The organism is Agreia sp. PsM10 (genome assembly GCF_030433855.1).
Lineage (GTDB): Bacteria > Actinomycetota > Actinomycetes > Actinomycetales > Microbacteriaceae > Agreia.
In genome coordinates this window covers 285,210-398,836 of sequence record NZ_JARUXC010000003.1, presented here as the reverse complement: position 1 = coordinate 398,836, position 113,627 = coordinate 285,210, and the positions used below count along the sequence as shown (strand labels likewise).

103 protein-coding genes, 7 tRNA genes, 1 other RNA gene and 1 pseudogene (1 of these 112 only partly in view) are annotated in these 113,627 nt (G+C 66.6%); 62 read left to right on the top strand and 50 right to left on the bottom strand.

The features are described 5' to 3' along the window. The 6 genes from QCD70_RS05960 to QCD70_RS05935 form a co-directional block, all read left to right on the top strand. A protein-coding gene (locus QCD70_RS05960) for a dipeptide ABC transporter ATP-binding protein (RefSeq protein WP_301214206.1) crosses the window boundary here: on the top strand, positions 1–1,614 show its 3' portion. The gene continues 111 nt to the left of window position 1, outside the view; the window shows 1,614 of its 1,725 coding nt (coding positions 112–1,725); its start codon lies off the left edge, out of view; its stop codon occupies positions 1,612–1,614. Positions 1,615–1,625: 11 nt separating this feature from the next. Then, positions 1,626–2,438, top strand: a complete 813-nt coding sequence (locus tag QCD70_RS05955; RefSeq protein WP_055949158.1) for an ATP-binding cassette domain-containing protein — start codon at positions 1,626–1,628, stop codon at positions 2,436–2,438. After that, positions 2,435–3,430, top strand: a complete 996-nt coding sequence (locus tag QCD70_RS05950) for a D-isomer specific 2-hydroxyacid dehydrogenase family protein (protein ID WP_301214205.1) — start codon at positions 2,435–2,437, stop codon at positions 3,428–3,430. Before QCD70_RS05955 ends, QCD70_RS05950 begins: the two co-directional genes overlap by 4 nt. Positions 3,431–3,498: 68 nt before the next feature. Continuing rightward, a tRNA-Asn gene (locus QCD70_RS05945) sits at positions 3,499–3,571 on the top strand. 75 nt (positions 3,572–3,646) lie between these two features. Next, positions 3,647–4,372, top strand: coding sequence for an AzlC family ABC transporter permease (locus QCD70_RS05940; RefSeq protein WP_301214204.1), 726 nt, complete (start codon positions 3,647–3,649; stop codon positions 4,370–4,372). Continuing rightward, positions 4,369–4,674, top strand: a complete 306-nt coding sequence (locus QCD70_RS05935) for an AzlD domain-containing protein (protein ID WP_301214203.1) — start codon at positions 4,369–4,371, stop codon at positions 4,672–4,674. Before QCD70_RS05940 ends, QCD70_RS05935 begins: the two co-directional genes overlap by 4 nt. A gap of 25 nt (positions 4,675–4,699) precedes the next feature. Here the strand turns inward: QCD70_RS05935 and def are convergent, their stop codons facing one another. Beyond that, positions 4,700–5,266: a peptide deformylase gene (def, locus tag QCD70_RS05930; protein WP_301214202.1), complete on the bottom strand. Its 567-nt coding sequence runs from the start codon at positions 5,264–5,266 to the stop codon at positions 4,700–4,702. A gap of 42 nt (positions 5,267–5,308) precedes the next feature. On the opposite strand from def, the gene QCD70_RS05925 reads away from it, so the two are divergent. The 7 genes from QCD70_RS05925 to QCD70_RS05895 all read left to right on the top strand — a co-directional run bounded on the left by QCD70_RS05925 (position 5,309) and on the right by QCD70_RS05895 (position 13,006). Beyond that, the gene (locus QCD70_RS05925) at positions 5,309–6,226 is read left to right on the top strand and encodes a DMT family transporter (RefSeq protein ID WP_301214201.1); all 918 of its coding nucleotides are present in this window, start codon (positions 5,309–5,311) and stop codon (positions 6,224–6,226) included. Between the two features lie 64 nt (positions 6,227–6,290). Further along, entirely contained in the window at positions 6,291–7,550 is a 1,260-nt protein-coding gene (locus QCD70_RS05920) for a glycosyltransferase (protein WP_441004917.1), read from the top strand. 55 nt (positions 7,551–7,605) lie between these two features. Continuing rightward, a tRNA-Ile gene (locus tag QCD70_RS05915) sits at positions 7,606–7,679 on the top strand. A 94-nt stretch (positions 7,680–7,773) separates the two neighbouring features. Further along, a complete protein-coding gene (locus QCD70_RS05910; protein ID WP_301214200.1) occupies positions 7,774–8,298 on the top strand; it encodes a hypothetical protein in 525 nt (174 codons plus the stop codon). A gap of 164 nt (positions 8,299–8,462) precedes the next feature. After that, a complete protein-coding gene (locus QCD70_RS05905; protein ID WP_301214239.1) occupies positions 8,463–9,395 on the top strand; it encodes an AAA family ATPase in 933 nt (310 codons plus the stop codon). 3 nt (positions 9,396–9,398) lie between these two features. After that, on the top strand, positions 9,399–10,721 hold the full coding sequence (locus tag QCD70_RS05900) for a DUF58 domain-containing protein (protein ID WP_301214199.1): 1,323 nt from the start codon (positions 9,399–9,401) through the stop codon (positions 10,719–10,721). Beyond that, a complete protein-coding gene (locus QCD70_RS05895; protein WP_301214198.1) occupies positions 10,718–13,006 on the top strand; it encodes a DUF3488 and transglutaminase-like domain-containing protein in 2,289 nt (762 codons plus the stop codon). Before QCD70_RS05900 ends, QCD70_RS05895 begins: the two co-directional genes overlap by 4 nt. Here the strand turns inward: QCD70_RS05895 and QCD70_RS05890 are convergent. Beyond that, a complete protein-coding gene (locus QCD70_RS05890) occupies positions 13,003–13,554 on the bottom strand; it encodes a PadR family transcriptional regulator (protein ID WP_301214197.1) in 552 nt (183 codons plus the stop codon). The genes QCD70_RS05895 and QCD70_RS05890 overlap by 4 nt on opposite strands. A 204-nt stretch (positions 13,555–13,758) precedes the next feature. Here QCD70_RS05890 and QCD70_RS05885 point away from each other — a divergent pair, with 204 nt between their 5' ends. Next, positions 13,759–14,262: a DUF3145 domain-containing protein gene (locus QCD70_RS05885; RefSeq protein WP_301214196.1), complete on the top strand. Its 504-nt coding sequence runs from the start codon at positions 13,759–13,761 to the stop codon at positions 14,260–14,262. Between the two features lie 82 nt (positions 14,263–14,344). Here QCD70_RS05885 and QCD70_RS05880 read toward each other — a convergent pair whose 3' ends face one another. The 6 genes from QCD70_RS05880 to aceE all read right to left on the bottom strand — a co-directional run bounded on the left by QCD70_RS05880 (position 14,345) and on the right by aceE (position 22,101). Next, complete coding sequence (locus tag QCD70_RS05880; protein WP_055929072.1) at positions 14,345–15,583, bottom strand: beta-ketoacyl-[acyl-carrier-protein] synthase family protein; 1,239 nt, start codon at positions 15,581–15,583, stop codon at positions 14,345–14,347. Between the two features lie 106 nt (positions 15,584–15,689). After that, entirely contained in the window at positions 15,690–15,938 is a 249-nt protein-coding gene (locus QCD70_RS05875) for an acyl carrier protein (RefSeq protein WP_044438497.1), read from the bottom strand. An 86-nt stretch (positions 15,939–16,024) separates the two neighbouring features. Continuing rightward, entirely contained in the window at positions 16,025–17,032 is a 1,008-nt protein-coding gene (locus QCD70_RS05870) for a beta-ketoacyl-ACP synthase III (protein ID WP_301214195.1), read from the bottom strand. Between the two features lie 34 nt (positions 17,033–17,066). Continuing rightward, positions 17,067–17,987, bottom strand: coding sequence for an ACP S-malonyltransferase (locus tag QCD70_RS05865; protein WP_301214194.1), 921 nt, complete (start codon positions 17,985–17,987; stop codon positions 17,067–17,069). Between the two features lie 88 nt (positions 17,988–18,075). Next, positions 18,076–19,308, bottom strand: a complete 1,233-nt coding sequence (locus QCD70_RS05860; RefSeq protein WP_301214193.1) for a PucR family transcriptional regulator — start codon at positions 19,306–19,308, stop codon at positions 18,076–18,078. A 66-nt stretch (positions 19,309–19,374) separates the two neighbouring features. Continuing rightward, on the bottom strand, positions 19,375–22,101 hold the full coding sequence (aceE, locus tag QCD70_RS05855) for a pyruvate dehydrogenase (acetyl-transferring), homodimeric type (protein ID WP_301214192.1): 2,727 nt from the start codon (positions 22,099–22,101) through the stop codon (positions 19,375–19,377). A 242-nt stretch (positions 22,102–22,343) separates the two neighbouring features. Between aceE and QCD70_RS05850 the strand changes: the two genes are divergently transcribed. The 4 genes and pseudogenes from QCD70_RS05850 (at position 22,344) to QCD70_RS05835 (ending at position 24,229) form a co-directional block, all read left to right on the top strand. Then, a complete protein-coding gene (locus QCD70_RS05850; protein WP_055929058.1) occupies positions 22,344–22,817 on the top strand; it encodes a peroxiredoxin in 474 nt (157 codons plus the stop codon). Positions 22,818–22,825: 8 nt separating this feature from the next. Then, positions 22,826–23,176 (top strand): annotated as a pseudogene (locus QCD70_RS05845) (alpha-amylase family glycosyl hydrolase); the annotation flags it as partial. Between the two features lie 160 nt (positions 23,177–23,336). Next, entirely contained in the window at positions 23,337–24,080 is a 744-nt protein-coding gene (locus QCD70_RS05840) for an alpha-amylase family glycosyl hydrolase (protein ID WP_301214191.1), read from the top strand. 76 nt (positions 24,081–24,156) lie between these two features. Beyond that, a tRNA-Val gene (locus tag QCD70_RS05835) sits at positions 24,157–24,229 on the top strand. Positions 24,230–24,289: 60 nt separating this feature from the next. Here the strand turns inward: QCD70_RS05835 and QCD70_RS05830 are convergent. From QCD70_RS05830 to QCD70_RS05810, 5 genes are all read right to left on the bottom strand, one after another. Next, on the bottom strand, positions 24,290–24,784 hold the full coding sequence (locus QCD70_RS05830) for a hypothetical protein (RefSeq protein WP_301214190.1): 495 nt from the start codon (positions 24,782–24,784) through the stop codon (positions 24,290–24,292). A 69-nt stretch (positions 24,785–24,853) separates the two neighbouring features. After that, positions 24,854–25,336, bottom strand: a complete 483-nt coding sequence (locus QCD70_RS05825) for a hypothetical protein (protein ID WP_301214189.1) — start codon at positions 25,334–25,336, stop codon at positions 24,854–24,856. Then, complete coding sequence (locus QCD70_RS05820; RefSeq protein ID WP_301214188.1) at positions 25,329–26,105, bottom strand: hypothetical protein; 777 nt, start codon at positions 26,103–26,105, stop codon at positions 25,329–25,331. Before QCD70_RS05820 ends, QCD70_RS05825 begins: the two co-directional genes overlap by 8 nt. Continuing rightward, positions 26,102–26,692: an RNA polymerase sigma factor gene (locus QCD70_RS05815; RefSeq protein WP_301214187.1), complete on the bottom strand. Its 591-nt coding sequence runs from the start codon at positions 26,690–26,692 to the stop codon at positions 26,102–26,104. The genes QCD70_RS05820 and QCD70_RS05815 overlap by 4 nt, the downstream gene beginning before the upstream one ends. Before the next feature lie 98 nt (positions 26,693–26,790). Continuing rightward, complete coding sequence (locus QCD70_RS05810; protein WP_301214186.1) at positions 26,791–27,321, bottom strand: hypothetical protein; 531 nt, start codon at positions 27,319–27,321, stop codon at positions 26,791–26,793. 144 nt (positions 27,322–27,465) lie between these two features. Here QCD70_RS05810 and QCD70_RS05805 point away from each other — a divergent pair, with 144 nt between their 5' ends. From QCD70_RS05805 to rnpB, 3 genes are all read left to right on the top strand, one after another. Next, complete coding sequence (locus tag QCD70_RS05805) at positions 27,466–28,281, top strand: Nif3-like dinuclear metal center hexameric protein (protein WP_301214238.1); 816 nt, start codon at positions 27,466–27,468, stop codon at positions 28,279–28,281. A 55-nt stretch (positions 28,282–28,336) separates the two neighbouring features. Next, positions 28,337–29,071 (top strand): zinc ribbon domain-containing protein, encoded by a 735-nt coding sequence (locus tag QCD70_RS05800; RefSeq protein ID WP_301214185.1) that lies wholly within the window; start codon positions 28,337–28,339, stop codon positions 29,069–29,071. A 36-nt stretch (positions 29,072–29,107) separates the two neighbouring features. Next, an RNA gene (rnpB, locus tag QCD70_RS05795) (RNase P RNA component class A) lies at positions 29,108–29,491 on the top strand. Positions 29,492–29,533: 42 nt separating this feature from the next. On the opposite strand, the gene ppgK is transcribed toward rnpB, so the two are convergent. Further along, complete coding sequence (ppgK, locus tag QCD70_RS05790) at positions 29,534–30,352, bottom strand: polyphosphate--glucose phosphotransferase (RefSeq protein ID WP_301214184.1); 819 nt, start codon at positions 30,350–30,352, stop codon at positions 29,534–29,536. Between the two features lie 167 nt (positions 30,353–30,519). On the opposite strand from ppgK, the gene QCD70_RS05785 reads away from it, so the two are divergent. Continuing rightward, a complete protein-coding gene (locus QCD70_RS05785; protein ID WP_055929032.1) occupies positions 30,520–30,708 on the top strand; it encodes a hypothetical protein in 189 nt (62 codons plus the stop codon). 1 nt (position 30,709) lies between these two features. Here the strand turns inward: QCD70_RS05785 and panB are convergent, their stop codons facing one another. Beyond that, complete coding sequence (gene panB, locus QCD70_RS05780) at positions 30,710–31,543, bottom strand: 3-methyl-2-oxobutanoate hydroxymethyltransferase (protein WP_301214183.1); 834 nt, start codon at positions 31,541–31,543, stop codon at positions 30,710–30,712. 106 nt (positions 31,544–31,649) lie between these two features. On the opposite strand from panB, the gene QCD70_RS05775 reads away from it, so the two are divergent. The 3 genes from QCD70_RS05775 (at position 31,650) to QCD70_RS05765 (ending at position 38,049) form a co-directional block, all read left to right on the top strand. Next, positions 31,650–33,593 (top strand): alpha/beta hydrolase, encoded by a 1,944-nt coding sequence (locus tag QCD70_RS05775; protein WP_301214182.1) that lies wholly within the window; start codon positions 31,650–31,652, stop codon positions 33,591–33,593. A 72-nt stretch (positions 33,594–33,665) separates the two neighbouring features. Beyond that, the gene (locus QCD70_RS05770) at positions 33,666–35,003 is read left to right on the top strand and encodes a glutamine synthetase family protein (RefSeq protein WP_301214181.1); all 1,338 of its coding nucleotides are present in this window, start codon (positions 33,666–33,668) and stop codon (positions 35,001–35,003) included. A 55-nt stretch (positions 35,004–35,058) separates the two neighbouring features. Further along, complete coding sequence (locus tag QCD70_RS05765; protein WP_301214180.1) at positions 35,059–38,049, top strand: bifunctional [glutamine synthetase] adenylyltransferase/[glutamine synthetase]-adenylyl-L-tyrosine phosphorylase; 2,991 nt, start codon at positions 35,059–35,061, stop codon at positions 38,047–38,049. A 70-nt stretch (positions 38,050–38,119) separates the two neighbouring features. Here the strand turns inward: QCD70_RS05765 and glnA are convergent, their stop codons facing one another. Then, positions 38,120–39,544 carry a type I glutamate--ammonia ligase gene (gene glnA, locus QCD70_RS05760; protein WP_055929015.1) on the bottom strand — a complete coding sequence of 475 codons (1,425 nt, stop codon included), beginning with the start codon at positions 39,542–39,544 and terminating at the stop codon, positions 38,120–38,122. Positions 39,545–39,699: 155 nt separating this feature from the next. On the opposite strand from glnA, the gene QCD70_RS05755 reads away from it, so the two are divergent. Beyond that, positions 39,700–40,128, top strand: a complete 429-nt coding sequence (locus QCD70_RS05755) for an RDD family protein (RefSeq protein WP_441004916.1) — start codon at positions 39,700–39,702, stop codon at positions 40,126–40,128. A 6-nt stretch (positions 40,129–40,134) separates the two neighbouring features. Here the strand turns inward: QCD70_RS05755 and QCD70_RS05750 are convergent, their stop codons facing one another. Further along, positions 40,135–40,854: a DUF4191 domain-containing protein gene (locus QCD70_RS05750; RefSeq protein WP_055929010.1), complete on the bottom strand. Its 720-nt coding sequence runs from the start codon at positions 40,852–40,854 to the stop codon at positions 40,135–40,137. A 151-nt stretch (positions 40,855–41,005) separates the two neighbouring features. Between QCD70_RS05750 and QCD70_RS05745 the strand changes: the two genes are divergently transcribed. After that, positions 41,006–42,688, top strand: coding sequence for a protein kinase (locus QCD70_RS05745; RefSeq protein WP_301214179.1), 1,683 nt, complete (start codon positions 41,006–41,008; stop codon positions 42,686–42,688). Here the strand turns inward: QCD70_RS05745 and sucB are convergent. From sucB to QCD70_RS05730, 3 genes are all read right to left on the bottom strand, one after another. Then, positions 42,682–44,160: a 2-oxoglutarate dehydrogenase, E2 component, dihydrolipoamide succinyltransferase gene (sucB, locus tag QCD70_RS05740; RefSeq protein WP_301214178.1), complete on the bottom strand. Its 1,479-nt coding sequence runs from the start codon at positions 44,158–44,160 to the stop codon at positions 42,682–42,684. The genes QCD70_RS05745 and sucB overlap by 7 nt on opposite strands. A gap of 73 nt (positions 44,161–44,233) precedes the next feature. Then, positions 44,234–45,607: a dihydrolipoyl dehydrogenase gene (gene lpdA, locus QCD70_RS05735; protein WP_301214177.1), complete on the bottom strand. Its 1,374-nt coding sequence runs from the start codon at positions 45,605–45,607 to the stop codon at positions 44,234–44,236. A gap of 108 nt (positions 45,608–45,715) precedes the next feature. Further along, a complete protein-coding gene (locus QCD70_RS05730) occupies positions 45,716–47,233 on the bottom strand; it encodes a leucyl aminopeptidase (protein WP_301214176.1) in 1,518 nt (505 codons plus the stop codon). Between the two features lie 85 nt (positions 47,234–47,318). Between QCD70_RS05730 and QCD70_RS05725 the strand changes: the two genes are divergently transcribed. The 7 genes from QCD70_RS05725 (at position 47,319) to alr (ending at position 55,002) form a co-directional block, all read left to right on the top strand. Beyond that, positions 47,319–48,254 carry a proteasome assembly chaperone family protein gene (locus QCD70_RS05725; RefSeq protein WP_301214175.1) on the top strand — a complete coding sequence of 312 codons (936 nt, stop codon included), beginning with the start codon at positions 47,319–47,321 and terminating at the stop codon, positions 48,252–48,254. Positions 48,255–48,291: 37 nt separating this feature from the next. Further along, positions 48,292–49,608: an MFS transporter gene (locus QCD70_RS05720; RefSeq protein WP_301214174.1), complete on the top strand. Its 1,317-nt coding sequence runs from the start codon at positions 48,292–48,294 to the stop codon at positions 49,606–49,608. Between the two features lie 200 nt (positions 49,609–49,808). Further along, positions 49,809–51,143, top strand: coding sequence for an RNA polymerase sigma factor (locus tag QCD70_RS05715; RefSeq protein ID WP_301214173.1), 1,335 nt, complete (start codon positions 49,809–49,811; stop codon positions 51,141–51,143). A 7-nt stretch (positions 51,144–51,150) separates the two neighbouring features. Continuing rightward, a complete protein-coding gene (locus tag QCD70_RS05710; RefSeq protein ID WP_301214172.1) occupies positions 51,151–52,431 on the top strand; it encodes a MurT ligase domain-containing protein in 1,281 nt (426 codons plus the stop codon). Further along, positions 52,428–53,177 (top strand): type 1 glutamine amidotransferase, encoded by a 750-nt coding sequence (locus QCD70_RS05705; protein WP_301214171.1) that lies wholly within the window; start codon positions 52,428–52,430, stop codon positions 53,175–53,177. Before QCD70_RS05710 ends, QCD70_RS05705 begins: the two co-directional genes overlap by 4 nt. Before the next feature lie 2 nt (positions 53,178–53,179). Then, the gene (locus tag QCD70_RS05700) at positions 53,180–53,932 is read left to right on the top strand and encodes an alanine racemase (protein ID WP_301214170.1); all 753 of its coding nucleotides are present in this window, start codon (positions 53,180–53,182) and stop codon (positions 53,930–53,932) included. Beyond that, positions 53,929–55,002: an alanine racemase gene (gene alr / locus QCD70_RS05695; protein WP_301214169.1), complete on the top strand. Its 1,074-nt coding sequence runs from the start codon at positions 53,929–53,931 to the stop codon at positions 55,000–55,002. Before QCD70_RS05700 ends, alr begins: the two co-directional genes overlap by 4 nt. 30 nt (positions 55,003–55,032) lie before the next feature. Here alr and QCD70_RS05690 read toward each other — a convergent pair whose 3' ends face one another. Further along, positions 55,033–57,117, bottom strand: a complete 2,085-nt coding sequence (locus QCD70_RS05690; RefSeq protein WP_301214168.1) for a DNA gyrase/topoisomerase IV subunit B — start codon at positions 57,115–57,117, stop codon at positions 55,033–55,035. 207 nt (positions 57,118–57,324) lie between these two features. Here QCD70_RS05690 and QCD70_RS05685 point away from each other — a divergent pair, with 207 nt between their 5' ends. Further along, positions 57,325–57,552: a DUF7455 domain-containing protein gene (locus QCD70_RS05685; RefSeq protein WP_055928973.1), complete on the top strand. Its 228-nt coding sequence runs from the start codon at positions 57,325–57,327 to the stop codon at positions 57,550–57,552. A gap of 97 nt (positions 57,553–57,649) precedes the next feature. Here QCD70_RS05685 and QCD70_RS05680 read toward each other — a convergent pair whose 3' ends face one another. Continuing rightward, positions 57,650–60,172 (bottom strand): DNA gyrase/topoisomerase IV subunit A, encoded by a 2,523-nt coding sequence (locus QCD70_RS05680; protein WP_301214167.1) that lies wholly within the window; start codon positions 60,170–60,172, stop codon positions 57,650–57,652. Between the two features lie 115 nt (positions 60,173–60,287). Between QCD70_RS05680 and QCD70_RS05675 the strand changes: the two genes are divergently transcribed. Next, a complete protein-coding gene (locus QCD70_RS05675) occupies positions 60,288–61,433 on the top strand; it encodes an alkaline phosphatase family protein (RefSeq protein WP_301214166.1) in 1,146 nt (381 codons plus the stop codon). Positions 61,434–61,453: 20 nt separating this feature from the next. Here QCD70_RS05675 and sepH read toward each other — a convergent pair whose 3' ends face one another. Then, positions 61,454–62,614, bottom strand: coding sequence for a septation protein SepH (gene sepH / locus QCD70_RS05670; protein ID WP_301214165.1), 1,161 nt, complete (start codon positions 62,612–62,614; stop codon positions 61,454–61,456). Between the two features lie 161 nt (positions 62,615–62,775). Here sepH and QCD70_RS05665 point away from each other — a divergent pair, with 161 nt between their 5' ends. Beyond that, positions 62,776–63,069, top strand: coding sequence for a DUF4193 domain-containing protein (locus tag QCD70_RS05665; RefSeq protein WP_055928962.1), 294 nt, complete (start codon positions 62,776–62,778; stop codon positions 63,067–63,069). Positions 63,070–63,101: 32 nt separating this feature from the next. Here the strand turns inward: QCD70_RS05665 and QCD70_RS05660 are convergent, their stop codons facing one another. Then, complete coding sequence (locus tag QCD70_RS05660) at positions 63,102–63,533, bottom strand: DUF3093 domain-containing protein (protein ID WP_301214164.1); 432 nt, start codon at positions 63,531–63,533, stop codon at positions 63,102–63,104. Between the two features lie 40 nt (positions 63,534–63,573). On the opposite strand from QCD70_RS05660, the gene dut reads away from it, so the two are divergent. The 5 genes from dut to dxs all read left to right on the top strand — a co-directional run bounded on the left by dut (position 63,574) and on the right by dxs (position 70,512). Next, on the top strand, positions 63,574–64,062 hold the full coding sequence (dut, locus tag QCD70_RS05655; RefSeq protein WP_301214163.1) for a dUTP diphosphatase: 489 nt from the start codon (positions 63,574–63,576) through the stop codon (positions 64,060–64,062). Then, positions 64,059–64,727 carry a DUF3710 domain-containing protein gene (locus QCD70_RS05650; protein WP_301214162.1) on the top strand — a complete coding sequence of 223 codons (669 nt, stop codon included), beginning with the start codon at positions 64,059–64,061 and terminating at the stop codon, positions 64,725–64,727. The genes dut and QCD70_RS05650 overlap by 4 nt, the downstream gene beginning before the upstream one ends. Further along, positions 64,727–65,452 (top strand): DUF3159 domain-containing protein, encoded by a 726-nt coding sequence (locus tag QCD70_RS05645; RefSeq protein ID WP_301214161.1) that lies wholly within the window; start codon positions 64,727–64,729, stop codon positions 65,450–65,452. Before QCD70_RS05650 ends, QCD70_RS05645 begins: the two co-directional genes overlap by 1 nt. Before the next feature lie 166 nt (positions 65,453–65,618). Continuing rightward, complete coding sequence (locus QCD70_RS05640) at positions 65,619–68,438, top strand: aconitate hydratase (RefSeq protein WP_301214160.1); 2,820 nt, start codon at positions 65,619–65,621, stop codon at positions 68,436–68,438. 136 nt (positions 68,439–68,574) lie between these two features. Further along, positions 68,575–70,512 (top strand): 1-deoxy-D-xylulose-5-phosphate synthase, encoded by a 1,938-nt coding sequence (dxs, locus tag QCD70_RS05635; RefSeq protein ID WP_301214159.1) that lies wholly within the window; start codon positions 68,575–68,577, stop codon positions 70,510–70,512. On the opposite strand, the gene QCD70_RS05630 is transcribed toward dxs, so the two are convergent. The 5 genes from QCD70_RS05630 to QCD70_RS05610 all read right to left on the bottom strand — a co-directional run bounded on the left by QCD70_RS05630 (position 70,509) and on the right by QCD70_RS05610 (position 76,389). Next, positions 70,509–71,054: a dihydrofolate reductase family protein gene (locus QCD70_RS05630; RefSeq protein WP_301214158.1), complete on the bottom strand. Its 546-nt coding sequence runs from the start codon at positions 71,052–71,054 to the stop codon at positions 70,509–70,511. The two genes, dxs and QCD70_RS05630, sit on opposite strands and share 4 nt — an antisense overlap. A 37-nt stretch (positions 71,055–71,091) precedes the next feature. Beyond that, the gene (locus QCD70_RS05625) at positions 71,092–73,236 is read right to left on the bottom strand and encodes a 3-hydroxyacyl-CoA dehydrogenase NAD-binding domain-containing protein (protein ID WP_301214157.1); all 2,145 of its coding nucleotides are present in this window, start codon (positions 73,234–73,236) and stop codon (positions 71,092–71,094) included. Continuing rightward, the gene (locus QCD70_RS05620) at positions 73,233–74,444 is read right to left on the bottom strand and encodes a thiolase family protein (protein WP_301214156.1); all 1,212 of its coding nucleotides are present in this window, start codon (positions 74,442–74,444) and stop codon (positions 73,233–73,235) included. The genes QCD70_RS05625 and QCD70_RS05620 overlap by 4 nt, the downstream gene beginning before the upstream one ends. 75 nt (positions 74,445–74,519) lie before the next feature. Further along, entirely contained in the window at positions 74,520–75,818 is a 1,299-nt protein-coding gene (locus QCD70_RS05615; protein WP_441004915.1) for an HRDC domain-containing protein, read from the bottom strand. Beyond that, positions 75,793–76,389 (bottom strand): DUF3000 domain-containing protein, encoded by a 597-nt coding sequence (locus tag QCD70_RS05610; protein ID WP_301214155.1) that lies wholly within the window; start codon positions 76,387–76,389, stop codon positions 75,793–75,795. Before QCD70_RS05610 ends, QCD70_RS05615 begins: the two co-directional genes overlap by 26 nt. Before the next feature lie 112 nt (positions 76,390–76,501). Between QCD70_RS05610 and QCD70_RS05605 the strand changes: the two genes are divergently transcribed. Then, the gene (locus tag QCD70_RS05605; RefSeq protein ID WP_301214154.1) at positions 76,502–77,677 is read left to right on the top strand and encodes an alpha/beta hydrolase family protein; all 1,176 of its coding nucleotides are present in this window, start codon (positions 76,502–76,504) and stop codon (positions 77,675–77,677) included. A 16-nt stretch (positions 77,678–77,693) separates the two neighbouring features. On the opposite strand, the gene QCD70_RS05600 is transcribed toward QCD70_RS05605, so the two are convergent. Beyond that, entirely contained in the window at positions 77,694–78,131 is a 438-nt protein-coding gene (locus QCD70_RS05600) for a SufE family protein (protein ID WP_301214153.1), read from the bottom strand. A 32-nt stretch (positions 78,132–78,163) separates the two neighbouring features. Beyond that, the gene (locus tag QCD70_RS05595; protein ID WP_301214152.1) at positions 78,164–79,063 is read right to left on the bottom strand and encodes a sulfurtransferase; all 900 of its coding nucleotides are present in this window, start codon (positions 79,061–79,063) and stop codon (positions 78,164–78,166) included. A 162-nt stretch (positions 79,064–79,225) separates the two neighbouring features. On the opposite strand from QCD70_RS05595, the gene zapE reads away from it, so the two are divergent. Both zapE and QCD70_RS05585 read left to right on the top strand, forming a co-directional pair. After that, positions 79,226–80,266 (top strand): cell division protein ZapE, encoded by a 1,041-nt coding sequence (zapE, locus tag QCD70_RS05590; protein ID WP_301214151.1) that lies wholly within the window; start codon positions 79,226–79,228, stop codon positions 80,264–80,266. 245 nt (positions 80,267–80,511) lie between these two features. Continuing rightward, entirely contained in the window at positions 80,512–81,780 is a 1,269-nt protein-coding gene (locus QCD70_RS05585; RefSeq protein ID WP_055930720.1) for an ammonium transporter, read from the top strand. A gap of 84 nt (positions 81,781–81,864) precedes the next feature. On the opposite strand, the gene QCD70_RS05580 is transcribed toward QCD70_RS05585, so the two are convergent. Beyond that, on the bottom strand, positions 81,865–82,410 hold the full coding sequence (locus QCD70_RS05580) for a Dps family protein (protein ID WP_301214150.1): 546 nt from the start codon (positions 82,408–82,410) through the stop codon (positions 81,865–81,867). Between the two features lie 79 nt (positions 82,411–82,489). Continuing rightward, positions 82,490–84,268 carry a glycoside hydrolase family 15 protein gene (locus QCD70_RS05575; RefSeq protein WP_301214149.1) on the bottom strand — a complete coding sequence of 593 codons (1,779 nt, stop codon included), beginning with the start codon at positions 84,266–84,268 and terminating at the stop codon, positions 82,490–82,492. Between the two features lie 65 nt (positions 84,269–84,333). Between QCD70_RS05575 and QCD70_RS05570 the strand changes: the two genes are divergently transcribed. After that, positions 84,334–84,915 (top strand): type II toxin-antitoxin system PemK/MazF family toxin, encoded by a 582-nt coding sequence (locus QCD70_RS05570; protein WP_301214148.1) that lies wholly within the window; start codon positions 84,334–84,336, stop codon positions 84,913–84,915. Between the two features lie 6 nt (positions 84,916–84,921). On the opposite strand, the gene QCD70_RS05565 is transcribed toward QCD70_RS05570, so the two are convergent. The 3 genes from QCD70_RS05565 to QCD70_RS05555 all read right to left on the bottom strand — a co-directional run bounded on the left by QCD70_RS05565 (position 84,922) and on the right by QCD70_RS05555 (position 87,560). Next, on the bottom strand, positions 84,922–86,358 hold the full coding sequence (locus tag QCD70_RS05565) for an MFS transporter (RefSeq protein WP_301214147.1): 1,437 nt from the start codon (positions 86,356–86,358) through the stop codon (positions 84,922–84,924). Next, positions 86,355–87,392, bottom strand: coding sequence for an LLM class flavin-dependent oxidoreductase (locus QCD70_RS05560; protein WP_301214146.1), 1,038 nt, complete (start codon positions 87,390–87,392; stop codon positions 86,355–86,357). The genes QCD70_RS05565 and QCD70_RS05560 overlap by 4 nt, the downstream gene beginning before the upstream one ends. Positions 87,393–87,487: 95 nt before the next feature. Beyond that, positions 87,488–87,560: transfer RNA gene (locus tag QCD70_RS05555), tRNA-Val, on the bottom strand. A gap of 244 nt (positions 87,561–87,804) precedes the next feature. On the opposite strand from QCD70_RS05555, the gene QCD70_RS05550 reads away from it, so the two are divergent. The 3 genes from QCD70_RS05550 to QCD70_RS05540 all read left to right on the top strand — a co-directional run bounded on the left by QCD70_RS05550 (position 87,805) and on the right by QCD70_RS05540 (position 88,121). Beyond that, a tRNA-Gly gene (locus QCD70_RS05550) sits at positions 87,805–87,876 on the top strand. 53 nt (positions 87,877–87,929) lie between these two features. Beyond that, positions 87,930–88,003 (top strand) — tRNA-Cys (locus QCD70_RS05545). 46 nt (positions 88,004–88,049) lie between these two features. Beyond that, a tRNA-Val gene (locus QCD70_RS05540) sits at positions 88,050–88,121 on the top strand. Positions 88,122–88,387: 266 nt separating this feature from the next. On the opposite strand, the gene QCD70_RS05535 is transcribed toward QCD70_RS05540, so the two are convergent. The 12 genes from QCD70_RS05535 to QCD70_RS05480 form a co-directional block, all read right to left on the bottom strand. Beyond that, entirely contained in the window at positions 88,388–91,474 is a 3,087-nt protein-coding gene (locus QCD70_RS05535; protein WP_301214145.1) for a phage tail tape measure protein, read from the bottom strand. 206 nt (positions 91,475–91,680) lie between these two features. Next, positions 91,681–91,899 (bottom strand): hypothetical protein, encoded by a 219-nt coding sequence (locus tag QCD70_RS05530; RefSeq protein WP_301214144.1) that lies wholly within the window; start codon positions 91,897–91,899, stop codon positions 91,681–91,683. Between the two features lie 34 nt (positions 91,900–91,933). After that, the gene (locus QCD70_RS05525) at positions 91,934–92,296 is read right to left on the bottom strand and encodes a P27 family phage terminase small subunit (RefSeq protein WP_301214143.1); all 363 of its coding nucleotides are present in this window, start codon (positions 92,294–92,296) and stop codon (positions 91,934–91,936) included. Positions 92,297–92,561: 265 nt separating this feature from the next. Further along, the gene (locus QCD70_RS05520) at positions 92,562–93,413 is read right to left on the bottom strand and encodes a phage major capsid protein (RefSeq protein WP_301214142.1); all 852 of its coding nucleotides are present in this window, start codon (positions 93,411–93,413) and stop codon (positions 92,562–92,564) included. A gap of 168 nt (positions 93,414–93,581) precedes the next feature. After that, positions 93,582–94,148, bottom strand: coding sequence for a hypothetical protein (locus QCD70_RS05515; RefSeq protein ID WP_301214141.1), 567 nt, complete (start codon positions 94,146–94,148; stop codon positions 93,582–93,584). Continuing rightward, on the bottom strand, positions 94,141–94,371 hold the full coding sequence (locus QCD70_RS05510; RefSeq protein WP_301214140.1) for a hypothetical protein: 231 nt from the start codon (positions 94,369–94,371) through the stop codon (positions 94,141–94,143). The genes QCD70_RS05515 and QCD70_RS05510 overlap by 8 nt, the downstream gene beginning before the upstream one ends. A 205-nt stretch (positions 94,372–94,576) precedes the next feature. Next, positions 94,577–94,981, bottom strand: a complete 405-nt coding sequence (locus QCD70_RS05505) for a hypothetical protein (protein ID WP_301214139.1) — start codon at positions 94,979–94,981, stop codon at positions 94,577–94,579. A 214-nt stretch (positions 94,982–95,195) separates the two neighbouring features. Then, positions 95,196–95,549, bottom strand: a complete 354-nt coding sequence (locus QCD70_RS05500; protein WP_301214138.1) for a helix-turn-helix domain-containing protein — start codon at positions 95,547–95,549, stop codon at positions 95,196–95,198. Positions 95,550–95,734: 185 nt separating this feature from the next. Next, positions 95,735–95,977, bottom strand: a complete 243-nt coding sequence (locus tag QCD70_RS05495) for a hypothetical protein (protein WP_301214137.1) — start codon at positions 95,975–95,977, stop codon at positions 95,735–95,737. Between the two features lie 5 nt (positions 95,978–95,982). After that, positions 95,983–96,183: a helix-turn-helix domain-containing protein gene (locus QCD70_RS05490; RefSeq protein ID WP_301214136.1), complete on the bottom strand. Its 201-nt coding sequence runs from the start codon at positions 96,181–96,183 to the stop codon at positions 95,983–95,985. A 179-nt stretch (positions 96,184–96,362) separates the two neighbouring features. Then, complete coding sequence (locus QCD70_RS05485; protein WP_301214135.1) at positions 96,363–97,553, bottom strand: tyrosine-type recombinase/integrase; 1,191 nt, start codon at positions 97,551–97,553, stop codon at positions 96,363–96,365. Further along, positions 97,534–97,761 carry a hypothetical protein gene (locus QCD70_RS05480; RefSeq protein ID WP_301214134.1) on the bottom strand — a complete coding sequence of 76 codons (228 nt, stop codon included), beginning with the start codon at positions 97,759–97,761 and terminating at the stop codon, positions 97,534–97,536. The genes QCD70_RS05485 and QCD70_RS05480 overlap by 20 nt, the downstream gene beginning before the upstream one ends. A gap of 418 nt (positions 97,762–98,179) precedes the next feature. Here QCD70_RS05480 and thrS point away from each other — a divergent pair, with 418 nt between their 5' ends. The 13 genes from thrS (at position 98,180) to QCD70_RS05415 (ending at position 111,649) form a co-directional block, all read left to right on the top strand. After that, on the top strand, positions 98,180–100,102 hold the full coding sequence (thrS, locus tag QCD70_RS05475; protein ID WP_301214235.1) for a threonine--tRNA ligase: 1,923 nt from the start codon (positions 98,180–98,182) through the stop codon (positions 100,100–100,102). Then, a complete protein-coding gene (locus QCD70_RS05470) occupies positions 100,102–100,665 on the top strand; it encodes an HIT family protein (protein ID WP_301214234.1) in 564 nt (187 codons plus the stop codon). The genes thrS and QCD70_RS05470 overlap by 1 nt, the downstream gene beginning before the upstream one ends. A 42-nt stretch (positions 100,666–100,707) precedes the next feature. After that, entirely contained in the window at positions 100,708–101,625 is a 918-nt protein-coding gene (gene pdxS, locus QCD70_RS05465) for a pyridoxal 5'-phosphate synthase lyase subunit PdxS (RefSeq protein WP_301214133.1), read from the top strand. Beyond that, positions 101,615–102,238, top strand: coding sequence for a pyridoxal 5'-phosphate synthase glutaminase subunit PdxT (pdxT, locus tag QCD70_RS05460; RefSeq protein ID WP_301214132.1), 624 nt, complete (start codon positions 101,615–101,617; stop codon positions 102,236–102,238). Before pdxS ends, pdxT begins: the two co-directional genes overlap by 11 nt. A 33-nt stretch (positions 102,239–102,271) precedes the next feature. Beyond that, a complete protein-coding gene (locus tag QCD70_RS05455) occupies positions 102,272–102,913 on the top strand; it encodes a hypothetical protein (RefSeq protein ID WP_301214131.1) in 642 nt (213 codons plus the stop codon). A 41-nt stretch (positions 102,914–102,954) separates the two neighbouring features. Next, positions 102,955–103,719 (top strand): YebC/PmpR family DNA-binding transcriptional regulator, encoded by a 765-nt coding sequence (locus QCD70_RS05450; RefSeq protein ID WP_055928891.1) that lies wholly within the window; start codon positions 102,955–102,957, stop codon positions 103,717–103,719. Positions 103,720–103,732: 13 nt separating this feature from the next. After that, positions 103,733–104,323 carry a crossover junction endodeoxyribonuclease RuvC gene (ruvC, locus tag QCD70_RS05445; protein ID WP_301214130.1) on the top strand — a complete coding sequence of 197 codons (591 nt, stop codon included), beginning with the start codon at positions 103,733–103,735 and terminating at the stop codon, positions 104,321–104,323. After that, positions 104,320–104,937: a Holliday junction branch migration protein RuvA gene (gene ruvA / locus QCD70_RS05440; protein WP_301214129.1), complete on the top strand. Its 618-nt coding sequence runs from the start codon at positions 104,320–104,322 to the stop codon at positions 104,935–104,937. The genes ruvC and ruvA overlap by 4 nt, the downstream gene beginning before the upstream one ends. Next, the gene (gene ruvB, locus QCD70_RS05435; protein WP_301214128.1) at positions 104,934–105,986 is read left to right on the top strand and encodes a Holliday junction branch migration DNA helicase RuvB; all 1,053 of its coding nucleotides are present in this window, start codon (positions 104,934–104,936) and stop codon (positions 105,984–105,986) included. The genes ruvA and ruvB overlap by 4 nt, the downstream gene beginning before the upstream one ends. Positions 105,987–106,102: 116 nt before the next feature. Then, positions 106,103–106,507 (top strand): preprotein translocase subunit YajC, encoded by a 405-nt coding sequence (yajC, locus tag QCD70_RS05430; RefSeq protein ID WP_301214127.1) that lies wholly within the window; start codon positions 106,103–106,105, stop codon positions 106,505–106,507. An 85-nt stretch (positions 106,508–106,592) separates the two neighbouring features. Then, positions 106,593–108,308, top strand: coding sequence for a protein translocase subunit SecD (secD, locus tag QCD70_RS05425; RefSeq protein ID WP_301214126.1), 1,716 nt, complete (start codon positions 106,593–106,595; stop codon positions 108,306–108,308). Beyond that, positions 108,308–109,339, top strand: a complete 1,032-nt coding sequence (gene secF / locus QCD70_RS05420) for a protein translocase subunit SecF (RefSeq protein ID WP_301214125.1) — start codon at positions 108,308–108,310, stop codon at positions 109,337–109,339. The genes secD and secF overlap by 1 nt, the downstream gene beginning before the upstream one ends. Before the next feature lie 57 nt (positions 109,340–109,396). After that, on the top strand, positions 109,397–111,649 hold the full coding sequence (locus QCD70_RS05415) for a RelA/SpoT family protein (RefSeq protein WP_301214124.1): 2,253 nt from the start codon (positions 109,397–109,399) through the stop codon (positions 111,647–111,649). A gap of 12 nt (positions 111,650–111,661) precedes the next feature. Here QCD70_RS05415 and QCD70_RS05410 read toward each other — a convergent pair whose 3' ends face one another. Together QCD70_RS05410 and QCD70_RS05405 are read right to left on the bottom strand one after the other, a co-directional pair. Beyond that, positions 111,662–112,261 carry a type IV toxin-antitoxin system AbiEi family antitoxin gene (locus QCD70_RS05410; protein ID WP_301214123.1) on the bottom strand — a complete coding sequence of 200 codons (600 nt, stop codon included), beginning with the start codon at positions 112,259–112,261 and terminating at the stop codon, positions 111,662–111,664. Between the two features lie 85 nt (positions 112,262–112,346). Further along, complete coding sequence (locus QCD70_RS05405) at positions 112,347–113,576, bottom strand: DUF349 domain-containing protein (RefSeq protein ID WP_301214122.1); 1,230 nt, start codon at positions 113,574–113,576, stop codon at positions 112,347–112,349. Positions 113,577–113,627 lie beyond the last annotated feature (51 nt).

The following is a 113,627-nucleotide window of genomic DNA, read 5'->3' as shown; positions in this document are numbered from 1 at the left end:
GTCTCCATCGCGGTGCGGCCGAGAGAGATCGTGGCGATCGTGGGCGAGAGCGGCAGCGGAAAGAGCGTGACCGCGAAGTCGATCCTCGGACTCGTGCCGTCGACCGCCACATCGAGCGGGTCGATCCTGCTTCGCAGTCGCGACCGCAGTCGCACGACCGACATCGTGGATGCCTCGCAGAACGCTCTTCGGAGTCTTCGCGGCGAGGACGTGGCGATGGTCTTCCAGGAGCCGTCGACCGCGCTGAACCCCGTCTACACGGTGGGCTGGCAGATCGCGGAGGGCATCCGCGCCCACGGATCCGTGTCGCGGAAGGACGCGAAGAAGCAGGCGGTCGACATCCTGCGTCGAGTCGGCATCCCCGACCCCGAGACACGGGTCAATTACTATCCTCACCAGTTCTCGGGTGGTCAGAAGCAGCGCGTCGTGATCGCGATGGCACTCGTCCTCAACCCCGGCCTCATCGTGGCCGATGAGCCGACGACCGCCCTCGACGTGACGGTGCAGGCCGAGATCCTCGACCTGCTCCGGCGCCTCCGCGACGAGTTCGACACCGCGATCGTGCTCATCACGCACAACATGGGTGTCGTGGCCGATCTCGCCGATCGCGTCGTCGTCATGTACCAGGGCAAGGTCGTCGAGGAGGCGGATGCCCGCACCCTGTTCGCGTCGCCCCAGGCCGACTACACGAAGCAGCTGCTCGCAGCGGTTCCGCACATCGGTCAGGGCGAGGCCCGTGCGGCGGTGCGCACCCAGGAGCGTCTCGCGCGCGATTCGTCGACCACGCCCGTCGTCGTGGCTCGCGACCTGGTCATCGAGTACCCGGGGCGCCTCGGCCGCGGAGGATTCCGTGCCGTCAACGGCGTCTCGTTCGAGATCAAGGAGGGCGAGGTTCTCGGCCTGGTGGGGGAGTCCGGATCGGGGAAGACCACGATCGGACGGGCGATCGCGGGTCTCTCGAAGGTGACCGGCGGGTCGCTGAGCGTGCTCGGCCGCGAGATGCTCGGTATCCGGGAGCGGGCCTTCCGCAGCGCGCGGGTCGATATCGGATTCGTCTTCCAGGACCCCGCCTCGAGCTTCAACCCTCTGCTGACGATCGCCGACTGCGTCGCGGAACCGCTGGTCGTGCACGGTCGCGCCGCCGATTCACGCGACGCTCGGGCCCAGGTCGACGAGCTCCTCGAGGCCGTGCAGTTGCCCAGGACGTTCGGTGACCGCTATCCGCACGAACTCAGCGGAGGTCAGCGACAGCGCGCGAGCCTGGCCCGTTCGATTGCTCTCCGGCCCAAGCTCCTCATCGCCGACGAACCGACGAGTGCACTCGACGTGTCGGTTCAGGCGCGGGTTCTCGAACTGTTCACCGAGCTGCAGCGGGAGTTCGGCTTCGCCTCGTTGTTCATCAGCCATGACCTCGCCGTGGTCGACCTGCTGGCGGATCGCATCGCGGTTCTCTACAAGGGCGAACTCGTCGAAGAGGGCACGGGCGCCGAGGTCCTCGGTGCGCCGCAGCATCCGTACACCCAGCGTCTGCTGGCGTCGCTTCCGGTGCCCGACCCGATCGAACAGCAGTCCAGGCGCGAGGCGCTGCACCGACTCCAGGCGGTCGACGGCTAGGGTCGGTATCCATGAGCGAACGGATAATGACGGCGTCTGACGTCACGATCGAATATCCGGCACACAGCGTGAGCGCCGCCCACACGGCGGTCAAGGGTTTCACGCTGAATGTCGAGCCGGGCGAGATCATCGGACTGGTCGGATCCAGCGGATCGGGCAAGTCGACGATCGCGTCGGTGATCTCCGGCTCGGCGGCCATGGCGCCGTCGCGCGAGGGCGCGCCCCGCATCGTCGGAGGCGCACTCTCCGTGCTCGGCTACGACATGAAGCGAACGCGCGGCCGCAAGCTGGGCAGGCTCACGTTCGGCATCGGCCATCTGGCTCAGGATGCCGGTTCCACGTTGACGTCGAACATGACGGTCGCCGAGATCATCGCCGAGCCGTTGTTCCTGCGCGACAAGCACTTCGATGCCAACGATGCCGGCCTGAAAGCCGCGACCCTCGTCGACAGGCTCCTGCTTCCGGTCGGCATGCTCAACATGCTCCCGCACGAGCTCTCGAGCGGCCAGCGCCAGCGCGTCGCCGTCGCTCGCGCCCTGGTGATGGACCCCGTCTTCCTCGTCGCCGACGAACCGACCGCCGGCATCGACGTGTCCGTTCGGGGCCAGGTCGTCGACGTCATCGCCTCCCTGCAGCGCGATCGCGGCGCCAGCGCGATCATCATCAGTCACGATCTCGACGTGCTCCGCCGATCCGTCGATCGGATCGCCGTTCTGCACGAGGGCATGGTCGTGGGGCTGGGAACCATCGACGAGGTCCTCGACGACCCGCATCACCCCTACGTTCAGGGCCTGGCCCGCACGGTGTCGGGCGATCAGCGGTGAGCGATCCGCAGCATCGCGAGATCCTCGCCTCGCCCGCCTTCGTCCCCTCGGGCGATGCTCGACCCGTTCCGGGTCCGATCGCGGTTCTGCCCGAGCCGGAGCCCCTGTTCGTCGATGCCGTCGAATCGGCCGGGGGCGAGGTAGCGCCGCTCTCGGCGGCGACCCGCGGCCTGATCTGGCTCGACCCGAAGGGCGCGGAACGCTTCGGTACGGTCCTCGACGAGAACCCGCAGCTCAGCTGGATCCAGCTGCCCTACGCGGGCGTCGACGCCTTCGCCTCCATCCTCGCGTCGTCTGCGCGGCCATCGTTGACCGTCACCAGCGCCAAGGGCGCATTCGCCCAGCCCGTCGCCGAGCACGCCCTCATGCTCTCGCTCGCACTGCTGCGCCGCCTTCCGCTCCGCATGTCCGCGCGCTCCTGGGGTGACGGCACGCTCGGAACGTCGCTGTACGGCCTCCACGTCGTGATCGTGGGCGCCGGCGGAATCGCGCTCGAACTCATCCGGCTACTGCAGCCGTTCGGAGTCTCGGTGACGATCGTGCGCAGGGGAAGCACTCCCGTCGAGGGCGCCTCCGCGACCGTCTCGACGGATCGACTCGACGCCGTTCTCCCGAGCGCGGACGTGCTCGTGCTGGCGGCGGCCCTCACCGACGACACGCGCGGCCTCATCGGCGAGCGGCAGTTCGGTCTGATGAACGACTCCGCCATCGTCGTCAATATCGGACGGGGCGGGCTCGTGGTGACAGATGCGCTGGTGGATGCCCTGCAGACAGGTCACATCGCCGGCGCCGGCGTCGACGTGACGGACCCTGAGCCGCTTCCCGACGGGCATCCGCTCTGGACCGCGCCGAATGTCATCATCACGCCGCACAGCGCCGACACGCCCGACATGACCCGTCCGTTGCTCGCCCGGAGGGTGGCGAACAACACGCGCGCCTTCCTCGGCGAAGGCGGTTTCGACGGAGTGGTCGATGAGGTTGTGGGATACTGATGGAGGTCGATGCGCGTGACAAAGGCATCGCCGAATAGGTGATAGTGTAACTACGCTGTTTCCAGCAATCCTCGATAGCTCAATTGGCAGAGCAGCCGGCTGTTAACCGGCAGGTTCTTGGTTCGAGTCCAAGTCGGGGAGCGAAAAGGCCACCACGGGCTCCACCCCTGGTGGTCTTTTTTGTACCCTCCGAAGACTCAGTGGAACGATGACCCGATGAAGATCCGAAGCGCGGAGGACACCCGTGCCATCCGCGCGGCCCTCGCCGTGGGCCTGCCCACTGCGGCCTACGGCATCTCGTTCGGGGCCCTCGCGACGCTGGGTGCAGGCCTCGACCTGTGGCAGACGATGGTGCTCAGCCTCGTCATGTTCACGGGCGGATCGCAATTCGCTCTGGTGGGCGTGCTCGCGTCCGGCGGCCTGTCCGCGTGGCCGTCAGCCGTGGCATCCGCGGTGCTGCTGGGTTCGCGCAATGCCGTCTACGCGATCAGGATGTCTCCCGTCATCGGTCGGGGATTCGCGCGTCGGGCCGTTGCGGCCCATCTGACGATCGACGAGTCGACCGCGGTCTCGACCGCCCAGGGGTCGCTCCGGTCGCAGAGAATCGGATTCTGGGTGACCGGGCTCGTGGTCTATGTCGGGTGGAACCTCACGACGTTCATCGGCGCGGTCATCGGCGATCTGCTGGGAGACGTCAGCGCCTACGGGCTCGATGCGGCCGCTGCGGCCGCCTTCCTGGGGCTGCTCTGGCCGCGTCTGGCCACGCTGCAGGCACAGGCCGTCGCCGTGGCGGCGGGGTTCGTGGCCGCCCTCCTGACCCCCGCGCTCATGCCCGGCCTGCCGGTGCTGGTGGCCGCCCTCGTCGCGGTGATCTTCGGTGCGACGAACTGGCTGGGGTCCAGCCGCCGTTCGCCGCGTGCCTCATCGGAGGGCACGTCATGACCACCTGGCACGTCGTGCTTCTCGCGTCGATCCTCTGCTTCGGCCTCAAGACGCTCGGCTATCTCGTGCCGGCCAGTCTCCTCGAGAGGCCGACTCCCGCGCGCATGGTCGATCTGCTGACCGTGGCCCTGCTGGCAGCGCTGATCTCGCTGCAGACCTTCGCCCACGGGCAGGAGCTCACGCTCGACGCCCGGGTGCCCGCCGTCATCGTGGCCGCGGTGATGTTCGCACTGCGGGTGCCGTTCATCGTGGTGGTCGTCAGCGCGGCCGTCGTCGCCGCAGGCATCCGAGCCCTGACCTGACGAACGACCAGGCCGCGGGCGTCCGTTACGCGTCGAGGTCGTCTACCCCGGGCAGCCAGCTGCTGCCGGGCGAGGTCCAGCCCTTCTTGCGGGCGACCTTCGCGGCCCGGCGCCCATAGATGAACTCGAGACGGTCGACGTAGAGGATGCCGTTCAGGTGATCGAACTCGTGCTGGAAGATGCGGGCCAGCCATCCGGATGCGGAGATCTCGAAGGGCTTCTGGTCGAGATCGACGGCGCGAAGCAGAGCATCGGCCGAGCGCACGAGGGGAAACCGTTCGCCGGGGAACGAGAGGCAGCCCTCGGCGTCGGAATCCTCGTCGCTCTCCACCACGGGAGGCGGGCTGATCAGCAGCACCGGGTTGATCGCGACGCCACGGTGCTCGACGTCGTCGTCATCGGTCCAGCCGAAGGTGAACAGCCGAAGCGGAACGCCGACCTGGGGAGCGGCGAGCCCGACGCCCGGCGCCGCATCCATGGTCTCGAACATGTCGGAGACGAGCTGGCGCAGGGAGTCGTCGAACGACGTCACCTCGGCGGCGGGGGAGTGGAGAACGGGGTCGCCTGAGATGCGAATCGGAAGAACGGCCATTCGCTAAGCCTATCGGCGCGGACGTCAGGGTAACCTCGGGGGGTGCCTCCCGAACTCACCGACATCCAGGACCAGTTCGCACTCGATCCGGCCCAGTTCATCGGCATCCCGATCGCTATCGTCGGCGCCGTCTTCCTGAGCCTGGGAGCCCAGTTCCAGTCGCGCGGCGTCGCCAAGGTCGAGAAGAACAGCAATGTGTCCGCGTCGAGCGGGCTCAATCTGACGCAGCTGTGGTCTTTGCTCTCCCGGCCGTCGTGGGTGTTCGGAACCCTGATGCTCGGGCTCGCCGTCGTCTTTCAGCTCACGAGCCTCGGTTTCTCGCCGATCATCGTCGTTCAGCCGCTCGGTGTCGTCGCGCTCGTGATGACGGCGTTCCTGAACTCGCGCCTGAGCAAGGTCAAACTCGATCGCAAGTCGGTTCTCTCGATCGTGCTCTGCGTCGGGGGAGTGTTCCTCTTCGTGGTACTGGCCGCGTTCACGGCGCGCGACCGGCCGATCGACGAGCTGCAGCTCGCTGTCATCCTGGTGATTCTCGCCGTGGTGCTCCTCATCTTCGGTGCGGGATTCATCGTCTTCCGCCGCCGGGTGCGCGCGGTCGGCTACATCATCGGCGCCGGTGTGCTCTACGGCTTCGTCGCGACCCTCGCAAAGGTCGTCATCAAGCGATTCCAGCAGGGCGACTTCGAATGGCTGACCCTCATCTGCGTGGCAGGCCTCGTCGCCGCCTTCGCCCTCGGCGGCTACTTCGTGCAGACGGCGTACTCGTCGGGTCCGCCCGACCTCGTCGTGGCCGGGCTCACCGTCGTCGACCCGCTCATCGCGGTGGGAATCGGCATCATCGTGCTCGGCGAGGCGGCCCAGGCCCCGTGGTGGGCCATGATCGGCTACGTCATCACGGGTCTGATCGCCATCGTGGGCGTCTTCGGACTCGCCCGCTATCACCCGCAGATCGAACGCTAAGGTAGTTTGTCCCTTTAGCCCCGACCGCGCACAACTCCTCGTCTCCCAACAGAAGGCTCATTCCGTGTCAGATTCCTCCGACCCACGTCCCGCCTCGGCGGAGGTGCCGTCGCCGGCTTCCCCCGAACGGCCCCTGCGCATCGTCATCGGTGCAGACACCTTCTCGCCCGACGTCAACGGCTCGGCCCGCTTCTCAGAACGCCTCGCATCGGGCATGGCCTCGAGGGGCCACGACGTGCATGTGGTGGCGCCGGCCGCGTCCAAGAAGCACGGCACGTGGACGGAGACATATGACGGTCACGACATCACGGTGCACCGGCTTCGCAGCTGGCGCTGGTACCCGCACGACTGGCTGAGATACGCGCTTCCCTGGGTCATCAACCAGAACAGCGCCAAGATCCTCGACGCGGTCAAGCCCGACGTCGTGCATTTCCAGTCGCACATCGTCGTGGGCCGTGGGCTCTCCATCGAGGCGGCGAAGCGGGGAATCCGCATCGTGGGCACCAATCACTTCATGCCCGAGAACCTGCTGGAGTTCACGCTCCTTCCCAAGTCGTGGCAGGACTGGGCCGTCGGTCTCGCGTGGAAGGCCGCCAAGCGCACCTTCGGCCGCGCGAGCGCGATCACGACGCCGACCAGGCGTGCGGCGGAGTTCCTCGAGAAGTCGACCGGACTCAGCAACGTCTACGCGATCTCGTGCGGCATCAACGCCGACAACTACACTCCCGACTTCACGGTTCGGCCGAGGAACCGCATCCTGTTCGTCGGTCGCGTCACGGGCGAGAAGCAGATCGACGTGCTCCTGAAGGCAGTGTCGCTGCTGCCCTTCGACCTCGACGCCCAGCTCGAGATCGTGGGCGGCGGCGACCAGAAGAAGAACCTGGAGGCGCTGGCCGCCACGCTCGGCATCGAGGATCGCGTCACCTTCACGGGCTACGTCACCGAGCAGGAGCTCCGAGACGCCTACACCCGCGCCACCGTCTTCGCCATGCCGTCGATCGCCGAGCTGCAGAGCATCGCCACGATGGAGGCCATGGCATCGGGTCTGCCGGTCGTCGCGGCCGACGCGATGGCTCTTCCCCACCTCGTGCACGACGGCGAGAACGGGCACCTGTTCGCTCCCGGCGACGCACAGCAGATGGCCGACAGGCTGGCCGACGTCCTCACGCTTCCGCAAGACGATCTCGACCGTCTCAAGAACGCGTCGCTGCGACTCATCGCGGCCCACGACATCCAGCGCACCCTCACGACGTTCGAGAAGCTGTACCGCGGCGAGGTCGTCACCGACCCCCTTATCGTCTCGCCGAGTGCCTCGCACGAATAGCGGTAATGTGGTGAGTCGGCGTCCAGCCAGCTCGTGAGGGTTCCGGATTCCGCAGGGGGCGTTAGCTCAGCCGGTTAGAGCAGCGGACTCATAATCCGTCGGTCGTGGGTTCAAGTCCCACACGCCCTACCCTTGCCGCATTCGACACGGCGCGCCGCTCATGTTTTATCGGGCGTAGTGCAAGCGTTAGAGTCAGATCATTCGTCTGCCGGGGAGGAGTCTCGTGTTCAGTTCGTTCGAGATCCGCATTCCCGCGCCCATTCCGAGGGCACTGCAGTTTCCGATGCCCAAGTCGGTCACCTACATCAGTACCTATCGATTGCTCGACCCGGAGACGCCCAGCCTCACCATCGGCATCGGCATCGCCAACGCGAACTACTGGGTCATCGACGGCGAACTCAAGTACCGCTACTTCTCCGAGAGCGACAAGACCCTGCGCAACTGCCCATGGGACGCGAAGACCGACTTCGACCTCGTGGCCTGGGCTCAGGGCGTCTTCCAGGACGGAGAGGACTACGGACCCTCTTTCACCGTTCATCTGCAGGCGGCACAGGCGGCCTATCGTCGCGGCGCCACGAGCTACCTCCCCGTCGAGGAGGGACTCGTCACCACCGCGCTCATCGATCATCCCGACCTGGGCGAGGTGCAGATCCGCGACGACATGGTGATGCTGTTCACCGAGTGGCTCACCGACCCGGCCGAGGGCGCGAAATACCTCACCACGGGGCATCCGGCGCACCGGTCCTGACACTCGGGGTCTCCCGACCCACATGAGGAACACCCATGTTTCGCGGTTACAATCGAGCGAAACGAGGGAGTTTCCTGTTGCCCGATACGACCGCCCAGTCCAGTGCCCGCGCCGCCACGCCCGACATAGATCTCGACGAGTTCGCCCGTCTCTCCGGCTCGATCATGTCGAATCTCGAAGCGGTCATCAACGGCAAGACCGAGGTGGCGACACTGTCGCTCATCGTTCTCCTCGCTGAGGGCCACCTCCTCGTCGAAGATGTTCCCGGCGTCGGCAAGACCACCCTGGCGAAGGCCCTGGCCCGTTCCGTGAGCGCGTCGGTGAGCCGCATCCAGTTCACCCCCGACCTGCTGCCCTCCGACGTGACCGGCGTCTCGATCTTCAACCAGCAGGAGAACAGGTTCGAGTTCAAGCCGGGCGCCGTGTTCGCGAACATCGTGATCGCCGACGAGATCAACAGGGCGTCGCCGAAGACGCAGTCCGCCCTGCTCGAATGCATGGAGGAGCGACAGGTGTCGGTCGACGGTGTGACCCATCAGCTCGACACCCCGTTCAGCGTCGTCGCCACCCAGAACCCCATCGAGATGGAGGGGACCTTCGCGCTGCCCGAGGCGCAGCGCGACCGGTTCATGGCTCGGGTGTCGATGGGCTATCCCGATGCCGAAGCCGAACTCGCGATGCTGCACAACCGCGAGCTGCAGAGTCCACTCGACGATATCCAGGCCGTCGTGGGGCGCGACGAGCTCCAGTCCATGATCCGCAGCGCCCGTGAGGTCTTCGTGTCGCGCGCGGTCGAGCAGTACGTGGTGAACATCGCCCAGGCGACGCGACGCGATCCCGAGGTGCGTCTCGGCGTCAGCCCGCGCGCCACCCTGCACCTCGTTCGCGCCGCCAAGGTCGCCGCCGCCCTCGACGGTCGCGACTTCGTTCTGCCCGACGACATCGATGCACTGGTGGTGCCGGTGCTCGGCCACCGCATCGTGCCCACCCGCAGATCGGTGAGCGACCACCGCAGCGGGGTGAGCGCCATCGAGGAGACCCTCATGAGGATCGTCCAGGCGACACCCGTGCCGCTCGTCGCCGCCCGGTCGCTCTGAGTGATGGCCGCTCGCACGAAGCTTCGCCAGCGCATCGAGCGGTGGCCGTCGCTCACCATTCGCGGGTATGGATTCCTGGCGGCGTCCATAGCCCTGTACATCGTCGCGCCCATCCTCGGCCAGCGCGAGATCGCGTTCGCCGCCTCCGCCGCCCTCGCGCTTCCCCTGCTCTCGCTGATCCTCGTCTCCGTCAGGCATCCGAAGCTCACCGTCGTGCGCCGATTCGATCCCGAGACAGCCAGTGCGGGAACCGACTGCGAGGTCAGTCTGGCCATCCAGAACTGGGGCATGGCCCCGACGCCGGCGGCGAACTGGTACGACGATGCCGCGCCTCCCGTGCACCGCAGCGCCCTCGCCCCACTCCCCGCTCTGCCGTCGTTCCGGTCGCTGGAGACGGATAAGCCCCGGGTGACGACGGTGCGCTACCTCATCGAGTCCCCTCGGCGGGGACAGCACTCCATCGGTCCGCTCTGGATCCGCTTCGGCGATCCATTCGGTCTGGCGGCCCGGCGCCTCAGCGTGGGTGGAACTGACACACTCACCGTCACGCCCGAGGTGGAGACGCTCACCCGGGGATCGTTCCGGCTTCCGAGCGGTGACGGACAGGCCATGCAGTCCCGACGACCGGCTGCGAGCGGCGAGCAGGACGTGATCGCGCGCAAGTATCAGACCGGTGACAGCATCAGGCGGGTGCACTGGCCGGCGACCGCGAGGCATTCGGAGCTCATGGTGAGACAGGACGACCAGCACACCGACCACGAGGCCGTCATCGTGCTCGACACCCGCCTCGAGAGCTTCTCGAACGCCTCGGGTAGACAAGTCGCAGACACCCCTTCCGAGGCCTTCGAATGGGCGGTCTCCATGGCCGTCTCGATCGGCCTGCACCTGCAGCGCGAGGGATACCGGACGATGCTCGTGGAATCGCCCGAGTCGACGGCGCCGCGCACACCGGAGCACGCGGCCGGCGGCGCGGCCGAGCTGCTGCTCCGGGGCGCGCGCGCACGACTCGACGCCGGGCATCCGCCCCTCGCCGTTCGTGACATCGTGGCGGATGCCGGACGCGTGTCGGGCGAATTGGCCCCGCTTTTCGCCGTGCTGGGCGATATCGACGCGGAGTCCGTCGACGCCCTGCGGCGGTCGGCGGCAGCGACATCCTCTGCCCTCGCCTTCGTCGTGCACGATGCTGCCGCACGGAACACCGTGCCGGCGTGGGCGGAGAGGCTCCGGGACGACCTGGTGCAGGCAGGCTGGGTCGTCCGGCTCGTCTCCCCAGACGAAGCCCCGTCCTCCGCGTGGGAGTCCGAGCCGGCGGGAGCCCTGCGATGACGGCCCGCGGCCGCGCCGACCGACGGCGGCAGCAGCGCGGCTCGTGGATGGTGTCGATCGCTGTTCTGGTGACGATCGGCGTGCCCCTCGCCGGCCTCGGGCCGTTCGTGCAGGGGGATTCGTGGTGGTTCGCGGCGATGGCCATGGCCGTCGCGTGCATGACCGCCTCGTGGGCCGTGCGGGCCTCGGGTCTGCGCCCCGCTCTGGGGATCGTCGCGGCGGTCGTCGTGTGGATCGTCGCCAGCGAGACGTTCTTCGCCCCGGGGACGGCCTTCCTCGGCATCATTCCGACACCCGAGACGATCAACACACTGATCTCGGGCTTCGTCGACGCCGGCGCGCAGATTCAGGTGCAGACCATTCCCGCCGATCCGGTCGCGTCGCTCGTGCAGCTGATCGCCATGGCCTGCGGGCTTCTCGCCATCCTCGCCGATGCGGCCGTCGTCGTCCGGTTTCCGGCGTTCGTGGGCGTGCTCGCGCTCGGTCTGTTCGTCGTTCCCTCGGCCGTGCAGGTCCGAGACGTCGATGTCGTGCGGTTCGTCGCGACCGTGGCGTCGTTCCTGCTTGTGCTGTGGCTCGCGGCACGCACCGATGGCCACCGTTCAGGGCTGCATCGTGGTGCCACCCGTGCGGGCCGTTCTCCCCTTACCGCACTCGCGCTGGGAGCCGCCGCCATCGTTTGCGCCCTCCTGATCCCGGCGGTGACACCGGGGTTGACCGCCCAGGCCTTCGCCGACTCGAGAAGTACCGGCCGTGTCCCCTCGATCTACGGTGCAGGCATCGACCCCGTCATCCAGCTCGGTCGAGATCTTCGTCGAACGGCCCCGATCCTGTCACTCAGCTACGTGACAACGGCCGAGACACCTCTCTATCTCAAGATGGTCGATCTGAACGACTTCTCGACGGGCTCCTGGCAGCCGGAACAGACGGACGGCGGAACTGTGGAGCAGCTGACGGCCCCACCGGGGCTCGCCGACGATGTGGAGCGCAGCACGGTCAGCACCGACGTCTCGATCGAGGGACTCCGAAGCGAATGGCTGCCTCTCCCATCTCCCGCGACCTCGTTGGACAACGCGGGCCGCGGGTGGAGCGCCGATCCCGAGACCGGCGTCGTCACGCTCCCCGGCAGCCGTAACGACAGCAGGGGAGACGACTACACCGTCGAGAGCCTGGTCGTCACGCCCTCGGCCGAGCAGCTCGCCGAGGCCGGCAGCATCGTGCCCGTCGCATTGAATCCGCTGCTGGAACTGCCCCCGAACCTTCCGCCGGTCGTCTCCGACGTGGCCCGGGAGGTCACAGCCGGCGCGACGGCGAACTACGACCGTGCCGTCGCCCTCCAGTCCTATTTCACGTCGGGCGAATTCGACTACTCGGTCGAGACGCCCGTCGACGGCTCGTTCGACGGAACCAATGCCGAGGCGCTGGCCGAATTCCTCGAGGTGAAGAGCGGATACTGCGTTCACTTCGCCGCGACCATGGCCACGATGGCACGGGTCCTGGGCATTCCCTCGCGCATCGCCATCGGATACTTCCCCAGCTCTGCGGCGACCCGCTACGTCGACGGCGAGCCGCAGTACGAAGTTCTTACAGACCAGCTGCACTCCTGGCCCGAGCTGTACTTCGACGGCATCGGATGGCTTCCGTTCGAGCCGACACCGAGCCTCGGCATCTCCGTCCCCGAGTACACCCTTCCCGCGTTCGCCCAGCAGAGCGCCGGGTCGCAGGCCCCGTCGCCTCAGGCAACCGACGTGGCGCCCACGTCCCAGGCACGCGACGAGGTCGATCCCACGGCGGCGTCGTCGACGGGGGAGGCGCGGTCACTCGCCCAGCTGCGGGGATGGCTCACCGCCGCCGCCGTGGCTGCCGGTGTCGTTCTCCTGGGACTCGTGCCCGCAGGCATCCGCTATTGGCGTCGGCGCCTCTCGCTGGCCGCGATCGACGGCTCGCAGAGGCCCGCGACGGGGGCGTGGCTGGAGCTGCAGAACTTCGCGAGAGATTACGGGATCGAGGTGTCGCGCGGCGACACGCCCGCGGTGTTCGCCGGACGCCTGCAGAGAATCCGCCGGGTCGCTCGTGATGACGTGGACGCCCTTCGTCGGGCCGTGGAGCGCGAACAATTCGCTTCGGCGCGAAGCGCGCCCGTGGGTGGCGTCGAAAGAGGGGCAGTGAAGGCTGCGGTCCTCTCGATCGAGAAGTCGATCGCCGACGAGGCCGACCAGTCGGTGCGTCGACGGGCGAGACTGCTGCCCGCCTCACTCTTCGTGCGCCCGGAGAAGCGGACCTAGCTCATCTGTCGCGGACGGCGGCCACGTCGGGGACGCATGCTGCCCAGCGGCCGGGCATGGTCTGTCGTCGACAGAACCCGCTGCACGTCGTCGAGCCACGCCAGCGCAGAACTCGAGAGCACGCGGGTCGCCCTCTCGCCGAGCGCTGCAAGCGGCTCGTCCGAGCTGTCGGTCGTGGGGACGGCCTCCTCGCCGAACACGTGGCGATAGGCCTGCACCAGGTCATCGACGGGTGCGCCGGGAAGCGACGCGACCAGAAGCACGTGGCCGACGAAATCCGACCAGGTCGATCCGGCATCAGCCGTGCTCACCCACGTGTCGACCTCCGCTCGGCCGCGTGCGCTGAGGGTGTAGAGCGGCAGTCCGTCGCCCGTCGTGCCTTCGCCGATCACGAACCCCTGTGACTGCAGCCTGTCGAGGGTCGAATAGATCTGCCCGACGTTGATCGATCCGACACGGTGCATGCGCGTTTCGACCTCGCCGTGCACCTGCGAACCGTAGGCCGGCCCGAGGCTCAACACGGCCAGGATTCCCGACCTCACCGACATGTCGCACTCCATCGAAGTAATTGTCTACTCAGTATGCCCGTTGTGATCAGGGGACCAGGCACGGCGCGCCGCGCCGCTGCGGCAATTCGTCTGGCAGTACGCAGCCCTATCGTGCATAATGCAAGAACAACTTCACATCAGTGCTGCCGCAGTTCCATTTCACAGGTCGTTGGGGAAGACGTACCTCAAGAGATGGAGAAAACAATGGTGGCACCCGTCGCACACGGAATGATCTTCGTTCATTCCGCCCCCCGCGCGCTCTGCCCCCACGTCGAGTGGGCCGCAGGTCGCGCCATTGGTCGTGCCGTCAACTTCAGCTGGCGCGAGCAGCCCGTGCTCCGCGGATCCCAGCGAACCGAGTTCTACTGGGAGGGCCCGGCCGGCACCGGCGCGGCCATCGCCTCCGCGCTCCGCGGCTGGGAGCACCTGCGCTACGAGGTCACCGAAGACCCCGCCGCCGGCTCGGACGGCGGACGCTGGGTGCACACGCCCGACCTCGGAGTCTTCTACGCGCAGACCGACAGCGCGGGCAACACCGTCATTCCCGAAGACCGCGTGCGCGCGGCCATGGAGGCTGCCGGCACCGACGCCCTCGAACTGCATCGCGAACTCCGCCTGGCCTTAGGACAGGCATGGGACGACGAGCTGGAGCCCTTCCGCCACGAAAGCGATTTCTCGCCCGTGGTGTGGCTTCACTCCGTCGGTTAAATAGTTCGGTCCCCTCCCTCCAGACGACGGAAGTCGACTGGGGGGAGGGGACCGAACGACAACCTCGTTGCCGCGACGCGGCTCAGGCGGTCTTGAAGGCGACGACGGCGTTGTGACCGCCGAAGCCGAACGAGTTGCTGATCGCCACGAGATCCCCGTCGGGCAGGGTGCGGGGAGCCGTCACGACGTCCATCTCGATCTCCGGGTCCTGCTCGGTGAGGTTGATCGTGGGCGGGGCCGTGCGCTCGTGCAGCGCGAGGATGGTGAAGATCGCCTCGATGCCGCCTGCACCGCCGAGCAGATGCCCGGTGGATGCTTTCGTCGCCGACACGGGGATTCCCGCGAGCGAATCGCCGAACACGTGCCGCAGAGCCTTGTACTCCGCAATGTCTCCCACCGGGGTGGAGGTGGCGTGGGCGTTGATGTGCGCGACGTCGGAAAGGGAGTAGCCGAAGTTCTCCACGGCGGCGATCATCGCACGGGCCGCCGCCGACCCCTCGGGGTCGGGAGCCGTGATGTGATACGCGTCGCTGGTGACGGCACCGCCCACGACCTCGGCGTAGATGCGTGCGCCACGGGCGAGAGCGTGCTCCTCGGTCTCCAGGACGATGGCGGCACCGCCCTCTCCGAGAACGAAGCCGTCGCGGGTCACGTCATAGGGACGCGAGGCGGTGGCCGGGTCGTCATTGCGCTTCGACAGTGCCTGCATGGCGGCGAAGGATGCGATGGGAAGCGGGTGGATGGCAGCCTCGGATCCACCGGCGATGATGATGTCGGCATAACCGGCCTGCAGATGGTCGTACGCGTTCGCGATCGACTCGGTGCTGGATGCGCAGGCCGAGACGACGGTGCGGGCGCCGGCACGAGCACCCAGGCTCATCTCGATGGCCGCGGCCGGACCGTTAGGCATGAGCATGGGCACGGTCATGGGGAGCACCCGGCGAGGACCACGTTCGCGCAGCGTGTCCCACGCGTCGAGCAGTGTCCAGACGCCGCCGATACCGGTCGCCCAGTCGACGCCGAAACGCTCGGGCACGACTTCGGGCGAGCCTGCATCCGCCCACGCCTCGCGGGCAGCCGTGAGTGCGAACTGGCTCGAGGGGTCGAGACGCTTGGTCTCGATGCGCTCGAGCACCTCGCTCGACGGCACCTTCGCCTGGGCGGCGAACGTGATGGGGATCTCCCATTTGGCGACCCACTCCTGCTCGAGGGTGGTGGCGCCCGAGACTCCGGCGAGAAGCGCGTCCCACGTTTCGCGGGCTGTGCCGCCGAGGGGGGACGTCGCGCCGATTCCGGTGACGACGATTCGTTTGGAACTCATGGAAAAACTCTCTTGCACGTGGTCAATCGTGGGCAGGATCAGGTGCGTGGACGACGGGCCCGGGCCAGATGCCCGGGCCTGCCGTCTGCGCTGCAGCGGTGGAGTATCAGTCCTGTGCTGCGACGATGAACGTGACAGCGTCGCCGACGGTCTTGAGGTTCTTGACCTCTTCGTCGGGGATCTTCACGTCGAACTTCTCTTCAGCGTTGACGACGATCGTCATCATGGAGATCGAGTCGATGTCCAGGTCGTCGGTGAACGACTTGTCCATCTCGACTGTGTCGGTGGCGATACCGGTCTCGTCGTTGATGAGTTCGGCCAGGCCGGCCAGCACTTCTTCGGTGGACAATGCCATTGTGTTTCTCCTTGAGGGTTGAATTGACCGTCACTTAGTTTAGGTCAGGCCGTGCGCGTTCTTGACTAAGCAACGCGCGATGATGACTAGGGCAGTACGACGACCTGCGCGCCGAACACGAGGCCGGCTCCGAAGCCGATCTGCAGGGCGAGACCGCCCGAGAGCTCGGGGTTCTCCTCCAGCAGTCGATGGGTGGCCAGAGGAATGGACGCCGCCGACGTGTTGCCGGTGGTGGCGATGTCGCGTGCGATGGCGACAGACTCGGGCAGCTTGAGCTGCTTCGCGAACTCGTCGACGATGCGCATGTTCGCCTGGTGGGGAATGAACGCCGCCAGGTCTGCGCTCGTGATGCCTGCGGCATCCAGAGCGCGCTGGGCGACCTTCGCCATCTCCCAGACGGCCCAGCGGAAGACCGTGGCGCCTTCCTGGCGCATGGTCGGCCACACGTCGATCTCGCCGTCGCGGAACTGCGCGTGGGTGCCGGTCATGTAGATCGTGTCCCACTTCGAGCCGTCGGAGCCCCAGATGCTGGGGGAGATGCCGGCGAAATCGCTCGGACCCACGATGGCCGCGCCGGCGCCGTCGCCGAGGAGGAACGAGATGGACCGATCGGCCGGATCGATGAACTCCGAGAGCTTCTCCGCTCCCACCACGAGCACGTACTCGGCAAGCCCTGCCCGGATGAGCGAGTCGGCCTGGGCGATGCCGTAGGTGTACCCGGCGCACGCCGCCTCGATGTCGTAGGCGGCCGCCGGATTGGCTCCGACGCGCTCCGCGAGCAGAGACGAGATCGACGGGGTGACGACCGGGTTGCTGATCGTGGCGACGATGACGGCGCCGATCTGCTGGGGGTCGATTCCGGCGCGCTCGATGGCCTCGAGGGAGGCCGTCGTCGCGAGGTCGACCGCCAGGACGTCTTTGCCTGCTCGGCGACGCTCGATGATTCCGGTGCGCTGCCTGATCCACTCGTCGGACGAGTCGATCGGGCCGATGAGGTCGTCGTTGGGCACGACGTTCTCGCCGCGAGCCGCACCGACGCTATGGATGCGCGTGAACTCGCTGCCGCGATTCTGGTTGAGAGGGGCGTGCTTCATATCGTCTCCGGGACTGTCGAATCGGGTGTCGTGCTCACGCGTCGGCGTCGAGCAGCGCGAAGGCCGCCTCGAGGTCGTCGGGTGTCTTGACCGCCACGGTGGGTGTACCGCGAAGGCCCCGCTTGGCGAGGCCGGTGAGTGCGCCCGCGGGCGCGACCTCGATGATGCCGGTGACGCCGGAGTCGGCGAAGGCCTGCATGTCCAGATCCCAGCGCACGGGCGAGGAGACCTGACCGACCAGGAGATCGACGAATTCTCGGCCGCTCGAGACCACGCTGCCGTCCCTGTTCGTCCAGAGGGTCGTCGTCGGGTCGGCGGGCCCGAGTCGGGACGCCACCTCGGTGAGGGTGGCGACCGCGGGCGTCATGTATCGGGTGTGGAACGCGCCGGCGACCTGGAGCGGGATGACCCAGGCCTTGGCCGGAGGGTCGGCCGCAAGGGCGGCAAGCGCATCGGGCTCACCGGCCACGACGATCTGCCCGGCGCCGTTGAAGTTGGCCGGCTGCAGTCCGAGCGATTCGAGACGGGCGAGGAGCTCCTCCTCGTCGGCGCCGATGACGGCACTCATGCCGGTGGTCGTCTCGGCCGCGGCCGCGGCCATCGCGAGCCCGCGCTGGCGAACGAACGCCATCGCATCCGTCTCGCTGAGCACCCCGGCGCCGGTGGCGGCCGTGATCTCGCCGACTGAATGCCCGGCGATACCGCCGATGCGGGCGGCGCGGCCGTCGGCGAACAGGGCGCGCAGAGTCAGGATGCCGGCGGCCACGATCAGAGGCTGGGCGACCGCCGTGTCGCGGATCGTGTCGGCGTCGCTCGTCGTGCCGTGGGCGACGAGGTCGAGGCCCGCGGCTTCTCCGAGTTGATCGAGGTGTTCGCGGTAGCCCGGAACATCGAGCCAGGGGGAGAGGAAGCCGGGGGTTTGCGAGCCCTGGCCAGGACAGACGATGACGATCACTAGATCATCCTCCCAAGAGTTGAGCCGAAAGGTGTGTCGAGATCACACCAACAATGACGGGAACTGCTGTCGAAAGGGTACAGCGGCATCACTTGCGACTGATGGCGCCGTCGTGATCGTGCATGGTGCCGAGGATGAGCGCCGACTGCAGGATCAGGGCTTCACGCGCTCCGGTCGCGTCCCACCCGATCACCTGCGACACCCGCTTGAGACGGTAGCGCACGGTGTTCGGGTGCACGTAGAGCTCACGAGCGGTCGCCTCGAGCGAACGGCCGTTGTCGAGATAGCACCACAGCGTCGCCATGAGTTCGGGCGACTGGTCCTGCAGGGGGCGATACACCCTGTTGACCAGCGTGGAGCGAGCCAGGGGATCACCTGCCAATGCCCGTTCGGGAAGCAGGTCGTCCGCCAGTGCGGGGCGGGGAGCGTTGCGCCAGGCCCTCGCCACGGCGAAGCCGGCGAGAGCCGCCTTCGCGCTGCGGGATGCGTCGACGAGGCTCGGCACCTCGTGTCCGAGCACGAGATGGCCGGGACCGAACCCCGGCTCGAGCGCTCGGGCGATGTCCATGAAGCTGAGGGTGGGCTCGCTCGCCTGCTCGCCGGCGTCGTGGTCACCGGAGCCGGCCGCAGCCGGCCCAGACGCGCTGCCGGGAGCGGGGATCGAGCGACCGATCACCAGAACGAGCCGATTGCCCTGCACCCCGATGAGCACATCGGCCTGCAGGTGCCGTGCCGTGCGGCGAAGCTGATCGACGTCGAGCACGCGCGGGGTCGTGCCGACGAGAACGCTCACCTCGCCGTGTCCGTGCCAGCCCAGGGCGGCGATGCGGGACGGAAGCTCGTCGTCGTACTCGCCGCTCAGGATGGAGTCGACGACCAGGGCCTCGAGTCTCGCGTCCCAGAGTCCGCGTGCCTCGGCGGCCCGAGCGTAGACATCGGCCGACGCGAACGCGATCTCGCGAGAGTAGAGCAGGATGGCCTCGCGCAGCGAGGCGTCGGCGCCCTTGACCCTGTCTTCGACGACCTCGACGACCACCCTGATCAGCTGCAGTGTCTGCTGCAGCGTGACCGATCTCAGCAGCTCGCGCGGTGCGGAGCCGAACACGTCCGATGCGATCCAGGTGGTCGTCGAGGGATCCTCGTACCACTGGATGAACGACTTGATGCCGGCCTGCGCGACGAGCCCGACCGCGCTGCGCCGCCCTGGCGGCATGTCGCCGTACCAGGGCAGCGTCGCGTCGAGTCGCTTGATCGTGGCCGTCGCGAGCTCACCCGATATCGTGCGGAGCCACGCGAGTGTCTCCGCCTTACTCTTGGGCATGCTCGCACGATCCTGCGATCGGTGTGCCTGATCTGTTCACGGAACGGTTCGACTGACTCGCGTTCGTCAGCTCTCTCCGCCGGCCGAACCCGAGGTTCCGGCCGTCACGTCGTAGAGACGGTACTTCTCGATCGCCCAGGCGGGCGCGGATGCGTCGACCTCACCCTTCGCAGCGAGCTGCTCGAGCGTGCGCACAACGACCGACGGTCCGTCGATCTTGAAGAACCGGCGCGCGGCCGGTCGGGTGTCCGAGAAGCCGAAGTCGTCGGCGCCGAGGGTCGCGTACTCGCCGGGGACGAACTGCCTGATCTGATCGGGCACGGCGTGCATGTAGTCGGTCACCGCGACGAACGGACCGGCCGCGTCGGCCAGCTTCGTCGTGACGTAGGCCGTCTGCTTCGGGGCGTTCGGGTTGAGGAAGTTGTGCTCCTCCGCCTTGAGCCCGTCACGGCGCAGCTCGGTCCACGAGGTCACACTCCACACATCGGCGGAGACGCCCCAGTCGTCGGCGAGCAGCTGCTGGGCTTCGAGCGCCCACGGAACGGCGACACCCGAGGCCAGGATGTTCGCCTTGGGGCCTTCGACCGTGCCGTCCTTCAGCTTGTAGATACCGCGCACGACGCCGTCGACGTCGAGCCCCTCGGGCTCCGCCGGCTGCACGTGCGGCTCGTTGTAGACGGTCAGGTAGTACATGACGTTCGGGTCGCTGTGCGCACCGCCGTACATGCGCTCGAGGCCGTCGCGCACGATGTGGTTGATCTCGTAACCGTAGGCCGCGTCGTACGACACGACGGCCGGGTTCGTGGATGCCAGCAGGAGCGAGTGGCCGTCGGCGTGCTGCAGGCCCTCGCCCGTCAGCGTGGTGCGTCCGGCGGTCGCGCCGATCACGAATCCACGGGCCATCTGGTCTCCGGCGGCCCACAGCGCGTCACCGGTGCGCTGGAATCCGAACATCGAGTAGAAGACGTAGACCGGGATGAGGGGTTCGCCCTGGGTGGAGTACGACGTTCCCACCGCGGTGAACGCGGCCAGCGCGCCGGCCTCGTTGATGCCGACGTGGATGATCGTTCCCTGCGGGCTCTCCTTGTAAGCGAGAAGCAGGTCGCGGTCGACCGAGGTGTAGTTCTGACCGTTGGGGTTGTAGATCTTCGAGGTCGGGAAGAACGCGTCGAGCCCGAAAGTGCGTGCCTCATCGGGAATGATGGGCACGATCCGGTGCCCGAAGCCCTTGGCCCGCGTGAGGTCCTTCAGCAGTCGCACGAACGCCATCGTCGTGGCGATCTCCTGCGTTCCCGACCCCTTCTTCAGGGTCTGGTAGGCAGAGTCGTCGGGCAGGGCGAACTGCTCGTACTTCGAGCGGCGCTCGGGCAGGTAGCCTCCGAGCTCGCGGCGACGCTCGTGCAGGTACTCGATCGCCTCGTCGCCTTCCGCCGGCTTGAAGTACGGCGGCAGGTAGGGGTTCTCCTCGAGCTGGGCGTCCGTGATCGGAATGCGAAGCTCGTCGCGGAACGCCTTGAGGTTGTCGAGCGTCATCTTCTTCATCTGGTGGGTCGCGTTGCGGCCCTCGAAGCTCTTGCCCAGGCCGTAGCCCTTGATCGTGTGGGCGAGGATGACGGTGGGCTGGCCCTTGTGCTCGGCCGCGGCCTTGAACGCCGCGTAGACCTTGCGGTAGTCGTGTCCACCGCGCTTGAGGTTCCACACGTCGTCGTCGGTGTAGTTCTCGACGAGCTTGAGCGCGCGGGGATCGCGCCCGAAGAAGTTCTCACGAACGTAGGCGCCGTCTTCGGTCTTGTACGTCTGGAAGTCGCCATCCGGTGTGGTGTTCATGAGGTTGAGCAGCGCGCCGTCGGTGTCGTTGGCGAGCAACGAGTCCCACTCGCGGCCCCAGATGACCTTGATGACGTTCCAGCCGGCACCGCGGAAGAAGCTCTCGAGCTCCTGGATGATCTTGCCGTTTCCGCGAACCGGGCCGTCGAGACGCTGCAGGTTGCAGTTGATGACGAAGTTCAGGTTGTCGAGACCTTCGTTGGCTGCGACCTGAAGCTGCCCGCGGCTCTCGACCTCGTCCATCTCGCCGTCGCCGAGGAAGGCCCAGACCTGCTGGTCCGACGCATCCTTGATGCCGCGGTTGGTGACGTACTTGGCCAGCTGCGCCTGGTAGATCGCATTGATCGGGCCGAGACCCATCGACACGGTGGGGAACTGCCAGAAGTCGGGCATCAGACGCGGGTGCGGGTACGACGAGAGTCCTCCGCCCACATGCGACTTCTCCTGGCGGAAGCCGTCGAGCTGGTTCTCGCCGAGGCGACCCTCGAGGAAGGCCCGCGCGTAGGTGCCGGGGGAGGCGTGGCCCTGCACGAAGATCTGGTCGCCGCCGGACGCGTGGTCCTGGCCGCGGAAGAAGTGGTTGAAGCCGACCTCGTAGAGCGCTGCGCTCGACGCGTAGGTCGAGATGTGGCCGCCGACGGCGATGCCGGGGCGCTGCGCGCGGTGCACGAGAACGGCGGCGTTCCACCGGATCCATGCACGGTAGCGGCGCTCGATCTCCTCGTTGCCCGGGAAGGCCGGCTCGTTCTCGGGGGCGATCGTGTTGATGTAGTCCGTGGTGGGAACCATCGGTACACCGAGATGCAGTTCCTTGCTTCGCTTCAGCAGGCTCAGCATGATCTCGCGCGCACGCCCGTGGCCGTGAGCCGCAACCAGCTGGTCGAGCGACTCGTTCCACTCCGCCGTTTCGTCGGGATCGGAATCGTTCGAATTAACCGAGTACGGGTCCTGGTCGTTGACAGTCAACGTCGACCTCTTTCTGTGGGTGACAGATTTTCAAGTGCGGAGCGTGCCGTGCCCGGATTCGTGTCCGGGGGTCGGCGATGCGCGCCACCCTCCAGCCTAGTGAATGTTCCTGGCGTTCCGGCCGCGCGCCGGTTGGTACTCACGAGGATCAGGCGTAGGATCGGCGAAGTTCAGCGATCGGGCATCCAGGTCGGGGCCCACAAGGCGTCCATCCCCGCTCGCGAAAGGAAACAAGAACCCTCATGGCTTTGGAGAACGACACCCGCGCTCCCGATTTCGACCTCGCCAACCAGTACGGCGAACGAATCCGGTTGAGCCAGTTCCGAGGCAAGAAGGCTGTCGCCCTCGTCTTCTTCCCCTTGGCATTCTCGGGAACGTGCACCAGCGAACTCTGCGCTCTCGAAGAGAACCTCAACCTCTTCAAGGACAACGACGTCGAGCTTCTCGGCATCTCCGTCGACTCCAAGTCCGCTCTGCGGTCGTGGGCCGAGGTGCAGGGGTACGACTTCACTCTCCTGGCCGACTTCTGGCCCCATGGCGCTGTCGCCAAGGAGTATGGAGTCTTCCTCGAGGGCAAGGGCTTCGCGAACCGCGCGACCTTCCTGATCGACATCGACGGCATCATCCGCGAGAGCTTCATCACGGCTCCCGGCGAGGCACGGTCGATCGAGGCCTACCGAGCTGCACTCGACGAGATGCGGTCGGTCGCGGTCTGAGTCGACGCATGCCCGCATGGACAGAGCACGTCATCTGGTGGCACGTCTACCCGCTGGGTTTCGTCGGTGCCGACACCACCTCCAACCCGCACGATCCGGTTCAGCATCGCCTCGGTGACGTTCTCCCGTGGCTCGACGACGTCGTCGACCTGGGCGCGAACGGACTCGCACTCGGACCGATCTTCGACTCCGAGACGCACGGCTACGACACGATCGACCATCTCACCCTCGATCCCCGGCTCGGCGACGAGGCCGACTTCGATCAGCTCATTGCCGCGTGTCGCGAACGCGGCATACGAGTGCTGCTCGACGGCGTGTTCAACCACGTCGCACGCAGCAACCCCCTCTGGCAGGCGGCCGTCTCCGCAGGGCCCGGGTCCGCCGAAGCGGCGTGGTTCCGCCTCGAGGCCGAGCAGACGCCGGGCGGCGAACTGAAGCCGGCCGTCTTCGAGGGCCACGGCCATCTCGTGGAACTCGACCTCGCGCATCCACCGGTCGCCGACTACGGTGACGCGCGTCATGCGGCACTGGCTCGACCGTGGGGCCGACGGCTGGCGGCTCGACGCCGCGTACGCGGTGGCGCCGGATGCCTGGCGGCCGATTCTCGACGCCGTCCGGTCGACGCATCCAGACGTGTGGGTCGTCGGTGAGGTCATCCACGGCGACTACGCGCAGATCGTCGACGAGTCCGGCATGGATTCCGTGACCCAGTACGAACTGTGGAAGGCGATCTGGAACTCGCTCAACGAGAAGAACTTCTTCGAGCTCGCCTGGTCGCTGGAACGCCACCAGGAGTTCGTGGAGCGTTTCGTTCCGCTCACCTTCGTGGGCAACCACGATGTGACGCGCATCGCGTCACTCGTGGCCGACCGCAGGCACGCGCTGCTCGCGCACGCGCTGCTGTTCTTTGTGCCTGGTGTGCCGAGCGTCTACTACGGCGACGAGCGCGGTCTGACGGGCGTGAAAGAGGACAGGGCCGGGGGAGACGACGCGGTGAGGCCGCACGCCGACCGCGACGCCGCCGAGTGGCAGCGCAACGAAGTCTTCGCCCTGCACCAGAGCCTGATCGCCTTCCGGCGCCAGCACGCGTGGCTGTACGACGCCCGCATCGAGGTGCAGGAGCTGGCGAACGAGACCCTCCTGCTCGAGGCGACAGCCCGCTCGGGCGACGGTCACGCGGCCCTTGCGCTCAACCTGACCGATGAGCCGGTGACCGTGCGCGGTACGCACGTGCCGGCCCACGGATACGCGCTCGTCGTCTAGGGCGTGAGTTCCGGGATGGGCCCACCGCCGTGTAACCTGTAGTCCGCACGAGATCTCTACTTCTCTCGTGATGCAGGGGCCTTTAGCTCAGTTGGTAGAGCGCCACGTTTACACCGTGGATGTCATCGGTTCGAGCCCGGTAGGGCCCACCCCAAGAAAACCCTGGCACTGCCGGGGTTTTTTGCTTTAAGGGGTATGTGCTTTCGGTCTCAATGAGCCGTGAGTGTGACCGTGCTGTCGTCGGGGAATGTGAACTCGACCGTAACGGGTCGGGCGGCGGGGGCTGAGGCGAGTGCGAATTCCGTGGCGGTGGGGTGGGCGACGAGATCACAGATGCCCTCGGGATTGGGCACCACGAAGTCGAAGGTGACCGTGTAGGTGCTTTCGCCATCGAAGCTGAACGCTGTCGGTTCGGTGATGCAGTTACTGTCGATTCTGCTGATGGTCAGTGTCCTACCGTTTTCGGACAGTTCCGCGATGGGCCCCAGAGTCGTGTCGAGTCGCTCGCTGTCTGTTGGGCTCTCACGGTATGGGGGCATCTCATCGGTCACCGCCGGCGCGGACGCAGGAGGAGAGTCGGAAGGGGAAGCAGCGGGAGGAGTTGAGGTGCAGGCGGAGGAGACGACGAGCGTGAAGAGCATCACGAACGCGGCTTGAGCGAAGCTGTGTGCGCGTTGTCGCCTGTTCTTGCCGAGGTCAGTCATTGGTAGGACCCACCCCCAGAAAACCCTGGCAATGCCGGGGTTTTTGTTTTATCAGTTCCGCGCTCGTTCTCATTGAGCAGTGAGAGGGACGGTGTTGCCGAAGGGGCCCGTGAACTCGACCGTGATTGGTCGAGCGGCGGGGGCCGAGGCGAGGGCGAATTCTGTGGCGTACGCGATGCCGACGGTGTCGCAGATGCCCTCCGGGTTGGGCACGACGAAGTCGAAGGTGACGGCGTAGGTGCTCTCGCCATCGAAGCTGAACGCTGTCGGTTGGGTGATGCAGTGACCGTCCACTCTGCTGATGGTCAGGGTCGTTCCATCTTCTGACAGCTCCACGATGGGCTGCTGCATCCTGCCGAAGCGATTGAAATCTGCAGGCCCCTCGCTGTGCGGCGGCATCTCATCGCTCGCCACTGGTGCGGCTGCAGTCGTTGCGGCAGGCGTGGGGGAGGACGTGCAGGCCGTCGAAGCAAAGAGTGCAACAAGCAGCACGAAGGCCGCCGATGCGAGACGGGGTGCGCGACGTCGCATGTTCTCGCCGGGGTCAGTCATGGGTGAACTCTCCGATCTGAGTTGTTCCGTCCGAGTCGTACAGGGGGAGTGAGGATCCGCTGGCGGCGTCTGCGTACAAGTCGGTGATGCCGTCCGTCGGACCTGCAGCTGAGTTCCCGACGACGGTCCCCACTGCCCGTTCGAGGTCGGTGCGGCGGATGTAGCCGGTTGCACCGTCGGCGTTCCTCACGGCGATGAGATCCGGCGGGCCTGTCTCGCTGATGACGCCATAGCTTTCCCCATTTCCGTTCCTGGCCCACGCCGAACTCGAGGACGTGGAGTAGGCCGCCAAGACAATCCAGTTGCTTTCGAGGGGTGCGGTGACGATCAATGCGCCGTCGCTCGCATCGGTGAGGGGGATGACCTCGTAGACGAAGTCCGGCTGCACATCGCTGCCGGTCAGGTCGTCGGCTGCGCAGGTCACGACGGTCCCCCCGGGAAGGCCGAGGTCTCCAGGAGTGAGGCAGTGCAGAGAGACGACGATACCGTTCGCGTCGTCGGGCGCTGGGCCCAGGTGCACGGTCTCCGTGCCGACATAGGTGCCCGTCACGAAAGAGCTCACCGGTGTGACCTGGGTACTTCCAGGCAGGACGAGCACGCCGGTTGCCGCGGCGGCCGCAGTGCTGGCAAGCAGAGCGACCGCGGCGATCGCGCTGCCGAGCACCCACCGGCGTTGTCGTCGGCGTACACGAGTCGGTGCGTCGACGTGGGTGACGAGTGCTCTGCGGAACGCGTCAGCGAAGCTGTCGCTCATCTGCGGGGCTGTCATGATGCATCTCCTAGGGAGGACTGGAGGTAGAGCGCGAGGGTGGGATGGCCGAGGTACCGGCGAAGTGCCGTTCGGGCGCGGTGCAAGCGGGTGCGGGTGGCTCCGGTTGACAGGCCGAGGATCGGGGCGGCGGAGGACACGCTGTAGCCCTCGATCATGACCAGCGTCACGAGCTGCAGGTCGGTCGATGAGAGCTGGGCCAGAGCACCGGCGAGCTGCGTGTCCGCCACAACATCATTCAGCGCTTCCTCCTCGGCGGAGCGGTGGTGGCTCTCGTGGGGAAGCGCCTCCAGGAGGGCCCGGTACCGACTCCTGCCTCGGTTGAGGTTTCGGGCGGAATTGGTGGCCGTGACCAGCAGCCACGGCAGCACCGAACCGTCTACGACCCGCACAGACGAGCGGCACCGCCACAACTCGAGGAACGCGATCGCCGTCGCATCCTCGGCTTCGCTCGCGTCGACCAGCAGGCGGTACGAGTGCCGGTACACGCGACCCCGGTGCAGGTCGAAAATCGATCCGAACGCCGAACCGTCGCCTGACAGACCGCGCTCCCACAGGGCGGCCTCATCGATCCTGGTTGCGTCCACACTTCATAGTGTCCGCCCAAGCCCGAAACGTTACGTCGTGACACCGATCATGAGTCACTCAGCCGAACGCGCTTCGTGGTCTTCCCTGCGGAGGTGCGTCATGCCCGCAGCAACTCCGGGAGCGTCGCCAGCGTCTGCAGCATGCGATTCTCGGAGTCGACGTCGCCCGCGGCCGCGAAGAGTGCCGCCGCCTCTTCGAGGCGCAGCCGGGCCTGAAGGCCGTAGCCGTCTTTGATCGCGTGCCCGGCGAGGAGGGTGGCCGCCCGGGCGCACCAGATGCGATCGCGCTGCTCGTCTGACGAGGTTCTCAGGACCTGGGCGAGGGCCTGGCCGCCCGATCGATCGGCGTCGTCGAACTCGTCGGTGGCCGTGCTGTAGAGCCGGTTGCGCAGCGATTCCATCACCTCGTCGAACGGGGTCCGGGTATCGCCCAGCGACGTCGATCGAATGCCTCTGCCCGACACCGTCTCCAGTCGCCACATGCCCGACACGGCGGCGAGCCGAACGGAGTACGGGGCGTCGACATCGAAGTCGATCGACTGATCGTCTGTTCGCTGCCAGGCGAGGTGGGCCGCGTTCTCGGCCGCCCAGCGCATCAAGGCGTCTACTGCGTGCGCGTCGTTCGTCATGTGTGTTCTCCCGTGGTCGGCCCCGGGAATCGACGATAGCGAGAGCCGCCGACATCCGGTTGCTGCGACACTGCGGCAGGGAGTCGGAGGCGGCGTCGGACTCGGAGGAGCGCACAGGCACCTCGCCGGTAGGCTGGGCGGGTGATGCACACGCTCCAGGAATTCCAGGCCGCCGTCGAACGGCTCTGGCCGACGCGGTTCGCCGAGGACTGGGATCGTCCGGGACTGACCACGGGTGACGCGACGGCTTCTGCCATGCGCATTCACCTCGCCGTGGATGCCGTGGCCGAGACGGTCGCGGAGGCTCTCGAACTCGGGGCGGACGTTCTCTTCGTTCACCACCCGCTTCTGCTCAGGGGCGTCACGTCCATCTCGACGGATCGGTACAAGGGCGCCCTGCTCACCGACCTGATCCGCGGCGGCTGTGCTCTGGTCGCCGCCCACACGAACGCCGACATCGTCGACGACGGCACCTCGTCGGTTCTCGCGAAACGTCTCGGACTCGTCCATTCCGCGCCCATCGTCGCCGGCGAACGCTCCGGCACCGGCCTGGGCCGTGTCGGGGACCTGGCCGAGCCGACGACTCTCGGCCGGCTCGCGCTGGCCCTCGGCGAGATCCTCCCGGCGACCGCCACGGGCATCCGGGTGTCGGGCGACTACGACCAGCAGATCTCTCGCGTCGCCCTGTGCGCGGGCGCCGGAGATTCGCTCCTGGCCGATCCCGCCGTCACCTCCGCCGACGTCTACGTCACGAGCGATCTACGCCACCATCCCGCGTCGGAGTCGAGACAGCAGTCGATGCTGTCGACCGGCCCTGCGCTCATCGACGTGTCGCACTGGGCCAGCGAGTGGCTCTGGCTCGAGACCGCCGCGGCCGCCCTGCGTGCGGAGCTTCCGCAGGCCACGATCACCGTCAGCGAACTCCGCACAGACCCGTGGGACTTCGTCGTCACCCAATGACCCCCATCTCTCGCCGTTGCACGGCGATGAACACCGTTTGCCCAGGAAGGCACCCATGAAGGCACCGATCGCCGAGCAGCTCGCCCTGCTCGATCTGCAGGCCGCAGACACCCGACTCGACCAGCTCGCCCACAGCGTGAAGACGCTGCCGCAGTCGCTGGCACTCGCCGAACTCGCCAAAGACGTCGCCCGCTCCCGAGCGCTCTCCGCGTCGATCCGCGGCGAACTCGAAGACACGAAGGTCGAGATCGGTCGGGTGGAATCCGACGTCGAGGTCGTGGCGGCCCGCATCGCCCGAGACCGCGAACGGCTCGCGATCAGCTCGTCGCCGAAGGACATCCAGGGCCTCGAGCACGAGCTGGCCTCGCTCCTCAAGCGACAGTCCGACCTCGAAGACATCGAGCTCACCGTCATGGAGCGGCAGGAGGAGATCGACGCCCGCTTCCAGGCCGCGTCCGCTCGCCTCGACGAGCTCCTGGTGACAGAGAAGGAGCTCGTGGCCGACCGCGACGACAAGCTCGAGCAGATCAACGCGGAGATCGCGCTCGTCACGGAACGACGAAGCCGTATCGCCTCGTCGATCAGCGCCGAGCTCGTCGCGCTCTACGACAAGCAGCGCTCCCGGTACGGCATCGGTGCCGCGTTGCTGACGCGGGGAGTCTCCGGCGGCAGCCACGTCAAACTCCACGAGTCCGACCTGGCCGTCATCCGGGCCGCGGCGCCCGACGATGTCGTGCTCGACCCCGACAGCAGCTGCATCCTCGTCCGCACCGAGGAGTCTGGCCTGTGATCGGCCCCGCTGTTCTGCCGTAGACTTCGAGGCGAATGGGTCGGTGAGACGGTCGCGTCAGTCACGCATCTTCGGATGCTCGGCTGCCGAGGAACGTCCGGGCTCCACAGAGCAGGACGGTGGGTAACACCCACCCGGGGCAACCCGCGAGACAGTGCCACAGAGAACAGACCGCCGCAGGCATCAGCCTGGGGTAAGGGTGAAACGGTGGTGTAAGAGACCACCAGAGGCCAGGGTGACCTGGTCTGCTTGGTAAACCTCGTCCGGAGCAAGGTCAGACAGGGAACGTTCGAGACGGCTCGTCGAGTTCCCGGGTAGACCGCTGGAGGGCTGCGGCAACGTAGTCCCGAGATAGATGGCCGTCACGGATCGGTGGTATCGCTGATCCGGACAGAACCCGGCGTACGGCCGACCCATTCATTCCCTCGCCTGGGCGCTGCCGACGCTGCCGCCGGCGCCGCCCTACAGGGCGGCTGCGGGGTGGCCATCGGGCGAGCCGTCAGCCCCCGCGGTCACGCGGGGCTGGGATGCGAGTGCCGCAGACCCGAGGATGCCCGCGTTGTTGCGCAGCACGGCCGGCACGATCTCCGTCGTGAGGTCGAGCAGCGGCAGGAACTCCTGGTAGCTCTTCGAGACGCCGCCGCCCACGATGAAGAGGTCGGGCGATAGCAGCTTCTCGAGCTCGGTGTAGTACTTCTGCAGGCGCTCCGCCCACTTCGACCAGGACAGGTCTTCGCGCTCCTTGGCCGAGTAGGCCGCCTTCAGCTCGTAGTCGCCTCCCTCGATCTGCAGGTGGCCGAGCTCGGCGTTCGGCACGAGGACTCCGTTGTAGATGATCGCCGTGCCGATACCCGTGCCGAGCGTCGTCATCAAGATGAGACCCGACCTGTCTTTGGCCGCGCCGAACCGCACCTCCGCATAGCCGGCCGCATCCGCGTCGTTGACGAAGAAGATGTTGCGTCCCAGCGCGTCCTCGAACAACTTCTCGGCCTCGAGGCCGATCCACTTCTTGGAGACGTTGGCGGCCGACATGGTGCGCCCGTTGCGCACGACGGCGGGGAAGCAGATGCCGATGGGCGCGTCCTTCGGAGCGTCGGTCAGCTTCTCGAGGATCTTCGTGACGGTTCCGACGATGTCTTTGGGCTTGCCGCCCTCGGGCGTCGACAGCTTGACCCGGTCGCTGAGCAGCTCACCCGAGTCGAGGTCGACGATCGCCCCTTTGATTCCCGTGCCGCCGATATCGATGCCGATGGCCACGTTGGATGCGGAAGGGGTGCTCATGGTCGGTCTCCTCGAACTATCACCGTCGACGCGTCCGGCGCGCCTGTGCGTTTCCTACCGAGCCTAGGGCAGTCTCGCCGCCCGCGACGCCTCGGCATGTGGGCCTAGGATCTGAAGTAGCCGAAGCGCCGACCGTCGGAGGTCGGCGCGATATCCCGGGAGTTGACATGTCGGAAGACGCCTCGAAGCAGTACTGGTACAACATGAAGACCGGCAAGGTCGAGCACGGCTACGAGTCTTCTGTGGTCGACCGCGTCGGCCCGTTCGCCACGGAACTCGAGGCGTCGCACGCGCTCGAGAAGCTGCGCGCGAACAGCGCGAAGTGGGCCGAGGAAGAGGCCGACGAGCAGCGCTGAGCTACTCGTAGGAGTGTTCAGGACCCGGGTAGCTGCGGTCGGCGACGTCTGAGCGGAACTGCGTCACGGCATCCGTGAGCACACCGCGCAGGTCGGCGTACTGCTTCACGAACTTCGGGATGCGTCCGGTCGAGAACCCGGCGAAGTCCGTCCACACGAGCAGCTGGCCGTCGACGTGAGGGCCGGCCCCGACTCCGATGGTAGGAATGCGAAGCCTCTCTGTGACCAGGCGGGCGGCTTCGCTCGGGACCATCTCGAGGACGACGGCGAATGCGCCCGCCTCTTCCACGGCGAGGGCATCGGCCATCAGCTGGTCGAGACCGGCCCCACGGCCCTGGATGATGTGGCCGCCGAGACCGTGCTCGCTCTGCGGGGTGAACCCGATATGGGCCATCACCGGAATGCCGGCGCCGACGATGCGCTTGATCTGCTCGACACTGCGTACGCCGCCTTCGAGCTTCACCGCGTGGGCGTGCGTCTCCTTCATGAATCGCACTGCCGTGTGAAGGGCCTCGAGCGGACCGCTCTCGTACGAGCCGAACGGCATGTCGGCGACGACGAACGCGCGGCTGACGGCCAGGGCGACCGCACGGGTCAGGGGTATCAGCTCGTCGACGGTCACTGGCAGGGTGGTGTCGTACCCGAAGACCGTGTTGCCCGCGGAGTCGCCGACCAGGAGGAAGTCGATGCCGGCCTCGTCGAAGATGCGGGCGGAGAGCTGGTCGTAGCTCGTCAGGCCCGTGATCGGCGTTCCCGCCTCTTTCGCATTCTGGAAATGGCGCGTACGCACGCGCTTCGGCACGGCGGGGGGCATGGACGGTGGCGTCTCTGACATCGTTCCAGTCTACTGACGCGCATACCGAGACACTCTGCTCGGGCGAGAGGGCCGGAAGGGCGATCACTGTATCGTGTGGCTGACTCGATAGTGACGGTGATGTGAAGTGATAGGTACCAATCGACTGCGGCTGCGGCTGCCGCTCGTCGCCCTCGTGGTGGGAATGACGCTCGCTTTCGGCGCGCCGGGAATCGCCAGCGCGGCCGACGGCGACGGATGTCCGGAGATCGCAGGGAGCGACGCCGACTGCGGTGTGCTCACGGTGCCCGAGAACCGGCTCAATCCCGCGAGCCGGACCATCGACATCCCCTATGCCGTCATACCCGCCCGCGTGCAGCCGGCCACGGGAACACCCGTGATCGCGCTCGCGCCGGGCCTCGGCGAGTCGGCGGAGTCGCTGGGCCGGCACCTGTCTCGCGACCTCGGCTTCGGAACCCACCGCGACATCGTCGTGCTCGAGCAGCGCGGGGGACAGGCGTCCACTCCGACCCTCGACTGCCCCGGTGTCACGCGCACGTGGGTCGACGCGTTCACGTCGACCGATGACAGCCTGAAGGCGGAGGGCACCGCTGTAGGCATCGAGCTCTCGGACTGCCTGGCCGAGTTCGCTGAGGCCGGGGGAGACTCGAACGGCTACACCATCGCCCAGACGGCGGCCGACGTCGTCGACCTGCGGAACACCCTTCAGATCCCCGCGTGGACGCTGTTCGGATCGGGTTGGTCCTCCAAGGTGATGTCGGCGGTGGCGGGCCTCGACGCGGCCGGAAGCGATGGCGTGCTCCTCGACTCGCTGAGCCCCGCGGCAGCCGACACCAAGGCGGAGGCGTATGCCGCGCTCAACGCCTCACTCGCAGAGCTGTCGTCGCGATCGGGTGTCGAAGGCACCGACTACGCGAAGACCGTTGCGGATCTCGCCGCGGGCTTCGACGACGACCCCTTCACGGGCCCGGTGACCAACCCGTTCACCGGCAAGCAGCGCTTCGTCGAGCTCGACGGAAACGACTTCGTGAGCCTCGTGCAGCAACTGCTCACCGATCCCGCGGTGACCAGCACGCTGCCGTTGCTCTTCGATCGTCTGGAGGACGGCGATTCGGGAGCACTGGCCCCCTTCGTCGTGCTGGGCGCGGATGCGCTCGGAACGGTCGACTGGGGACAGTACCTCGTCTCGACCTGCCTCGACCAGAAGGCGAGTTGGTCGGCCGACCCCGTCGCCCCGGAGGCGGCAGCACCGGCCGAGGGCGAGGAGCCCGTCGTCCCCGTCGATCCGCCCCTGCTCGTCACCTATTCGCTGGCAGACGCGGCGTGCGCGCAGGCCGGCATCTCTCCGGCGGCAACAGAGCTGCGGGCCGCCCCGTCGTTCACGCAGCCCACGCTGATCCTCGCCGGCTCCGACGATCCCATCTCGCCGGCCGCGTCGGCAGAGGCGGCGGCAGGATCCATCCCCGGCAGCCAGTTCGTGTCGTTCACCGGAGCGGGACATCGGGTCGTCGACACGAGTGCGTGCGCGGCGAAGACAGCCGTGGCCTGGCTCGACAAGCCGGGCGACGACGTGTCGGCGGTGTGCGACCACGACGACGCGATCACCCCGATCGTGACAGCCTCGTCGATCCACGAGACCTCTCGTGCCGCATCGGTGGTTCGAGCCGTCGACGACCTCAACTGGTTCGAGCTGCTGATCCCCCTCATCTTCCTGGGCTTCTGCGCCCTCTGGCTGGTGGGATGGATCATCACGATCATCGTGCGGGGAATCCAGCGCGAGCGACTCGGACTCCTCATCGCATCGGGCATCTCGCCCGTCACGGGCCTCGTCTTCGGCGCAGTGGCCGTTCTGGGCATGCAGGCCGCGATGTCCGCGCAGCCCGCCGTGGCCCTCGTGGGTGTGCCCTCCTACTTCCCGTACCTCGGCATCCTGCTCGCCGTGGGGCTCTTCGCCCTGATCGTCGTGTGGAAGCTCGGAAGCAGGGGCGCCGCGCTCCTCGCCTCCGCGGGTGTGCTCGTCTGGCTCGGCATGCTGGCGTGGTTCGCCTGGATCGTCCTCGTTCCGAGTTGACCGATTCGATCAGGGGTCGTGCACTAACCTGTAACTGGTTGAAAGACCCCGTTCGAAAGAGAGTGCCCATAGATGGATAAGCAGCGTGACTTCGTTCTTCGCACCATTGAGGAACGCGGCATCAAATTCATCCGCCTCTGGTTCACCGACGTGGTCGGCACGCTGAAGTCGGTCGCGATCGCGCCGGCCGAGGTCGAGGGTGCGTTCTCCGAAGGCCTGGGATTCGACGGCTCCGCCATCGAGGGGCTGACGCGCTCCTATGAGGCCGATGTCCTGGCGCATCCCGACCCCACCACCTTCCAGATCCTTCCGTGGCGGGGCGAGATCGACCCGACCGCCCGCATGTTCTGCGACATCACCACGCCCGACGGCCTGCCCGCGGTGGCGGATCCTCGCAACGTCCTGAAGCGCACCCTCGCGAAGGCCGCCGACCGCGGATTCACGTTCTACACGCATCCTGAGATCGAGTTCTACCTCCTCAAGTCGTCCCAGTACGGTGCCGACGGCCCCGAACCCGTCGACTCGGCCGGCTACTTCGACAACGTTCCCGGAGGAACCGCCCACGACTTCCGTCGTCGCTCGGTCCGCATGCTCGAGGATCTGGGCATCTCTGTCGAATTCAGCCACCACGAGGCGGGCCCGGGCCAGAACGAGATCGACCTCCGCTACGCCGATGCTCTCACCACTGCCGACAACATCATGACGTTCCGCACGGTCATCAAGGAGGTGGCCATCGAACAGGGCGTCTACGCCACGTTCATGCCCAAGCCCCTCGCCGGACATCCGGGATCGGGAATGCACACCCACCTCTCGCTCTTCGAGGGTGACGGCAACGCGTTCTACGAGGCCGGTGCCGAGTACCAGCTGTCGAAGATCGGCCGCCAGTTCATCGCCGGGCTCCTGCACCACGCGCCCGAGATCACCGCGGTCACCAACCAGTTCGTCAACTCCTACAAGCGCCTCTGGGGCGGCGACGAGGCGCCGAGCTTCGTGTGCTGGGGCCACAACAACCGGTCCGCACTCGTGCGCGTGCCGCTCTACAAGCCCAACAAGGGCCAGAGTTCACGCATCGAGTACCGAGCCATCGACTCGGCCGCGAACCCGTACCTCGCGTACTCGCTGCTGCTCGCGGCGGGCATGAAGGGAATCGAAGAGGGCTACGAGCTGCCGCCCGAGGCGGAGGACAACGTGTGGAGCCTGAGCGAGGCCGAGCGCCGAGCGCTGGGCTACAACCCGCTGCCCGCCAGCCTCGATCGGGCCATCACGCTCATGGAGGGTTCGGAGCTGGTTGCGGAGACGCTCGGCGAGCACGTCTTCGACTACGTTCTACGCAACAAGCGCCAGGAATGGCAGGCGTACCGCGCCCAGGTGACGCCGTTCGAACTCAAGAGCAACCTGGAAATGCTCTAACCCCAGTCACTGCACGGCAGTGCGGCGAGGTCGCCGCACTGCCTGCCGGAGGACCATGCGCGAAACGAGATCACTCACCTATCTGGCCCGTCTGGGCTTCGCCGATCTCGACTGGGCCGACGAGCAGCTGCACGTCGTCGCCACGCTGGCCGGCCTCGATGTCGACGATCTCATCGCGGCCATTCCCTCCGCGGCCGACCCCGACCAGGCGCTCGGCTGCCTGGCCCACCTTCTGCGGCGGTCGCCCGACCATGTCGCGCCGATCCTTGCCGACGAACGCTATCGGCTTCGGCTGATCCGGGTTCTCGGCGCATCCAAGGGACTCGGCGACTTCTTCGCGCGGCATCCGTCCGAACTCGACGTCCTCGTCGATCCACGCCTGCAGCTCCCCACCGCGGACGACTCCCGATCGGCCCTTCTCGAGTCCGTGGGCTCCGTCGACGGGTTCGCGTCGGCATCCGGTGAACAGGCCTGGACCGCCCTGCGTGTGCGGTATCGCGGTCTGCTCGCACGAGTGGCCGCCTACGACCTCGAGCAGGCCGACCCGGTGACCGGGCTCGACCGCATCGCGTCCGCGCTCGCCGACCTGGCCGCCGGAGCCCTCGAGGCCTCGCTCTCGGTGGCTCGCACGACCCTGTCGACGAAAGGCCTCGGACTCTGGTTCTTCGACCACGACAGCGTGTCCCAGACCCGTCTCGCGATCATCGGCATGGGCAAGGCCGGAGCTCGCGAACTCAACTACGTGAGCGACGTCGATGTGATCTTCGTGGGCGAGGGCGAGCCCGACAGCGAGCTGCCGCCGGAGCGGTCGATCGAGATCGCGACGCGACTCGCGATGCTGACCATGAGGGGCATCTACGAATCGGGGTTGGAGCCTGGCCTGTGGGAGGTCGACCCGAATCTTCGTCCCGAGGGCAAGGACGGGGCCCTCGTGCGCTCGCTCGAATCGCACGTCGCGTACTACGACCGATGGGCGAAGAGCTGGGAGTTCCAGGCCCTGCTCAAGGCGAGGCCGTTGGCCGGCGACGCGGAGCTCGGCCGCCAGTACGTGGCGGCGATGGCGCCCCGCGTGTGGTCGAGCGCCTCTCGGGAAGGGTTCGTCGAGTCGGCGCAGAAGATGCGCGAGCGCGTGACCCAGCACATTCCCGCCGACGACGTGCACTACCAGATCAAGCTCGGGCCGGGCGGCCTGCGCGACATCGAGTTCACTGTGCAGCTGCTGCAACTCGTGCACGGACAGAACGACGACGAGATCCACCAGGCGGGCACCATCGCGGCTCTGACCGCCCTCGCCGATCGCGGCTACATCGGTCGGGCGGAACAGGTCGAGTTCGCCGAGGACTACCGGATTCTCCGGCTTCTCGAGCACCGCCTGCAGCTGCGCTTCCTGAAGCGCACCCATCTGATGCCGCGTGACGAACTGGGCCAGCGCGTGCTCGCCCGGGCCACCGACCTCGAGCCCTCCGCTGCCCAGCTGATCGAGCGCTGGAACGGCATCAAGCACCGGGTCCGCAACCTCCACGTGCGCCTGTTCTACCGCCCGCTCCTCGCGGCCGTCGCCGGACTCTCGGCCGACGACGTGGCTCTCACCAGCCAGCAGGCCGAGGCACGGCTCGCGGCCATCGGCTTCATCGACCCCAGGGGTGCGCTGAAGCACATCGAGGCGATGACCTCGGGCGTGTCCCGCAAGGCCAGTATCCAGCGGCATCTGCTCCCGGTCATGCTGCAGTGGTTCGCCGACGGAGCCGACCCCGATTACGGACTGCTCGCATTCCGGCGCCTCAGCGACTCGTTGGGCGACACGTACTGGTTCCTGCGCATGCTGCGCGACTCGTCAGGAGCCGCCGCGCGGCTCACCCACGTCCTGTCCGCCTCGCGCTACGTCGGCCAGCTGCTGCAGGGCATACCGGAGGCGGCCGCCTGGCTGGAGAACGAGGAGGAGCTCAGGCCCCGGCCGTACGCGCTGCTCGACGAGGAGATGCGCGCGATCATCGCACGTCACGACACGCCGGATGCCGCGGCCAGCGCTCTGCGGGCCGCTCGCCGTCGTGAGGTGCTGCGGTTGGCCATCTCCTCCATCCTCGGAATCATCACGGTCGACGAGCTCGCCCACGGACTGACCGACGTCACGACGGTGCTGCTGACCGGCATCGTCTCCGTCGTGCGGCAGTCCTCTGCAGCGCAGGGCGGAGACGGAATCGAGTTCGCCATCATCGGCATGGGCCGGCTGGGCGGTCGGGAGGTCGGCTTCGGTTCGGACACCGACGTGATGTACGTCTACCGACCCGTATCGGTCGAGAGCGAGGTGGCCGCGGCTGCTGCTCGGGCCATCGTCACCGAGATCAAGCGCCTCACCGAAGACCACCGCCTTCCGCTCGACATCGACATCGATCTGCGGCCCGAGGGCAAGAACGGCGCGATCGTGCGCTCCCTCGATTCGTACAGGGCCTACTACGCACGGTGGTCTCTCACCTGGGAGGCGCAGGCGCTTCTGCGGGCGCGCGGACTCACCGGTGACGAGGCGCTCGTGAGGGACTTCGAGCAGCTCGCCGACACGGTGAGGTTCCCTTCCGAGATCGCGGAGAAGGAGGTGCGCGAGGTCAAGAGGATCAAGGCCCGGGTCGAGAACGAACGCCTGCCCCAGGGAACCGATCCGCTCAGGCACCTCAAACTGGGGCGGGGCAGCCTCAGCGATGTCGAGTGGCTCGTTCAGCTGACCCAGCTGCAGTGGGGGAGCAGGGTGCCCAGCCTGCGCACGACGTCGACGCTCGAAGCTCTGGATGCGGCCGTCGCGGCCGACCTCGTGAGCGGCACCGATGCATCCGTTCTTCGTGCGGCCTGGGTCTTCGCATCACGGGCCCGATCGGCCGTGACCCTGTGGGCGAACAAGAACTCCGACGTGCTCCCGAGCGACCGGAAGGCGCTCGAGGGCATCGCCCGGCTGCTGGAGTACCCACCGGGATCGGCGACCACGTTGGAGGAGGACTACCTCGGGGTCACCCGACGGGCCCGCGCCGTCTTCGAAAGACTCTTCTACGGCTCCTGACCCGCTGCAGACGACGAACAGGGCCGCACCCTCCGATGAGGATGCGGCCCTGTCTTGGTGAGCTCGGTGCTTAGACGCCGTAGTACAGCTCGAACTCGAACGGGTGCGGACGCTGCTGGAGCGGCTTGATCTCGTTCTCGCGCTTGTAGCTGATCCAGTTCTCGATCAGGTCGATCGTGAACACGTTGCCCTGAAGCAGGAACTCGTGGTCTGCCTCGAGCGCGTCGAGCGCCTCGCCGAGCGACGCGGGGCCCTGCGGGATGAGCTTCGCCTCTTCGGGCGGCAGCTCGTACAGGTCCTTGTCGACGGGCTCGTGGGGCTCGATGCGGTTGACGATTCCGTCGAGGCCGGCCATCAGCTGAGCCGCGAACGCGAGGTACGGGTTGCCCGAGGCATCCGGCGTGCGGAACTCGATGCGCTTGGCCTTCGGGTTCGTGCCCGTGATCGGGATGCGGATCGACGCCGAGCGGTTGCCGGCCGAGTAGACCAGGTTGACCGGGGCTTCGAAGCCGGGGACGAGGCGGTGGTAGCTGTTGACCGACGGGTTCGTGAACGCGTAGACGGCGGGGGCGTGAGCCAGGATTCCACCGATGTACCAGCGAGCGATGTCGCTCAGTCCGCCGTAGCCGGCCTCGTCGTAGAACAGCGGCGCGCCGTCGTTCCAGAGCGACTGGTGGGTGTGCATGCCGGAACCGTTGTCACCGAAGAGCGGCTTCGGCATGAACGTCGCCGTCTTGCCCCAGCGCTCGGCCACGTTCTTGACGATGTACTTGAACTTCAGGATGTCGTCGGCCGCGTGGACCATCGTGTCGAACTTGTAGTTGATCTCGCCCTGGCCTGCAGTGCCGACCTCGTGGTGACCGCGCTCGACCTCGAGACCGGCAGCCATCAGTTCGAGCACGATGTCGTCGCGCAGATCGGCGTGCTTGTCGACCGGGCTGACGGGGAAGTAGCCGCCCTTGTAGGGGGTCTTGTTGGCGAGGTTTCCGCCCTCTTCCGTGCGGCCGGAGTTCCAGGCCGCCTCGTCGGAGTCGACCGAGTAGGAGCTGGAGTGCTGGTTCACTTCGTACTTGACGTCGTCGAAGATGTAGAACTCGGCCTCGGGAGCGAAGAACGCGGTGTCGGCGATGCCGGTCGACGCGAGGTACTTCTCGGCCTTCTTGGCCACCTGGCGCGGGTCGCGGTGGTAGATCTCGCCGTTGCGCGGGTTGTAGATGTCGAAGATCATGATCAGCGTGCGGTTGACGCGGAACGGGTCGATGTAGGCCGTCGAGACGTCGGGGATGATCTGCATGTCCGACTCGTGGATCGAGGCGAAACCGCGGATCGACGATCCGTCGAACATCTGCCCGACGGTGAAGAACGACTCGTCTACCGTGGAGGCGGGGATGGTGATGTGCTGCTGGACACCGGGAAGGTCGGTGAACCGAATATCAAGGAACTTTACGTCCGTGTCCTTGATGAACTTGAGCACCTCGGAAGAATCACTGAACATGTGAGAGACTCCAAATGGCTTGGTACAGAGGAACAGCTGCGAACGCAGCCGTCCCGAGCCTACGGGGAAGCCATTACCCAGCAGTGACACAATTGTTTCGAGCATGTTACGGCTTGCCCTCAATGCGCCCACGACGACGGTCGTAAACTCGTCTGGTGCCCACTTCAACCGTCTCGTCATCGCCCAACGGGGCGCCTCCCAGCAACTGGCCGGGGGAGCGGATGGGCTTTCCGCGAACGGGCATCGGGTCGGTCGCTCGCAGCGGTCGACGACTCGTCGCGATCCTGATCGACTTCGCCGCCTGCTACGTCGTCTACTTCGCCTTCTTCTTCGGCAACGACTGGGCGAGCCTGGTCATCTTCGCCGTCGAGCAGATCGTTCTGCTCACGACTCTGGGCAGTGGCCTGGGGCATTTTCTGCTCGGCATACGCCTCGTCAAAGTCGACGGGAGCTACGCCGGGGTGTGGCGCCCGATTCTGCGCACGGCGCTGCTGCTGCTGCTCATACCCGCGCTCATCTGGGACTCGGACCAGCGCGGCCTGCACGACGTGTTCGCCGGCACGGTTCTCGTCATGCGTCGCTGAGTCGGGTCAGCGACCTCGCTGGGGGCGAACCTTGAAGGGATCGACGCCCTTGGGGATGGGCATGCCCGTCGACCCCAGTGAGGTGAGTCGGTTGCTCACGGCCATGACCTCGGCCTTGTTCAGCGCGGGCTTCACCTTGGCCATGCGGCTGGCGACCTTGTGCAGGGGGAGGGCGTCGGGGTCGTGGGAGTCGACGTAGAGGAACGTGACCGGCACGTTGGGGAGCACGCGCAGCACCTTGCGGCGCTCTTCTTCGAGCATGCGCGTCGTGCGGGTCTTGGACCCTTCGCTGATGAGCACGACACCGCCACGGCCGACCGCGCGGTATACCGCGTCCTGGGTCTTTCCGTTCACGGCCACGGGCATCTCGCTGCCACGCCAGCTGCGCTTGAGGCTGGAGCGGAGAACGGCGCCGACTGCACCGGGCTGGCCTGCGATCTGACCGTAGGCGGCACGTTCGGCTCGACGGCCGAGGATGATGAGCGCGACGAGGAAGCCCGCGAGGACACCGGCGACGATCCACATGGCCATGGCGAAGCCGTTGCCGTCAGACAGGAGAAGGGCGACGATCAGGCCCGCGGCGACGGGGAGCAGAAAGCCCAGCGCCATGATCCAGACGACGTTCTTGTCGTAGCGACGGGTCATCGTGAAGACCTGCCACATCTGCTTGATGCGGCCCGGCTCTTTGGGGGGCTTGGGGGTGGATTGCTCAGTCTTGCGTGCCATGCGTCAAGGATACCGAGTCGGCTTCGATCGTGCGGACACGTTCGCTCATGGCAGCGGCACCGCTCCTCCACACGCTCCGCGCGTGGTCGACTCTGCACAGATCGTTCGCCCAACCGGGCAGCATGGTCCCGCCGAACGGCACTGTCGAGAGATGAGATACGGCCGCAGTCTTCCGACAGCCCCGCCACCGGGCACCGAGCGGGCGGCGAACGAGCGGCGCACGCCGGGCGAGCCGCACGGATCGCGGCTCGACGACGTGGCAGGGCACAGGGTCATGAGACGGTTCGCCGTCGGTTCGAGGGCCACTCTCCTGCTTGCGCGTCCGACTTCGCCGAGCGCCGAGCCGCACCCTCGCGCACGGCTCGTCAAGGTCTTTCACGCCGAGACGTCCGCGAGCAGCATCGACGTCGAACTCGCCGCGCTGAGTGCGCCGGCGACCACTCATGTCGTGCGGCTCATCGACATCGCGACGGTCGAATCGGGCGAGCCACCCTGCCTCGTGCTCGAAAGACTGCCCGGCCCCGCGCTGTCTGCCTATGTCGACAACCCACAGAGGCTGACCGCGGGGCAGGCCGTGACGATCCTCGCACCCCTGTGCGCAGCGGTGCAGGCGCTCCACGAGGCCGGCGTCACGCACGGCGCCATTCATCTCCGCAGGATCGTCTTCGATCAACGCGGAGCTCCGGTGCTCACGGGATTCGGTCGCGGAGTGCTTCGCGCCTCGCCGCTCGCGCGGGGAGCGAACTCCAGGTCGCATGCACGATTGCGCTCCGAGACATCGGCGGAGTCGCCTGAAGCAGTCTGGCGTTCCGCGGTCCTCGCCGACCACCGGGGCCTCCTCGCCGTCGTCGAGGGAGTGCTCGCCCACGTCGACCCGACCGAGCTGAGAGGCTTCGACATCGTGGCCTCGGCTGCCGAGGTCGGCGTCGGGCCGAGCGCGGACTTCCTCCCACGGCTGGAAGGGCGGCTCTTCGCCGTCGCGTCACCCGACTCCGTCATCCTGCCGAACCACGCCCTGGGTGGCGGACGGCCTCGCTCGGCCGCACGCGAGCCGACCGAGCCCGATGCCGTCGTGCCGACGACTCGGGAGACTCAGCAGACACAGACCGCAGAGTACGACTGGCAGGCATCGACTGCCGCACCCCCTCCCGCGCCGGCGGAGAACAGGCTCATCGCCGCTCTGCGCATCCTCGGTGCGTCGTCGTCGGCGCTCGAGGTCGCCTCCCGCATCGTCGATGCGACGGCGCGAGGGTCGAATCGGATCGCCTCGGATGCCTCGGCGTCGGTGGCCGACACACGCAACGAACAACGGCAACCGACCAGCCGGCACCCGACGGCGAGACGAGTGGGCCGCCGACCGCTGCTCGTCGGGGCCCTCTGTGCCGTGGTCGCAACGACAGCGTTGCTGCTGGCGCTTCCTGTGCCGCGAGATCAGGCCCAGGCGGGAGTCGATGTGGTGCCGTCGAGCGAGCCGTCCGAGGCACCTGCTCCGGCCCGCGAACCGCTGGCCGAGACGAACGGCGAGGACGCGAGCCTCGCGCAGTCAGAGGATCCCGCCGACGCCCTGCGCGGTCTGTCGGCCGTCTCCGAAGGGTGTGCCGCCTCTGCGGAGCAGGAGGCCTGTCTCACTGACGTCTTCCAGCCCGACTATCTGGCATCGAGGGCCGATGTGACCGTTCCGCTCGTGATCGACGCCTCGGAGGCGATCGTGACGGGATCGTGGGGCGGCTCAGCGCTTGTCGCGGCCCGGTTTAACGACCAACCGGCCTCGTTCCTTCTGATGAAGGAGGAGGCCGGTTGGCGGGTGCGTGACGTGTTCGTCAGCGATCAGTAACCGAGGTTGCCCTCGAACGCGCCTTCTTCGAGGCGGTTCTTCACGGCGACGAGGAAGCGGGCCGCGTCGGCACCGTCGACGATGCGGTGATCGTAGCTGAGCGCCAGGTAGACGGTCGAGCGGATGGCGATCGCCTCGCCCTCGTCGGTCTTGATGACGAGCGGCTTGCGCGAAACGATGCCGGTGCCGAGGATCGCGACCTGCGGAAGGAAGACGACCGGTGTGTCGAAGAGCGCGCCGCGCGAACCCGTGTTGGTCAGCGTGAACGTGCCACCGGCAAGCTCGTCGGGCTTGAGCTTGTTGTCGCGGGTCCTCGTGGCCAGGTCGGCGATCTCGCGAGCGAAGCCGGCCAGGTCGAGCTCACCGGCATTCTTCACGACGGGCGTCAGCAGTCCGCGCTCGGTGTCGACGGCGATGCTCACGTTCTCGTGGTCGGGGTAGACGATACTGTCGCCATCGACCGTGGCGTTGATGATCGGGTAGGCCTTCAGCGCCTCGGTGGCCGCGAGAGCGAAGAAGGGGAGGAAGCTGAGCTTGTTGCCCGTCTTCTCCTGGAACGTCGCCTTGACCTTGTCTCGCAGAGCGGCGACGCGGGTGACGTCGACCTCGACCACGCTGGTCAGCTGAGCGGTGGACTGCATGGACTCGACCGCACGCTGCGCGACGACCTTGCGGAGGCGCGACATCGGCTGCGTCGTTCCACGAAGGTCGGACACCGGCAGCGTCGTGGAGACGGCCTTCGGTGCCTCTGACGTGGCTGCAGCGGGGGCGGCCTTGGCCGCTTCGGCCGCGGCGAGAACGTCTTCCTTGCGGATGCGACCACCGACGCCGCTGCCGGTGAGCGTCGACAGGTCGATGCCGTTGTCGCCAGCGAGCTTGCGGACGAGCGGAGTGACGTAACCGGCGTTGGCGGCACGCGAAGAGTCGTCGGACGACGCGGCAGGTGCAGCTGCGGCGGGCGCAGGTGCAGCGGCGGGAGCAGGAGCAGGCGCGGCAGCGGCAGGCGCGGCAGCGGCGGGAGCCGGTGCTGCGGCAGCAGGAGCGGGAGTGGGCTCGGGCGTCGCGGCCGGAGCAGCCTCGGGCTCGGGCGCCGGAGCGGGAGCCTCGGCTTCCGTCTCCGCTTCGGTCGACGGTTCCTCGGCGGGGATCTCCTCAGGTGCCTCAGGGGCGGGTGCAGCCTCGGGTTCGGCAGCCGCTGCGGGCTCGGCCGGAGCAGCGGACGGCGCTGCCGAGCTTCCGTCTCCGATGCGCACGAGAGCTGTGCCGACCTCGACGGTCTCGTCCTCCTGAACCAGGATCTCCTCGATCACACCGGCTACGGGTGACGGGATCTCGGTGTCCACCTTGTCCGTTGACACTTCGAGCAGGGGTTCGTCGACCTCGACGCGGTCTCCCACACTCTTGAGCCAGCGGGTTACCGTTCCCTCTGTGACACTCTCACCGAGTGCTGGAAGGTTGACGGATTCGCTCATTAGCTTGTCTCCTTTAGAAACCGATCGTGGTTTTTAGCTTACTTGTATTGAGTCTGTGCGGAACGCGGGGCGGTCAGAGCGCGTGCAGGGGCTTGCCTGCGAGGGCGAGGTGTGCCTCGCCGAGAGCCTCGTTCTGAGTGGGGTGGGCGTGCACCAGTTGCGCGACGTCCTCCGGGTAGGCCTCCCAATTGACGATGAGCTGCGCCTCGCCGATCAGTTCTCCCACTCGGGCCCCGATCATGTGGATTCCCACGACAGGCCCGTCGGCCACTCGCACAACCTTGACCGACCCGGTGGTTCCGATGATGTGGCTCTTGCCGTTGCCGCCGAGGCTGTAGTCGTACGAGGTGACCCGGTCCTGTCCGTATTGGGCGATCGCCCGCGCCTCCGTGAGACCGACGGACGCGACCTCGGGGTCGGAGTAAGTAACTTTGGGGATGTTGACATCCTCGACGATCTGCGGCGCGAGGCCGGCAATCTCCTCGGCCACGAAGATTCCGTGCTGGAATCCGCGGTGGGCGAGCTGCAGACCGGGAACGATGTCGCCGACCGCGTAGAGGCCGGGGATATTCGTCTCGAGGCGCTCGTTGGTGATGACGAATCCGCGATCGATCTCGACACCGACCTCTTCGAATCCGAGGTTCTGCGTCGACGGCCCGCGTCCGACGGCCACGAGAAGAAGCTCCGCCTCGATGCGGCGGCCGTCCTCCAGCGTGACGACGACGCCGTCGTCGTTCTGATCGACCGACTGGAACCGGGTGCCGAGCGAGAACTCGATGCCGCGCTTGCGGAAGGCGCGCTCGAACTGCTTGCTGATCGATTCCTCCTCGTTGGGCACGAGGTGGGGCAGCGCTTCGATGATCGTGACGTCGGAGCCGAACGACTTCCACACGCTGGCGAATTCGACACCGATGACGCCGCCGCCGAGGATGGCGACCTTCTTCGGCACGAAATCGAGTTCGAGCGCCTGCTCGCTGGTGATGACGCGGCCCCCGATCTCGAGGCCGGGAAGCGAGCGGGCGTAGGAACCCGTGGCGAGCACGACGTTCTTGCCGGTGACGACATCGTCGCCGACACGCACCTGCGTGGGGGAGACCAGACGCCCCTCACCCCGGATGACCGTGATCTTGCGCGCCTTGATGAGCCCTTCCAGACCCTTGAACTTGCTCGAGACGATGCTCTCGCGGTAGGCGGTGACGCCGTTCATGTCGACCCCGTCGAACGAGGTCGAGATGCCGTACTTGGCCGCGCCGCGTGCCACATCGGCCACCTCGGCCGAGTGCAGGAGGGCCTTCGTGGGGATGCAGCCGCGATGCAGACAGGTTCCGCCCAGTTTGTCCTTCTCGATCAGGCCTACGGTGAGGCCGAGAAGACTGGCTCGGAGTGCGGCCGCGTAGCCGCCGCTTCCGCCGCCGAGGACGACCAGGTCGAAATTCTGTTCAGACACTCGCGGTGACTCCCTCGTGAAGCTGCATCTCTGCCCGCACTCCGCAGGATGGGCGGAACGGACGGCGGCGACGTGTTTTTTCGCCTTGTCGAGCCTACTACGGTCACATCACTCGGACCGCACGGGAGCCGGTGCGGCCGCCAGAGCGAGCAGCGTGCGCACCGTCACTCCGGTGGGCCCCTTGCCCGTGTAGCCGTAGAGGGCGTCCTTGTTCGTGCCCGCTCCGGCGATATCGAGGTGCACCCACGGAATGCGTCCGGATCCGTCGGCCGCCTCCCCGATGAAGTCGTTCAGGAAGGCGGCGGCGATCAACATGCCGCCGGCCGTGTTGCCCGGCTTGATGTTCGCGATGTCGGCGATGTCCGAGTTGAGCATCGACCGGAACTCCTCGCCGATGGGCATGTGCCAAAAGAGCTCGCCCGCGTTCGACGCGGCGCCGAGAACCTCTGCCACGAGCGGCGAGGTGCCCAGGGTCCCCACGTAGCGGTTGCCGAGCGCGACGCTCGCGGCTCCGGTGAGAGTGGCCACGTCGATGATGGCGTCGGGCGACTCCTCGCTCGCGGCGACGAGCCCGTCGGCGAGAACCAGGCGGCCCTCGGCGTCGGTGTTGAGCACCTCCACCGTCTTGCCGCCGCGGATGCGGAGGACATCCCCGGGCCGGATCGCCGTGGCCGACGGCAGGTTCTCGGCGAGGCAGAGCCAGGCGGTCACCTTCGTCGGCAGTGCGAGGCGGGCGGCCGCGAGGACGACCGACAGCACGGTGGCCGCGCCGGCCATGTCGTACTTCATTCCGATCATCGATGCTGCGGGCTTCAGCGACAGTCCACCCGAGTCGAAGGTGATTCCCTTGCCGACGAGGGCGATGTGCCTGGCCTTCTCGCCGTCTGCGGGGGAGTAGGCGACCTTGACGAGGCGAGGGGGTCGCGACGATCCCTGGCCGACTCCGAGGATTCCGCCGAAGCCATCGTTCGCCAGCTGGGTCTCGTCCCACGTGGTGACCTCGACGCCTGGCAGGTCGGCGAGCTCGGATGCGCGTTCGGCGAACGTCTCCGGGTACAGGTCGAGCGGCGATTCGTTCACGAGGTCGCGAACCAGGTGCACGGCCCGTGCCACCTCGGTCGCATACGAGATCGCCTCGGACGAGACGGCGACCGACGTCACGAGAGTGAACGACGCAGCCGGGCGGGAACGCGGGCTGCCGCCTTCACTGCGGTACTCCACGTACTCATAGGCGCCCAGCAGGCAGCCCTCGAGAACCGCCTGCGCCTGCGCCTCGTCTGCGACGGGCAGGGCGAGCGCGATCGACTCGACCCCGAGCATCCGGCGCGCGGCCGAGCCCGCGGCATACCGCAGATCGTCTGCGCCGGGGTCGGCTGAGGCTAGGCCGACGAGTGCGATGGACCGGGCCTGGATGCCGGCCGGCGCGGGCAGACGAACGAGGTCGTCCTTCGACCCTGTGATGCCGAGCACGGAGAGATCCGAGAACGCCGGATCCGCTCCGAGCAACGACGCGGCCGCCCCCACCAGGGCGGGCCCGTCGCCGGTGCGGGTCACCCCGAGCACGAGAACGTCGACGGCGATGTCGTCGGGGTTCGAGGAGGAGGTGGCAAGTGAGGCGAGAGTCATGCTCCAACCCTAGGCCGGGCGTTGTTCGCTCTCGGCATGCCGAGTCGGCGGGGCTCCGACTCCTGCCGCGATTAGAGTTGAATCCATGACGGATTCGAGCGAGCTCTACGAGATCACCGGCGAGCTCGGCAACATTCCCGAGGGACTCGACCTGGTGATGTCGCTCACCGGTTTCACCGACGCGGGCGGCGCCAGCGCGCAGATCGGCGACTACATCCTCGACAACCTCAGCAATCGAGTGATCGCCGAGTTCGACACCGACTCGCTTCTCGACTATCGAGCGCGCCGTCCCATCATCTACTTCGACCAAGATCACCTGAGCGACTATCAGCCCCCGGCGCTCCGGCTCTATCTCGTGCAAGACGAGCTCAACCAGCCGTTCCTCTTCCTGAACGGCTTCGAGCCCGACTTCCGGTGGGAGGGCTTCTCCAAGGCCGTCATCGACCTGATCGGTCGGCTCAAGGTCAAGACCACGACGTCGGTCCATGCCATCCCCATGCCCGTTCCGCACACCAGGCCCATCCGGGTCACCGTCAGCGGCAACCGCATCGAGCTCATCGACGCCCTGTCCGTGTGGAAGCCGCACACCCAGGTGCCCGCCAATGCGATGCACCTCGTGGAGTTCCGCCTGCAGGAGTTGTCGCATCCGGTCGCCGGCTTCGCGCTCCTCGTTCCCCACTACCTCGCCGACACCGAATTCCCGCTGGCGGCACTGTCGAGCCTCGAGAGCATCAGCGCGGCCACCGGCCTCATCTTCCCCACCGACAAACTCCGCGAAGAGGGTCGGGTCTTCCTGTCGAAGATCGACGAGCAGGTCGGAACCAATGTCGACCTCGAGAAGCTCGTGGGCACGCTCGAGGAACGTCACGACGCCTACATGCAGGGCACGCCGCTCAAGTCGCCCCTGACCGACGAAGACGGCGAGCTGCCTTCCGCCGACGAGATCGCCGAAGAACTCGAGAAGTTCCTGGCCATCAGGCGCGCGGGCGACGACGACGCAGGCCCCTCACTCGGCCTCTGACGATTCCGGCCTCCTGCGTCGCCGTACGATTGAGTACGTGAATTCCCGACGCGCGTGGCTGGTCTTCGGTGTCGGCGTCTTCGCCTACATGATCTCGGTGATGCAGCGCACGACGCTCGGCGTCGCCGGAGTCGACGCGGCTGAGAGGTTCCACTCGTCGGCCGCGCTTCTCTCGACGCTCGCCGTCGTGCAGCTCATCGTGTACGCCGGCCTCCAGATCCCGGTCGGCATCCTCATCGACCGCGTGGGGCCGAAGTGGCTGATCACGATCGGCTGCGCGTTCATGGTCACCGGACAACTCGTACTCTCGATCGCACCCGACATCCCCACGGCCGTGCTGGGCCGCATCTTCGTGGGCGCCGGCGATGCCGCGGTGTTCATCTCCGTGATGCGGCTCGTCAACTCGTGGTTCGCCGGCCCGATCGTTCCCCAGCTGAGCCAGTGGGTCGGCAACATCGGCCAGCTCGGCCAGGTGCTCTCGGCTCTGCCCTTCGCCTGGATCCTTCACGGATTCGGGTGGACGCCCGCGTTCTCGGTCGCCGCGGCGGCGTCCTTCTGCGCCCTCGTGCTCTCGGCGGCCTTTCTCAGGAACCGCCCGCAGGGTGCCCCCGACGACGGTCGCGTCGCCAGCATGGGCGAGGCGATCCGGATGCTGGCGCCCACCCTGCGCAGGCCCGGAACGCAGTTGGGGTTCTGGTCGCATTTCGTCAGCCAGTCCTCGGGAACGGTGTTCACCATCTTCTGGGGCTTCCCGTTCCTGGTCTCGGCCGTGGGGCTCGATCGTCCGGTGGCCGCGGCGTTTCTCGTCGTGATCGTGGTGTCGGGCATGATCGCGGGCCCGATCCTCGGCATCCTGAGCGCCCGATTCCCTCTCCGGCGATCGAACCTCGTACTCGGTATCACCGCATCGCTCGGGCTCGTCTGGGCGGCCGTCCTCCTCTGGCCCGGCGTTCCGCCGATCTGGCTGATCGCGATCCTCACGATCACCCTGGGAATCGGAGGGCCGGGCTCCCTCATCGGATTCGACTTCGCACGCTCGTTCAATCCGGCTCGGTCGCTCGGATCGGCCAACGGGGTCGTGAACGTGGGCGGATTCATGGCGAGCTTCGTCATGCTGTTCCTGATCGGGCTCATCCTCGACGTGCAGTTCGACGCCGGCCTCAGCACCGCGCTGTATTCCATGGACGCGTTCAGGCTGGCCTTCGCAGTGCAATACCTCGTCGTCGGCACCGGCGTGTACTTCCTGCTCCGCGCTCGTCGCCACACGCGACGGCGACTGCAGGAGGACGAGGGAATATCCGTGGCCCCCTTATGGGTTGCACTTGCAGGGAAGTGGTCACGCCGGCGCCGCTAGTCGGCAGGGCTCTCCCACATTCCGTGCAATAATTGAGAATCGAGACCCGTTCTTGTGCAGGGTGTCCGGTCAACCGGGCGCAATCAAAATCCCGCACTTGACATGGGTCTTAGTAATGTCAGAAAACAACTCCAGCCTCCAATTGGCATCGACTCGCGAAGTCGACTCCACCCGGTGAGACCGGCGTGAAAGGTGATCGTATGGCCACCCGCAAATCAACCACAACACTCGAACCCACCGCAGACGAGCCTGCCGCCTCAGCGGCCAAGCCCGTGACGAAGGCCGCAGCCGCGAAAGCTGCTGCAGCTGCGAAGGCGCCCGCCGGCAAGACCGCCGCCGCGAAGGCACCTACCAAGGCCGCCGCCGCGAAGACCGCTGCCGCCGCCAAGAAGGCCAAGGCCGCCGCCGAGGCAGACGGCCCCGGATCCGATGACGACGACGCCGATGGCGGCGTGATCGTCGAGGTCGTCGTCGACGAAGACGAGACCACGACCGACGACGAGTCGGACGACAGCGCCCCCAAGGCAGCCGCCGAGATCGTGCTGCCCGCGGGCGCGCTCGTCATCTCCGACGCCGACGACGACAGCGATGTGCCGGTCTACTCGACCGCCATCACCGGCGCCACCGCCGACCCGGTCAAGGACTACCTCAAGCAGATCGGAAAGGTCGCGCTCCTGAACGCGGCCGAAGAGGTCGAACTGGCCATGCGCATCGAGGCCGGCCTCTTCGCCGAAGACACCATGTCGACGATGAGCGAGGCCGAGAAGAAGTCCGCCTACGGCCGTGAGCTGCAGTGGGTCGCCCGCGACGGCGCCCGGGCCAAGAGCCACCTGCTCGGCGCCAACCTCCGACTCGTCGTGAGCCTCGCCAAGCGCTACACGGGCCGAGGAATGCAGTTCCTCGACCTGATCCAGGAAGGAAACCTGGGCCTCATCCGTGCCGTCGAGAAGTTCGACTACACCAAGGGCTTCAAGTTCTCGACCTATGCCACGTGGTGGATCCGCCAGGCGATCACCCGCGCGATGGCCGACCAGGCCCGCACCATCCGCATCCCGGTGCACATGGTCGAGGTCATCAACAAGCTCGCCCGCGTTCAGCGCCAGATGCTTCAAGACCTCGGTCGCGAACCGACGCCCGAGGAGCTGTCGCGCGAGCTCGACATGACCCCCGAGAAGGTCGTCGAGGTGCAGAAGTACGGCCGCGAGCCCATCTCGCTGCACACACCCCTGGGTGAAGACGGCGACAGCGAGTTCGGTGACCTCATCGAAGACACCGAGGCCGTCGTCCCTGCCGACGCCGTGGGCTTCACGATGCTTCAGAAGCAGCTCGAGTCGCTTCTCGACTCGCTCTCCGAGCGTGAGGCCGGAGTGATCCGCATGCGCTTCGGTCTGGGCGACGGAATGCCCAAGACGCTCGACCAGATCGGCGACACCTTCGGCGTCACGCGTGAGCGCATCCGCCAGATCGAGTCGAAGACGATGGCGAAGCTCCGCCACCCGTCGCGGTCGCAGTCACTGCGCGACTACCTCGAGTAGGCCGCGGATGCGTTATATCGCGCCCGTCCTCGTCGGTCGCGCCGTCCGGGCTGTCACCCGGGCGCGCGGCGGAGGGTCGGCGCTGCCCGGATACGTCGTCAACAAGATGGCGCCGGGGTTCATCAAGAATGTCGTCGCCCAGTTCGAGTACGGCATCGTGTTCGTTCTCGGTTCCAACGGAAAATCGACGACGACCCACATGCTCACCGAGGTCCTCCGGGCCCACGGCCTGACGGTGTTCACGAACCCGTCCGGTGCGAACCTGCCCCAGGGCATCTCGTCGGCCCTGCTCTCCGAGGTCGGCGTGACGGGAAAGCTGAAGGCCGACATCGGCATCCTCGAGGTCGACGAGGCGTTCGCGCTCGAACTGTCGAAGACGCTGCTCCCATCGACGATCCTGATGCTGAACGTGCAGGTCGACCAGCTGTACCGGTTCTTCGAGACCGAGGTCGTGGCCGACATGATGCTCGACACCGCGGCCGTCGCCACCTCGCACGTGATCAGCAATCGAGACGACGCGTACCTGTCGAAGATCGGCGAGATCCTCGACGCCAAGGGCGCTCAGGTTCCCGACGTCACCTACTTCGGGGCATCCCCGAAACTGGTGGCGAGCTCGGCGCACGGGCTCTTCAACGCGGCGAATCATCGAGAGAAGGCGTCGGGCGCGACGCTCGATGCCCTCGCCGAGCTCGAATCCTGGGACAGCACGGGCGCACGCATCCGCGTCGATGGCGCCCTCGCCGACATCTCCCTCCCCGCGAAGGGCCTGCACTACGGAGTCGACGCTGCGGCGGCGCTGGCCACGGCGGCGAAGGTGCTGGGGGCCGACTTCGACCTCGCGAAGGCGTCGGCCGCCTTCTCGGCCATGACGCCCGCCTACGGGCGCGGCGAACTGCTCGACTTCGGTGACGAGAAGGTCGAGTTCGTGATGTTCAAGAACGCCGCGAGTCTGCAGCTCAACCTCGATGCGCTGCCCGCAGCGCCGGAACAGGTGATGGTCGCCATCGACGAGGGGACCCCCGATGTCTCCTGGCTCTACGACATCGACTTCGCCCAGCTCGACCATGTCGACGTGCTGACCGGCGCGAAGGCCTGGCAGTTCGCGCTGCGTCTCGAGCACGAGGGAATCCCCGTGGGCACCATCGAGCCCGATCTCAAGAAGGCGATCGAACTGATGCGCGCACTGCCCGCGCCCCAGACGGGTCACAAGACCTGGGTGGTCAACTACGAGCAGATGATGCTCGCTCGAAAGATCATCGGCTACGGCGACATGGAGGTCTCATTTTGAGCTCGTCATCCGGAATCTCTGTATCGATCCTCGAGCTGTATCCCGAAGAGCTCGAGGCGAGCGGCGAACGGGGCAACGTGACCGCCCTCAAGACGAGGCTCGAGCGAGCCGGGCACCGCGCCGATGTCGTGCAGCACACCGTCGGCCGTCGACTGCCGAAGGACCCGGACATCGTCGTCATCGGCAACGGACCGGTCTCGGCCGTGCGCGCGGTGCACGACGACATTCTCGACAACGCGGCGGCCCTCCGCTCCCTCGCCGATGACGGCGTGCCGTTCTTCGCCGTGGGCGCCGGCGCCGAACTGCTCGGCGCGGGTATCACGCTCGCCGACGGCACCGTCCTCGAAGGGGTGGGCATCTTCCCCTTCTCCGCCCGCCGGGGAGTCCCGCGGCAGGTCGGCTACATCGTCGTCGAGACCGCACAGGGCACCGTCGTCGGGTTCGAAGACAACGCGTCGGAATGGAACCTCGAGGCCGGAGCCGTTCCGCTCGGTGCCGTCACATCGGGCGGGGGCAACGGCAACGGCCGGGAGGGTGTGCTCGCGGGTTCATCCGTGGCCACGCAGACGAAGGGTCCGATCCTTCCGCTCAACCCGTCGCTCAGCGATGCCCTCATCCGCGCGGCACTCGAGCGCCGAGACGAGGCGTACGCGCCATCCGCCCCCCACGCCGAACTCGATCGTCTCGCGGCGAAGTCCCGTGAAGTGATCGTGGCGAACGTCAAGAGCGTCTTCACCACGATCTAGTGATGTCCGGGTCTCACGAGGTGCATCCGGCACCGCCCCGCAGAGCTGTGATCAGCCTCGAGACGGTGCGCAGCAACACGCGCCTCCTCCTCGCCGAGCAGTCCTCCGGCCGGGTCGTCGCCGATCTGCGGGGCGACGCCTACGGACACGGGATGCCCGCTGTGGCGACCGCGCTCGACGAACTGCAGCTGGATGCGTTCCTCGTCTCGAACGAGAACGACGTACAGGCCGTCGACGCGCTCGGACTCACGACGCCGGCGGTCCTCCGGTCGCAACTCGCGACCGATTCGACGACGGTCCTCGGCCCGCAGCTGTTCGGTCTCGACTCCGCCGAGCTGGCGGATCCGCGGGCCCTGGGGCTGCTTCCGGCTCTCACCCTCTCGGCACGCATTCTGTCGGTCAAGAAGGTCGGCGCAGGCGAGGGGGTGTCGTACGGCTACGTCTATCGCACGCCGCGGGCGACCACGCTGGCAATGGTGTGTCTGGGCTACAGCGACGGCATCGACCGCCACGCCTGCGACGGGGCACGGGCGTGGTTCGCCGGCACCACCCACCCCATCGCAGGACGCGTGGCCATGGATGTCTTCATGCTCGACGTCGACGAATCGCCCGTGTCGCCCGGCGACGAGGTCGTGCTCTTCGGCGACGAGCAGCACGGGTACCCGTCGCCCATCGCCTGGGCGGGCGCCCTCGGCAAGACCGGTGCCGAGGTCACGGCCTCGCTCGGCGACAGGATCGTTCGGAGCTACCGATGACAGAGGTCACGAGCGAGATCGTCATCGATCTCGACGCGCTGCGGCACAACATCCTCGCACTGTCGGCACGGGTCGCGCCGGCGGAGGTCATGGTCGTCGTCAAGAACGACGCCTACGGGCACGGCCTCCTCGACGTGGCCACGACATCGGTCGAGGCAGGCGTGGCCTGGATCGGCGCCCTCGACGTGCCCACGGCCCTGGCGCTTCGACGGCACGGAATCACACCGCGCACACGGATCTTCGCCTGGCTGATCGACCCGGAGGAGGATCTGGCGCCCGCGATCGCGGCGGGTGTCGACTTAGGCATCTCCACGGTGCCGCAGCTCGAGACGGCCGCCGCGTCCACCGACGCTGCGCCGGCACGCATCCACCTCAAGATCGACACGGGCCTGCACCGCAACGGCGCCACCGCGGAGGACTGGCCCCGGCTGGTGGAACGCGCCCTGGAACTCGAACAGCGAGGTGCCGTCGAGATCGTGGCCGTCTGGACCCACATCGCGGAGGCCAGCGACGACGAGGACACGCTCTCGATCCGTCGCTTCGAAGCGGCGGTCGACGTAGCCCGCGAACTCGGTGTGCGTGCGCCCATTCGTCACCTGGCGGCCAGTGCGGCCGCGTACGCACGCTCGGATGCGCGATTCGACCTGGTGCGCCTCGGCGCCTTCGTCTACGGTCTGCCGCCCGGTGACGGGCCGAGCGCGGCCAGCATGGGTCTGCGTCAGGCGATGACCCTGCGCGCCCGTGTCACGACCGTCGAGAGCGATCCGGATGGCCGCCGCCGGGCGTCGATCGACCTCGGCTACGCCGACGGCATCTCGACGTTCGCCCCGGGTCGAACCGAGGTGGCGATCCACGGCCGACGCCGCCCCATGATCGCGCCTCTCGAGGTCGACCGCGCATGGATCGATCTCGGCCACGACACGGATGTGTCGGTCGGAGATGTCGTGACGCTCTGGGGCGACGGCAGTGCGGGGGAGCCGACCCTGCAGGAGTGGGGGGACGCCACGTCGACGATGTCCGAGGAGCTCGTGGTGCGGCTGAGCCCCCGCATTCCCCGTCGCGTCGTCTGAGGCGTCGCACTCAGGCGACCGAGCACGCGATCAGGTGTCGATGCGCTCTCGCGACATGCCCTCGGATCCGGCGATGATGAACTCCTTGCGAGGGGCGACGTCGTCGCCCATCAGCAGGTCGAACGTGCGCTCCGCCCTCTCGGCGTCGCTGACGCCGACCCGGCGCAGCGTGCGATGCCGCTTGTCCATCGTCGTCGTCGCCAGCTGGTCGGCATCCATCTCGCCCAGGCCCTTGTAGCGCTGGATCGGATCCTGGTAGCGCTTCTTGGCCTTGTCGAGCTGCGTGAGCAGCGTGTGCAGCTCGGCCTCGGAATAGGTGTAGATGGTCTCGTTGGGCTTCGTGCCCGGGTTCATGACCACGACCCGATGCAGCGGGGGAACGGCGGCGTAGACCCGACCGTCTTCGACGAGAGGCCGCATATAGCGGAAGAACAGTGTGAGCAGCAGCGTGCGGATGTGCGCGCCGTCGACATCGGCGTCGCTCATCAGGATGATCTTGCCGTAGCGCGCGGTCGACAGGTCGAACGACCGGCCCGAGCCGGCGCCGATGACCTGGATGATCGACGCGCACTCCGCGTTGCCGAGCATGTCGGCGACGGAGGCCTTCTGCACGTTGAGGATCTTGCCCCGGATGGGCAGGAGGGCCTGGAACTCGCTGTTGCGGGCGAGCTTCGCCGTGCCGAGCGCCGAGTCGCCCTCGACGATCATCAGTTCGCTCAGTGCGACGTCGTTGGAGCGGCAGTCGACCAGCTTGGCGGGAAGCGACGACGACTCGAGGGCGTTCTTGCGGCGCTGGGTCTCTTTGTGCGCCCGTGCAGAGATGCGGGACTTCATCTCTGCCACGACCTTGTCGAGCACCAGGGCGGTCTGCGCCTTGTCGTCGCGCTTCGTCGACTCGAACCTCTCTTTGAGGCCCTTCGTCACGACCTGCGAGACGATGTTGCGCACGGCCGGGGTTCCGAGGATCTCCTTGGTCTGTCCTTCGAACTGCGGCTCGGGCAGGCGCACGGTGAGCACCGCCGTGAGCCCGGCGAGCACATCGTCTTTCTCGAGCTTGTCGGTGCCCGCCTTCAGGCGCCGGGCGTTCGCCTCGACGGTCTGGCGCAGGAACTTGAGCAGGCCCGCCTCGAAGCCTGCCTGGTGAGTGCCGCCCTTCGGGGTCGAGATGATGTTCACGAAGCTGCGGAACGTGGTCTCGTAGCCCGTTCCCCAGCGCAGCGCGAGGTCTACTTCGCACTCCCGGGTCAGCTCGGTGGGAACCATGGCTCCCTGCGGCGAGAGCACGGGCACGGTCTCGGTGAACGACCCGGTTCCCTGGAGGCGCCAGGTCTCGGTCACACCGGAATCGGTGGCGAGGTGTTCGACGAACTCGGCGATGCCCCCGTCGAAACGGAATGCGTCGCGCCGGGTCTCCTCGCCGCGCTCGTCGGTGATGCCGATCGAGAGACCGGGAACGAGGAACGCGGTCTGGCGGGCCCGGTCGAAGAGCTCCTCCGTCTGGAAACGCGCCGTCGTGCTGAAGATCTGCCGGTCTGCCCAGTACCGGATGCGGGTGCCGGTCACACCCCGCTTGACCTTGCCGACCACCCGGAGTTCGCTGCCGTTCTCGAACGGCGTGAACGGCGCATCCGGTGTCGGTGCCGAACCGGAGTCGTCGAAGACGCCCGGCTCACCGCGGTGGAACGACATGGCGTAGGTCTTGCCGTCGCGGTCCACCTCGACGTCGAGGCGCTCCGACAGTGCGTTGACGACCGAGGCTCCCACGCCGTGCAGGCCACCGGATGCCGCATACGACCCCGAACCGAACTTTCCACCGGCGTGAAGCTTGGTGAAGACGACCTCGACGCCCGACAGTCCTGTCTTCGGTTCGATGTCGACGGGGATTCCTCGAGCGCGGTCCCGCACCTCGACACTGGAGTCGGCGTGCAGCTGGATCTCGATCTCGGTGCCGTAGCCGCCCAACGCCTCGTCGACCGAGTTGTCGATGATCTCCCACACGCAGTGCATGAGTCCGCGCGAGTCGGTCGATCCGATGTACATGCCCGGACGTTTGCGAACAGCCTCGAGTCCTTCGAGTACCGACAGGTGCCGTGCGGAATAGTCGGCCGATGCCACGTGTTCTCCCAAGTAAGCGTCAGGCCTACGGAACCGGGCCCAACGTTCAACTGTAGTTACCTCAGAGGGTGCGCCCGTTCATTGACACGAATGCCCGAATCCGACATACGCGCAGAGCGAAACACGAGCGAAAGACGCACCCGCGAAACACACACGTGATTTGATGAGGAGACCGGTTGTCGACCAGCGAGGCGTGAGGAGCATCACATGCACACAACAGCAACGGAGAACGGCATCATCACCGAAGAGACCACCTACCAGCTGACCGGCGCCGATCGCTGCGACAGCTGCGGCGCCCAGGCGTACGTGAGAGTCGAGATGGAGTCGGGCAGCGAGCTCTTCTTCTGCTCGCACCACGGCAAGAAGTTCCACGACAAGCTTTCGCCGCTCGCGAAGAGCTGGCTCGACGAGTCGGCCCGTCTGCTCGAGAAGTAGACCTAGATAAGGCGGCACCGACCCGACGAGAAGAGAGGCCGTTCCCCGAGGGGGAACGGCCTCTCTTCATGTCTGCGCCGGTCGACGGCGACGGCCGTCAGTCGGCGTCGACCGCGTCCACCTCATCGGTCTCGCGCGGCCCCTGCGGCATCCTCGACTGGATCGACGAGCCGATCGACCCGACGATGGCCTCGAGCGGCAGTCCGGAGGCGTCGCGTCGGGACCCGCCGTCGGGCAGCTGTCGCACCGTTCCGTCGGTTCCCACGGCGAGTGCCGGCTTCGGTCCCACCCAGGCGTGCAGCATAATGTCCTCGCCTTTCAGAAACCGCTGCGCGCGCACGCCGCCCGTGGCCCGTCCCTTGGCGGGGAACTCCGAGAAGTCCGAGACCTTGCCGCTGCCCGGATCAGTGCCGGGGAGCACCGACGTGCTGCCGGCGATCGTCGCGACGGTCGCGTCGTCGCTCGACGAGACCGCACCGAAGAAGATGCAGCGTGCGCCGGCTCCGAGCTTGATTCCCGCCATTCCGCCGGCCGTGCGCCCCTGCGGCCGTACGGAGTTCACCGAGAACCGCAGAAGCTGGGCGTCGGAGGCGACGAAGACGAGTTCACTCGCCTCGTCGGGCTGCGCGACACCGACGAGCTGGTCGCCCGGCTTGAGGGCGATAATCTCGAAGTCGGGCTTGTTGGCGTAGTCCTGGGGAATCAGGCGCTTCACCACACCGCTGATCGTGCCCACGGCGATGGGCAGAGTCGAGTCGAGAGACACGAGGCCGACGACGCGTTCCTTCTTGGTGTCGAGACCGAGATACTCCGCGATCCGCACACCGGCCGCCAGCTGCACCGAGTTGACCGGCACTACAGGAAGGTCGAGCACGGGCATCCGGATGAGCCGGCCGAGAGTGGTCACGGCCCCCACCTCGCTGCGCGTCGTCGTGGTCACGAGCGACAGCACAGCGTCGTGACGCGCGCGACGGGCCGCGGCGCCCGGCAGCGGTGCGGCATCCACGCCATCGGGATAGTCGATGCGGATGGCCCTGCCCGTCGTGCTGAGCACGATCACGCAGGCGGTGTCGGCGAGCTCCAGCACCACGGGCTGCGCCCGGCGGGAGGCGGGGGCATCGCCCGGCCGCGCCTCGGTGAGGACGGTGCGGCGAGGGGTGCCGAGCGCCTCGGCGACGGCGTCGAGTTCCGTCGACACGGCACGGCGAATGAGCGCGGGGGAGCCGAGGAGCTCCGTGAGCTGTTCGATCTCCCTGCGCAGGGAGTCGCGCTCGGCCTCGAGCTCGATGCGCGAGAACTTGGTGAGACGCCGCAGGCGCAGCTCGAGGATGTAGTCGGCCTGGAGCACGCTCAGCTCGAATACGTCGATCAGTCGTACGCGGGCCGCCTCGGTGTCGTCGCTCGCGCGAATGACCTGAATGACCTCGTCGATGTCGAGGATCGCGATGAGCAGACCCTCGACGAGGTGCAGGCGCTCGGTGCGACGGGCGAGGCGGAAGCGGGTGCGCCGGGTGATCACGTCGATGCGGTGATCGATGTAGACCTGCAGCAGGTCACGCAGCCCGAGGGTCTGCGGTTCGCCCTTCACGAGGGCGACGTTGTTGATGTTGAACGACTCCTCGAGAGGGGTGTACCTGTAGAGCTGCTCGAGCACGGCGTCGGGGCTGAATCCGGTCTTGATGCCGATGACCAGGCGAAGTCCGTGGGTGCGGTCGGTCAGGTCGGTGACGTCGGAGATGCCGGCCAGCTTCTTGCTGGTGACTCCGTCTTTGATCTTCGAGATCACCTTCTCGGTGCCCACGAGGTAGGGCAGCTCCGTGACCACGAGCCCCACCTTGCGCGCCGTGAGGTTCTCGATGCTCACTCGAGCCCTGGTCTTGAAGCTTCCACGACCGGTCGTGTAGGCGTCACGGATGCCGGCGAGCCCCACGATGGTTCCTCCGCCGGGCAGGTCGGGGCCAGGGATGAACGACATCAGGTCGTCGATGGATGCGTCGGGATTCTCGATCAGGTAGCGCGCTCCCGCGACGACCTCCACCAGGTTGTGCGGCGCCATGTTCGTCGCCATGCCCACGGCGATGCCCGCGGCACCGTTGACGAGCAGATTCGGGAAGGCGGCGGGCAGCACATCGGGCTGGGTCAGCTGATTGTCGTAGTTCGGCACGAAGTCGACGACGTCTTCGTCGAGACCATCGGTCATGGCGAGCGCCGCGGCCGCAAGCCGGGCCTCTGTATAGCGAGGCGCGGCAGGGCCGTCGTCGGGAGACCCGAAGTTGCCGTGTCCGTCGATCAGGGGAACGCGGAGAGTCCACGACTGCGCCATGCGAACGAGGGCGTCGTAGATGGCGGTGTCGCCGTGGGGGTGGAGCTTTCCCATCACCTCGCCCACGACCCGGGCGCTCTTCACGTGGCCGCGATCCGGCCGGAGTCCCATGTCGCTCATCTGGTAGAGGATGCGGCGCTGCACGGGCTTGAGGCCGTCGCGGGCGTCGGGCAGGGCGCGAGAGTAGATGACCGAGTACGCGTACTCGAGGAAGGAGTCCTGCATCTCGGTGGAGACGTCGACGTCGAGAATCTTCTCGGGTGTCTCGGGGGAGGCGTCCGGTGTCTGTGGGGTCATTCCTGAATAGGGGCTTTCGTCAAGAGAAAGGCGGCGCACCGATGAGGCATCGGAGGACGTTCGGGTCGTGATCGGGACGACTCGTCCGGCAGTCACCTGTGCCAGACTTGGCCCGATGCCCCCCATGCTACCGGCGACCCGATCCGACGAGCCCCGTCTGTCAGACGTGTTGCCCAGTTGCCTCGCGGCGGTCCACGGCGAGGAGAATCGCCTGGGGCTCCCGGCCGTGTCGAAAGCGGTGGTCGTCCTCGTCGACGGCCTCGGAGCATCCGCCCTGCGTCAGCGCACCGGTCACGCCCGCTTCCTCTCGTCGCGATTCACCAAGAGGGCGACGCTCGTCAGCGGATTCCCCACGACCACCGCTGCAGCACTCGCGTCGCTCACCACCGGTGCATCGCCCGGTGAGCACGGGCTCGTCGGATACTCCGCCCTCGTGCCGGCCACGGACAGGGTCGCCAACCAGCTCACCGGGTGGGGCCCTGACATGGAGCCCTCCGTGTGGCAGAGGCGGGCCACGGTGTTCGAGAGGGCAGCAGAGTCGTCGATCGACGCGGCGGCGATCGGGCCGCGGCGGTATGAATCGTCGGGCTTCACCCATGCCGTGCTGCGCGGCGCCCGGTATGTACCGGGCGACTCGATCGCCGACCGGTTCGATGCCGCCCGCGCTGTACTCGACGCGCCGGGGCGGTCCATCTCCTATGTCTATGTTCCCGAGCTCGACATGACCGCCCACGCCGAGGGGTGGCAGTCGGATCGCTGGACGCACCTGCTCGAGGAGCTCGACTCCGCCGTGCACTCCTTCGCGCGCACGCTGCGCGCGGGGGAGGGAATGCTCCTCACCGCCGACCACGGCGTGATCGACGTGCCCTCGACATCCCACGTGCTCTTCGGCGACGACGAGTCCCAGATGCGCGGGGTCAGCCATGTCGCCGGCGAGCCGCGCTGCCTCCAACTGCATCTCGACCCCGACCTGCCGGCCGACGCGCGTCGGTCGATTCTGGATGCGTGGCGCGCGTCAGAGGGCGACCGCGCGTGGGTGCTCACCCGCGACGAAGCGATCGAGGCCGGCTGGTTCGGCGAGGTCGACGACGAGGTGCGGCCGCGCATCGGCGACATCATCGTCGCGGCGGCGAAGAACATCGCCTACTACGACGGCCGGAAGCTCAACGACTCCGCCCGCCGCATGGTCGGCCAGCACGGATCATGGAATTCCGACGAAGTGACGGTGCCCCTGATCAGATTCGGTGGCTTCGAGCGCTGAGGGCTGCCCTCAGGACCGGGTCAGGCCAGGTCGTCGTCGGTGCGTGCCCCGAACACGATCTCGTCCCAGCTCGGCATCGCCGCGCGACTCCGGCGAGGAGGCTTCGGCTGCGAGGCCGCCGACGGCGGCGTGTCGGACTCCGGCGCATCCAGCCCATCGAGCGTGGACTCGGTTCGAGCAGCCGAGGCCCAGATGGACGACGTGAGAGTGGGTCGGCCTTCGTTCGGCTGCGGCTTCTTCTCCTCATCGCGATCCGTGGATGAGGACTCCCTCGACGGGGATCCACTGTCGTCGAAGTCGTCGACGAACACGGCGGCCTCGCGCTCTCCTCTGCGGCGCCGGAGCGCCTCGAGCAGGTCGGCCGTCTGGTTGAGGTTCTCGGACGGCCGCTCCTCCGCACGGGAGATGGCAGCAGACGTCGCGGCAGCCGAGGACTCGCCGGAGGACGAGCTGCGCCCGTAGGGAATCACCTCGGGGTTGGGAGCCGTGTCATTCGTCACGGTGGCGGGGGGCGCATCGACGGGGGCCTCAGTCTCGGCACGGGGCGCGACGACGCGCAGCCGAGGGATGAGTCCCTCGGTGATCTCGCCGTTCTGCGACAGGGTGACGGCCTCTGTGTTGAGCGGCGTCAGAGCGTGGCGTTTCGGGTCGTACTGCCAGCGGGCGTCGTGATCGATCTCGTTCGCGGTGAACGACAGCTTGACGATCCACCCGGACTCGTCCTTCCAGCTGGCCCACCGTTCATCCGACGCCCCCAGGCCTTCGAGACGCTCCTGAATGGCTTCACCGAACGTGGACGTCGGCTCCTCGCCGAGGGGATCGAGTGCGGAGTCGACCTGCACGGCCACCTTGAGAGCCGAATTGACGACGTAGGCGCGTTCTGCGAGAACCGGGCCCTCGAACCTCTCGACATAGTCGAGGTCGGCACCCGTGAGCCGGCTCACCTCTTCTGCGGACAGCCCGGACCGGATGTGGCCCTGGATTTCGCGCGGAGAGATGCGCTTGCCGCTCGTCGACGGCGTCAGGGTCTGCCTGATGCGGCTCTGAAGCACGTCGTCGATGGCGATGCGATATCGCTCGCCGGCATCGGATGCAACGAGGAGGGCGCCGTCTTCGACGCCGATTACTGTCAATTCCTGCATGGTGAAGGGGCCTCCAGCGGTCACTGTTGCTACGACCATGCCACGACCCCGACCCGAATACGGGGAATGTAATGGGCGTGCCGCGAGTTGATGGCGTCGATGAGCAGGACGGCCGAGAATCCGAATTGCTATTCCGGTGGCTTTCGTGCAAACTAACGCCGCCGATTTGGTTTTATCAATCTCCTCAGAAGTGGATGGGCATGGCAACTGATTACGACGCTCCGCGCAAGAACGACGACGATTCGGAGTCGATTGAAGCGCTCAAAGAGCGCGTTCCAGACAAGATGTCTGGTGTCGTAGATGTTGACGACGCCGACAACCCCGGTGGCTTCGAGCTGCCCGGAGCCGACCTTTCCGATCTCGACCTCGATGTCGTCGTCCTGCCTCCGCAGGCCGACGAGTTCACCTGCGTCAACTGCTTCCTCGTGAAGCACCGTTCGCAGATCGATCACGAAGAGAAGCTCGGCCCCATCTGCGTGGAGTGCGCCGCCTGACGACAGCGAGCACCACGCATGGCCGCCGCCAGCTAGACAGACAGGGCGGCCTTCAACCCCTCGGGATTCCGGGACGACACGAGCCAGTACGGCGTCGGGTCGTCCGGATCCTCGAGGGGTATTTTTACGACAGGATCGACCCATCCCCGCAGGCAGAGCCACGCCCGCGCATCCAGTCGCTGGCCGCGCTGCAGAGTCGCAGCATCGCCCCTGAAGATGGCCGGCGTGCCCAGCAGCCCTACGGGGATGCGCGCCTTTCCCGCCGTGAGCGTGCCGTCCTTCACCTCGATGACGGGGGCGAGCACGACGAAGATTCCCGAGAGTCCGCCGAAGAGCACGGCAGCCGCGACGACCCCCGCGACGATGTTGACCGGAGCGAGCACGAGGATGCTGGCCGGGATGACGAGTGCGGTGGCGAGGTAGATCCAGATTGAGGGCCAGAGCCGCTCACGATACGAAGACATGCTCCTATTCGACCAGACAAACTGCACTACCCTCGACTTCGTGACCCAGTCAGTGGAAGTACTCATCCAGGCCGCCGACGTTCCCGAGTATTCTCACCCCGGTGACGCGGGTGCAGATCTCACGTCGATCGAGGCTCTCACCCTCGCCCCGGGCGAACGACGGCTCGTCGGCACGGGCGTGCGGATCGCCCTGCCCGACGGCTTCGCCGCGTTCGTGGTTCCCCGCAGTGGGCTCGCCGCAAAGCACGGCATCACGATCGTCAATTCGCCGGGCACGGTGGATGCCGGGTACCGGGGCGAGATCAAAGTGGCCCTTCTGAATACCGACAGCACCGTGCCGTACGATATCGGCGTCGGGGATCGTATCGCCCAGCTCATCGTCATGCCCGTCACGCGAGCCGTATTCATTCCCGTCGACACCCTTCCCGGCAGCGACAGGGGAGCGGGAGGCTTCGGTTCGACCGGCTACTCGTCGCCTCTCGCAGCGGGCGGGCCTGTCACACCCGAACTACAAGGAGAGAACGCATGAGCGATCTGGAAAAGCCGAACGCCGACGGAGTCGACTCTTCGATCGATGACCTCGAGGACGAGCAGCCTCTCGATTCCAAGTCGGCGCCCGGGAATCGCGCGGAAGAGGGGCCGTTCGACGCGGACGAGGCCAACCCCGCCAGGCCGTATGTCGACCTCGGTGGGCTGAAGATCCTTCCCCGCGAGGGCCTCCACCTCAGGCTGGAGGTCGAAGAGGGAACCAATCGGGTCGTGGCCGTCGGCCTGGACTACGCCGGTTCGACGCTGCAGGTGCAAGCGTTCGCCGCGCCTCGGTCGACCGGACTCTGGCACGAGATCCGAGCCCAGATCGAGGACCAGATCATCAAGCAGGGCGGCACGAGCACGGCGCGCGAGGGGACGTTCGGGCCCGAACTGGTGGGCGAGGTGCCCGTCGCCGCGGGTACGACGGCCGACGCGTCGTCGTCACGTCTCGCCCGTTTCGTCGGCGTCGACGGGCCCCGGTGGTTCCTTCGCGGTGTCATCGCGGGCGACGCGTTGACCAACCCCGCCGCCGAGCTGGCGATCGAAGAACTCTTCCGCAGCGTCGTGGTGGTTCGCGGATCGCAGCCGATGCCGCCACGCGACCTCATTCCTCTGAGCATGCCGAAGACGGCCGCGACGGCCCCGCCCACCACGAGCGCCTGATGACCGAACCGCAGTCTGACGGCAGAGAGCCGGCGCCCAGCCTGTCGCAGACCTTCGCCGATGCGGCCCGGCGGGCCGGCATCGGACAGGTCACGCCGGGGGAGACCCCGACGGCCGCGTCGTTGCTGCGGGCCGTCGGCGGGGTGCGCGGACTGATCGAGTCGCTGCTGCCCGGACTCGCGTTCCTCGTCATCTACACGGTGACGAGCGACCTGACCCCCAGCGTCGTCGCCCCCGTCATCGTGGCGGTGCTGTTCATCGTGGTCCGGGCCATCACGCGAAGCCCGGTCATGCCGGCGGTCACAGGCCTTCTCGGGGTGGCCGTGTCTGCGGCCCTCGCCCTGTTCACCGGCCGGGCCGAGGACAACTTCCTGCCGGGCCTCATCATCAACGCGGTCAGCCTCGTCGTGCTCCTCGCGTCGATCATCGCCCGCTGGCCGCTGATCGGCATCATCGTGGGCCTCCTCACCGGTGACGCCACCGGGTGGCGCTCCGATCGTGCGAAGTTCCGCGTCGTTCTGGTGGCGACCTGGTGCTGGGTCGGCCTTTTCGCGTTGCGTCTCGGCGTGGAGGGTCCGCTCTATCTGGCGGGCAATGCCGCCGCTCTCGGCTCCGTCAAGCTGATCCTCGGGGTTCCTCTCTACGCGGCGATGCTGTGGGTCACCTGGCTGCTTGTGCGCGCGGCCTTCGGCCACAACAAGACCACCGTCGACTCCCGCGCCTGATCGCCGTGAGCAGCACTCTCGGGTGTTACTATTTATCTTGACGTCAAGATACATTACGGACTCTCCACGGAGCCCGACCCCGCCGATGCGGTTAGGTTAGCCTTGCTAGCCCTCACACCTTCTCCGGGGCAAAGATTGACTTCAGGACTGCGAAGGAGAAGGCGACGTGTCGAAAGTCAACAGCTTTGGATCGAAAGATCAACTGAAGGTCGGGGATGACTCGTACGAGGTCTACCGCATCGACAAGGTTCCGGGATACGAGAAGCTCCCGTTCAGCCTGAAGGTTCTTCTCGAGAACCTCCTCCGCACCGAGGATGGCGGCAACATCACGGCGGAGCACATCAACGCCCTGGGCAACTGGGTTCCCACGTCGGAGCCCGACACGGAGATCCAGTTCACGCCCGCCCGCGTCGTGATGCAGGACTTCACCGGGGTTCCCTGCATCGTCGACCTCGCCACCATGCGCGAGGCGGTCGGCAGTCTGGGCGGCGACCCGACGAAGATCAATCCTCTCGCCCCGGCCGAGATGGTCATCGACCACTCGGTGATCGCCGATCTGTTCGGCTCCGACGACGCACTGGAGCGCAACGTCGACCTCGAGTACGAGCGCAACGGTGAGCGCTACCAGTTCCTGCGCTGGGGCCAGACGGCCTTCGACGACTTCAAGGTCGTGCCGCCCGGAACGGGCATCGTGCACCAGGTCAACATCGAATACCTGGCACGTGTCACGATGACGCGCGAGGTCGAGGGAGTCCTGCGCGCCTACCCCGACACCTGCGTCGGCACCGACTCCCACACCACGATGGTCAACGGACTCGGAGTGCTCGGCTGGGGCGTGGGCGGCATCGAGGCCGAGGCCGCGATGCTCGGCCAGCCCGTGTCGATGCTCATCCCCAAGGTCGTCGGATTCAAGCTCTCGGGCGCGATTCCCATGGGCGTGACCGCGACCGACGTCGTGCTCACCATCACGCAGATGCTGCGCAAGCACGGAGTCGTCGGCAAGTTCGTGGAGTTCTACGGCGCCGGAGTCGCCGAGGTTCCCCTCGCCAACAGGGCGACGATCGGCAACATGAGTCCGGAGTTCGGTTCCACGGCGGCCATGTTCCCCATCGATGACGTGACCCTCGACTACCTGCGGCTCACGGGCCGCAGCGAGGAGCAGGTCAAACTCGTCGAGGCCTACTCCAAGCTCCAGACGCTCTGGCACGACCCGAGTGTCGAGCCGGTCTTCAGTGAATACCTCGAACTCGACCTCGCCACCGTGGTGCCCTCCATCGCCGGCCCCAAGCGCCCGCAGGACCGAATCGAGCTCAGCGAGTCGAAGAGCCAGTTCGAGCACGACCTCAACGACTACGCCCGCGTCGAGCACGACATCGTCGACCTCGTCGGCACGGGTTCCTTCCCGGCCTCCGACCCGGGCGAACTGTCTCCTGAGGATGCGGAACCGGCGCACGCCCACAGCCACTCGCACGCCAGCCATGCGCCCAAGACGGCATCCAAGCCCACCTCGGTGTCGCTCGAAGACGGCACGAACTTCACCCTCGATCACGGAGCGGTCGCCATCGCGGCCATCACGTCGTGCACCAACACGTCGAACCCGTCGGTCATGCTCGCGGCCGGGCTCCTGGCGCGCAACGCCAGCCAGAAGGGCCTCAAGGCGAAGCCGTGGGTCAAGACCACGCTCGCTCCCGGGTCGAAGGTCGTCACCGACTACTACGCGAAGGCCGGCCTCACGAGCTACCTCGAGGACCTCGGGTTCTACACCGTCGGCTACGGCTGCACGACGTGCATCGGAAACTCCGGCCCCCTTCTCGACGAGATCTCTTCCGCGGTGCAGGACAACGACCTCGCGGTCACGGCGGTCCTCTCCGGCAACCGCAACTTCGAGGGACGCATCAACCCCGACGTCAAGATGAACTATCTGGCGTCACCGCCGCTGGTCATCGCGTACGCCCTCGCCGGGTCGATGAACTTCGACTTCGAGACGGATGCTCTCGGCACGGACACCGACGGCAACGACGTGTTCCTGAAGGACATCTGGCCCGACGCGGCCGAGGTGCAGTCGACCATCGATTCGTCGATCGACACCGACATGTTCCAGCACGAGTACGCCGGAGTCTTCGACGGCGACGAGCGCTGGCGCTCGCTCCCGACCCCTGAGGGTGCGACGTTCGAGTGGGACTCCGAGTCGACCTACGTGCGCAAGCCCCCGTACTTCGACGGCATGACCATGGAGACGACCCCGGTCGCCGACATCGTCGGCGCCCGCGTGCTGGCCAAGCTCGGCGACTCCGTGACCACCGACCACATCAGCCCCGCCGGTTCCATCAAGGGCGACAGCCCCGCAGGCCGCTACCTCGACGAGCACGGTGTGGGCCGTAAGGACTACAACTCCTACGGGTCGCGGCGTGGAAACCACGAGGTCATGATCCGCGGAACGTTCGCGAACATCCGCCTCAAGAACCAGCTGCTCGACGGAGTGGAGGGTGGCTACACCCGTGACTTCACGCAGCCCGACGGCCCGCAGTCGTTCATCTACGACGCCGCTCAGAACTACGCGGCTGCCTCGACGCCCCTCGTGATCTTCGGCGGCAAGGAGTACGGTTCCGGATCGTCGCGCGACTGGGCGGCGAAGGGCACGAGCCTCCTAGGAGTCAAGGCCGTCATCACAGAGAGCTTCGAGCGCATCCACCGATCGAACCTCATCGGCATGGGCGTCGTCCCGCTGCAGTTCCCCGCGGGCGAGTCCTGGGCGTCGCTCGGCCTCGACGGCACGGAGATCGTGAGCATCGCGGGTATCGAGCAGCTGAACGAGGGCGTCACGCCGCGCACCGTGCGGGTGACCGCAGCCCCCAGCGATCAGTCGCCCGAGGGAAAGCAGACGGTCGAATTCGACGCTGTCGTGCGCATCGACACCCCCGGCGAGGCGGACTACTACCGCAACGGCGGGATCCTGCAGTACGTTCTGCGCAGCCTCGTAGCCTGAGCAGAGGGAGCGCCCCCGACGGATGCCGCATAGCATCCCGGGGGCGCTCCGTCGTTCCCGAGGGCTGTCCGAACGATCCGTCATAGACTCGGATGAGGGGCCGACCGGTCCTGCACCGAATGGAAAGGCCATCTGCATGAGCCTGCTGGAGAACATCTCGGGTCCCCGGGACCTCGACGCTCTCACCCAGGAGCAACTCGTCGAGCTCGCGGCCGAGATCCGCCAGTTTCTGGTCGCCGAGGTGTCGAAGACCGGGGGACACCTCGGACCGAACCTCGGTGTTGTCGAGACGACCCTGGCCATCCATCGCGTGTTCGACTCGCCCCGCGACGCGATCGTCTTCGACACCGGGCACCAGTCCTACGTCCACAAGCTCCTCACGGGGCGCCAGGACTTCTCCCGTCTCCGCCAGCAGGGCGGGCTCGCCGGCTATCCGCAGCGCTCCGAGAGCGTGCACGACGTGGTCGAGAGTTCGCACGCGTCGAGTTCTCTCTCGTGGGCCGACGGAATCTCGCGCGCGTTCGAGATGACCGGGCAGAACGACCGGCACGTGATCGCGGTCGTCGGCGACGGAGCACTGACGGGCGGCATGACCTGGGAGGCGCTGAACAATATCAGCGACGACAACACGCGCAAGCTCGTCATCGTCGTGAACGACAACGGCCGCTCCTATGCGCCCACCATCGGCGGCATGGCGCGCTACCTGAACTCGGTACGCACCAACACCAAGTACCGCAACCTCCACCAGTCGTCGCGGCAGCTCTTCGACCGCTTCGGCGGTCCTGGCCGGGCCATCTACCGCGGAATCCGCGGCGGAACGCACGGCTTCCTCAGCCGATTCTCGAACAACGAGGCCCTGTACTCCAACCTCGACATCAAATACATCGGCCCGATCCACGGGCACGACCTCCAGGCGATGGAGGAGGCTCTTCTCCAGGCTAAGCGCTACGCGCAGCCGGTGATCGTGCACGCGATCACCGAGAAGGGTCGCGGCTACGAGCCCGCCCTGAGCGATGTCGCCGACCAGTTCCACGCCGTGGGGCAGATCGATCCCGAGACCGGTGAGTCGCTCGGAGGCCCGAGCGCGCCGTCGTGGACGGGTGTCTTCAGCGACGAGATCGTGGCCCTGGCCGAGAAGGACCCGACCATCGTCGGAATCACCGCGGCGATGCTGCGACCGACCGGCCTGCACAAGCTCGCCGAGAGATTCCCCTCGCGCGTCTTCGACGTCGGCATCGCCGAGCAGCACGCCGTCACCTCTGCCGCGGGCCTCGCCTTCGGCGGTCTCCATCCCGTGGTGGCCGTCTACGCGACGTTCATCAACCGGGCGTTCGACCAGGTGCTCATGGATGTCGCGCTGCACCGCGCCGGTGTGACTTTCGTCCTCGACAGGGCCGGGGTCACAGGCCCCGACGGTCCGAGCCACCACGGCATGTGGGATCTGGCCATCCTGCAGGTCGTGCCCAACATACGCCTGAGCGCTCCACGCGACGCGGCGCGGCTCCGCGAGGAGCTGGGCGAGGCCGTGGCCGTCTCCGACGGACCGACGGTCGTGCGATTCCCCAAGGGAAGCGTGGGCGACGAGATCGCCGCCGTGCGCCGACTCGACGACGGCGTCGACGTGCTGGTGGAGCACGAGCGCAAGGACGTGTTGATCGTGACCGTGGGACCGATGGCCACCACGGGCCTCGAGGTGGCCGAGCGACTGGCGGCACAGGGCATCGGCTCGACCGTGATCGACCCGCGCTGGGTGGTTCCGGTTCCGCGCAGCGTGCTCGACCTCGCCGCGGAGCACCGCATCGTGATCTCGATCGAGGACGGCATCCGCGTCGGTGGCGTCGGCACACGCATCCGGCAGGACCTGCGCGAGGCCGGCATCGACACCGCCGTGACCGAGCTGGGTCTGCCCGACGAGTTCCTCGACCACGCGGAGCGCGCGCAGATTCTGGAGCGCGTGGGTCTCACCCCCCAGCACATCGCGCGCGACGTCGTGGCGCAGGTGCTGGGCAGCAAGATTCCGATCGCCCGCCCGCTCGAGGGCGAGAACGAGGACGAGCGCCGGATCACCCGCTAGGTGTCGCGAGACCCCGTGACGGCATAGGTGAGCTCGACGGCTCCCTGCGGCAGCGGCACCGAAGAGACAAGCTCGAGTTCGAGCAGCTCCGTGACGGGCAGTACCCGAATGCCTGAGCCGAGCACGACCGGCATCATCGTGACGATGACCGTGCTCAGCAGGCCCGCCGAGGCGAACTGGGCGGCGACGTCTCCACCGCCCACGACCCAGACGGCACGGTCGCCCGACAGGGCGCCCAGCTCGGCTGCGACGGCCTCGATCTCACCGCTCAGGAACCGGATGTCTGCACCTGAGACGGCGATCGGAAGGTCGCGACGGGTGAGCACGACGGTGGGCACGGAATAGGGCCACTCGCTCATGCTCTCGGAGAGAAGGAACTCGTATGTTCGCGACCCCATCACGATCGCCCCGATGCCGGCCAGAAACCGCTGGTAGCCGTCGTCGAAATCTGCTGTGCCGAAGCGCAGGAGCCAGTCGATGCGGTTGTCGGAGTCGGCGATGAAACCGTCGAGGGAGCTCGCCACGTAGTACTGGATGGTCATGCCATCAGACTAGGACGAGCCCCCGACAGGGTTCGGGTCAGTCGGTACCGACAATGGGCGGGTGATGGAACGTGTCGCCGAAGACTCGCTCGCTCGCTCCGACGCGATCGAGGTACGGGGTCGCTCCGCCCATCTGGAACGGATAACCGGCCCCGAGGATGAGGCACAGGTCGATGTCCTCGGCCGCGTGCACGACCTCGTCGTCGAGCATGCGCTTGATCTCGTCGGCCAGTCCGTCTTCGACCCTGCGCAGGAGCTCGGCCTCCGTGAGGGCGGTTCCTCCCGGCCCTCCGTCTGCGACGATCTTGACGGCGGTCTTGTCGAAGCCCTTGATCGCGCCCTTCGCGTCTCGATCGAAGATCTTGCCGTGCTCTGCGAGCTTGTGCAGGTTGGGGCTCTCGAAGAACCGATCGGGGAAGGCCGAGTGGTGGGTGTCGAGCACGTGCGCCCCCACCTTCAGTCCCACGAGCTCGAGCAGCTCGAACGGGGTCATGGGCAGCCCGAACGGCTTGAGGGCGTCGTCGACGACCTGGAACGGGGTTCCGGTGTCGACGGCATGCATCGCCTCGCCGAGCAGCTTCGCCAAAATGCGGTTCACGACGAATCCGGGGGTGTCCCTCGTGATGACGGCGTTCTTGCGCAGCTTGGCGGCCGTGACCATGGCCGTGCTGAGCGTGGCCTCATCGGTCGACGGCGTGTTGACGACCTCGATGAGCGGCATCACGGCGACGGGGTTGAAGAAATGGAAGCCGACGAGGCGCTCGGGGTGGGCCAGCTTCGCACCGATCTGCTCGACCGACAGCGACGAGGTGTTGGTAGCGAGCACCGCGGTGTCCGATACGTACTTCTCGACGTCGGCGAACACGTCCTGCTTGACGCCGAGCTCTTCGAAGACCGCCTCGATCACCCAGTCGGCATCAGCGAAGTCGGCCTTGTCGGTGGTGCCCGAGACCAGGGCGCTGAGCCGGTTGGCCTCGTCCGACCCGATTCGACCCTTGTCTTTGAGCGCGGTGATCTCGTCGCGGATGTAGGACAGGCCCTTGTCGACCCTGGCCTGATCGAGGTCGGTGATCACGACGGGAACGCGCAGCCGACGAACGAACAGCAAGGCGAACTGGCTGGCCATGAGCCCGGCGCCGATGACGCCGACCTTGGTCACGGGCTTGGCCAGAGCCTTGTCGGGCGCGCCGGCAGGCCGCTTGGCCCGCTTCTGCACCAGGTTGAAGGCATAGATGCTCGCTCGGAACTGGTCGCCGGAGATGAGGTCGGCAAGCGCGTCGTCCTCGCGCGCGAACCCATCTTCTGCCGACCCGGACTTCGCCGCCTTCAGCAGGTCGAGTGCGGCGTAGGGGGAGGCCGCGACCGAGCCGATCTTGGACTCGAGCATCTTGCGCGCGATCGAGATGGCCGCGTCCCATTTGACGAGGCGCTCGAGCTTGCCCGGCGCGTTCGGACGCTTGACCGTGATGCGGCCCGCGAGAACCTCGTCGGCCCACACGAGCGACTGCTCGAGATACGACGCAGGTCCGAAGATGGCGTCGGCGATGCCGAGGTCGAACGCCTGCTGGCCCTTGAGCGTGCGGTTGTTCTTCAGCGGATTCTCGACGACGACCTTGAGCGCGTTCTCGATGCCGATGAGGTTCGGGAGCAGGTAGGCGCCGCCCCAACCGGGAATGATGCCCAGGAAGACCTCGGGGAGGGCGAGGGCGGGGATCGACGAGTCGATGGTGCGGTAGTCGGCGGCGAGGGCCACCTCGACCCCGCCTCCCAGCGCCAGTCCGTTGATGAACGCGAACGTCGGAACGCCGATCGTGGCCATCTTTCCGAAAGTGAAGTGCCCGAGCTGGGCCATCTGCTTCGCAAGTTCACGACTCGGGATGTCACTGACCTTCGAGAGGTCGGCACCCGCCGCGAGGATGTACGGCTTGCCCGTGACGGCGACGGCCTGGATCTCGCCGGCCGCAGCCCTCACGGCCAGGGCGTCGAGGGCGGCACCGTACTCGAGGAGCGAGTTGGGCCCGAGAGTCGACGGACGCGTGTGGTCGCGATCGTTGTCGAGCGTGATCAGGGCGAGCACCTTGCCGCTCGGCAGAGGAATGTCCCGCACATAGGAGTGGGTAACGACCTCGTCGGCGGAGAGCTCGGCCAGGCCGGAGAAATCGATTGTCGAGTAGTCGGTCATCGCTGTGCCGCCTTCGCCTTCTTGTTGTAGTGCGGGTTCTCCCAGATGACGGTTCCGCCCTGTCCGAGCCCGATGCACATGGCCGTGAGGCCGTAGCGCACCTCGGGGTGCTCCTCGAACTGGCGCGCGAGCTGGTTCATCAGCCGAACGCCCGAGGAGGCGAGCGGGTGGCCGATCGCGATGGCACCCCCGTATTCGTTGACCCGGGGGTCGTCATCGTCGATGCCGAAGTGGTCGAGGAAGGAGAGCACCTGCACCGCGAACGCCTCGTTCAGTTCGAAGAGTCCGATGTCGGTGATGCTCAGACCGGCCTTGCGAAGCGCCTTCTCGGTCGACGGCACGGGTCCGATCCCCATGATCTCGGGCTCGACGCCGGCGAAGGCGAAGCTCACGAGTCTCATCTTGGTCGTGAGGCCCAATTCCTTGGCCGTCGCGCCGCTCGCGAGGAGGCAGGCTGTCGCTCCGTCGTTGAGTCCCGACGAGTTTCCCGCTGTCACGCGCCCGTGCGGCCGGAACGGCGTGCGCAGGCCGGCGAGACCCTCCATGGTCGTCTCGGGGCGTGGTGCCTCATCGCGGGTGGCGAGGCCCCAGCCAGCGGCGCTGCGCGTGGCGACGGGAATGAGATCCGGCTGGATCTTGCCGGCCTCGTATGCGGCCGCGACCTTCTGCTGGCTGCGAAGCGCGTAGCGGTCGGAACGCTCCTTGGTGAGAGAGGGGAAGCGGTCGTGGATGCGCTCAGCCGTCGAGCCCATGTTGAGCGCCTCCTCGGAGACCAGCTTCTCCGCGAGGAATCGCGGGTTGGGGTCCGCGTTGAATCCCATCGGGTGCCGTCCCATGTGCTCGACGCCGCCGGCGATGGCGAGGTCGTAGGCGCCGAAACCGATTCCGCTGCCCAGCGTCGTGACGCTCGTCATCGCACCGGCGCACATGCGGTCGATCGCGAATCCGGGAACCGACTGGGGGAGTCCGGCGAGGAGGGCGGCAGTGCGCCCGAGCGTGAGCCCCTGATCGCCCTGCTGAGTCGTAGCCGCGATGGCCACCTCGTCGATGCGGTCCTTGGGCACGGCAGGATTTCTCTCGAGCAGGCCGATGATGGCCTTCACGACCAGATCATCGGCACGGGTCTGCCAGTACATGCCCTTTTCGCCCGCACGCCCGAACGGCGTCCGCACTCCATCCACAAATACGACTTCGGCTATTTCGGCCACTTTGCCTCCTTCTCGTTGAGAACCGAGACGATCCTAGGCCGGGGCTTTTGAGCCGCCGAAATCCTTTGACTCTTCCTACGACGAGGCTTCGGACTCGTTCTCCGGCTTTTGGTGGGCATCCACAAAGGCTTGAGCGATCGGCTGTGCAGTTAGTTCAAGCTGCCAAGGACGTGCGCCCAGCTCGGACAGCGAGGCGGCGACGCCCTCCGCCGCCATCGGCTCGGGCGGTGTCCAGGCGATCCGACGCAGGATCTCGGGGGTCAGAAGGTTCTCGACGGGGATGTTGACGAACTCCGACAACGCGGCCAGGGCGGCCCGAGCAGCTTTGAGGCGGGCGTCGGCCTCGGGGTTGCGGTCGGCCCAGCTTCGGGGCGGCGGCAGGGTGTCCTCGCTTCGACGGTTCACCGGAAGATCGGTGGCCGCCTTGCCCTCCTCGAGGGCAGCCCACCAACGGTCGATCTCCGTGCGGCTCGCCCGGCCCGAGAACTCCTTCAGGGCCGCGAGCTCGCGCTTGGACTCGGGAAGCACCCGCGCTGCCGCGACGAGGCTGGAGTCGGGCACGAGCCGGCCGGGTGACACGTCGATCTCCCGCGCGAGCGCGTCCCTGGCCATCCAGAGCGCTCGAGCCACAGCCACGTTGCGGGGATTGCGGAGGGAATGCACGCCGGTGAGTCTGCGCCACGGTTCGGCCGCGACAGGTTTGGGCTCCTTCGCCCTGGTGGCCTCGAACTCCTGCGCGGCGATCACGGCCTTCGAGTTCTCGATCAGGAGCTCGGCGAGCTTGTCGCGCAGATCGGGCAGCAGCTCCACATCGAGCGCAGCGTACTCGAGCCAGGACTCCGGAAGCGGGCGGCGGGACCAGTCGGCTGCCGAGTGCTCTTTCTTGAGGTGGATGCCGAGGAACTCCTCGACGACGCTGCCGAGTCCGACCCGGGGGATGCCCAGCAGTCGCGCAGCGAGTTCGGTGTCGAAGATGACCCGCGGGTCGAGTCCGACCTCCCGAAGGCAGGCAAGGTCCTGACTGGCGGCGTGGAGGATCCACTCCTCACGGGAGATCGCGTCGTTCAACTCCGAGAAGGAGCCGATCGCCGGGGGATCGAAGAGGAAGCTTCCGGCACCTCGCCGGTACAGCTGGATGAGGTACGCGCGCTGCGAGAACTTGAACCCGGATGCCCGCTCCGCGTCGACCGCGATCGGCCCGTATCCCGCCGCGATCTTCTCGACGGCATCGAGGTAGGCCTCGCGCGTGTCGATGACCGTGAGAGCCAGTGTGCGCGGCGTCGGCTCGGCCGGCGCGGCAGTGGTCTCGACGTCGGAGGCGGACTCGCCGTCTTCAGTCAGATTGTCGTCAGTCACGCCCGAAGCGCCTCGCATTCAATTGGGTGACTCCGTCGACCGCCGGGGGAAGACCGGCGAGCATGCAGAGCAGTTCCCCCCAGCCTTCCACATGGGCCGTCACGTCGAAATCGTGCGGGGTCCAGGATGCGCGGAGCTCGATCTGCGCACCGTCACCCTGCGACTTCAATTCGCCGAATCCGCTCGAGATGATCTTGGTGGCGGTGCCGGATGCCGCGGAGTACCGTGCGCCTCGCGTGTCGAGCGCGTCGACCAGCCACGACCAGGTCACGTCGGCCAGGAACGGGTCGAGTCCGATGTCGGTCTCGAGGGGGGCCTGCGCGAAGCAGACCACCCGGAAGGCTCCGCCCCAGGCCTCGGGTTCGTCGGGATCGTGGAGAAGGATGAACCGGCCCGTCCCGAGCTCGGAGTCGGAACCGTGCCGCTCCGGGTTGACGTCGGCCGCGAGGGCGAGCGAGTACGGGGCGAGGTTGGCCGGCGAGGGAATCTCGTTCACGACGAGTTCCGGGCGGGTCACAGCTGCACGAACCGCTGCCACGGCAGCTGCGAAGGCTGCGGGGAGTTCGGGCGTGGTTGGAGTGTCGGACACGTCTGCAGACTAGAGTTTCCCGCATGCTGCGCGCCGCAGGCACGCCGACGAGGCCCGTTGCGGGTGCCGTCCGGTCGAATTCCGCAGCGGTCGACACGGAAGACGAGAACGCATGACCGCACCACACCAGCACCGACCTGTTCCGGCCTGGGCCGTCGTGGCCATCGCGGCGGGGGCCCTTGCCGCGGCCGCCGCGGCCGCGGGCGCCGTGCTCACGACACTCGTCTCCCGATCGGTCGTCGTGCCGCCGCGGCACCCTGCGGAGGACGCACGGATAGAGTCGGTCGACGTCGAGGCCGGAACCATCACGTTCGAGGCCACCGCGGACACCCTGCTGCCCGGCCGCTACAGCATGTGGTTCGACCGCAACGGCGGCCACGCGCGTATCGGCGAGATCATCTCCGTGTCGGATGGCCTGGTCACCCGATCGCTGCTCGAGGTCGACTACGGCGACATCGAGGCGGCGACGACGGGGCGCATCAGCGGCTGGTATCACCTCCACCCGCGCGAGTTCCCGTTCCCCTACCGCGATGTCTCCATAGCAACGCCGCTCGGCGACGCACCGGCCTGGCTCATTCCCGCCGCCGACCCCGATTCCACCCGCTGGGTCATCCAGGTGCACGGCCGCGCGGTGCGGCGCGGCGAGACGCTCCGCGCGAGCAGGGTGTTCCACGAGAGCGGCTACACCTCGCTGCTCGTCTCGTACCGCAACGACGGGGATGCGCCGCGCAGCCCCGACGGACGGTTCCGGCTGGGCGATACGGAATGGGAGGACGTCGACGCGGCCCTCTCCTATGCCGTGAACGCCGGCGCGACGAGTGTTGTCCTCATGGGCTGGTCGATGGGAGGCGCCACCGTTCTGCAGGTCGCCACCCGCTCATCCATGCGCCACGTGATCGACGGCATCGTGCTCGATTCGCCCGTGATCGACTGGCACGAGACGCTCCGCTACCGCAGCACGCAGCTGCACATCCCTCGGCCCGTGCAGAACGCCGCCCTGGCCGCGCTGACGCACGAGTGGGGCAACGTCGCGACCGGGCTGCAGACATCCGTCGATCTCGACCGGCTCGACTTCGTGGCGCGCAACGGTGATCTGGAGACCCGCACCCTGCTTCTGCACAGCGACGACGACGGCTACGTGTCGAGTTCGTCGAGCAGGCGGCTGGCCGAGCTCCGACCCGACATCGTGACGTTCGTTCCGTTCTCGATCGCCCGGCACGTGAAGCTCTGGAACTACGACCCGGAGCGCTGGACCGAATCGATCAGGACCTGGCTCGAGCGGCTCTGATTCACGCCGCTCCGAATCAGGCCGTGCGTTCGCGCACCTGCCGTTTGATACGCGCGAGCATGGCGGTCATTCCGCGGATGCGCAGGGGCGAGACGGCGGCCGTGAGACCGAGCATGCTCGGATAGTCGTCTGCGAGCTCGAGCACCTGCGAAGCGGAGAGCCCCTCGATGCCCTGCACGAGGATCGACGCGAAGCCTCTGGTCGTGGGCGCCTCCGGGGGAGCGGTCGCGAACAGGTGAACCGAACCCTCTCCATCCACCTCCACGACGATGAAGATGGGCGACTGGCACTCCTCCACCCGTTCGAAGAGATCGGGGTGGTCGCGATACCGCTCGGGCAACTCGGGCAATTCGTTCGAGAACTCGAGCAGCAGCTGCAGCCGCTCCTTGACCTCGAGTCCGAGGAAGTCGTCGCGGATCTCAGCAAGGGAGTCGGGAAGTTCTGTCGCATCCATGTCAGTGAAATTATGACCCACGAGGGCGGGTCCTAGCGCGCCGGCGCCTCTCCCGGTTCCGCGCCCGTGGTGATGGGAACCCGCACGGCGCTTCCCCACTCTGTCCACGAACCGTCGTAGTTGCGCACGCCCTCGAACCCCAGGAGGTGGGTGAGCACGAACCAGGTGTGGCTCGACCGCTCGCCGATGCGGCAGTAGGCGATGATGGCATCGCCGTCGGCGAGGCCTGCGCCCTGCCGGTAGATCTCGTTCAGCTCCTCGACCTCGCGGAAGCGGCCGTCGGCGGCGGCGGCGCGTGCCCAGGGCACGTTCTGCGCGGTGGGGATGTGCCCGGCCCGCAGCGCACCCTCCTCGGGGTAGGCGGGAGCGGTGGTGCGCTCTCCGGAGAACTCCTCGGGCGAGCGCACATCGATCAGCGGGCTGCCGAAATGGTCGAGGACGTCGTCTTTGAAGGCACGGATGGCCGCGTCGTCGCGGTCGACGACAGGGTAGGAGGCGGGCGCGACCTCGGTCTCGTCTGTCGTGACGGCCCTGCCCTCGGCGATCCAGGCATCCCGGCCGCCGTCGAGCAGGCGGACGTCGGTGTGACCGAACAGGGTGAACACCCAGAGCGCGTAGGCGGCCCACCAGTTGTTCTTGTCGCCGTAGACGACCACGGTGCTGTCTCGCGAGATCCCCTTCGACGATGCCAGAGCGGCGAACTGCTCACCCGAGATGTAGTCCCGCACGACCGGATCGTTGAGATCGGTGTGCCAGTCGACCTTGACGGCGGTCGGAATGTGGCCGGTCTCGTAGAGGAGCACGTCCTCGTCGGACTCCACGACCACGAGGCCCGGTTCGCCGAGGTGCTGCTGCAGCCAGTCGGTGCTCACGAGACGCTCCGGATGCGCGAAAGCGGCGAAGCGGGGCGACGGATCGGCGGCGACGGCCATGGGGGTTCCTCCTGGGAGTGCACGCGGACGGCAGGGCCGTCCGACAGGGTGTTCGCGGTTTAGTCTGGAGAGACGTGTCTCCCTCTCGAATCTATGCCGTTCCGGTGGTCGTTCTCCCGGAAATGTCTTCGTTCGACACAAACTCACCGGAAGAGCTCTCCCATGGCGTCATCGCTCCCGACCACACTCGTTCGACTCGTCGATCGCGCGCCGAGCCTGTCGGGAGCCGAGATGGCGGCGGTCCTGGTGCCGCCGCGCCAGTTCGACGGGGCCTCGTTCGATTCCTACCGGCCCGACCCCGAATACCCCTCCCAGACGGAGGCGCTCGAGATCGTGCGCACCTTCTCGGCATCGTGGGCCCCGGTCGGCCGCACCGGAGGCTTCTTCTCCCGGCAGAAGAGGGCGGCGCCGGGGCCGACCGGGATCTACCTCGATGGCGGCTTCGGCGTGGGCAAGACCCACCTGCTCGCGGCACTCTGGCACGCGGCTCCGGCGCCCAAATACTTCGGCACCTTCATCGAGTACACGGCGATCGTGGGAGCGATGGGGTACGCCGCGGCGCTGAAACTGTTCACCGGGGCCAAGCTGATCGCCATCGACGAGTTCGAGCTCGACGATCCGGGCGACACGATGATGATGACGCGCCTGCTCGGCGAGCTGAGCGCATCCGGCACCCGTCTGGCGGCGACGAGCAATACGCCGCCCAACGCGCTGGGGGAGGGCCGCTTCGCCGCCGCCGACTTCCTACGCGAGATCCAGTCGCTGTCCGATCGGTTCGATACCGTGAGGATCGACGGGCTCGACTACCGCCGCCGGGACATCGAGGGTCATGCCCGGGTGATCGGGGAGGCGGAGATCGACGACGCCGTCTCCGCCGTCATCGAGAAGAGCTCGCCCGGGTCGGTCTCGCGCGACGACTTCAGCGAGCTCGTCTCGCACCTCGGCACCATCCACCCGTCGAAGTTCGTGAAGCTTCTCGACGGCATCGAGGCCATCGTGCTCGACCGCGTGGTGCCGCTGCACAGTCAGACCGACGCGCTGCGCTTCGTCGCGTTCATCGACCGTGTCTACGATGCGCAGGTTCCCATCCTGGCCACGGGCAGCCCGCTCGACGAGGTGTTCGCCGGCGACATGATGTCGGGCGGGTATCGCAAGAAGTACCTTCGCTCGGTGTCGCGACTCATCGCATCCACCCAGGCCTGAGCCGGCGGGGCGAGTTCGCAGGCATCTCTGCGCTCTTCGCCAGTCACGCGAAACACAGTTGTTACATTTCAGCCACGAGCGTTACGCCCCGGAAACATTCAGGCGCATGTTTTGAAACTTCTTCACACGATAGTTGGGCATACCCGAGTGAGGCGCGCGCGCTGGTTTCCTCCTAACAGCACCCCCGTTCGTCATCATCTCTCGGTGCACTTTTGCAACAACTAAGAGAGGTAAATTCAATGGAGCTGGACCAGGGCAATACCGCCTTTTTGCTCATAGCAGCGGCCCTCGTACTTCTGATGACGCCAGGACTTGCGTTCTTCTACGGAGGACTCGTCAAGGCCAAGAGCGTGATCAGCATGATGATGCTGAGCTTCGGAGCCATGGGGCTCATCGGCGTTCTCTGGGTGCTGTACGGATACGCCATCGCCTTCTCGAACGGGGGCGTCGGAAACTACGTCGGCATCGACGGCTTCATCGGAATCGACCTCGACCAGCTCGGTCTGAACGGAGTCTTCGCGACGGCGAGCGACGGTGACGCCGCGTTCCCGGCCATCGCCTTCGCCGCGTTCCAGGCCACCTTCGCGATCATCACGGTCGCCCTCATCTCCGGCGCCATCGCCGATCGTGCCAAGTTCGGCGCCTGGATGATCTTCGCCGGTGTCTGGGCCACGGTCGTCTACTTCCCCGTCGCCAGCTGGGTGTTCAACTTCACCCTCGGCGACGAGGGTGTGGTCGACGGCGGTTTCATCGCATACAACCTCGGCGTGATCGACTTCGCCGGCGGTACCGCGGTGCACATCAACGCCGGTGCTGCGGCCCTGGCCCTGGCGCTCGTCCTCGGCAAGCGCGTGAACTTCGCCAAGGGAATCCACAAGCCGCACAACCCTCCCTTCGTGCTCCTCGGCGCCGGCCTCCTGTGGTTCGGCTGGTTCGGCTTCAACGCCGGTAGCGAGCTCGCTGCCGACGGCATCGCCGCCATCGCCTTCCTCAACACGATCGCCGCTCCCGCCGCCGCCATCCTCGGCTGGCTCGTCGTCGAGAAGATCAAGGACGGCAAGCCCACCTCCGTCGGTGCAGCTTCCGGTGCCGTCGCCGGTCTGGTCGCGATCACCCCGGCCTGTGCAGCGCTGTCGCCCTTCTGGGCCATCGTTCTCGGTATCGTCGCCGGTGCCGTCTGTGCACTCGCCATCGACCTGAAGTTCAAGCTCGGCTTCGACGACTCGCTCGACGTCGTGGGCATCCACCTCGTCGGTGGTGTCATCGGTACCCTCTACATCGGCCTCCTGGGCGAGGGTGTCGGCCTGTTCTTCGGTGCCGGCCCGGCCCAGCTCGGTGTACAGGCCCTCTCGGCCCTCATCGTGATGGTCTACTCCTTCGTGCTCTCCTACGTCATCGCCCTCATCATCGAGAAGACGATGGGCTTCCGGGTCAAGAACGAAGACGAGATCGCCGGTATCGACACGGTGGTTCACGGCGAAGAGGGCTACATCCTCCTCGAAGAGACCCGCTGACCTCTCCGCATCACAGACACAGCCAAGAACGGCGTGTCACTCCCTCAGGGAGTGGCACGCCGTTCTTCGTTGTACGGAGAAGGCCTAGGACTTCTTCGTTGCCGTGCGGTTCTCGGCAGAGACCATCCAGGCGTACTGCTCGAGCTTCTCGATGATGCCGTGCAGGATGTCGGCGCTCGTGGGGTCGGCTTCGTCGACCTCGTCGTGCACGTCGCGCATGGTTCCCACCACGGCTTCGATGCGCACAGTGATCAGATCGACGGTCTCGGCCGTGTCGACCTCACCGTTCGGGTACTCGGGCAGCGTGGTCGTCGCAGCGACGGTGTCGCTGCGCCCGTCTGGCACCGCGTGCAGGGCCCGGAGGCGCTCGGCGACCGTGTCGCTGAACTCCCGGGCGGCGTCGATGATCTCGTCGAGCTGCAGGTGGAGGTCACGGAAGTTCTTGCCCACGACGTTCCAGTGCGCCTGCTTGCCCTGGAGGTGAAGCTCGATCAGGTCGACCAGGACCTTCTGCAGGCTGTCGGTCAGCGACTTCGAGGCCTTGAAGCCACGCTCCGCGTTCTGGCGTCGGGTGCTCTTGGCTCCCGCGTCGCTGGGGGCTTCGGTCGGACGTTCGATTGTGGTTGTCATGGTCTCCACGATAGGCACCGCCGCCGACAGTCGTCAGCGGGTTGCATCACCATCGAAGTCGTGCTGGGATACGTCTCCGTCAGTCGAGCCCGGAGAGCTCCTCGATCGTGATCGCAGCGTTCACCAGGGCGAGATGGCTCAGAGCCTGAGGCAGGTTGCCGAGGAACGACATGTCGTCCGGGTCGATCATCTCGGAGAAGATTCCGACGTCGTTCGACAGCGCGATCATGGCGTCCATCTGGGCGACCGACTCCTTCGTACGACCCACGCACGCGAGGGCGGAGGCCAGCCAGAACGAGCAGGCCACGAACGCGCCCTCCTCCGCCTCGGCACCCGAGTAGCGATAGAGGAGGGGCCCGCGGCCCAGCTCATGCCGCAGCGCGTCGATGGTGCTCGACATCCGGTCGCCGCGATCGAAGCCGCTGGGCCCGTGCAGCAGCACCGACGCGTCGAGCTCATCCGATCCGGGGTAGGCGACGTAGCTCTGCAGCTCGTCCGACCAGCAGTTCGCCTCGATCCACTCCCTGGTGTGCCCGCGCTCGGCGATCCACCGGGCCGAGTCGCCCGGGATCTGGCCCTTCTCGCACAGCTCGACCGCGGCATCCAGAGCCTGCCAGCAGCCCATCTTCGACGAGGTGTAGTGCTGCTCGTCCTCGAGCTCCCACATGCCCGCGTCGCGTTGCCGCCACGCGTCGCAGGCGCGATCCGCGACCGATGCGAGTAGCCGGCCCGTCTCTGCATCCAGGACGTTGCCGGCCGAGACGTACAGCCTCATGACGTCGAACAGGTCGCCGTAGACGCCCAGCTGCAACTGGCCACTCGCCGGGTTGCCCGTCACGACGGGGCCTGCGCCGTTCCATCCGGGGGCGTCGTGCTTCGTCACGCCCGACGGCAGTGATCCGTCGAGCCGGTAGAAGATATGCAGCTCGGGGCCGTTCTGCCTGATGGTGGTGAGCAGCCACGCGACGGCGGCGTGGGTCTCCTCGCGCAGCCCGAAGCGGATGAGCGCGTGCAGCGTGTAGGCGACGTCTCGCACCCAGGCGAAGCGGTAGTCCCAGTTCTTACCGCCGCGCGGGTTCTCGGGCAGGGATGTCGTGCCCGCGGCCGCGATGGCGCCCGTCGGACTGTAGATGAGCAGCTTCAGGGCCAGGGCGCTCCTGTGCACGTCGAGAGACCACGGGCCGTCGTAGCTGAACTCCCGAGACCAGAACTGCCAGTTCTCGATCGTGCGGTCGATGCCGCGGTCGACGTTGGCCGCATCCGGCAGGTGCAACGGTTCGTTCGCCGTGCCCACGACGGTGATCACATGACGGGAGCCCTTCTCCGTGGTGAACGAGCCGGCGAACGCCGCGTCGCCGCCGCCGCGCGGGCCGTGGCTGACGCCGCGCACCGCGATTGTCACCCCGTCGACCCGGATGACGGGGCCGTGGGTCGTGGCCTGCTTCCAGGGCGAAGCCGTCGACAGGCAGGTTCCCGGGGCCACCCTCCAGCGGAACCGCACACTGCCCGACGTGCCGTCGACGCGCCGGGCGATCTCCGTCCATGGCAGTCTGCCGGCGATGCCCGTCACGAGCGCGTCGGTGAGGACCGCGACGCCCGACGCCGTGGTGAACGTGGTCTCGAGCACGTTGGTGCCGTCGATGTAGCGCCTCGACACGGTGTAGTCCTCGGCCGGAGCCAGCTCGATGGCTCCGCCGTCCTGCGCGTCGAGCAGGCGGGCGAAGACGGGTGTCGTGTCCATTCCCGGCATGGGCATCCAGTCGACGCCGCCGTCTTCGGCGATCACAGCGATCGTCCGGCCGTCTCCGATGACACCGTAGGAGCGAAGGGGGACAGTGCCGTCGGTACGAATCGTCATTCGATCTGTCTACCAGCGACGCCGCCCGGCGCCCCGGGGCTTGACGACGCTGTACGCTCGGCGACATGAGACTCGTGGGAGTGACGGCAGTCGTGCGCAGCATCCTGGCCGTGTTCGGCTCGGGCGCGACGACCAGGTCGCGGCCGACCGTCGACCGACGCCCGGCCGCCCGAGGCCCCGCTGGTTCGAGCGGCCGCCGCGCATCCGATGTCGCCTCGGCGACGTCGCCGGGACGCACCGGACCCGAGGCCACGATCGAGGTGCCGGCGGCAGCGCTCGCACGAACCCGGGTCGAGTTCGATCCGCGGGTCGATGCGGAGCCCGACCCGGGCGAGGTCATCTGGACCTGGGTGCCCTACGAGGAGAACGACGGGCGGGGCAAGGACCGGCCCGTGCTCATCGTCGCCCGGGACACACCGCAATCCGTCCTCGCGCTGCAGCTCACGAGCAAACCCCACGACGACGACTCGCGGCACTTCGTCTTCGTCGGCGCCGGCCCCTGGGATTCGCAGGGGCGACCGAGCTGGGCGAGGCTCGATCGTGTCTTCCGCGTGTTCGAATCGGGCATGCGCCGGGAGGCATCCTCTGTGAACGCCACCCAGTTCGCCGCGGTCTCGACGGCCCTGAAGGGCCGCCGTTCGTCGTAGGCGGAACTAGGCCGGCGCGTCGATGTGCTCCACGTCTTCGACCCGGGCCGGCGGCATCACGAGCGCGGCCACGATGGTGAGCGCGACGCACACGAGCACGGCGAGGAAGACTGCGCCCGACGCGTTCGTCAGAACGGCGGGATCGTCCTCACCGCGCGCACTCGCGGCGAAGATGCCGTTCGCGATCGCGCCGAAGACGGCCACGCCCACGGCGCTGCCGATCGAGCGGGAGAACAGGTTCGTACCGGTCACGACGCCGCGCTCGTTCCACGGCACGCTTGACTGCGCAGCGATCAGACTCGGGGTGGCGACGAGGCCCAGCCCGAGGCCGACGAGGAAGCAGCTGGCGGCGATGAGCACGACCTGCGGATCGGTGTAGCTCAGGAGCAGCGACACCGCGCCCAGCACGGCGAAGCCCATGCCGATGAGGACCGTCGTGCGGAAGCCGAGGCGCAGATAGAGCCTGCCGGAGAGCGAGGCGGAGATCGGCCAGCCGATCGTGAGGGCCGCCAGGGCCAGACCCGCGAGAAGGGGGGACGCGCCGGTCACCCCCTCGAGGAAGGTCGGCACGTACGACGTGAGCCCGATGAGGATCGACCCGACGCCGAGCGAGATCAGGGTCGTCGTGATGAGGAGCCTCCGGGAGAAGACCCAGAGGGGGAGTATCGGTTCGGCCGCGCGCCGCTCCACGAGCACGAACGCCGTGAGCAGCGCACCGCCCGCGCCGAAGGCCGCGATGCTCGGAACGGAGTTCCACGCCCAGGCCTGGCCGCCCTCGAGGACGGCGAGGATCACCAGGCTGAGCCCGGCCGTCAGCAGCGCCGCACCGGCGATGTCGAGCCGATGCTCGCGCGGCGTGATCTTCTCGTGGAACCGGGTCACGAGCATCCACCCGGCGACCAGGCACAGCGGCACGTTGACGAAGAAGATCCACCTCCACGACACGAACTCGGAGAACACCCCGCCGAGGGTCGGCCCCGCGACGGAGCTGATGGCCCACACGCTCGCCAGGTAGCCCTGCACCTTGGCGCGTTCGGCCACCGAGTAGATGTCGCCCGCGATGGTGACGGCCATGGGCTGCACGGCGCCGGCCCCCAGGCCCTGCACCGCTCTGAATGCGATCAGGGCGGGCAGGCTCCAGGCGAAGCCGCAGAGGACGGAGCCCAGCAGGAAGAGACCGACGCCGATCAGGATGATCGGTTTGCGTCCCACGGTGTCGGCCAGCTTCGCGTAGAGCGGCACCGACACCGCCTGCGCGAGCAGGTAGATGGAGAACAGCCAAGGGAACTGTGCGAAGCCGCCCAGGTCGTCGACGATGGACGGCACGGCGGTGGCCAGGATCGTCGAGTCGATCGCCACGAGCCCGGTCGTCACCATGAGGGCGATGAGCACGGGGCCGCGCTTGGAGCGGAAGCCGACCCCGCTCGTGTCGACCGCCGTCATTCGGCGAGCAGTTCGCGAACGCGGGGGATGACCGCCGTTCCGTAGAGCTCGATGCACGTCATGAGTCGCTCGTGCGACAGGGGGCCGGCGCTGTACTTGAGGTCGAAGCGGCTCGCGTCGATCGCGCGCACAGTGGAGGCGATCTTCTGCGCGACGGTCTCCGGCGATCCCACGTACAGCGATCCGTGCGGGCCCGCCTCCCGGTCGAACTCCGACCGCGCCATGGGCGGCCATCCGCGGTCGGCACCGATGCGGTCGCGCATCTTCTTGTACTCGGGCCAGAACTCCTGGCGAGCCTGCTCGTCGGTGGCGGCGACGTAGCCGGGGGAGTGCACGCCGATGGGAAGCTCCGGGCTCTCGAGCTGGGCGAGCGCGCGGCGGTACAGGTCGGCGTAGGGCGCGAACCGCACGGGATCCCCGCCGATGATCGCGAGCATCAGGGGGAGTCCGTACCTCGCGGCCCGAACGACGGATTCGGGGCTTCCACCGACTCCGATCCACGTCTTCAGCTTTCCGGACTCGGTGGTCGGGAACACGCGCTGGTCGACGAGCGCGGGCCGAGTGCTTCCCTGCCAGGTCACGGGCTTCTCTGTCAGCAGGCGCGTGAAGATGTCGAGCTTCTCTTCGAAGAGTTCCTCGTACTGGCTGAGCTCGTAGCCGAAGAGGGGAAAGGACTCGGTGAACGAGCCGCGACCGAGGATGACCTCGGCCCGGCCATCGGATGCGGCGTCGAGGGTCGCGAAGCGCTGGAACACCCGCACGGGGTCGTCCGAACTCAGAACGGTGACCGCAGAACCGAGCCGGATGCGCGACGTCTGTCCCGCGATGGCCGCAAGCGCGACATCCGGTGCCGAGATGGCGAAATCGTCGCGGTGGTGCTCGCCCAGGCCGATGAAGTCCACGCCGACCTGGTCGGCGAGCACTCCCTCCGCGATGACGTCGCGGATGACCTGCGCATAGGAGCGGGGCGTTCCGCCCGGGCCCGTCGTCACGTCTCCGAACGTGTCCAGTCCGAACTCGACCTGCTGTGACATGGCATCCCCTCACGTGGTGCAGCCGGCGTCGTCACCTCGCTGCCGAACAGAGAAAGCCCCGAACAATCTTGCGATTGATCAGGGCTTCCGACGGGTGGGCGATACCGGACTCGAACCGATGACCTCTTCGGTGTGAACGAAGCGCGCTACCAACTGCGCCAATCGCCCGTCACGCGCCGCACGAAGCAGCGCGGAATGATCCTAGCCGACGCGACGGCCGCATCGCACATCGACGCTCGGATCCGGCCCGACACGCCCGGGAAGCGGGGTGCACACGGGTCGCCCGTTCGGCATGATTACCGGGGACGAAAGCGGTTCGGATGCCGTTTGTGACGCCCCGCGGATGCCTCGGTTTGGCCAAGCCGCGATCTATCGGCTAGAGTCTTCAACGCACGCTGAAAAGCGAGCAAATGCGGATGTGGCGCAGTGGTAGCGCATAACCTTGCCAAGGTTAGGGTCGCGAGTTCGAATCTCGTCATCCGCTCGAGTGAGAAGATTCACGACATGCAGTTCTAATGTCGTGTAGCTCAAATGAATGGTGGCGTGGCCGAGAGGCGAGGCAGCGGCCTGCAAAGCCGTCCACACGGGTTCAAATCCCGTCGCCACCTCCACTCAACAGGGTTTCACAGACTCAGTCTCCGAGTGAGACGAACGAATGGGCGATTGGCGCAGCGGTAGCGCGCTTCCCTGACACGGAAGAGGTCACTGGTTCGATCCCAGTATCGCCCACAGAGAAACCCCCGGGAAACCGGGGGTTTTCCTCGTTTCTGGGGGGTCGTGCTACATACGTGCTACTTCACTTCTTCCTTCAACCTCTCGCATTCATCACAGATGAACAGTTCGGGCGTGTCGCCGGTCGGTTGAATGAGAACTCCCGTGAATGGTCCGTGCTCGGGGCAGTCTCTCGGCGTGATATCTCGTGTCGTCATGGCGTCACGCTACCGCCCCGCAAACACGAATAGCGCCCCCACCTCGAAAGGTGGGGGCGCTGGTGTCTAGCGGAGTGCTTTATCGAACTTTCGAGCGATACGGTCGGTCAGCGCGTCTTCGTCCATCCCGGGGGCGGCGTGGATGGTGAAACTGTTGTTTACTGTCGTCGTGCTGCCGCCTGTTGTGGAGCCTTGCGAGCTGCGGAGGTAGGTCGGGGTCCCGTACACGCCGTTATCGCCCCACGATGGCTCCTGGCCCGCGTTGATGGCGATCAGGTCGGAGAGATGCGCGGCGGTCTGCCTCGCGTTCACAACGAACTCACCGGGGGAAAGGTTCGCCTTCACCTTGTCGTCACGAGATCCGCCGGGGCCGGTGACGACTCCATTGCCGAACCATGAGGGCGAACCGCCGGCCATGTTCGGGATCAGCCCACCGTCGGCCTTGCTCGTCGCGGCATCAACTACCGCCGAGATCGCGACGGAGATCGACTTGAACGTGTCGAGCGAATCGAGCGCGGTCTGCACGCTGTTGATGGACGCGACTGCTGCGTCCGTCTTGGCCGTAACCGTGACTTCGGGTTTGATTGACTCGATTGTGATGCCGTAATCGGTCATGATCTGGTCGACCGTGGAAGTCCCGTTCGCGAGCTTCGTCGCGATCTCCATCGCGGCGCCCTGCCCGAGCTGCGCGCCTGCCGCGGCGATCACCGGAGCGGCGTTGTTGAGGGTGCTCGCGAACTGGCCCGTGGCGCCGGCCGCGCGCTGCCCGAAGTTCGCTTCGACGACCGCAAGCTGTTCGTCCGTCATCGTGTTGAGGAGCGCCACCTGGTCGGCACCCTCGGGGCCGAGGTCACGCAGTTCATCGATCATTCCGGTAGACACACGCCCAGAGAGGGCGATCATGTTCGCTTCCCAGTTGGTCTGCGCGTCGACCTGCCTCTGCAGGTCGGCCATGTAGTCCTCGATCGACACGCTCATGCCGTCGTAGAAGTCGCCCCATTCCTGAGCGGGCTCATCCGGGTTGGCTTCGTTCCACGCATCCGCGAGGCCTTCGGCCGCGGCCTTGTTCTTCTCGCGGACGTTGTCCATGATCGAACCGAGATCGACGAACGCAGCGTCGGCGTCCGAGGTCGCCTCGATCCATTTCGCGAGCGCTTCCGATGCCTCTTCGGATGCCTGTGCCTGTGCCTGCGTGCTGTCGGCTAGCGCGGTGGTGCCGTCCGTAAGAGTCTTCGTGGCGTAGAGCCCGGTTCCCTGGGCTAGCTCGAGAAGTCGCTGCTTGTTGACGGCGTCATCTGTGGTGTCGACGTTGATGCCCAGCGCCTCCGCTTGGGTACGGAGTCCGGCTTCGTAGCCCTCGGTTGCCCGGAGGAGTCGCCACTGTGACTGCTCGCTGCCGTCGGTCTTCTCCACGAGAAGAGAGAAGGCTTTCTGGGCTGCTGGGAGGTTTGTTTCTGCCAGGGTGCCCAGTTGCCCGCCGATGGCTTTTAGCGCCTTCTCCGCGTCGCTGAACGCGTATCCTTCGACGCCAGACGGCGCGCCACCGTTGTTGAGGGCACCCCAGAAGTCCTTCGACCGAGCTGCGGTGATGTCCAGAACGCCATCAAGGTTCTCGAGCTTCGCGGCTGCACGGTTGAACGAATCCGATCCCGACTCGACATTCGCGATTCCGCTTTTCAGGATCGCCGTGCCGCTTGACGCGCGCTCGAGCGCCGCATCCATCTTCGCGAGCTCGGCCGTCGACGGTTTCAGGCTCGCTTCGAACATCTGGAACAGGCCAACGAGGAGCGAGAGCGCGAGGGCACCGCGACCGATCGCACCGAGAGCAGAGGTGACCCGGCCCACGTTCGCGGCCACACCTGGTGCGGTCTCGCTGATCGTTGCGAGAGCCGCCCGGAACGCGAGAACCTTCGGGACTCCCAGGATGAATGCGCCTGTCGCGATGAGGAGACCGGCACCGAGCGCGCCGAGGACGAGCGTTGTCGCGAGCACAGGTGCGGGCACGGCCCCGACGACGTCGAGGAGCCCCGTGGCACCCTGGACAAGTCCGCGGAGGATGTCGTTCGCGCCGGATCCGGCTTTGATGAAGTCGCCCTCGAGGGTGGCGTTGAATTTCTTCCAGTCGCCATCGAGGTTGTTCAGCTTCGCCGTCGCCATCTCCTCGGCGTAACCGGCATCGTTGACCATGTCGGTCCACTTCTCGATTCCGGCCGCGCCCTGCTGGTAGAGCACGGTTGCGGATCGAATCGCGTCCTGGCCGAAGATGATCGAGAGCGCCGCCTGCCGGTTCTCGTCGCTCACTCCCTTGAAACTGGTCTGTAGGGCACCTGCCGCGGCGCTGAGGCCAATGAAGTGGCCTTCCCCGTCGTAGAGGTCGAGGTTGTACTTAGCCATCTCCTTGGCCGCAACACCCGTAGGCGACGCCATGGAGAGAAGCATCGACTTGAACGACGTACCGGCGTCCGAACCGATCAGGCCCGCGCTGGCGAACGCACTCAGCCCGCCGACTGTCTCATCTAGGGAAAGACCGAACTGGCTGGCGACGAGCCCGGACTGTCGAAGTGCCGCTGCGAGGTCTGAGACTTCACCGACGGCTTTGCCCGCACCCGCGGCGAGGAGGTCGGCGATGTGGGGGACGTCCTTGCCAGAGAGCCCAAACTGGGTCATGGCGATGGCCGCGGTCTCGGCAGAGTCGCCCACGCTCATGTTCCCGGCCGCGGTGAGTGTCAGGGCACCGTTTAGAGCGCCACCCATGATGTCGGCGACCTCTACGCCGGCCTTCTTGAGGTCGGTTGCGCCGGCGATCGCGTCGGATGCACCTACACCGTATTTCTTGCCGAGGGTAACCGCCGTGTCGCCGAGCTGCGAGAGGGTCGCGTCCGACACTTGGGCCACGGCGTCGAAGCCAGACAGCGCCTTGTCGTAGCGCGCATATGCGGTTACCACCAGGGCCACACCAGCGCCGATAGCGAGACCGCCGACGAGAAAGCCTTGGCCGACCTTCTGCACAGCCTGCTGCATCGCCTCTTGACGATTAGCCGTAGCAACGGTCTCGGCCCCGTAGGCCTGAACTCGTTCCCTGGCTAGATCGATGTTCTTGTTGTGCTCCGCGACGTTGGCGGTAAGTCTGATCGCGATAGTGCGGTCGGTCATGTGGATTCCTTCGAAGTGTTGGGGTCGCCCGGGATCCGGGTACGACAAAGCGAGCGAGACCCGTAGGCGTGTGACTGCCGTCTACGGGGCTCGCTCGAGGCGCTGGCAGGTCATCGCGACGAAAGGAGGGTCGCTCGCTAGCCATCCGTTCCGGTGCTCCGAGAAATGACGAACTCGGCGGTGCGGTTGACGCTGTGAGGAGAAATTCAGGGCTGGAAGAGGTGCCGTTGTTCCCAGCTCAACCCGTGGGCTTGCAGGAACTCGGCTTCGGGAACGTTCTTCGGCTTGGTGGTGCAGGTGGCGAGGAAAGCGCGACGAGCCGTGGCATTTTCCGCTCGAGCCGTGCCGTACTCATCGTTTGTGAGGTCGCCGGCGAGAAGCGCCAGCCGCCAAGCGCGGGGAGAGATTTCGAGCGCGGCAGGCATCACATTTCCGGTCGCGGCCTTCGGAACGCGGCGCCTAGGCACGGTTCCGCTTGCTGTGCCGAGCATTCGCGGCGGCTCGCCCATGGATCGACGCGAGCGTTTGAAGAGACGCAACCGAGTCGATGCTGTCGAGGTTCAGAATCCCCATCAGACGGGCGAGCGACTGCTGTTGCTGCCTCAGTTCGGCCACGGCCGGATTTATGACGCTCTGTCCCTGTGAGCCCGTGATCATGACGCCGTCGCGCTCGATCGCGTCTGCGAGAGCGTCGATTGTGTCGACTGTGCGGCATGTTTCGAGCAGAACGGGCGTTTCGTGGGGGTCGAATTCGGCTTCGCGTTGGAGATCGCGCCAGAGTTTGCGGCCTCGATCCTTGAGAATTCGGGGGATAACTGCCATGGCCTCGGCCTTTCGGGGGCTGGAAAAAATGGGATGCGGGCATGCATGCCAGGGGCAAAGCCCTCCGTGGCGGTGATCTGCTGTATCAACATCGGGGGATACCCCCCACATCGGGGGTCAGCTGTCTGGCCGCTCGCAGTGCGTTGGCTGGGAGCCGTCAGGGTGCCGGGTGCGTGTGCCCTGTGGTGTGCGGTAGGTGCTGAGATGCGAGAAGGTCTCGCGCTCGTGGTGTGTGAGCGTGAGACCTTCTCGTGTGTGCTGGTGGCTAGGACGTGAGCTTGATGCGAGCGATGCTCTTCGGGTGGCTGTACCCGAAGCCCACGCGGCTGAGTACGCGCACTGCTACCTCGTCGGTCTGGTGGAAGACGCTGCGATCCAGGTCGATGGTCGTGCCTTTACGAACGACAATGTGGAGGTTCTGTGCGTCGATACCGTAGATGGTGCCCGCGGGCACCCGCAGCGAGGTGAACAAGGGGAGGCCTGACAGCACGCGCTTGGTGGGGCTGGTGGCATCCGTAGCCAAGAGCGGTTCGTTGCTTCCGGCTTCCTTCTTGAGCTTGGCGATGATCTTCGCATCAGCGGGGTTCGCGATGAAGGATGTCAGCGTGCCGCCGGCGGTGTCGACGTCGTAAACGGCATCGGAGAACGGATCTACATTCGTCCATGCGGCACCGGCGCTCAGTGTCGTGAGGGCCGCATCGTTGAAGGCGCCCAGTCCCTTGGGGATGTTGCCCGCGCCGTCTGCGGAGCCGAACAGAGCTGCGTCGATGATGTCAGCGAGCGCCCGCGAGCCCGACAGTCCAACGTTCTCGGCTGCACCCGGGTCCGAGTCGTCCACGAGCTCAGCCGACAGGCGAGAGTATGCAATGGTCTTCTTGGGCTTGACGATCTCTTCGCCGGTGCCGATGTTGCTCTCTGTCGCGGGCTGGGCCTCACCGACCCATGCGGCCTGCAGCTCGCTAGTTACCAGGGGGATGCGGAACTCATTGCGCTCGGTGACGTGCGTTACGCCTACTCGGAGCGCAACGGAGAGTTTCGAAGCCGTGGCGACGACGAGCTGACCGTAGTCGGTGGGGGTCCAGGTCTTTACGAAAGAGGTGGTGGTGGAGGTAGCCATGAATGGGCCTTCTGCTGATGCGCGGCGGGCGCGCCGATGATGGGGGGAATGCAAGAGGCTCCGCCTCGAATTGCGTTTCTGCCCCACCGGGGCCGTTCACTGACTAGTTCAGACCGCCGGCCGTGGAACTAGTACCTCACTAGTATACACGACCGGCGGCGGATTATATCACTTCTGTTCCACGAATTCCGACCATGTCGGCTGATCTGGGTGAGTCTGCGCCGGAAGGTGTGCCCCCTGCGCGATGCCCCCCTGGAATCTCCCGATTCCGAGCGTCGATCGCGCATGAGTTACGGCCTGTCGAACTGCGTCCGTGTTCACGGTGCCGTCCTCGGCGAGTAGGCCAGCGATATCGGCACCCGCGGCCCAGAACGCGTTCGTCTTGATGCCTTCTCTGGTCACCTGCTCTTCGATGATTTGGCGCTGCAATCCTTCAACCGCTGCCGCTGCCGTGTCTCGCTCCTGCGTGACGCTACGAATCTGGTCGCGATACTTGAACTTGATGCGTTCGCGCCACGCCGTCGACCCTTTGTCGTCGGCGCTATCCTCGGCGTCTTCGATGTCGTTGTCGTCGGTGGCGTCGTTCTCGTCTTCGTCGACCTGCTCAGCGGTGGCATCCGTCGTTGAGTTGCGCTCGAGCTCGGCCGCGGCCTGATTGAACTCAGACTTTAGAAAGTGGTCGGTGAACTCCTCGGGCTCGAATTCGGCGGGAGCTGCCTGGGGGGCATCAGTCATTGTGGGAATCCTTCGTTTTGGTGTTGGGTCTTGTATCCATGAATTTCCGTACGTCTGCGCGCCAGGTGTCGAGGTCGCTCAGCGCCCTGGTCAGGACAGCTACGGTGTTTTCCGCCGCATGAAGTTTGAGCTCGAGCTGGGCATTCTTGCGTCTGAAATAGTCGACGCTGTTTTCTGCGTTCCGTGCTCGGCGGATGAGCAACGCGGGCGGGGTGTCGGTCATCGATCGCGTCCGTCTGCGTCGTGTCGTGTATTGATTGCCCCGGCTAGATCGGTCTGCCACGTGGTCAGGTGCTCGAGTGCGGCGCGCACCGCCATGAGCTTCTTTTCCGCGTTCCTGGCCCTACTCCGGTATTGCCGTTTCGACGCACGTTCTGATTCGATAACGGCGAGAAGACGAGCGCGCTCTTCCACATCCATAGGGGTACTCAATCGATCACCCCGTGCTCGCCGTCAATCATCCGCTGTCGCTCGAGGATCGGAGCGAGCTCGGCGGCAGCGAACTGAGTTTTCTTGTCGTGGTCGACCAAATCGACCTTGGCTAGGGCTGTCTTCATGTCGGAGCCGTTGAGGAGACCGCCGACGGCGTGCCATCCGAGGATGCCGGCGACTTCGGCGTAGAAGGCGGAGCGTTCGCGGTCGGTGCGCACGTGGCGGAGAGAGCCGTGTCTGAGAATGGTGAGGGGGTCGCCGGCTTCACCATTGATGAGCAGATCACGGACGATGGCTGAGGCGGTCGAATGAGTCGCGGCGTCGCGCCGGCTGTCTCGGGGACTTGTCATGTTTGCCTTTCGAGGGGGATGGATATTTCGTTTTGGGTTTGTCGGCCCCATGGGCCTAGTCACTAGATCACTGGTCACTCACTGGTCACTCACTGATAAGCGGCCACCGTGGCAGGTGCGATTGGCCAATCTGGCCGCTTCACGTGGCCAAGGTGGCATTCGGTTTGGCCACGGTGGCAGGTGGTTTCAAGACCAAGCACTTTTTGGCCAATCTGGCAGGTAGTGCACCGGCCAAATTGGCAGGTCTTGGCCAAGGTGGCAGGTGTTAGGTGTTGTACCGTTTCCACTCAGCGTCCTGCGCTCGGAAAGCAGGACCGACGTTCAGCACATACACGTTGTTCAGCCACTTGCCGCTCTTGCTCTTTCGCGTCTTGTGAATCTCAATCGCCCCGATGTTCTCGAGGGACTTGAGATGTCGACGTACCGAGCGCAAACCCTGGCAGGTTTCCTCTGCGATGAGCTCTTGCCCCGGGAAGGCATAGCCCTCCTCTGCGTTCTCCATCTCAGCCAGGAACGCGAGCGTCAGCTTCTCTTGGGGGAGTAGCGGAACCTGTGCGCCGGTCTCCGGGTCGGGATAGGTGAGCACCTTCCACGCCCACTTTCGTGCCGAAATTGTCATGCGTGCCCTTCTTGCCCATATTCAGTTGTGTTGATGTCACGACCAATCGGGGCCGGTCCGTTCTGCCTGCGCAGCAGCTTCCAGAAGGCGGGTAGCCAGCCGGCGCGCCTGGTCTGGTGATAGTTCTTCCTGGGCCGTGGAACCTTTGAGGCTCACGTTCGAATTGATGACTTGCACGAGCATGGTCAGCCTCTCCGGCGCTTGAGTCGGCCACGGATGTTTTTGCCCGTTCGGGTCATCTGGAAGTTGTAGAGCGTTAGCACGGGCGCCAGGTTGGCGGCGTCTATCCAGAGCGTGAAGCCAGACGAGTCAGTGATGGCGTAGTCACCCGGCATGAGGCGTCGAACGACGGCTTCGCCCGTGGGATCCCGATACGTCAGAGAGTTGATGCCCAGCGCCGCAGTGGCTTCCGGGTTGGTGGTCGACACGCGCGCTAGTCAGCTATGTCGATGTACTGCAGCGGTCGACCGAGGGCACGCACCGAGTCGAGATTCACTCGAATCAGGCGCGGGCCGAACCGGTACGCCTCGACTTTCCCGTCGGAGATGTAGCGCCTCATGGTCTGCTTGGTTACGCCGCCGATCTCGGCGCCCTCCTGCAGCGTTCCTTCGTTCTTGTAGCGGGTGCTGGACATGCGTTCTCCTTCGATATGAAAAGCAACGATTGGCCGTCGCGGCCGATCCTTGCGGCCCGTGGGAATAGGTATGTAACCCCACTTACAGCTCTTGTTTTCAATATAGAAGGCACGAGAACACGTGTTCGAATTTAGCCCCCTAGCGCACTTTTGCGCGGAGGAACATTAGAAGATATGTTCTATTTGGGTGCCGCGAGTTCGCTCATCCGAGCCGCGAGTTCTTCGTCACGGCCAGCCGTGTGCTGGTATCGCATTGCCGCCTCCACCGTCGAGTGTCCAAGGCGTTCTTGGATCTCCTTGAGGGTGGCTCCGGTTTGGGCGAATCGAGTTGCACCGTAGTGACGGAGGGCATGGAATGGCATGTCTTCGCGTCCTGCTGCTCGTCGTGCCGGATACCAGTGCTTGACGAACGTCGACTGGGCAAGATGCGAGATGCCATCAGCCGCGGGGAAGAGCAGTGAATCCGGTTCCGGCCCCACGTTCTCCCGGAGATGCTGCACAATCACGTCGTTCATGTGTGGGGGGAGCGTCACTACGCGCACGCCCGCCTCGCTCTTGGTTTTACCAACAATGAATCCGAGGCCCGTGGTGTGAGTGACTGCCCTCGAGACACCTATCGTGACGCTCTTCACTGAGCCCTCGAGGGTCGTCACGAGGATGTCTTTTCGGCGCAGCTCGGTCAACTCCCCGAAGCGGCAGCTTGCCCATGCCGCGATCGCAACAGCGGCAACATATCGGGGCGTGATCGAGTCGAAGATCGTCTGGAGTTGCGTCGGCGTGGGTGGCGTCACCTTGCGGCCCGTTGTTGCGTTTTGCGCGCCGCGCACCATGCAGGGATTCACTTTGATGATGCCATCTTGCGCCGCCGTAGCGAGGATGGAATTTAGGAGACCATACGCTCGAGCGGCCTGGGTCTTCTTGCCGGTAGCCATCTGGTCGGAATACCAGTCCCGAACGGCCGCGGGGGTGAGGCTAGTCACTCGCTGGTCCGCGAATGCCGCCAACGACGAACGCAACAACCGTTCGTTCTCCACCCGCGTCCGCGGTCTCAGAGGTTCACCGTGGCGATTGATGCGGGTTGCGATCCAGCGCTCGGCGTATGGGCCGAACGTGACGCCCTTCGCCTTCTGCCCCGCTTCCGTGCGCGCCGCATCCGTCGCGCTCCATTGGCCCTGATGAATCGACGCCTGTTGAATCGCGAGCCAGCCGCGGGCGTCGGTCTTCGTGTCGAAGGTGTGCGGCGCCAGATAGCGTTTCCCGTCCAGCCCGGTGTACGAAGCTTGGAACCGCTTACTCGGGAGCTCCCGCACCCACCCGAACGCCGCGCGGCCCTTTTGCGGCTTGCGGCCTTTACTCGTCGACGTCGTCACCGAACACCACTTCGAAAACCTCGGAGAACGTGACCGGCCAGGTTGCGAGCACGGATGCGATGAACTGCGCGTTCGGGGGAGTCTTCCCGTTCAGAATCGAGTGGGTCTCGTGTTCGTCCATACCGATGGCGGCGGCGAAGAGCTCGAGCTCGGCCGGCGCGACGGTGTCGAGACTTGCGGTGCGGATTGCGAGTGTGCTAGTGGTCATTTTGTCCCCCTCAGTAGTCGTATCGACGCTCTGGGCGCGTCAATTCCGTGCTGTAACGTGCTACATCCTGTGATAACTCATGGTCAGATGTGAACAACAGTGACGCTAGCACGGTGGGGGTCACATGCGCTTTATTCCGGCGATTGCGGGACAAGAATGGCGGAGATTCAGGCATCGGCCCAGTAACCTAAATACTGGTTCGATCCCAGTATCGCCCACAGAACGAAAAGCCCCCGGGAGACCGGGGGCTTTCGTCGTTAATGCCATCTGAGGGGCATGGGCCGTCCGAGGGGCACGAGCCGTCTGGAGCGACCTGTCTGCGCCCGGCACTACAGTGGATAGGTCGGTGACATAACGAGGAGCAGGACTGAACGTGGTTGACGGATTCGAACTCTTTCCGGACCGGTCGATCGTGGCCATGAGGGTGAACGGCGATCTGCGCGACCTCGCCACGACGGTCGATGCGGGCGACGATGTGCAGCCCGTCGCCATCGATTCCGCCGACGGCCTCGACATCCTGCGTCACTCGGCCGCCCACGTGCTCGCCCAGGCCGTGCAGACCATCAACCCCGAGGCGAAGCTCGGCATCGGTCCGCCCATCACCGACGGCTTCTACTACGACTTCGACGTGGCCGAGCCGTTCACCCCCGAGAACATCAAGGCCATCGAGAAGGCCATGGAGCGCATCATCCGTCAGGGTCAGCGCTTCACCCGCCGCGTCGTCACCGAAGACGAGGCCCGCGCCGAGATGGCCGGCGAGCCCTACAAGCTCGAGCTGATCGGACTCAAGGGCGCTCCCGAAGAGGAGACGGCAGACGAGTCCGTCGAGGTCGGGGGAGCCGAGCTCACCATCTACGACAACGTCGATCCCAAGACGGGGGAGACCCTGTGGAAGGACCTGTGCCGAGGTCCGCACCTGCCGTCGACCCGCCTCGTCGGCAACGGCTTCTCCATCACACGCCTCGCTGCCGCGTACTGGCGCGGATCCGAGAAGAACAAGCAGCTCCAGCGCATCTACGGAACCGCGTGGCCGAGCAAAGACGAGCTGCGCGCGTATCAGGCGCGCCTTGAAGAGGCGGCCAAGCGCGACCACCGCAAACTCGGCAACGAACTCGACCTCTTCTCGTTCCCCGACGAGATCGGATCGGGCCTCGCCGTCTTCCACCCGAAGGGCGGCATCATCCGTCGTGAGATGGAGGACTACTCGCGCCGCAAGCACGAGGAGGAGGGGTACGACTTCGTCTACACCCCCCACATCACCAAGGCGCACCTCTTCGAGCAGTCCGGTCACCTCGGCTGGTACGCCGACGGCATGTTCCCCCCGATGCACCTCGACGAGGGCCGCAACGACGAGGGCGAGATCACTCGCCAGGGCGCCGACTACTACCTCAAGCCCATGAACTGCCCGATGCACATCCTCGTGTACCGCTCCTCGGGCCGCTCGTATCGAGACCTGCCCCTCCGCCTGTTCGAATTCGGCACCGTCTATCGCAACGAGAAGTCGGGAGTGGTGCACGGCCTGACCCGCGTGCGCGGTCTCACCATGGACGACGCGCACATCTTCACATCGCGCGAGAATATGAAAGAGGAGCTGACGAAGACCCTCAACTTCATCCTCGCGCTCCTCCGCGACTACGGCCTGACCGACTTCTACCTGGAGCTCTCGACCAAAGACCCGGAGAAGTACGTCGGAGACGACGACGTCTGGGAGGAGGCGACCGCGACCCTGGCCGAGGTCGCCGCCGAATCCGGCCTCGAGCTGGTGCCCGATCCGGGCGGGGCCGCGTTCTACGGCCCGAAGATCTCGGTGCAGGCGCGCGACGCCATCGGCCGCACCTGGCAGATGTCGACCGTGCAGCTCGACTTCAACCTGCCCGAGAGATTCGAGCTGGAGTACACGGCGTCGGACGGCACGAAGCAGCGGCCCGTCATGATCCACCGTGCCCTCTTCGGCTCGATCGAGCGCTTCTTCGGGGTGCTCACCGAGCACTACGCGGGCGCGTTCCCGGTCTGGCTCGCGCCGGTTCAGGTCGTGGGAATCCCGATCGCGGAACAGTACGAGGACTACCTCGCGGAGGTCGTCTCGACGCTCAAGAAGCAGGGCGTGCGTGCCGAGCTCGACGTGTCGGCCGACCGCATGCAGAAGAAGATCCGCAACCACACGCTCCAGAAGGTGCCGTTCCTCCTCATCGCCGGCGAGGAGGACAGGGCTCGCGGTTCGGTGAGCTTCAGGTTCCGCGACGGAACGCAGGAGAACGGTGTGCCGATCGCCGACGCCGTCGCCCGCATCCGTGCTGCCATCGACTCACGAGCGCAGGTCACCACCCAGGGACAGGCGTGATTCCCGCAGACCGCGAGTTTCCCGACGTTCCCGTCGAACGATCGGGCTCCTTCGCCGCCGTTCCCGACGCCTACCAGCGCCTGTGGACCCCGCACCGCATGGTCTACATCGAGAACGGGCCCGTGTCCGGCGAGGAGAGCTGCCCGTTCTGCCGCGCCCCGCAGCTGAGCGATGAAGAGGCGCTCATCGTCCACCGTGGCGAGCACGCCTACGTCCTCCTCAATCTCTTCCCGTACAACAGCGGCCACCTCCTGGTCTGCCCCTATCGCCACGTCTCCCTCTACGACGACGCCACCGAGGCCGAGGTCGTGGAGATCGCGGCGCTCACCCAGACGGCGATGAGGGTCGTTCGAGAGACGTCGCAGTGCCACGGCTTCAACATCGGCATGAACCAGGGCCGGGTCGCGGGTGCGGGCATCGCCGACCACCTGCACCAGCACATCGTGCCCCGGTGGTCGCAGGACGCCAACTTCTTCCCGATCATCGCCCAGACCAAGGCACTGCCCCAGCTGCTCGGAGACGTTCGCTCGTCGATCGCAGCGGCCTGGCCCACGGCGGCCTAGACACACATCACCCCGAGTAGAATCGGGCCCGAGAGGACACCAATGAGCACCGTAGAGACACCTTCCCAGAATGGCCGTTCCGAGCATGGATCGAGCCGCGTCAAGCGCGGCCTCGCCGAGATGCTCAAGGGCGGCGTGATCATGGACGTCGTCAACGCCGAGCAGGCGAAGATCGCCGAAGAGGCGGGCGCCGTGGCCGTCATGGCCCTCGAGCGCGTTCCCGCCGACATCCGCTCGCAGGGCGGCGTGGCGCGCATGAGCGACCCCGACCTCATCGACGGCATCATCGGCGCCGTCTCCATCCCCGTCATGGCGAAGGCGCGCATCGGCCACTTCGTCGAGGCCCAGGTGCTGCAGGTGCTCGGCGTCGACTACATCGACGAGTCCGAGGTTCTGAGCCCCGCCGACTACGTCAACCACATCGACAAGTGGAAGTTCCAGGTTCCGTTCGTGTGCGGTGCGACCAACCTCGGTGAGGCCCTGCGCCGCATCAACGAGGGCGCGGCCATGATCCGTTCCAAGGGCGAGGCCGGCACGGGAGACGTGTCCGAGGCGACGAAGCACATCCGCAAGATCAAGTCGGAGATCGCCGCCCTGTCGTCGATGTCGAAAGACGAGCTCTACGTGGCCGCGAAGGAGCTCCAGGCTCCCTACGACCTCGTCGTCGAGATCGCCGAGACGGGCACGCTTCCCGTGGTGCTGTTCACCGCCGGCGGTGTGGCCACCCCGGCCGACGCGGCCATGATGATGCAGCTGGGAGCCGACGGCGTGTTCGTGGGTTCGGGCGTCTTCAAGTCGGGCAACCCCGCAGAGCGCGCGGCCGCCATCGTCAAGGCGACCACCTTCTACGACGACCCGTCGGTCGTGGCCGAGGTCTCGCGCGGTCTGGGCGAGGCGATGGTCGGCATCAACGTGGCAGACGTGCCGGCTCCCCACCGCCTCTCCGAGCGTGGCTGGTAGCGTCGGCGCCGCCCCGCGCGTCGGAGTCCTTGCGCTGCAGGGCGATTTTCGGGAACACCTGAGTGTGCTCCGGTCGCTCGGGGCGGACGCCGTTCCTGTGCGTCGCCCCGAGGAGATCGCCGATCTCGACGGCCTGGTGATTCCGGGCGGCGAGTCGAGCGTCATGGACAAGCTGTCCCGGGCATTCGGACTCGCCGAACCTCTGAAGTCGGCCATCGCCGCCGGCCTCCCCGTGTACGGCACGTGTGCCGGCCTGATCATGCTGGCCGACACCGTGCTCGACGCGATAACCGGCCAGCAGACCCTCGGAGGCCTCCCGATCTCGGTGAGGCGCAACGCGTTCGGCAACCAGATCGATTCGTTCGAGACCGACCTCGCGATCCCCGAGCTCGGAGATCCGGCCGTGCACGCCGTCTTCATCCGCGCACCCGTCGTCGAGGCCGTCGAAGACGGAGTCACCGTACTCGCGCAGCTCGACGACGGCCGCATCGTGGCGGTCGAGTCGCAGAACCTGCTCGGAACGGCCTTCCATCCCGAGGTCACCGGCGACACGAGGTTCCATCAGTACTTCCTGCAGAAGGTTCGAGATCGGGTCGTCCTCCCGGCCGACTGAGCACAGCCGCCGATTCGTCGCCAAGATGGACGCATGACTCTGTACTCCGACTTCGCTCGTCGACGAACCCTCCAGGTGCTGGCAGACTGCGCAGCCGTCCTCGGCATCGTCGGATCCGTCGTGCTGGGCGTGACCCTGCACGGCGCGATCCTGGCGTTGCAGGAGGTGGGAACGCGCCTCGCCGACGCGGGCTCGAGCTTCGAATCGACCATGAGCGAGATCAGCGAACGGCTGGGCCAGGTGCCCTTGATCGGAACCGGGATCAGGGCTCCCTTCGACGAGGCATCCGGTGCCGGCGGCACGCTTCAGGAGGTCGGCCGAGCGCAGCAGGAAGCCACCCAGCAGCTCGCCGTCGGGGTGGGCCTGGCTGTCTCCGTGATCCCGATTCTCGCCATCCTGCTGCTCTGGCTCGTTCCCCGCATTCGCTTCGCGCGCCGGGCCCGCTGGGCACTCGCCGCATCCTCGACGCCCGCCGGAATCGACCTGCTCGCCTCTCGGGCACTCTCCACGAGGCGCCTGCCCGACATCCTGAAGGCGCATCCGGATGCCGCGGGCGGGTGGCGTCGACACGACCCGGATGCGGTGCGTGCGCTCGCCAGTCTCGAGCTCCGCGCATGCGGCCTCCGACCCGAGCGGGCGGCGGTTCTCCGGGGCCAGGGCACGGCCCTCGCTTAGACTGGTCGTTGATTCGACGACAGTACGCAGGGAGCAGAACAGTGTCCGGGCATTCCAAGTGGGCGACCACCAAACACCAAAAGGCCGTCAAAGACCAGCGCCGAGCAAAGTCGTTCGCCAAGCTGATCAAGAACATCGAGGTGGCCGCCAAGATCGGCGGTGCCGATGTCAACGGCAACCCGACCCTCGTCGACGCCATCCAGAAGGCCAAGAAGACCTCGGTTCCGATCGACAACATCAACCGGGCCGTCAAGCGCGGGGCAGGGCTCACCGGCGAGTCCGTCGACTACCAGACCATCATGTACGAGGGCTACGGCCCCAACGGCGTCGCCCTTCTCATCGAGTGCCTCACCGAGAACCGCAACAGGGCGGCCGCAGAGGTGCGCACCGCCATGAGCCGTAACGGCGGGGCTATGGCAGACCCCGGAAGCGTGGCCTACAACTTCGCGCGCAAGGGAGTCATCGCCGTGCCCCACGCAGACGGCGTGACAGAGGACGACGTGCTTCTCGCGGTGCTCGACGCCGGGGCCGAAGAGGTCATCGACCACGGTGCGCAGTACGAGATCGTGACCGACCCCAGCGAGCTCGTCGCCAACAGGGAGGCCCTCCAGTCCGCCGGCATCGAGTACGACTCGGCCGACGTCGAATTCGTCGCCTCCCTCAAGGTCGAGGTCGACGCGGAGGGCGCGCGCAAGGTGTTCAAGCTCATCGACGCCCTCGAGGACAGCGATGACGTGCAGAACGTCTACAGCAATGTCGACCTCAGCGACGACGTGCGCGCCGAACTCGACACCGACGAGGAGTAGGACCCGCCCCGACGTGCGCGTACTCGGAATCGATCCAGGGCTCACCCGCTGCGGCGTCGGTGTCGTCGACGTCACGGCGAACAGGGTCGCGACCCTGGTGGCGGTCACGGTCGTGCGCACCCCTCCGACGATGGACCTCGACCAGCGGCTGCTCGGCATAGCCCTCGGGCTCGATGAGCTGATCGCCGAGCACCGGCCCGAGAGCATCGCCATCGAGCGTGTCTTCGCGCAGCACAACGTGAGCACGGTGATGGGCACGGCGCAGGTGAGCGGCATCGCACTCCTGGCGGCCGCTCGGCACGGCATCCCGGTGAGCCTGCACACGCCGACCGAGGTCAAGGCCTCGATCACGGGTTACGGTCAGGCCGAGAAAAGGCAGGTCGGCACGATGGTCGCCAAGATCCTCGGACTCGCCGAGATCCCCAAACCGGCCGATGCCGCCGACGCCCTCGCCCTGGCGATCTGCCACGCGTGGCGCTCGCCCGCGACCTCCAGCGCCCGCCCCTCGGCCGACGCGGCATCCGGTTCGGGGATGACCCGCGCGCAGCAGGCGTGGCGCGCCGCAGAGAAAGCGGCCGGGGCGCCCCGTAGGCTGGCACGGTGATTTCCGCCCTTCGAGGAACAGTTCTCCGCGTGAGCGGTTCATCCGCCGTCATCGAGGTCGGCGGCGTGGGACTCGACGTCACCCTCACGCCTGCGCACACCCTCTCTCTGCGAGTGGGGCACGAGGCCTCCGTGGTGACGAGCCTGATCGTGCGCGAGGACTCGCTGTCGCTGTTCGGCTTCGTCGACCACGACTCTCTCGATCTCTTCACCTTGCTCACGGGAGTCACGGGCGTCGGACCGAAGTCCGCGATGGGCGTGCTCGCAGAGCTGTCGCCCGCCCAGATCGCCATCGCCGTCGCCCAGGAGGACGACGCCGTGTTCCGCAGGGTGTCGGGCATCGGGCCCAAGACCGCGAAGCTCATCGTTCTGTCGCTGGCGGGCAAAGTCGCCGTCTACGCGGCGGCTCCCCCCGTGGCGAAGCACATCGAGTCGACGGTGCGCGATGACGTGCTCGCCGCCCTGGTCGGTCTCGGATGGAACGAGAAGGCGGCCGAGGCAGGGTTGGATGCGGTGCTCCTGCACGCCGCAGACGACGAGGCCGCGTCGGTTCAGGCGCTTCTGCGTCTCGCCCTCACGGAACTCGGCCCGCGCAACCCGGGAGGTGCACGATGACCCCCGCCGATTCGGCACTGCCGCGCGATGCGAGCCCGATCGTGAACCCCGAGCCGCTGTCGGAGGGCGAGATCGCCTTCGAAGGCGCGCTGCGACCCAAGAGCCTGGCGGAGTTCGTCGGGCAGGCCCGTGTACGCGGGCAGCTCCAGCTCCTCATCGAGGCCGCCGGAATCCAGAACAGGACTCCGGACCACATCCTTCTGGCCGGACCTCCCGGGCTCGGCAAGACCACGCTCGCCATGATCGTGGCCCATGAGAGCGACCGGCCGCTCCGGCTGACCAGCGGTCCCGCCATCCAGCACGCGGGCGACCTCGCGGCCGTGCTCTCCTCGCTCGTTCCCGGCGAAGTGCTCTTCGTCGACGAGATCCACCGCATGGCGCGCACGGCGGAGGAGATGCTGTACCTCGCCATGGAGGACTTCCGCATCGACATCATGGTCGGCAAGGGCGCGGGGGCGACCTCGATTCCGCTCGACCTGGCGCCCTTCACCCTCGTCGGCGCGACGACCCGCTCCGGGCTGCTGCCGAACCCCCTCCGAGACCGGTTCGGCTTCACCGCGCACCTCGAGTTCTACTCCACGGAGGAGCTCGTGCACGTGCTTCGGCGCGCCGCCGCGCTGATCGAGCTGTCGATCGACGAGGCGGCGCTGATCGAGATCGCGCAGCGCTCCCGCGGAACGCCGCGCATCGCCAACCGCCTGCTGCGTCGAGTGCGCGACTACGCCCTCGTGCACGGCGGACGGGCGAGCACCGCTGTCGTGGATGCGGCGCTCGAGCTCTACGACGTCGACGTCCTCGGTCTCGACCGGCTCGACCGGGCCGTCATGGACATTCTCATCACCCGCTTCAACGGGGGGCCGGTAGGCCTGAGCACCCTCGCCGTGTCGGTGGGGGAGGAGGCCGAGACCATCGAGAGCGTCGTCGAGCCGTTCCTGGTGCGAGTCGGCCTCATCACGCGCACGCCGCGCGGTCGGGTCGCGACTCCGGCGGGCTGGCGGCACATGGGAATCGGGCGCCCGTCCGATTCCCTCTTCGACGATGACCTATAATTCACTGTGGCCCATAGGCACGTCTTCAGGCGGCGTCACTAGTATGAAGCCCACAATCACCCCCCATTGCTGGAAGGCTCGACTTTTTCATGGCTTTTGATCCCCTAACCATTGGCATGCTGGCGGTACTGGCCATCCTCGTGTTCTTCATGTTCCGCAACAGCCGCAAGCGCCAGCGCGAGGCTGCAGAGCTGCAGCAGAAGGTCCAGGTCGGTGCCGACGTCATGACCAACTTCGGCGTCTTCGGAACGATCCTCGACATCGACGAGGAGAACAACAAGGTTCAGCTCGAGACGACCCCCGGAACCGTGCTGACGGTGCACCGCCAGGTCGTCACCCGCGTCATCGACGACCACGATGCAGACAACGGCGTCGACGAGTCCGACGACACCGTCGCCTCGACGACCGAGCCGGCATACGGCGAACGCGTCGAAGAGACCCACGAGGTCGAGGCGTCGTCCGACTCGACGCCCACCACCCCCGGCACGACGCCGTCGAAGACCGACAAAGTCGACGAGTAACCTTCCTCCTCCCAACCCCTCGCGCACCAGAGACACCCGGTCGATCACGGCCTCGGGCGTGCGCTAAAGAAAGCTGAGTTCGCCGGTGGCATCAACTCTTACCGCGGTCAAGCAGGCGTGGCGAACGCTCATCTGGCTCGTCGTGATCCTCGCAGTGCTTGCAGGAACCATCGCCGGAGGCGTGCTGTTGAACGCTCCCGGTGCCAGCTGGGGTCTCAAGCTCGGACTCGACCTCGAGGGTGGAACGCAGATCATCCTGGCGCCGAAGCTCGAGAGCGGCCAGCAGGTCAACGGCGAGCAGCTGTCGCAGGCCGTGTCGATCATCCGGCAGCGCGTCGACGCCTCGGGTGTCTCCGAGGCCGAGATCAGCACCCAGGGCGGACAGAACATCGTCGTCTCCATTCCCGGAACGCCCGACCAGGACACGCTGAACCGCATCGAGTCGTCGGCGAAGCTCGAGTTCCGTCCGGTGCTCGTCGCCGACGCCGCCCCGACCGCCGCGGTCACTCCCACGGCGACGCCGGCAGAGGGTCTCTCCGACACCCCCACGGTCGCTCCCACGAACGCCAGCGACCTGAACTGGATCACCCCCGCGTTGCAGGACGAGTTCACGAACTTCAGCTGCGGCTCGGATGACGCGCAGGACGCAGGACAGGCACCCGCCGACAAGCCGTTGCTGGCCTGCGACGACACCGGTGCGGCCAAGTACATCCTCGGGCCGGTCGAGGTGACCGGTGAGATGATCGCCGACGCGACCAGCGGCGTCGCCACCACCCAGACCGGCGCGTCGACCGGCCAGTGGGTCGTCAACATCGTCTTCGACGGTGAAGGCACCGAGAAGTTCGCCGAGGTCACGACGCGACTCAATGCCCTGACCGGTTCGCAGAACCAGTTCGCCATCGTGCTCGACGGCAAGGTCATCTCCGCGCCGACCACCAACGCCGTGATCACCGACGGCCGACCGCAGATCTCCGGGTCGTTCACCGAGGACACGGCCAAGTCGCTCGCCGACCAGCTGAAGTTCGGCGCACTGCCGATCGGATTCACCGTGCAGAGCAACGACTCCGTCTCTGCCACGCTCGGTTCCTCTCAGCTGCTCAGCGGTCTCATCGCCGGCCTCATCGGTCTGATCCTCGTCGTGATCTACTCGCTCTTCCAGTACCGCACCCTGGGTCTCGTCACCGTCGCCTCCCTCGTCGTCGCCGGAATCATGACCTACCTCGTGATCGCCCTCATGTCGTGGCGCATCGACTTCCGCCTCTCGCTCGCGGGCGTGGCAGGTCTGATCGTCGCCATCGGATTCACGGCCGACTCCTTCATCGTCTACTTCGAACGAATACGAGACGAACTCCGAGACGGCAAGGGACTGGCGTCCGCCGTCGAGGCCGGATGGCGTCGCGCCAAGCGCACCATCTACGCGGCCAAGGCCGTCAACCTCCTGTCCGCCGTGGTGCTCTACGTGCTGGCCGTCGGAAACGTGCGCGGTTTCGCGCTCACGCTCGGCGTCACCACCATCATCGACGTGCTCGTCGTCATCCTGTTCACGCACCCCGTGCTGCGCCTCCTCGCCACGACCAGGTTCTTCTCGAGCGGGCACAAGGCATCCGGTCTCGACCCGACCGCCCTGGGCGCCATCTACCGGGGGCGGGCGGAGTTCCGCAAGCCCGTCGAGGGTGTCGCCACCAAGAAGGCCGGCGCCGGACGCGAGGCCGCCATCCGGCAGACCATCGCCGAGCGCAAGGCAGCCCAGCTCACGGCTGAGAAGCCCGCCGATAGCAAGAATGACGGGAAGGACTCCTGATGGCCAGTTTCGCGCAGTTCGGAAACGACCTCTACACCGGCAAGCGGTCCTTCGACTTCATCAAGCATCGCCGCATCTGGTACTCCATCGCGATCGTGCTCATGATCGCCTCGGTGGCCATTCCTCTGATCAAGGGCGGATTCAACTTCGGCATCGAGTTCCGCGGCGGATCGCAGTTCGTCGTGAGCGAGGTCGCGAACACCCCGCAATCCGCAGCAGAGGATGCCGTCGCATCCGTCGTTCCGCAGGCTGTCGCCCGCGTCTCGACGCTGGGCGCATCCGGGCTCCGTGTCCAGACCGACCAGCTCACCGGCGACGAGACCAACGAGGTGCGCACGGCCCTGGCCGAGGCCTACAACGTTCCCGAGTCCGAGATCACGGCCTCGTTCATCGGCGCCTCGTGGGGCTCCGACGTGACCGGGCAGGCTATCCGAGGCCTGGTCGTCTTCCTCATCCTCGCGGGAATCGCGATGGCCATCTACTTCCGCACCTGGAAGATGTCGGCCGCCGCCATGCTCGCGCTTCTCCACGACCTCGTGCTCACGGCCGGCGTCTATGCCGCCACCGGGTTCGAGATCACACCGGCCGCCGTCATCGGCTTCCTCACCATCCTCGGCTACTCGCTGTACGACACCGTCGTGGTGTTCGACAAGGTTCGTGAGAACACCGCCCGACTGGGCAAGGATTCGCACCTCACGTTCGGTGAGGCCGTCAACCTCGCGGTCAACCAGACCCTGGTGCGATCGATCAACACGGCGGTCGTGGCGGCCCTGCCGGTCGCGGCCATCCTGTTCATCGGGGCGTTCGTGCTCGGCGCCGACACCCTCCGCGACATCTCCCTGGCACTCCTCGTCGGAATCCTCGTCGGCACATACTCCACGATTTTCGTCGCGGCGCCTCTCTACGCCCAGATGAGGGAGCACGAGCCGAAGATCAGGAAGCAGAACGAACGTACGCTCACCGAGCGCGCCCGCGCCTCGGCGGGTGCCCGTCCGACCGATGCTGTCATCGAGGGTCAGCCCACGGCGTAACCCGCGTGTACTCGACGACGTCGCGTACAGGGGATAATTGACCGTGGAGGCCCCACTATGACGGACAGCACGACGACGTCGAACGCCAGCCTGCGCCGTCTGGTTCCGCGCATCTTCTCGCGGGCCCAGCCGACCGGTGCCGTCGATGCGCTGATGCGCACGGTGCGCCTGAACCATCCCAAGGCAGACCTGACCGTCATCGAGCGGGCGTACGCCACGGCCGAACGTGCCCACGACGGGCAGAAGCGCCGCAGCGGCGAGCCGTACATCACGCATCCGGTCGCCGTCGCCCAGATCCTCGCCGATCTCGGCATCGGTTCGAAAACCGTGGCAGCGGCCCTCCTTCACGACACCGTCGAAGACACTGCGTACTCGCTCGACCAGCTTCGCGCGGACTTCGGCGACGAGGTCGCGATGCTCGTCGACGGCGTCACCAAGCTCGACAAGGTCAAGTACGGCGACAGCGCCCAGGCCGAGACCGTTCGCAAGATGATCGTCGCCATGTCGCGAGACATCCGAGTGCTGATCATCAAGCTCGCCGACCGCCTGCACAACGCGCGCACCTGGGGTTTCGTACCGGCGGCATCCGCCGAACGCAAAGCCAAGGAGACCCTCGAGATCTATGCGCCCCTGGCGCACCGCCTGGGCATCCAGACCATCAAGTGGGAGCTCGAGGACCTCAGCTTCGCCGTGCTCTACCCGAAGCTCTACGTCGAGATCGAGAACCTGGTGCGCCAGCGCACGCCCCAGCGCGAAGCCTATGTTCAGCAGGTCATCGACTCGGTCAACGACGACCTCAAGAGTTCGAAGATCCGCGGCAAGGTCGTCGGTCGTCCGAAGCAGTACTACTCGATCTACCAGAAGATGATCCTGCGCGGTCGCGACTTCGACGAGATCTACGACCTCGTCGGGATCCGGGTCCTCGTCAACTCACTGCGAGACTGCTACGCCGTCCTCGGATCGATCCATGCTCGCTGGAATCCCATCCCCGGTCGCTTCAAGGACTACATCGCGACGCCCAAGTTCAATCTCTACCAGTCGCTTCACACCACCGTCATCGGACCGGACGGTCGTGCCGTCGAGATCCAGATCCGCACCCACGAGATGCACCGGCAGGCCGAGTACGGCGTCGCCGCGCACTGGAAGTACAAGGAGCGCGTGAACGGTGGTCGCACCGCCCAGGTCGACCAGGGCGCCGACAACGACATGGCCTGGCTCGCGCGTATCTCCGACTGGCAGGCCGAGACGGTCGACCCGGGGGAGTTCCTCGACTCCCTGCGTTTCGAGATCGGCGCAAAAGAGGTCTATGTGTTCACCCCGAAGGGCAAGGTCATCGGTCTGCCCGCGGGCGCGACACCCGTGGACTTCGCGTACGCGGTGCACACCGAGGTCGGTCACCGCACGATGGGCGCGAAGGTCAACGGGCGCCTCGTGCCCCTCGAGTCGACGCTGAACAGCGGCGACTCCGTCGAGGTCTTCACCTCGAAGAATCCCGACTCCGGCCCGAGCCAGGACTGGCTCGCCTTCGTGCAGAGTCCGCGTGCGCGCAACAAGATCCGCCAGTGGTTCACCAAGGAACGACGCGACGAGGCGATCGAGCAGGGCAAAGACGCGATCGCGCGCGCGATGCGCAAGCAGAATCTGCCCCTCCAGAAGCTGATGAGCCAGGATTCGTTCGCAGAGGTCGCCTCGCAGATGCGATACGACAGCGTCTCGGGCCTCTACGCGGCGATCGGCGAGGGCCACGTCTCGACCCAGTCGGTGATCGAGAAGGTGCTCGCCGGCCTGCAGAACGAGGCGATCAGCGAGGACTCCGACCTCGATGTCGTCGTGCACGGGCGCCGACGCAGCAAGCTCAGCGACTCGGGCGTGCTCGTCAGAGGAGCACCCGACATCCTGGTGAAGCTCGCGAAGTGCTGCACGCCCGTTCCAGGCGACAAGATCGTGGGATTCGTGACGCGCGGCTCCGGCGTCTCGGTGCACCAGTCGGACTGCCACAACGTCGCCTCGCTGCTCACCGAGCCGGAGCGCATGATCGACGTGGAGTGGGCGCCCTCATCGAAGAGCCTGTTCCTCGTGCAGATCCAGGTCGAGGCGCTCGACCGTTCGGGGCTGCTCTCCGACGTGACGCGGGTTCTCTCCGAGCACCATGTGAACATCCTCTCGGCCACCGTCAACACCTCGTCCGACCGTCTCGCCATCAGCCGGTTCGTCTTCGAGATGGGCGACACCACGCATCTCGATCGGGTGCTGAATGCCGTGCGTCGCATCGACGCGGTCTACGACGTGTACAGGGTCAGCGACGGCTGACGCCGTACAGGGTCAGCGACGGCTGATGCCGTCGGAGGTCGGCGATTCGTCGACCCATGCGCCCGTCGCCTCGATCATGAGGGCGTCGGTGATGCGCCGCAGCGCGAGCGCCTTGTGGGGAAGGTTTCGTGCACGGTCGAGGTAATCGCGGCACTCGGGCAGCCCGGAGGATGAGAGCAGTCTTGCCACGACGGGGGAGTCCCGTGCGGAATCGAAGCCACGATCCCGAGCGAGATCGACTGCTGTGCGCAGAGGTGTGGTGACCTCGATGCCGGCGATGGTCATCGTGTCTCCCCGGCGCAGCACCACCTCGCGAACGGTCGCGAGGTCGTGCGAGGCACGCGATCGATGCTCGTAGCGCACGGCCACCGTGTGGATCCGGGGAGCGCGCCGGAGCGCGCCGTGCACCCACGCGGCGCTCCGACGCTCGATGATCATGCGGTGGCCGAGCACCGGCTGCACGGCGAGTGCGCGCACCGCCGGGGTCTGCGGCAGGTCGGCGAAGATGAAGGCCGACGACGACAGCGGCACGAGTTCGCCGTCTCGACACGCCGCCCACAGCTCGCTCAACGGAAGGTCGGCTTCGGTCAGAACGGGTTGGAGTCGCACCATGGGACTACTGTGACGCCTCGCCCGACACCGCTGCCGCGGCGAGCGGAATCTGTGGAGAACTCGCGGTCAGCGCCGCACGGCCGGATCAGCCGAGGGCGTCGAGCCAGACCTTGCGGGCATCGAGAGACTCCTGGAGCTCCTTCGCCTTGCGAGCGTCTCCCGCGGCCTGGGCCTCGGCGATCTCCGACTGGAGCTTCTCGATGGCGTCGTGGAGCTGTCCGGCAAGACCCTCTGCACGAGCCTTCTTCTCCGGGTTGTTCTTCTGCCAGAAGTCCTCGTCGAGTTTGCGAACGGCGGCCTCGACCTTGCGCAGCCGATCCTCGATCGGCTTGACCTGGTCGCGCGGCACCTTGCCGATCTCGTCCCAGCGACGCTGGATGCCGGTCAGCTTCTCTTTCGCCCGCGTACGGTCGGTCTCGGTGAGGAGGGGCTCCGCCTCGGTCAGCAGTTCGAGCTTGAGCTGCAGGTTTCCGGCGAACTCCTCGTCGTCTTTCGCGACGATCTCGCTGCGCGCACCGTAGAGCACGTCTCCCGCAGCCTTGAACTTCTCCCACAGGGAGTCGTCGTAGCGCTTGCCGGCCCGGCCCGCCTTCTTCCACTCGTCGAGCAGGTCGCGGTAGGCGTTGACCCCGTCGGCACCCTTCTCGGCGAGGGCCTCGGCGGCGACGACGAGCTGCTGCTTCTTCGTTCGGGCATCGCGGTGCGCGTTGTCGAGCTCGGAGAAGAACGCCTTGCGGTGCTGCTCGATGATCGTGCGGGCATCGCGGAATCGCTTCCACAGCTCGTTCGCCTCGGCGCGCGGAAGGCGGGGACCCTCCTGCTGGTGCTTCTGCCACCGGGAGAAGAGCGAGTCGAGTGTGCTGGTCACCTGCTTCCACTGCGCCTTTGCAGGGTCTTCGGCGGCCAGGGCCTCGATCTCGGTCACGATCGCGGTGCGGTATTCGACGGCCTCGGCCAACTGCGCCTTCGCCTCGGCGGACTGCTGCTCGTTCAGGGCCCCGAGCGTCTCCGTGAGCGCCGCGAGGCGGGTGGAGAGGGCCTCGAGGTTGCCCAGTGCGTTCGCGCTCGACACGGCCTCGCTGAGGGCCTTGACGGCCTTGCCGATGTCAGCGGCCGATGCGCCCCGCTTGGCGCGCTGCTCGAGCAGGGTCACCTGCCCGGCCAGATCGGTGTATTTGCGTTCGAAGTACCCGAGGGCCTCCTCGGCCGTGCCATCGGGATACTGCCCGATCACACGCTCGCCGGACGCTTCGCGGAGATAGACCGTTCCGGTCTCATCTACGCGTCCAAATGGATGCTCAGCACTACTGGTCACGAAAATCACCCTGTCGACGTTGTTCGGAATGCGCGATTGAAGCCTATTGCA

Bases quoted from the DNA above. Each gene is read 5' to 3' on its own strand.
- QCD70_RS05895 (WP_301214198.1), top strand. From the start codon at position 10,718: ATGACGGCCCGCGGCCGCGCCGACCGACGGCGGCAGCAGCGCGGCTCG.
- QCD70_RS05580 (WP_301214150.1), bottom strand. From the start codon at position 82,410: ATGACAACCACAATCGAACGTCCGACCGAAGCCCCCAGCGACGCGGGA.
- QCD70_RS05455 (WP_301214131.1), top strand. From the start codon at position 102,272: ATGACTCTGTACTCCGACTTCGCTCGTCGACGAACCCTCCAGGTGCTG.
- QCD70_RS05730 (WP_301214176.1), bottom strand. From the start codon at position 47,233: ATGACTCTCGCCTCACTTGCCACCTCCTCCTCGAACCCCGACGACATC.
- QCD70_RS05955 (WP_055949158.1), top strand. From the start codon at position 1,626: ATGAGCGAACGGATAATGACGGCGTCTGACGTCACGATCGAATATCCG.
- QCD70_RS05575 (WP_301214149.1), bottom strand. From the start codon at position 84,268: ATGACGATTCGTACCGACGGCACTGTCCCCCTTCGCTCCTACGGTGTC.
- QCD70_RS05490 (WP_301214136.1), bottom strand. From the start codon at position 96,183: ATGTCCAGCACCCGCTACAAGAACGAAGGAACGCTGCAGGAGGGCGCC.
- secF (WP_301214125.1), top strand. From the start codon at position 108,308: ATGGCCAGTTTCGCGCAGTTCGGAAACGACCTCTACACCGGCAAGCGG.
- QCD70_RS05505 (WP_301214139.1), bottom strand. From the start codon at position 94,981: ATGGGGCCGACAAACCCAAAACGAAATATCCATCCCCCTCGAAAGGCA.
- QCD70_RS05480 (WP_301214134.1), bottom strand. From the start codon at position 97,761: ATGACCACTAGCACACTCGCAATCCGCACCGCAAGTCTCGACACCGTC.
- QCD70_RS05750 (WP_055929010.1), bottom strand. From the start codon at position 40,854: ATGGCACGCAAGACTGAGCAATCCACCCCCAAGCCCCCCAAAGAGCCG.
- QCD70_RS05785 (WP_055929032.1), top strand. From the start codon at position 30,520: ATGTCGGAAGACGCCTCGAAGCAGTACTGGTACAACATGAAGACCGGC.
- QCD70_RS05770 (WP_301214181.1), top strand. From the start codon at position 33,666: ATGGATAAGCAGCGTGACTTCGTTCTTCGCACCATTGAGGAACGCGGC.
- glnA (WP_055929015.1), bottom strand. From the start codon at position 39,544: ATGTTCAGTGATTCTTCCGAGGTGCTCAAGTTCATCAAGGACACGGAC.
- sucB (WP_301214178.1), bottom strand. From the start codon at position 44,160: ATGAGCGAATCCGTCAACCTTCCAGCACTCGGTGAGAGTGTCACAGAG.
- QCD70_RS05940 (WP_301214204.1), top strand. From the start codon at position 3,647: ATGAAGATCCGAAGCGCGGAGGACACCCGTGCCATCCGCGCGGCCCTC.
- QCD70_RS05500 (WP_301214138.1), bottom strand. From the start codon at position 95,549: ATGACAATTTCGGCACGAAAGTGGGCGTGGAAGGTGCTCACCTATCCC.
- QCD70_RS05800 (WP_301214185.1), top strand. From the start codon at position 28,337: ATGAAGGCACCGATCGCCGAGCAGCTCGCCCTGCTCGATCTGCAGGCC.
- QCD70_RS05935 (WP_301214203.1), top strand. From the start codon at position 4,369: ATGACCACCTGGCACGTCGTGCTTCTCGCGTCGATCCTCTGCTTCGGC.
- QCD70_RS05850 (WP_055929058.1), top strand. From the start codon at position 22,344: ATGGCTTTGGAGAACGACACCCGCGCTCCCGATTTCGACCTCGCCAAC.
- thrS (WP_301214235.1), top strand. From the start codon at position 98,180: ATGAGGGTGAACGGCGATCTGCGCGACCTCGCCACGACGGTCGATGCG.
- dxs (WP_301214159.1), top strand. From the start codon at position 68,575: ATGAGCCTGCTGGAGAACATCTCGGGTCCCCGGGACCTCGACGCTCTC.
- QCD70_RS05805 (WP_301214238.1), top strand. From the start codon at position 27,466: ATGCACACGCTCCAGGAATTCCAGGCCGCCGTCGAACGGCTCTGGCCG.
- QCD70_RS05530 (WP_301214144.1), bottom strand. From the start codon at position 91,899: ATGCCTGCCGCGCTCGAAATCTCTCCCCGCGCTTGGCGGCTGGCGCTT.
- QCD70_RS05900 (WP_301214199.1), top strand. From the start codon at position 9,399: ATGGCCGCTCGCACGAAGCTTCGCCAGCGCATCGAGCGGTGGCCGTCG.
- QCD70_RS05685 (WP_055928973.1), top strand. From the start codon at position 57,325: ATGCACACAACAGCAACGGAGAACGGCATCATCACCGAAGAGACCACC.
- QCD70_RS05570 (WP_301214148.1), top strand. From the start codon at position 84,334: ATGAGACTCGTGGGAGTGACGGCAGTCGTGCGCAGCATCCTGGCCGTG.
- QCD70_RS05625 (WP_301214157.1), bottom strand. From the start codon at position 73,236: ATGACCGACTACTCGACAATCGATTTCTCCGGCCTGGCCGAGCTCTCC.
- QCD70_RS05605 (WP_301214154.1), top strand. From the start codon at position 76,502: ATGACCGCACCACACCAGCACCGACCTGTTCCGGCCTGGGCCGTCGTG.
- def (WP_301214202.1), bottom strand. From the start codon at position 5,266: ATGGCCGTTCTTCCGATTCGCATCTCAGGCGACCCCGTTCTCCACTCC.
- QCD70_RS05715 (WP_301214173.1), top strand. From the start codon at position 49,809: ATGGCCACCCGCAAATCAACCACAACACTCGAACCCACCGCAGACGAG.
- QCD70_RS05840 (WP_301214191.1), top strand. From the start codon at position 23,337: ATGCGGCACTGGCTCGACCGTGGGGCCGACGGCTGGCGGCTCGACGCC.
- QCD70_RS05415 (WP_301214124.1), top strand. From the start codon at position 109,397: ATGACGGACAGCACGACGACGTCGAACGCCAGCCTGCGCCGTCTGGTT.
- QCD70_RS05810 (WP_301214186.1), bottom strand. From the start codon at position 27,321: ATGACGAACGACGCGCACGCAGTAGACGCCTTGATGCGCTGGGCGGCC.
- zapE (WP_301214151.1), top strand. From the start codon at position 79,226: ATGGCGTCATCGCTCCCGACCACACTCGTTCGACTCGTCGATCGCGCG.
- QCD70_RS05680 (WP_301214167.1), bottom strand. From the start codon at position 60,172: ATGACCCCACAGACACCGGACGCCTCCCCCGAGACACCCGAGAAGATT.
- yajC (WP_301214127.1), top strand. From the start codon at position 106,103: ATGCTGGCGGTACTGGCCATCCTCGTGTTCTTCATGTTCCGCAACAGC.
- QCD70_RS05665 (WP_055928962.1), top strand. From the start codon at position 62,776: ATGGCAACTGATTACGACGCTCCGCGCAAGAACGACGACGATTCGGAG.
- QCD70_RS05700 (WP_301214170.1), top strand. From the start codon at position 53,180: ATGTCCGGGTCTCACGAGGTGCATCCGGCACCGCCCCGCAGAGCTGTG.
- sepH (WP_301214165.1), bottom strand. From the start codon at position 62,614: ATGGTCGTAGCAACAGTGACCGCTGGAGGCCCCTTCACCATGCAGGAA.
- QCD70_RS05645 (WP_301214161.1), top strand. From the start codon at position 64,727: ATGACCGAACCGCAGTCTGACGGCAGAGAGCCGGCGCCCAGCCTGTCG.
- QCD70_RS05745 (WP_301214179.1), top strand. From the start codon at position 41,006: ATGAGATACGGCCGCAGTCTTCCGACAGCCCCGCCACCGGGCACCGAG.
- QCD70_RS05525 (WP_301214143.1), bottom strand. From the start codon at position 92,296: ATGGCAGTTATCCCCCGAATTCTCAAGGATCGAGGCCGCAAACTCTGG.
- QCD70_RS05870 (WP_301214195.1), bottom strand. From the start codon at position 17,032: ATGAAGCACGCCCCTCTCAACCAGAATCGCGGCAGCGAGTTCACGCGC.
- QCD70_RS05510 (WP_301214140.1), bottom strand. From the start codon at position 94,371: ATGACCGACACCCCGCCCGCGTTGCTCATCCGCCGAGCACGGAACGCA.
- QCD70_RS05675 (WP_301214166.1), top strand. From the start codon at position 60,288: ATGCCCCCCATGCTACCGGCGACCCGATCCGACGAGCCCCGTCTGTCA.
- QCD70_RS05600 (WP_301214153.1), bottom strand. From the start codon at position 78,131: ATGGATGCGACAGAACTTCCCGACTCCCTTGCTGAGATCCGCGACGAC.
- QCD70_RS05595 (WP_301214152.1), bottom strand. From the start codon at position 79,063: ATGGCCGTCGCCGCCGATCCGTCGCCCCGCTTCGCCGCTTTCGCGCAT.
- QCD70_RS05725 (WP_301214175.1), top strand. From the start codon at position 47,319: ATGACGGATTCGAGCGAGCTCTACGAGATCACCGGCGAGCTCGGCAAC.
- QCD70_RS05650 (WP_301214162.1), top strand. From the start codon at position 64,059: ATGAGCGATCTGGAAAAGCCGAACGCCGACGGAGTCGACTCTTCGATC.
- QCD70_RS05560 (WP_301214146.1), bottom strand. From the start codon at position 87,392: ATGTCACAGCAGGTCGAGTTCGGACTGGACACGTTCGGAGACGTGACG.
- QCD70_RS05765 (WP_301214180.1), top strand. From the start codon at position 35,059: ATGCGCGAAACGAGATCACTCACCTATCTGGCCCGTCTGGGCTTCGCC.
- QCD70_RS05515 (WP_301214141.1), bottom strand. From the start codon at position 94,148: ATGACTGATGCCCCCCAGGCAGCTCCCGCCGAATTCGAGCCCGAGGAG.
- QCD70_RS05825 (WP_301214189.1), bottom strand. From the start codon at position 25,336: ATGACTGACCCCGGCGAGAACATGCGACGTCGCGCACCCCGTCTCGCA.
- QCD70_RS05880 (WP_055929072.1), bottom strand. From the start codon at position 15,583: ATGAGTTCCAAACGAATCGTCGTCACCGGAATCGGCGCGACGTCCCCC.
- QCD70_RS05535 (WP_301214145.1), bottom strand. From the start codon at position 91,474: ATGACCGACCGCACTATCGCGATCAGACTTACCGCCAACGTCGCGGAG.
- QCD70_RS05820 (WP_301214188.1), bottom strand. From the start codon at position 26,105: ATGACAGCCCCGCAGATGAGCGACAGCTTCGCTGACGCGTTCCGCAGA.
- QCD70_RS05860 (WP_301214193.1), bottom strand. From the start codon at position 19,308: ATGCCCAAGAGTAAGGCGGAGACACTCGCGTGGCTCCGCACGATATCG.
- QCD70_RS05905 (WP_301214239.1), top strand. From the start codon at position 8,463: ATGTCGAATCTCGAAGCGGTCATCAACGGCAAGACCGAGGTGGCGACA.
- QCD70_RS05565 (WP_301214147.1), bottom strand. From the start codon at position 86,358: ATGACGGCGGTCGACACGAGCGGGGTCGGCTTCCGCTCCAAGCGCGGC.
- QCD70_RS05660 (WP_301214164.1), bottom strand. From the start codon at position 63,533: ATGTCTTCGTATCGTGAGCGGCTCTGGCCCTCAATCTGGATCTACCTC.
- pdxS (WP_301214133.1), top strand. From the start codon at position 100,708: ATGAGCACCGTAGAGACACCTTCCCAGAATGGCCGTTCCGAGCATGGA.
- QCD70_RS05410 (WP_301214123.1), bottom strand. From the start codon at position 112,261: ATGGTGCGACTCCAACCCGTTCTGACCGAAGCCGACCTTCCGTTGAGC.
- QCD70_RS05885 (WP_301214196.1), top strand. From the start codon at position 13,759: ATGGTGGCACCCGTCGCACACGGAATGATCTTCGTTCATTCCGCCCCC.
- QCD70_RS05890 (WP_301214197.1), bottom strand. From the start codon at position 13,554: ATGTCGGTGAGGTCGGGAATCCTGGCCGTGTTGAGCCTCGGGCCGGCC.
- QCD70_RS05710 (WP_301214172.1), top strand. From the start codon at position 51,151: ATGCGTTATATCGCGCCCGTCCTCGTCGGTCGCGCCGTCCGGGCTGTC.
- QCD70_RS05520 (WP_301214142.1), bottom strand. From the start codon at position 93,413: ATGGCTACCTCCACCACCACCTCTTTCGTAAAGACCTGGACCCCCACC.
- ppgK (WP_301214184.1), bottom strand. From the start codon at position 30,352: ATGAGCACCCCTTCCGCATCCAACGTGGCCATCGGCATCGATATCGGC.
- QCD70_RS05830 (WP_301214190.1), bottom strand. From the start codon at position 24,784: ATGACTGACCTCGGCAAGAACAGGCGACAACGCGCACACAGCTTCGCT.
- QCD70_RS05630 (WP_301214158.1), bottom strand. From the start codon at position 71,054: ATGACCATCCAGTACTACGTGGCGAGCTCCCTCGACGGTTTCATCGCC.
- QCD70_RS05615 (WP_441004915.1), bottom strand. From the start codon at position 75,818: ATGCGAGGCGCTTCGGGCGTGACTGACGACAATCTGACTGAAGACGGC.
- ruvB (WP_301214128.1), top strand. From the start codon at position 104,934: ATGACCCCCGCCGATTCGGCACTGCCGCGCGATGCGAGCCCGATCGTG.
- alr (WP_301214169.1), top strand. From the start codon at position 53,929: ATGACAGAGGTCACGAGCGAGATCGTCATCGATCTCGACGCGCTGCGG.
- QCD70_RS05875 (WP_044438497.1), bottom strand. From the start codon at position 15,938: ATGGCATTGTCCACCGAAGAAGTGCTGGCCGGCCTGGCCGAACTCATC.
- panB (WP_301214183.1), bottom strand. From the start codon at position 31,543: ATGTCAGAGACGCCACCGTCCATGCCCCCCGCCGTGCCGAAGCGCGTG.